Source organism: Serinicoccus kebangsaanensis (genome assembly GCF_008919445.1).
Taxonomy (GTDB): Bacteria; Actinomycetota; Actinomycetes; order Actinomycetales; family Dermatophilaceae; genus Ornithinicoccus; species Ornithinicoccus kebangsaanensis.
Genome location: NZ_VSLG01000004.1, coordinates 227,911 through 339,937 on the forward strand (window position 1 = coordinate 227,911; position 112,027 = coordinate 339,937).

Here is a 112,027-nt window from a genome sequence, read left to right on the forward strand (position 1 = left end):
GTGTCGGGCATCCGGTGGCAGGACCCGTACGGCGAGGTCGGCCTGGAGGACCACATCCTGGTGGACGAGTCGGGCCCGGAGCCCGTGGTCTACCAGGTGCCGCTCACCTACCGCGCCGAGGCGGTGCCTTTCCTCGAGCACGCGCTCGTCGCCACCGCCGAGCACAGCGACCTCGGCACGCGCTACATCTACGACGCCACCCACGACCCCGTCTTCGCTCACGTCCTGCTGTCCGAGATGTATGCCGACCACGAGGTCCCCGCCGCCCGCTCCCGCCGGATCGCGGCGCCGGGGCCGATGCCGGCCCTGGCCGCCTCCCGGGTGCTCTCGGGCGAGCAGTCGAACACCTCGATCATCGTCGACATGCACGGCGAGGACGGCCCGGTCATCATCAAGGTCTTCCGGGTGCTGCAGGACGGGGAGAACCCGGACGTCACGGTCCAGACGGCGGTCAGCCAGGGAGGGTCCCGGCAGGTGCCCGACCCCATCGGGGCCGTCGAGGGACGCTGGGTGTCCCCCACCGGGGACGAGGCGCACGGGCATCTCGCCTTCGCGCAGGAGTTCCTGCCCGGCACCGAGGACGCCTGGCGGCGCGCGCTCGTCGCGGCCGGGGCCGACGAGGACTTCACCGAGGGCGCCAGGTCGCTGGGTGCCGCGACCGCCGCGGTGCACACGGTGCTGCGCGAGGCCTTCGGCACCCGACCCGGCGCCGAGCGTCGCTCCGAGCTGGTGGCGCAGATGCGCTCGCGCGCCGAGCAGGCCTTCCGGGACGCCCCCGAGCTGGAGGCATACCGCGCGCCGGTGCTCGACGTGTATGCCGAGCTGGAGTCCTCCGACCTGCCCGACCTGCAGCGGGTCCACGGTGACTACCACCTGGGCCAGGTGCTGGACGCCCCCGGACGGGGCTGGGTGCTGCTGGACTTCGAGGGGGAGCCGCTGCGCCCGTTGGCGCAGCGCAGCGAGCCCGACCTCGCGCTGCGGGACGTGGCCGGGATGCTGCGCTCGTTCGACTACGCCGCAGCCTCCGCCACCCTCGCCGGATCGGGCGACCGGGGCGGCTGGGGTGCGGCCGCGCGCGAGGCCTTCCTCGACGGCTACGCCGACGAGGCCGGCGAGGACCTGCGCACCGTGCACGCCTCCCTGCTGGCCGCCCTGGAGCTGGACAAGGCGCTCTACGAGGTGAGCTACGAGGCCAGCAACCGGCCCGACTGGGTCGCGATCCCGGTCGGCGCCGTGGAGCGGCTGCTCGGCGCGGCACCCACGACCGAACCACCTGCCGGCGCGACGAAGGAGACCCCAGTGAGCCCGAGCGACACGCCCCGCGCGAGTGACCCCTCATCCAGCACCGGCGCCGACGCACCACCGGCTCCGGACGAGGCCGCCGAGAGCGCTCGTGACCAGGCCACCGGGAGCGGCCCGGGTGAGCAGGCCGTCCCCGCGGCCCCCTCGGACACCCCGGACGCCGCAGCGTCGGAGCAGCCCTCGGCGAGCGTCCCCGACGACGACTACGGTGCCTCGCTGATCGAGGTCGAGCGGCACGACGGCCCGTTGGCGCACCCTCCGACCGGCGACCGCCGGGCGGCGAGCGGCAGCATCGCCCCCACCTCGGCCTCCGGCGGGGTCAGCGCCTCGGGCGGCTATCCCCACGCGCCCGTCCCACCGCCGGAGGACATGCAGGTCGGCACGGTCCCGCCGGCCGCCCGCCCCCGCGAGGAGATCGAGGTGAGCACCCGCCCGGCGCTGCTGGCCAGCGGCTGGTCCGGCGAGCCGCAGGGCGACCCGGAGGTGCGACGGGCCGTGGCGTGGGAGGAGGCCTCCGGCTCCGAGCAGGTCGTCAGCGGCCGACCCGCCGCCCGCCGGCCGCTGGAGCAGCCCTCCGAGCCTGCGGCGCCGCACACCGCACCGCTGGACCTGGACGAGGCCGCCGACGTGGTGGACGGGCTGCACCGCAACCCGCACGCGCTGCTCGGCGCGCACGCCCACGACGGCCACGTGACGGTCCGCACCCTCCAGCCCGAGGCCCAGGGCGTGGAGGTGCTGCTCGCCGACGGGTCCCGCGTGCCGATGGCGCACGAGACCGGCGGCATCTGGGTGGCGGTCCTGCCCACCGAGACCGTGCCTGCCTACCGGCTCAGGGTGGCCACCGGGGGGCGCACCCACCTGGTGGACGAGGCCTACCGGCACGGCCCGAGCCTGGGTCGGACCGACCTGCACCTCATCGGCGAGGGCCGGCACGAGGAGCTGTGGCGAGCCCTGGGCTCGCACGTCATGACGCTGCGCGACGAGCTCGGCGAGGTGACCGGCACCCGCTTCGCGGTGTGGGCACCGCACGCGGTGGCGGTGCACGTCGTGGGCGACTTCAACGGGTGGAACGGCGCGACCCACGCCCTGCGCGCGCACGACGACGTCGGGGTCTGGGAGCTCTTCGTCCCCGGCGTCCGGGAGGGTGCGCACTACAAGTACGACATCACCGGACCGGACGGCGTCCGCCGTGCCAAGGCCGACCCGATGGCGCGGGCCAGCGAGGTGCCCCCCTTCACGAACTCGGTGGTCACCGTCAGCACCCACCGGTGGGGCGACGCCGACTGGATGGCGGCGCGCGCGGCCGGCGACATCCACCACGGCCCGATGAGCATCTACGAGGTGCACCTGGGCAGCTGGCGCAAGGGTCTGGGCTACACCGAGATCGCCGACCAGCTCGTACCCTACGTGGCGGAGATGGGCTTCACCCACGTGGAGCTCATGCCCGTCATGCACCACCCGTACGGCGGGTCGTGGGGCTACCACGTCACCGGCTACTACGCCGCCGACAGCAGGTTCGGCCACGAGGACGGGCTGCGCTACCTCATCGACCGGCTGCACCAGGCCGGGGTCGGCGTCATCCTCGACTGGGTCCCCGGCCACTTCGCCACCGACCCGTGGGCGCTCGCGCGCTTCGACGGCACGCCGATCTACGAGCACCCCGACCCGCGCAAGGGGTGGCACCCGGAGTGGGGCTCCTACATCTTCGACTTCGGCCGGCCCGAGGTGCGCAACTTCCTCGTGGCGAACGCCAGCTACTGGCTCGAGGAGTTCCACGCCGACGGGCTGCGCGTCGACGGGGTCGCCTCGATGCTCTACCTGGACTACTCGCGGGACGAGGGCCAGTGGATCCCCAACCGGCACGGGGGTCGGGAGAACCTCGAGGCCGTCGCCTTGCTGCAGGAGGCGAACGCCACGGCATACCGTCGCTCCCCCGGCGTCGTGCTCATCGCCGAGGAGAGCACCTCCTGGCCCGGGGTCACGGCACCGACCGACAAGGGCGGGCTGGGCTTCGGCTTCAAGTGGAACATGGGGTGGATGCACGACACGCTCGGCTACCTGGGCGCCTCCCCCTTCGCCCGGGCGCACCAGCACCACGCGGTGACGTTCTCCCTGGTCTACGCCTTCAGCGAGAAGTTCATCCTCCCGATCAGCCACGACGAGGTCGTGCACGGCAAGGGCTCGCTGGTGCGCAAGATGGCCGGGGACGCCTGGCAGAAGTTCGCGACCACGCGGGCCTTCCTCGCCTACCAGTGGAGCCACCCGGGCAAGCAGCTGATCTTCATGGGCTCGGAGTTCGCCCAGGCGCGGGAGTGGGCCGACGGCGGCTCGCTCGACTGGGAGCTGACCCAGCGCCCTGAGCACGCGGGTGTCCAGTCCCTGGTCCGCGACCTGAACCGGTTGTACGCCGAGCTGCCGGCGCTGTGGCAGATCGACCACCACGCGGACGGCTTCGCCTGGCTGGACGCCAACGACGCGGGGCGCAACCAGTATGCCTACCTGCGCTGGGGCAACGAGTCGCCGGACGGGCTCCGCCCGGTGGTGGTGGTGGTCGTCAACTTCAGCGGCGTGACGCACCACCAGGTGCACGTCGGGCTGCCCTACGCCGGCCGGTGGCGCGAGGTCCTCAACACCGACGCGACCACCTACGGCGGGTCGGGGCAGGGCAACCTGGGCTTCGTTGAGGCGGTGGACCACCCGCACCAGGGCCAGCCGCACTCCGCCCTAATCACGGTGCCCCCGATGGGTGCCGTCTGGCTGGTGCCGGACCCGCTGAGCGAGGACGAGCTGGCCGAGCGGGCGGCGGCGCAGGACGACGAAGACGGCACGGACGGCACGGACGGCGGGCACCTCGACGTCGAGGGCGCCGACGACGCCGAGACCGGCGACGACGCCGCGACGAGCGAGGGGACCCCCTCCGGTGAGCTGGGAGACGGGTCGACCGAGGAGCTGGCGAAGGGCGAGCTCGCGGCCGACCACCCCTTCGTGACCGAGGGTGGTCAGCCGATCGACCACGAGGACCGCACCACGGTCGCCACCCTGGACGAGTCGGACGGCGCCGACACCGACGAGGACTTCTCTCGGTTCGGCGTGCCGCACCGCGACGAGGACGAGGACGCGGCGGCCGGGGAGCAGACCTCGGGCGGGCGACCGGACCACCCGGGCAACGAGTAGGGAGAGCACCATGGCACGACACGAGCGCGCCGGCACGCGGGCCGGGGAGCAGGACCTGATCGACGTCCGGGCGCTGGTCTCGGCTTACACCGAGATCGTCCCCGACCCCGACAGCGTGGACCAGCAGGTGGCCTTCGGCACCTCCGGGCACCGGGGCAGCTCGCTGGACGGCACCTTCAACGAGCACCACATCCTCGCGACCACCCAGGCGATCTGCGAGTACCGCGCCCAGCAGGGCACCGAGGGGCCGCTGTTCCTGGGCAAGGACACCCACGCCCTGTCCGTCCCGGCGTGGCGGAGCGCGCTGGAGGTGCTGGTCGCCAACGGCGTGGACGTCTGGAGCGAGCACGGGGAGGAGGAGTTCACGCCGACCCCGGCGGTCTCGCGGGCCATCCTGGCGTTCAACCTCGAGACCGACTCCGAGGCGGGCGCCGCGCAGGCCGACGGCATCGTCATCACGCCCTCGCACAACCCGCCCCGCGACGGCGGGTTCAAGTACAACCCGCCCCACGGCGGCCCCGCCGACACGGACGCGACCGGGTGGATCGCCGACCGGGCCAACGAGCTGCTGCGGGACGGGCTCGAGGGGGTCAGGCGGGTGCCCTTCGAGGAGGCGCTGCAGGCCGCCGAGCCCTACGACTTCATGGGTGAGTACGTCCGCGCCCTGCCCCGGGTCGTCGACCTGGACGCCATCCGCGAGGCGGGCGTGCGGATCGGTGCCGACCCGCTCGGCGGGGCCTCGGTGGCCTACTGGCAGGCCATCGCCGACGAGCACGGGATCGACCTCACCGTGGTCAACCCGGAGGTCGACCCGACCTGGTCGTTCATGACGCTGGACTGGGACGGCAAGATCCGGATGGACTGCTCCTCCCCCGACGCCATGGCCTCGCTCATCGAGATCATGGGGTCGGGTCCCGACGGGGGCGCCACCTACGACGTCGCGACCGGCAACGACGCGGACGCCGACCGGCACGGCATCGTCACGCCGGACGGCGGGCTGCTCAACCCCAACCACTACCTGGCCGTCGCCATCGACTACCTCTACGGCCAGGCCCGCCCGGACTGGCCCGAGGGCACGGCGATCGGCAAGACGCTGGTCAGCTCCTCGATGATCGACCGCGTCGCCCGGGCCCGGGGGCGGGAGCTCACCGAGGTGCCGGTCGGTTTCAAGTGGTTCGTCCCGGGGCTGCTGGACGGCTCCATCGCCTTCGGTGGTGAGGAGTCGGCCGGCGCGTCCTTCCTGTGCCGCGACGGCTCGGTCTGGTCCACGGACAAGGACGGGATCATCCTGGCGCTGCTGGCGGCCGAGATCATCGCCCGGACCGGCCGCTCACCCTCGCAGCGGTATGCCGACCTCGTCGCCGAGGTGGGCGGCGGCCAGACCCCGGCCTACGCGCGGATCGACGCCCCGGCCGGACGGGAGCAGAAGGCGCGGTTGAAGAAGCTCTCGGCGCAGGACATCTCGGCGACCGAGATCGCGGGCGAGCCGATCACGGCGATCCTCACCGAGGCACCCGGCAACGGGGCCGCGATCGGCGGGGTGAAGGTCTGCACGGAGAACGCCTGGTTCGCCGCGCGTCCCTCCGGCACCGAGGACGTCTACAAGATCTATGCCGAGAGCTTCCGCGGCCCGGAGCACCTGGCGCAGGTCCAGGCGGAGGCGCAGCAGGTGGTGGACGCGGCGCTGGCTCAGTAGAGCGCGCTCATCAGCGCCTGACGGGCCTTGCCCACCCGCGGGTCCTGGGTACCGACGACCTCGAACAGCCCGAGCAGGTGGTTGCGGGCCAGGTCGCGCTCGTCTCCGCTGGTGCGCCGGACCGCCTCGACCAGGCGGCCGAAGCCGTCCTCGACGTGGCCCCCCACGAGGTCCACGTCCGCGGCGTCGATCTGCGCCTGCACGTCGGCGGGACGGTCGGCCGCCGCCTGCCGCACGGCCGCCAGGTCCATCCCGGAGGTCCGCTCCAGCAGTCGGACCTGGCCCAGCCCGAGGCGGGCCAGCTCGTCCGCGGGGTCGGCCTCCAGCGCCTTCTCGTAGGCCGCGACGGCGGCGGCCCAGTCACCGCGGTCGATCGCGTCGTAGGCCTCCTGGTGCAGGGGCGGGAGCTCGGCCTCCTCGGCGTCCTGCTCCCCCTCCTTCTCGGCCTGCCCGGGCAGACCGTCGTCGTCGCCGAGCTCGACCCGACCGGTCACCGCGTTGGTGACCGCGGCCTCGAGGAACTTCTCGAGCAGCTGGTCGACCTGCTCCATCGGCTGCACGCCGAGGTAGAAGGGCATCGGCTGGCCGCTCAGCAGACCCATGACGACCGGCAGCGAGGAGACCTGGCCGAAGACCTGCTGGAGCACCGGGGTCAGTGCCTGGAGGATCCCCTGGCTGCCGGCGATGTCCACCCCGGCGACCTGGAAGCGACCCTCCATGGTGCGCGCCCGCTCGGCGAGCTCGCGCAGGTGGGTCAGCGACTCCGGGAGCTGCGGGGTCCAGAGCACCAGCACCACCGGGGTGGTGAGGCTGGCGTTGACGACGGACTCGAAGGTCTCGTCGGTGACCTCGACCAGGGCACCGCGACGACCCGGGACCGCGCCGGACCCCTGCCCCTGGGCGCCACCCGGGGTGGCGCCGGCACCGCTGCTCGGCGCACCGGGGCGCGGGGAGAGGCTGGACAGGTCGACGGCACCACGCAGGGCCGCGCTGGAGAAGGGCTGCTCGGTCATGCCGTCAAGGGTATGCCGTGCCGCACCGGGCCGAGGACGCCCCGGGTGCCTCACTCGCCGTAGGCGTCCACCAGCTGCTCGGTCGCGGCCAGCATCTCCGGCTTGAAGTCCACGTCCTCCGTCGGGACCCGCATCGCGATGAAGGCCCGCGTCCGCAAGGTGGCCTCGGAGGTCAGCACCTCGCTGTCCTGGAAGACCCGGAAGGAGTCGGGAGGGGTCAGCTGGCTGCCGCTGTCGACGATGAACTGGGTGTCGCGCAGCAGCGACCCCATGACGAAGCCGGTGCCGTCCTCGAACATCAGCGTGGTGACGTCGTCCGAGACCAGCCAGTTCTTCTCCCGCAGGGTGGCCTGACCGGCCAGCGCCTCGGACTGCTGCTCCGCGGCGTCGCGGACCGCCGGGGCATACCCGTGCGTGCGGTAGTCGGGGACCTCGTCCGGCTGGGGCCACTCGGTGTAGGCGCCGACCGACTTGAGCATCTCGTCCGGCTCCATCGTCAGGTCGCCGGAGCCGGAGCGCAGCACCGGGCTCCCGGCGGACCGGGCGTCGAAGGCCGGGATCTCGGTGCCCGGCAGCATCTGTGCCTCCCACCGGATCCGGAAGTCGTCCGGCTCCCCGTTGCCGGCGAGCAGGTGCAGCCAGGGCGCACCCTCCTCGGGCACCGTCTGCACCAGCAGGTAGACGGGGGTCTCCTCGTCGTCGCGGCTGATCGCGAGGACGGTGGGCTCGACCGGGTTCTCCTCGAGGTCGACCTCGGCGGGCTCGCCGTCGACGCCCTCCAGCCGGTCCGCCGCACGGTGCGCCCCGAGGGCGGTCCCGCGGAGCGAGGCCTTCTGCGCCTCCTCGATGTCCTCGCCGTCCCCCTGGTCGGCACGCACCCGCTGGGTGAGCACCTCGGTCGCGACCTCCTCGGCGGTGTCGAGGGACACGGCCCCGGCGTCGGCGTCGGTGGTCATCTCGACCGTGCTGGTGGCGGCGTCGTCGTCCGTCGCGGCCGGCGTGGCGGAGGCCGCCGCCGACTCGTCGGTCACGGCGGCGGAGCTGCTCTCCCCGGCCGGGTCGGTGGTGTCGCCGGAGCATGCGGCAAGAACAAGGGCCGAGCTCACGGTGGCCACGGCGGTGATACGGGAGAACTTCATAACGATATGGTAAACATCGGGACGGCTATGGCGGAAATCAGCGATCTCCCAGGGTAGATTCCGCCTCCGCCTCGCGCCGGTCCCGCACCCGCACCCCGTCGTCGTCCGCCGGCCCGCTGACCAACCGCTCCAGCCCGAGATAGATCGCGTAGATCGCGAGGAGCGCCGCGGTCACGTGCAGCAGCAGGGCCAGGGCCACCCCCACGATCACGCCCGCCAGCCAGTAGCGACCCCAGGCGACGGCGAGCACGCTCGGGACCAGGACGGCGAAGACGGCGCCCAGCGCGAGCTCGGTCGGCCACGGACGCTCACCCATCCACGGCACGACCGCGACGACGTCGAAGAAGTCCAGGGTGGCTGCCGTCCCCAGCAGCGCGACCAGCCCCACCAGGCCCACCAGCTGGGTCCGCTTGACCAGGTCGCGGCTGGCCCACAGCGTCCCGATGGTCACCGCGGCCCACATCAACCAGGACCGCACCCTGCCGGTGCCGAGACCGATCATGGCGGTCCGGAAGATCCGGTCCGCCTCGTGCCGGCCCACCTCCGGACCCTCATGGCTGCCGGGGCTCACCAGGGCGTCGTGCAGCACCGCCGCCGGCAGGAAGTCCCCGCTCTTGGGGACGAGCCAGGTGAACAGGTGCGGGACGGAGGCGAAGTCGGTGACGAAACCCCGGGGGACGACGAAGGGGTCGGCATACCCCTGCGCGGTGTAGCCCACGGACCGCAGCAACGAGAAGTCCCGGCCGTCCACGCTGCGCAGCTCCAGCCGGAGCGGTCCGCCCGTCTCGACGTCGAAGAACTCGCCCATCCTGGTGCCTCCTAGGTCGCGAACCGGTCCGTCGCCCGGATGAGCGCATCGAGGTTCCCCGGCTCGGAGAAGGCGTGGCCCGCGTCAGATACCACCTCGAAGTCCGCGTCCGGCAGCCGCGCCGCCAGGTCGAACGCGGTCCGGGCCGGCGTGCACATGTCCAGCCGCCCCTGCACGATCACCGTCGGGAGGTGCCGAAGGGTGTGCGCCTGGTCCAGCAGCGCACCCTCACGCATGAACCCGCCGTGCACGAAGTAGTGGTTCTCGATCCGGGCGAAGGCCACGGCCTGGGCCGGCTCCGTCGCCTTCCGGAAGCCCTCCTCGTCCGGCAGCACCGAGATCACCCGGGACTCCCAGCCGCTCCACGCCTGGCCCGCGGGGACGTGCACGGCGGGGTCCGGGTCGAAGAGCAGCTCGTGGTAGGCCAGCTGCATCTCGTGCCGGCGCTCGGCCGGGACCGGGGCGACGAACTGCGCCCAGTGGTCGGGGTAGACGTGCTCCAGGTGACCCCGCTCGTACATCCAGGCGAGCTCGGCAGGGCGCAGCGTGAAGATGCCGCGCAGCACCAGCTCGGTCACCCGGTCGGGGTGCGCCTCGGCATACGCCAGGGACAGGCAGGAGCCCCAGGACCCGCCGAAGACCTGCCAGCGCTCGATGCCCAGGTGCTCCCGGATGCGCTCCATGTCGCCGACGAGGTGCGCCGTCGTGTTGGTCGCCCACAGCGCGGGATCGACGGTGGTCGACGCGTGCGGGGTGGACCTGCCCGCCATCCGCTGGTCGAACAGCACGATGCGGTAGCGCTCGGGGTCGAAGACGCGGCGCTGCTTCGGGCTGGTGCCGCTGCCGGGGCCTCCGTGCACGAAGACCACCGGCTTGCCCTCGGGGTTGCCGGACTCCTCGAGGTAGACCTGGTGGCCGTCGCCCACGTCCAGCAGCTGCGTGCGGTAGGGCTCGATCTCGGGGTAGAAGGTGCGTCGCTCGCTCACCCTCCGACCGTAGCGGTCCGGCCTCCGGTCCGGGCGCCCTCCCCGCGTGGGTGCCCTCCCCGGCAGATGAGCAAGGCTGCGCGACAGAGCACAGGGAGACGTCCCTGCGGTGTGTCAGCGATCCTTGCTCATGTGCCTAAGGATGCGGCGCGGACCATGCGCAGCTCGACCACGCCCTCGTGGCCATCGAGGCTCTGCGTGCCGTCCAGCGCAAAGCCCTGCCGTGCATAGAACCGGATGGCGCGATCGTTGCCCCGCGCCACCCAGAGGTATGCCTCACGCCGGCCCAGGGCCAGATCCACGAGCTGCTGCGCCACCCCGGACCCCTGGTGGTCCGGAGCGACGTTCAGCGACCAGAGCTGGTGCGGGGTCGGCGGGTCCTCATCCCGGGCCGGCCCGTGCATGCAGAACCCGACCGGAGTCCCCTCCTGCAGCGCGACGAGGAACCCACGCCCGTCCTTCGCCACGGCACCGGCGTCGTAGGCGGCGACCACCTGGTCCCATGTCGGCCGGAACTGCCCCGGCTCGAGCACGTCGACGACCTCGTCGGGCATGATCCCGCGGTAGGTCGTCCGCCAGACGCGCGAGTGCAGAGCCGCGAAGCCCTCGGCGTCGCCTGACAGCGGCTCCCGCAGCTCCCACGTGATGCGGCTCGGCTCCTGCGGCCCATCCCACCGTGAGGTCTGTCTGGAGGGAAGTGCCGACTCGCTCATTCGTCCAACCGTAGGCGGTCGTCGATGCCCTTCGCGCACATGAGCAAGGTTCCTCGACACAGAGCAGGGAGAAATCCCTGCAGCATGTCGAGGATCCTTGCTCATGTGGGTCCCGGGCGGCGGCTCGGCGGCCCGGGCGGCGGCCGGGGCGCGGGTATGCCGGCCGGCTCAGCGCTGCGGCACGGTGATGATCAGGGCGTCCCCCTGCCCGCCGCCGCCGCACAGGGCGGCCGCCCCGGTGCCGCCACCGCGACGGCCCAGCTCCAGGGCCAGGTGCAGCAGGATGCGGGCACCGGACATCCCGATCGGGTGACCCAGCGCGATGGCCCCGCCGTTGACGTTGACCTTCTCCGGGTCGAGCCCGAGCTCCTTGGTCGAGGCCAGGCCGACCGCGGCGAAGGCCTCGTTGATCTCCACCAGGTCCAGGTCGGTCGGGGCGATGCCCTGCTTCGCGCAGGCCGCGGCGATGGCGCGGGCGGGCTGGCTCTGCAGGGTCGAGTCCGGTCCCGCCACCATGCCGTGCGCGCCGATCTCGGCGATCCACTCCAGCCCGAGCTCGGTCGCCTTGGCCTTGCTCATGACGACCACGGCGCAGGCCCCGTCGGAGATCTGCGATGCGGAGCCCGCCGTGATGGTGCCGTCCTTGGCGAAGGCGGGACGCAGCGTGCCGAGCGACTCGGTGGTCGTGTCGGCCCGGATCCCCTCGTCGGTGCCGACCGTCACCGGGTCGCCCTTGCGCTGCGGGATCTCGACCGGCACCACCTCGTCGTCGAAGCGGCCCTGCTCCCAGGCCGCGGCGGCCCGCTGGTGGCTGCGCGCGGAGAAGGCGTCCTGCTCCTCACGGGTGAACTCGTGCGCGGCGTCGGACCGGTTGGCGGACTCGGTCAGGCCGCCCATCGCCTGGTCGGTGAAGGCGTCCCAGAGGCCGTCGAAGGCCATGTGGTCACGCATCGTGACGTCGCCGTACTTGAAGCCCGCCCGCGACTTCTCCAGCAGATGCGGCGCCCCGCTCATGGACTCCTGGCCCCCGGCCACGACGACCTCGACCTCGCCGGCCCGGATGAGCTGGTCGGCGAGCGCGATCGCGTCGATGCCAGACAGGCAGACCTTGTTGATGGTCAGGGCGGGCACGTCCATCGGGACGCCCCCGGCCACCGCCGCCTGGCGGGCCGGGATCTGACCGGCCCCGGCGGTGAGCACCTGGCCCATGACGACGTAGTCGACCTGGTCGCCGGAGATGCCGGCCTTGCCCAGCGCCCCGGCGATGGCGACACCGCCGAGCTGGGCGCCGGACAGGCTGGAGAGCGACCCCAGCAGCCGCCCCATCGGGGTGCGGGCCCCGGCGACGACGACGGACGTGGTGGGCTGGGACATCGACATCTGCGGATCTCCTCCAGCGACGGTGACGGGTATGCCTGCTCGCCACTGTAACGGCGCGGCGACCCTGACCCAGGGTCAGCCTCCGTGCACGACCTGGCCGTCCAGGACGGTGGCGCTGACGAGGGTGTACCGGAACCGGCGCGCCCGCTCGGCGCTGGTGCCGGCCTCCGCCAGCGGGTCGTGCTCCAGCAGCGCCAGGTCGCCACGGTCGCCGGCGCGCACGCGCTGCCCGTCGACCGAGGCGGCGAGCGCCTCCTGGGGCGTGATCTCCTGCTCCGGGTGCCAGCTCTCGCCGTCCTCCGGCCCGCGGTGGACCGCCGCGGCCATCGCCAGCCAGGGGTCGAGCGGGGACACCGGGGCGTCCGAGCCCAGCGACAGCTCGATGCCGGCGTCCAGGAAGCTGCGCAGCGTGAAGGTGCGGTCGGTCCGGTCCGGCCAGCAGCGCTCGGTGACGGACCGGTCATCGAGCAGGTGCGCCGGCTGCACGCTGGCCACCACCCGCTGCGGCAGCGCCGCCCACCGCCGCACGTCCCGCGGGTCGATGAGCTGGGCGTGCTCGACCGACCCGCTGGCCCCGGTCGCCGCGAACGCGTCGAGCACCGCCGCGACGGCGGCGTCACCGATCGCGTGCAGCGCCGCGTCCAGGCCCGCGCCCCGGGCGCGCGTCAGCAGCGACACGAGCTCGTCGACCGGGTAGTTCGCCGCCCCGGACGGCTGCTCGAGCAGGTGGCCGTCGGCATACGGGTCGCAGCACCAGGCGGTGCGGGTGTTGAGCGAGCCGTCGGTGATGACCTTGAGCGGACCCATGGTCACCAGGCCGTCGGTCGAGCGGATCGGGTCGCCGGTGCGCAGCCCCGCGGCGATCGCGTCCTCGAGCCCCTCCGGGTAGACGCCGGTGCGGGCGCGCAGCGAGGGGAAGCCCTCGGCGGTGCGCTCCCGCCACTGCTCCCAGGGGCGGCCGAACTCCAGGTCGACGATGCCGACCACCCCCAGCTGGTGCGCGGCCTGGATCGCGCGGGTGACGGCATACTCCGACTCCTCGTGGGCGCCGTGCAGCCGCTGCAGCCGGTCGTAGAGGGGGAACCAGTCGCTCTCCGCGACCACGCCCTCCACCGGGGGACCGCCGAGCAGGCGCAGCGCCGCGGAGTTGAGCCAGCCGTGGTGCCCGTCGCCGCTGATGAGCGCGACCGGGACGTCCCCGGTGACGGCGTCCAGGGCCGCGACGGTGGGCTGCTCGAGCCACCGCCCGGTGCGGTGCCCCCACCCCACGAGCACCCCGGTCGGGCTGTCGAAGCCCCACGTCAGCCGGTCGACCACGCGTGCCAGCACGTCCCCGGGGCTGGCGGTGCCGGACGTGTCCAACCGGGTCTGGCCGAGCGACCACTGGACCATGTGCACGTGCGTGTCCCACAGGCCGGGGACGACGTGGCGGCCGCCGCCGTCCACCTCCGGGACGCCGCGCGCCGCGGCACGCAGCCCCGGGCCGACCTCGTCGATGACGCCGTCCCGGATCAGGACGTCCACCGGCTCGGTCCCCGCTCGCGGGTCGGGGTCGATCGCGACGGGGCGGACGTCGCGCAGCAACAGGTCGCTCATGGCGGGGATGCTAGTGCGACATACCGCCGCAACTGCGAGGGGCTGGCCGGGCAGGGGCCTACCGTGGGTCACATGAGTCACTTCCGTCGCGCCCACGCGTCGTCCCCGCAGGTGGGGACGACCGGGTGACGACGCAGCAGGCACCGCCCCGGACGAGGCCCGGCGGCGAGGGTCCGCCAGCGGGCGCCGAGCACGAGACCCCGCCGCGCACCGTCGCCGACCGGCGCAGGGTCCGCCTCCGACGGGCCGCCCGGGCGATGAACCCGGCCGCCGCACCGCGTGCCGGCGTGCGGGCGGTCCAGCGCTGGCAGGCCTTCCGGGTGCGTCAGCGCGAGCTGCTGGACGAGAGCAACCGGCTGCAGTCCGAGCTGTGGGCGCAGATCCACGCCGGGGCGCCCGCCTCCGACGGCGACGTGCCCGCTCCCGGGGCGAGGACGCGCGCCGCCGGGTCGACGGAGGGCGGCACGAGCCGCCCGCCGGCCCTGTGGGCCTCGCCCTTCTCCATCGGGTTCACCGGAGCCCTCGGCGTGTTGCTCGCCTGGCTGCTGGTGCAGAACCTCACCCGGCTGTCCTCGGTGCTCACCTATCTGCTCGTGGCGGTCTTCCTCACCCTCGCGCTCAACCCGCTGGTGGAGTGGCTCACCCGCCGGGGCGTGAGCAGACCCAGCAGCGTCTTCGTCGTCTTCATGGGCTTCGTCACCGTGGTGGCGGTCAGCGCCGTCACCCTGCTGCCCGGCGTGGTGGCCCAGGCGGTGAGCCTCGTCGAGCGCGCCCCGCAGACGGTCGAGGGACTGGCCACCTCGCCCTGGTTGGTGGAGCTGGACCAGCGGTATGCCGTGAGCGAGCGTGCGACCACCGAGCTGGACCGGCTGCTCACCGAGCGGGGCACCTGGACGACGGTCTTCGGCGGGGTCCTGGGGGCCGCCGGGTGGGTGGCGGGCAGCCTCGTCGGCCTGCTCACCTCGGCCATCCTCACCCTCTACCTGCTGGCGACGCTCCCCTCGGTCAAGGAGGGGGCATACCGCCTGGTGCCGGCCAGCCGCCGCCCGGGCGTGGTCCGGCTGGCCGAGGAGATCATGCGCCGGGTCGGTGGCTACGCCCTCGGACAGGCCACGGTCGCCACGATCAACGCGGTCTGCTCCTGGCTGATGATGCAGGTGCTGGGCATCCCCTACGCCGCGATCCTCGCCGTGTCGGTGGGCCTGCTGGGCCTCATCCCACTCATCGGTGCCACACTCGGGGCGATCATCGTGGCGCTGTCCGCGCTGACCGTGTCGCCCACCCTGGCGCTGGTCGTGCTCATCTACTACGTGATCTACCAGCAGCTCGAGAACTACTGGATCGTCCCGCGCATCATGCAGCGGACGGTGTCGGTGCCCGGCGCCGTCACGGTGGTCGCCGTGCTTGCGGGGGGCACCCTGCTCGGCGTCCTCGGGGCCCTCATCGCCATCCCGGTCGCCGCGGGGCTGCTGCTGATCTACGAGGAGGTCCTGGTCCCGCGCCAGGAGGCCCACTGAGGCGACGCCTGGGTCCTAGGCGAAGGAGCCGCCCGGGCGGCGGCGCTCCCGCGCCGACCAGCAGACGGTATGCCAGTGGCGACGGTTCTCCGCCTGCTGCATCCCCTCGGTCGGCCAGGCGACCGTGTGCGCGACGTCGGCGCCGACCTGCTGCTGGCACCCCGGGCAGACGTACCGACGCCCGCTGTCGTTGGGACGGACCGTCCGGACCGACCAGACCTGCCCGGCGAACCGGACCTCCTGGACGCCGCGGCGCAGCAGGTCACCGGGCGGGCCGGCGCCGGCCCGGGACCGGCCGCGCGGCCGACCGCCGCGGCGCGGCCGGTTGGAGCGCGGCACGGCTCAGCCCGTGAACGGGCGATCGAGCAGCACGTGCTCGATGAGCAGCGGGGAGGGCTCCACCGACTCCGGCGCGAAGCCGCCCGCCTCGGACAGCTCCTCGCACACGGTGAGGACCTCCTCGGCACCGATCTGGTCGATCATCGCGAACGGCCCGGCGGGATAGCCCAGCCCGAACTGCAGCGCGGTGTCGATGTCGGCGACGCTCGCATAGCCCTCGTCCAGCATGCGCACCGCGTCCATGAGGTGCGGCATGAGCAGGGCGTCCACCACCAGCCCCGGACGGTCACGGCAGACCACCGGCTCGGCCCCGATGCTGGTCACGACCTCGCGCAGCAGGGCCACGGTGGCGTCGTCGGTGGCGCTGCACCGGCCGATCTCCACGACCTGGCCGTTGCCGGTCGGGGCGTGCATGCGCAGCACCGCGGCCGTCTCCGGCCGACCGGACAGGGCCCCGATCGCCACCGCGACCTCGTCGTTGACCGTGGTGAGCACCGTCTGCGGCCCGCAGATCTCGCCCAGCACCTCCCAGAGCTCCTCGCCCTGGCCGCCGGCCTCCACCGGCTCGTCGTCCTCCATCTCGCCCCCGGGCGCCGCCGCGGCCTCGATCACCAGGCCGACCTCGGCCAGCGTGCCCAGCTCCTCGGTGTCCCGCGGATCGGCGACCTGCTGGACGGCATACCCGCCGTCGCGGAGCCGGGAGACCAGGTCGTCGGCGATCTCGCCGGTGCCGACCACCCCGACCCGGCTCAGCGTCCCGCTGGACGCCGCAGCCTCCTGCTCCGGGACGACCTGCCCGCTCCCGGGCCGGGCGTAGGCGTAGAAGCCCTCGCCGCTCTTGCGCCCGAGCAGCCCGGCGGTCACCATCCGCTCCAGCATCGGGCTCGGGGCGTGCATCGGGCTCCGGCTGTGGGCGTAGATCACGTCGCCGATGTGGTGGCAGACGTCCAGGCCGACCAGGTCCATCAGCGTGCACGGGCCCATCGGCAGGCCTGCCCCGACCCGCATGGCGGTGTCGAGGTCCTCCCGCGAGACGTGGCCCTGCTCCAGCATGCGGAGCGCGGAGACGAAGTAGCCGAAGAGCAGGTAGTTGGCGACGAAGCCGGCCCGGTCGCCCACCACGACCGGCCGCTTCCCGATCCGCTCGGCGAGGTCGACGACGGCGTCCCGGCTCGCCGCCGCGGTGCGCACCGTGGTGATCACCTCGACCAGCTTCAGCACGGGCGCGGGGTTGAAGAAGTGCATCCCCACGACCCGCTCGGGGTGCGCCGTGCCCGCCGCGATGGCGGTGATCGACAGGCTGGAGGTGTTGGACGCCAGCACGGCGTCGGGGGCGACCACGTCGTCCAGGGCGCCGAGGACCTGGTGCTTGAGGTCCATCACCTCGGGCACCGCCTCGACCACGAGGTCGGCGTCCGCCAGGTCCGCCAGGGCGGTCGTGATCGTGACCCGGTCGAGGATCTCGCGCCGGCCCGCCTCGTCCAGCTTGCCCTTGGAGACGGCCCGGTCGGTCGAGGCCTCCAGGATGCCGCGCCCGCGCTCGGCCAGCTCCTCGGTCGTCTCGACCCCGATCACGGCGAGCCCTCCCCTCGCGAAGACCTCGACGATGCCGGCACCCATGGTGCCCAGTCCGATGACCCCGACGGTGCTGATCTCACGCATGGCCCGATCATGTCACGGCGCCACGGGGCCCCCGCCCCACCGGTCGACGCGTCCGCGGCCGGTCGGCGGCGGGTTAGGCTGGCGGCCGTGCGTGTCGTCGTCGCCCGGTGCTCCGTGGACTACCACGGGGCCCTCGAAGCCCACCTCCCGCTGGCCACCCGGCTGCTCATGGTCAAGGCCGACGGGTCGGTGCTCGTCCACTCCGACGGGGGTTCCTACAAGCCGCTGAACTGGATGGCCCCGCCCTGCTCGATGGCGCAGACCGAGCCGGACGAGGTGGAGACCGAGCAGGGGGTCACGCAGGTCTGGCAGGTCTCCCACGGGAAGCGGGACGACACCCTCCGGGTCAAGATCCACGAGGTGCTCGCGGACACCACGCACGACCTCGGGATCGAGCCGGGGCTGGTCAAGGACGGCGTCGAGGCCCAGCTCCAGGCCCTCCTCGCCGAGCACATCACGACCCTCGGCGACGACTGGTCCCTGCTGCGAAGGGAGTACCCGACGGCCATCGGACCGGTGGACATCCTGTGCCGCGACGCGGACGGCGCGACCGTCGCGGTCGAGATCAAGCGGCGGGGCGACATCGACGGTGTGGAGCAGCTCACCCGCTACCTCGAGCTGCTCAACCGCGACCCGCACCTCGCCCCGGTGCAGGGTGTCTTCGCGGCGCAGCTCATCAAGCCTCAGGCGCGGGTGCTGGCCACCGACCGCGGGATCCGCTGCGTCACCCTCGACTACGAGGCGCTGCGCGGCCTGGACGACGCGGAGGCACGGCTCTTCTGAGCTAGCGTGGGCGGCATGCCAGCCCCGCACGGTCGGATGCGGTCCGTCCTGCGCTTCGTGCTCGTCGGGGTCGCCAACACGGCCGTCTACTACCTGTGCTACCGCCTGCTGCTGCTCGGTATGCCCTACGTCCCGGCCCACCTGCTGGCGTGGTCGGGGGCGGTCGTCTTCTCCTTCTTCGCCAACAGCCTGTTCACCTTCGGCGTGCGTCCCACCTGGAGACGGTTCCTCGCCTACCCGCTGACCACCGTGGTCAACCTCGCCTTCACCACCGCCGGCTCGGTGCTGCTCGTCGAGGCGGTGGGCCTGGACGAGCGCTACGCCACCCTGCTGGTGGGCCTGGCCGCGGTGCCGCTCACCTTCGTCCTCACCCGCTACGTGCTCACCGCCGGTCGCGGCTACGGCACAATCGACCCGTGACCCGTCCCGCCGCGATCGCCGCCCCCAACACCTACGCCACGGAGGCGGCGGCGCACGCGCTGGCCGCTGGCGGCACCGCCGTGGACGCGGCCATCGCCGCCATGGTGACCGCGACGGTCACCGAGCCGGGGGTCGTCTCCACCCTCGGGGGGTGCTTCATCAACGTCTGGGCGCCCGGGACCGACCCGGTGGTCGTCGACGGCAACGTCGAGATGCCCGGCCGCGGCATGAGCGAGGACGTGAGGGGCACCGGGCTCATCGAGGCCGCCTCGGACTACGGCGGCGGCATGGTGACCTACGTGGGACCCGGCTCGGTGGCCACCCCGGGGATGCTGGCCGCGATGGGCTGGGCGCACCGACGCTTCGGCCGGGCGCCCTGGGCCGAGCTGCTGCAGCCCGCAGCCGACGTGGCCCGGGCGGGGTACCCCCTGAGCCGGACGGCCCAGTCCTACCTGATCCTGGTGACCGAGACCATCCTGGCCTGGGACCCGGCCACCCGGGCGCTGCTGACCGACGACGGCGGGCCGCCCGCGGTCGGTCACCGCATCGTGGACCCGGTGCTGGCCGACACGCTCGAGCACCTCGGCCGGACGGGCGCGGGCGACGCCTACCACGGTGACGTGGCCCGGGCCGTCGACGCCGACATGCGCGCCCGCGGCGGACTGCTCTCGCTCGCCGACCTGGAGGCATACCAACCCGTCGTGCGCACCGCGCTGCGCAGCCGGCTCGGACCCTGGGACCTGGGGTGCAACCCTCCCCCGTCGATCGGCGGCCCGGTGCTCACCGCACTGCTGCGCCTGCTCGGCGCGACCACCGGGGAGATCGACCCGGCACAGGTCGCGCTGGTGATGAAGGAGGTGCTCGACATCCGGCTCGACCGGATCGACACCGCTGCCGATCTCGAGGCCGCCGGAGCCGAGCTGCTCCAGACCCTCCACCACATCGGCGCGACCGGCCTCCCCACGTCCCCCTCGACCGCGCACGTCTCCGTGGTCGACGGCGACGGCACCGCCTGCGCGCTCACCGCGTCGGCGGGATACGGGTCGGGGATGACGATCCAGGGGACCGGGCTGGTGGCCAACAACTCGCTCGGCGAGCTCGAGCTGAACCGCCTCGGGCTGCACTCGCTGGCGCCCGGCACCCGGCTCGCGTCCAACATGGCGCCCACGACGGCCCGGCGCGACGACGGTGCCGTGCTGGCCATCGGGACGCCCGGTGCCGATCGGATCACCACCGCGCTGGCCCAGGTGCTCACCCACATGGCGCGGCACGGCGAGGACCTGCAGACCGCCATCGACCGGCCACGTATGCATCCTCGGAGGCTGGAGGACGGCAGCACCCGGATCGACCACGAGGTGGACGAGGCGATCGCCACCAGCCTGGAGGCCGCCGGGCTGCCCCGGTTCGAGCACCCGCCGTCGTCGATGTACTTCGGCGGCGTGGGGGCGGCCCTGCGCTCACCCCGGGGCGAGCTCACCGCGGCGGCGGACGACCGGCGCGTCGCGGCCACCCTGGTCACCTGAGCCGGGGCCGCCGGCACGTGGGACCATGCGGGCATGGTCAACCTGACGCGGATCTACACCCGGACCGGAGACGACGGCACCACGGCCCTCGGTGACAACGGGCGCACGAGCAAGACCGACGCCCGGCTGGCGGCCTTCGCCGACACGGACGAGACGAACTCGGTGATCGGTGTCGCCCTCGCCTGCGGCGACCTTCCTGACGAGGTCCGCCAGACGCTGTCCCGCATCCAGAACGACCTCTTCGACGTCGGTGCCGACCTGTGCATGCCGCTCCGGGCGAGCTACGAGTGGGAGCCGCTGCGGGTGCAGGCGGCGTGGGTCGAGGAGCTCGAGGCGGACTGCGACCGCTACAACGCCGACCTGCCGGCGTTGCGCTCCTTCATCCTTCCGGGCGGCAGCGCGGGCGCGGCCCTGCTGCACCAGGCCAGGACGGTGGCGCGGCGCGCCGAACGCTCCACCTGGGCGGCGCTGGCCGAGTACGGCGACCAGCCGGCGGAGCAGGACGCGGCCAAGGGCACCGGTGGCGTCAACCGGCTCACCGCGACCTATCTCAACCGGCTGTCCGACCTGCTCTTCATCCTCGCCCGGGCGGTGGCCACGACCGGCGCCGGGGACGTGCTGTGGCAGCCGGGAGGGGGACGCGAGCAGCGTCCTCGCTAGGCGACCTGGGTGTTCCAGCCGGGCGGGACCGCCTCGACCCAGGAACGCAGGGCGGTGTAGTGCTGCTCGCCCAGGGCGAGCTCGAAGCGGGACGTGCCGTAGCTGACCGGCACCCTGATCAGCCGCGCACCACCCAGGGCCGCTGCGTCCTGCGCCGCGAGGGGTCCGGCCACCCCCAGGTCCAGGTTGCCCCGCAGCCACGGACCGACGGAAAGACCGCCCCGTCCCCTGAGGGAGAGGCGGTCCTCGGTGAAGCGCAGCGTGCCACGACGCCAGGCACCGTCCTGGTCGCGGTAGGCGGCCGGCATCGGCGGGCAGGTGCTCCCCCGCTGCCCCGCGAGGTGGAAGGTGAACAGGCCCAGGCCCAGGATGACGAGGCCGCCCACGACGGCCATCAGCACCAGGACGAGTGAGCCCGTCATCGGCGACGCAGGGCCTAGTTCCCGGCCGGCGTCGAGAGTGCGCTGGCGTCCACCCGGTCCGCGACGATGACGACCAGGTCGTCGTCCACCGACAGGAAGCCGCCGTCGATGGTGACCTTCTCGGTGCTCCCCCCGTGATGGATGCCGACCTCGCCCTCGACCAGCACGGCCAGCACCGGGGTGTGGCCCGGCATGATGCCGAGGTCGCCGTCGATGCTCCGGGCGCTCACCATGGACGCTTCGCCGGCCCAGACCTTGCGGTCCGCCGCGACGAGCTCGACCTGCAGTGCACTCACGAGTTGTGTCCCTTCGGGTGGTGGTTCGGGAGTCGAGTCTACCGGCCCCGCGCACCCGGGCCGGACGGGGCCGGGAGCCTCACCCGCGGGTGCCGGCCCCTTCGTCGACGGCTCCGGTGATCCGGTTGAGCCCGTGCATGCCGTGGTGGACGAGCAGGGCGGCGGCGGTCCCCAGCGCGATCCCCTCGAAGCTCAGCACCCCCACGTCCCAGGTGTAGTTCGCGATGCCGACGACGAGGGCCACCCCGGCCGTCGCGAGGTTGATCGGGTCGCCGAAGTCCACGCGGTGCTCCACCCAGATCCGCACGCCCAGCACCCCGATCATGCCGTAGAGGACAGTCGCCGCCCCGCCCAGCACCCCGGCGGGGACCGTCTGGATGAGCGCGCCGAAGGTCGGCAGGAAGGCCAGCGCGACGGCGGTGACCGCGGCCACCCAGTAGGCCGCGGTCGAGTAGACGCGGGTCGCGGCCATCACGCCGATGTTCTCCGCGTAGGTCGTCGTGCCCGAGCCGCCACCGGCCCCGGCCACCGTGGTCGCCAGGCCGTCCGAGATGAGGGTCCGGCCGAGCATGTGGTCGAGCGCGTCCGCGGACTCACCGGTCATCTGCGCCACCGACTTCACGTGGCCGATGTTCTCCGCCACCAGCACCAGCACGACGGGCAGGAAGAGCCCCGCCACGCCGAGGTGGAACTCCGGGGCCATGAGCGGCGGCGCACCCAGCCAGCCGGCGTCGGCGACGACCGCGAGGTCCACCTCGCCCCGGACCAGCGCGACGGCATACCCCACCAGGACGCCGAGCAGGATGGACAGGCGCCCGAGCAGCCCACGGAAGAGCACGCCGCACACCAGGATCGCCACGAGGGTGACGAGGGCGGTGACCGGTGCCTGCTCCACGTTGGCCCAGGCGGCCGGGGCCAGGTTGAGCCCGATCAGGGCCACGATCGCGCCGGTCACCACCGGCGGCATCAACCGGGCGATCCACCCGTGCCCGACCAGCTGCACGACCACGCCCACGGCGGCCAGCCCGACCCCGGCCATGACCACGCCGCCCAGGGCGCCGGCCGGGCCGTGCTGTGCCTGCGCGGCGGCGATCGGGGCCAGGAAGGCGAAGCTGGACCCCAGGTAGGACGGCACCCTGTTGCGCGTGATGAGCAGGAAGAGCATGGTGCCCAGACCGCTGAAGAGCAGCGTGGTGCTGGGTGGGAAGCCGGTGATCAGCGGCACCAGGAAGGTGGCGCCGAACATCGCCACCACGTGCTGCATGCCGATCCCGATGGTCGGGACCCACGCCAGCCGTTCGCGCGGTCCGACCACCTCGCCTGGCCGGATCCGGGTGCCATCACCGTGCACGGTCCACATGGCCAGCAGCTCCTCGGGGGCTCAGAGCAACCACGCGCGGCGCTCGGTGGGGGTGTGCGCAACCACGCGCGGCGCTCGGTGGGGGTGTGAGCGACCACGCCCGGCGCTCGGTGGCACGGAACAGGCCTCCGGGGACTGAAGCTCGAGTCCCCGAAGGCCTGTCCGGTCACTAGGGGGTGGTCAGCTGTTCTTCTCCAGCTCGGCCGCCTGACGCTCGACGTCCTCGAGCCCGCCGCACATGAAGAAGGCCTGCTCGGGGAGGTGGTCGTAGTCGCCGTCGGCGACCTTGGTGAAGGCCTCGATCGTGTCCGACAGCGGCACGGTCGAGCCCTCGATGCCGGTGAACTGCTTGGCCACGTAGGTGTTCTGCGACAGGAACCGCTGGATCCGGCGCGCGCGACCGACGAGGATCTTGTCCTCCTCGGACAGCTCGTCGATGCCGAGGATCGCGATGATGTCCTGCAGCTCCTTGTAGCGCTGCAGGATCGACTTGATCCGCACGGCGGTGTCGTAGTGCTCCCGGCTGATGTAGCGCGGGTCGAGGATCCGGCTGGTCGAGGTCAGCGGGTCCACGGCCGGGTAGATGCCCATCGAGGCGATCGGGCGGGACAGCTCGGTGGTGGCGTCCAGGTGGGCGAAGGTGGTCGCCGGGGCCGGGTCGGTGTAGTCGTCGGCCGGCACGTAGATCGCCTGCATCGAGGTGATCGAGTGACCACGCGTGGAGGTGATGCGCTCCTGCAGGGTGCCCATCTCGTCGGCCAGGTTGGGCTGGTAGCCCACCGCCGACGGCATCCGGCCCAGCAGGGTGGACACCTCGGAGCCGGCCTGGGTGAAGCGGAAGATGTTGTCGATGAAGAGCAGCACGTCCTGCTTCTGCACGTCGCGGAAGTACTCCGCCATCGTCAGCGCGGACAGGGCCACGCGCAGACGGGTGCCCGGCGGCTCGTCCATCTGCCCGAAGACCAGCGCGGTCTGGCCGAGCACGCCGGCCTCCTCCATCTCCACGATGAGGTCGTTGCCCTCACGGGTCCGCTCGCCGACGCCGGCGAAGACGGACACACCACCGTGGTCACGGGCGACACGGGCGATCATCTCCTGGATGAGCACGGTCTTGCCCACACCGGCGCCACCGAACAGGCCGATCTTGCCGCCCTGGACGTACGGCGTCAGCAGGTCGATGACCTTGATGCCGGTCTCGAACATCTGGGTCTTGGACTCCAGCTGGTCGAAGGCGGGCGCCTGGCGGTGGATGCCCCAGCGCTCCTCGACCTCGATGGTCTCGCCCTCGGGCAGGTCGAGGACCTCACCGGTGGCGTTGAAGACGTGGCCCAGGGTCACGTCGCCGACCGGCACCGTGATCGGGCCGCCGGTGTCCTGCACCGGCGCGCCGCGGACCAGGCCGTCGGTGGGCTGGAGCGAGATCGCCCGCACCATGTTGTCGCCGATGTCCTGGGCGACCTCGAGGTTGACGGTCTTGGCCTCGCCGCCGACCTCGACCTCGGTCTTGAGCAGGTTGTAGAGCGCGGGCATCTGCCCCGGGGGGAACTCGACGTCGACGACCGGGCCGATGATCCGGGCCAGTCGACCCACGGCGCCCTGGGTCTGCTCCGTGCTGGGAGCCTCGGTGGTAGCAGTCATGGCTACGTGCTTCCTCTCACTTCTTGGCGTCGGCGAGGGCGCTCGCGCCGCCCACGATTTCGCTGATCTCTTGGGTGATCTCGGCCTGGCGGGCCTGGTTGGCAAGACGCGTGTAGGTCTTGATGAGCTCCTCGGCGTTGTCCGTCGCCGACTTCATCGCGCGCTGGCGGGCGGCCAGCTCGGAGGCGGCGGACTGGAGCAGGGCGTTCCAGATCCGCGAGGTGATGTAGCGCGGCAGCAGGGCGTCCAGCACCTCGGCGGCGTCCGGCTCGAACTCGTAGAGCGGGAAACCGTTCTCCGGTGTCCTGGGGGCGGCGTCCTCCACGACCTCCAGCGGCAGCAGACGGGTGACCTGCACCTCCTGGGTCACCATGTTGACGAAGCGGGTGTAGACGACGTGGATCTCGTCGACCCCACCCTCGTCCGAACCCTTGGTGAACTCACCGATCAGCCGCTCCGAGATCTCCTGCGCGACGTCGAACGTCGGGGAGTCGGAGAAGCCGCTCCAGGAGTCCTCGTAGGGCCGGCTGCGGAAGTTGTAGTAGGACTCCGCCTTGCGCCCGGTGAGGTAGGGGACGAACTCCATGCCGGAGTCCTCGACGAGCTCGCGCAGCTGCTCGCTGCGCTTGAGCACGTTCGCGGCATACGCCCCGGCCAGTCCCCGGTCGGAGGTGATGACGAGCACCCCGGCCCGCTTCGGCTGCTCCCGCTTCGTGGTGAGCGGGTGGTCGACGTCGGCGTGTGTCGCGACCGCCGACGCCGCCCGGGTGATGGCCCGGGCATACGGCGTCGTCTCGGCGACCCGCTGGCGGGCCTTCACCACCCGAGAGGCGGCGATGAGCTCCATCGCCCGGGTGATCTTCTTGGTCGACTGGACGGACCGGCTGCGCTGGCGGTACTCCCGCTGCTGCGCTCCCATATCTCGCCTCTCTCGCTTCGGTGGTGGTCGTGCGGATCGCTGGTATGCCCGGCGCTCAGTGGCGCTGGACGGTCAGCTGCTCCTGGTCGACCTCGTCATCGCCCATGGCCTCGACCGAGTCCTCCTCGGCGGAGCCGACGCTGACCTCGGCGCTGTCGTCCGGGGTGAACTCCTGCTTGAACGCCGTCATCGCGTCCGCGAGGGCAGCCTCGGTGTCGTCGCCGAGCTTGCCGCTCTCGCGGATGCCGCTCAGCAGCCCGTCGTGCTCGCGGCCGAGGTACTCGACCCACTCGGTCTCGAACCGGCGCACGTCGCTCACCGGGACCTCGTCGATGTGCCCGTTGGTGCCGGCCCAGATCGTCGCGACCTGCTCCTCGACCGACACCGGCGAGGACTGCGGCTGCTTGAGGATCTCGACCATGCGCGCACCGCGGGCCAGCTGCGCCTTGGACGCGTCGTCCAGGTCGGAGGCGAACATCGCGAAGGCCTCCATCTCGCGGAACTGCGCCAGGTCGACCTTGAGCCGTCCGGAGACCGACTTCATCGCCTTGATCTGGGCGGCGCCACCGACGCGGGACACGGAGACACCCACGTCGATCGCGGGGCGGACGTTGGAGTTGAACAGGTCGGCCTGCAGGTAGATCTGCCCGTCGGTGATGGAGATGACGTTGGTCGGGATGTAGGCCGACACGTCACCCGCCTTGGTCTCGATGATCGGCAGCCCGGTCATCGAGCCGGCGCCCATCTCGTCGGACAGCTTGGCGCAACGCTCCAGCAGCCGGGAGTGCAGATAGAAGACGTCGCCCGGGTAGGCCTCACGACCCGGCGGGCGGCGCAGCAGCAGCGACACGGCGCGGTAGGCCTCGGCCTGCTTGGACAGGTCGTCGAACACGATGAGCACGTGCTTGCCGTCGTACATCCAGTGCTGGCCGATGGCCGAGCCGGTGTACGGCGCGAGGTACTTGAAGCCGGCGGCGTCGGAGGCCGGGGCGGCGACGATCGTGGTGTAGTCCAGGGCGCCGTTCTCCTCCAGCGTGCCGCGCACGGAGGCGATGGTGGAGCCCTTCTGGCCGATCGCGACGTAGATGCAGCGCACCTGCTTGTCCGGGTCGCCGGACTCCCAGTTGGCCTTCTGGTTGAGGATCGTGTCGATTGCGACCGTGGTCTTGCCGGTCTGCCGGTCACCGATGATGAGCTGGCGCTGGCCCCGACCGATGGGGATCATCGAGTCGATCGCCTTGATCCCGGTCTGCAGCGGCTCGTGCACCGACTTGCGGGCCATCACGCCGGGAGCCTGCAGCTCCAGCGCGCGGCGACCCTCGGTCTCGATCTCGCCCAGTCCGTCGACCGGCTGGCCCAGCGGGTTGACGACGCGGCCGAGGTAGCCGTCGCCGACCGGGACCGAGAGGACCTCGCCGGTCCGGCGGACGTCCTGGCCCTCCTCGATCCCGGAGAAGTCACCGAGGACGATCACGCCGACCTCGTGCACGTCGAGGTTCAGCGCCAGGCCGAGCGTGCCGTCCTCGAACTCGAGCAGCTCGTTGGTCATCACCGAGGGCAGCCCCTCGACGTGGGCGATGCCGTCACCGGCATCGACCACCCGGCCGACCTCTTCGCGCGAGGCCGTGCCCGGCTCGTAGGACTGGACGAACTGGTCCAGCGCGTCCCGGATCTCCTCCGGACGGATCGAAAGCTCCGTCATGTCTCTTCTCCTCGTCGTGGCCCGGGGTTGGTGGTCGGGCCGGTGCTGTGGGGTATGTCGTTGGGCGGTGGGTCAGCTGGCCATGAGGCGGCGAGCCTGGTCGAGACGATGGCTCACGGTGCCGTCGATGACCTCGTCACCGATCTCCACCCTGATGCCACCGACGACCCCTGGGTCGATGACCACGTTGGTGTGCACGGTGCGGCCGTACTGCCGGGTCAGGGTGGCGCGCAGGGCGTCCTCCTGCTCGGTGGTGAGGGGGACCGCGGTCGTCACGACGGCGGTCACCTGGTCCTGCAGCTCGGCCGCCTGGTCGAGGTATGCCGCGAGCGTGCGCTCCACCCGGCTGCCCCGGATGCCGACGGCGGCCTGGGCGGCAAGGGTGACCGTCTCCGGCGCGGCCTTCACCGAGAGCAGCCGCTCCACGAGGGACCGCTTGGCCTGGGCGGGCGCGCGCCGGTCGCCCAGCGCGGCCTGCAGGTCGGGCGTCGACTCGACGATCCGGGCGAAGCGGAAGAGCTCGTCCTCGACGTGGTCCAGGCGGCCGGCCCGCTGGGCGTGCACCAGCTGGGCCTCGACCGAGAGCCGCTCCAGCGCGGTGGCCAGGTCGGTGACGCCGGACCAGCGCTGGGTCACCGTGGCCTTCGCGGCGTGCAGCGCGCCGTCGCCGACCTTGCCGGTCAGCAGCCGCTCGGCGATCGCTCCCCGCTCCGAGCCCTCACGCGAGGGGTCCGCGAGGGTGCGGGCCAGCACGGCGTTGCTGTCGACGAGACGGGCGACCGCCCACAGCTCCTCCCCGACCCGTGCGGGGTCGGAGCCGCCCTCGTGCTCCAGCACCTGCTGGAGCCCCTCACGGGCCCCGTGGTAGGAGCGGCGGTAGGCGCTGTCCATCAGCGGCCCTCGCCCGCGCCGAGCTTCTCCGGGGCGATGGCGCCGGAGTCCAGGTCGGCGAGGAAGCGGTCGACAATGCCTCGCTGCCGCGCCTCGTCATCCAGGGACTCCCCGACGATCTTGCTCGCCAGCGCGGTGGAGATCTGACCCACCTCGCCACGGAGCTGGACCATCGCCTGCTGGCGCTCGGCCTCGATCTGCTTGTGCGCGGTCTCGGTGATGCGGTTGGCCTCGGCGCTGGCCTGCTCCCGCATCTCGGCGATGATCTGGGCTCCCTGCTCCTTGGCGCGCTCGCGGATCTGCGCGGCCTCGGCGCGGGCCTCGCCGAGCTGCTCCTCGTACTTCTTCTTCGCGGCGGCAGCCTCGGCCTCGGCCTTCTCGGCCCGCTCCATGCCGCCCTCGATGGCCGAGGTGCGGTCGGCATACGCCTTCTCCAGGTTCGGCACGATGAACTTGGAGACGAACCAGAACAGGATGCCGAAGACGATCAGGCCGAAGATGAGCTCCGGGATGTAGGGCAGGATCGGGATCGCGTCCTCGCCGGCGCCCATCGGCTCGGCGGCGTTCTCCTCCTCGGCCGCGACCTTCAGCGCGCCCGCAACGATCGTGGTGTAGTCCACGAGCGGCTCCTCACTTGTGCGTGTCCGTCACCGGCCGGGACCGGCACGACGGACGGGTGGGTGGTGCGGGGTGATCAGCCGGTGAAGTAGGCGATGAAGAAGAGCACCAGGCCGAAGATGGCCAGCGCCTCGGCGAGCGCGAAGCCGAGGATGGCGATCGGCTGCAGCTTGCCCTGAGCCTCGGGCTGGCGAGCGACGCCGTTGATGTAGGCGGCGAAGATCAGACCCACGGCGATGGCCGGGCCGATCGTGGACACGCCGTAGCCCAGCAGGGTGATGTCACCAGTCACGTCAGTTTCTCTTTCTGTTGAGGTCCCGGTGCCCGACGGGCACCGGAGGCTTCTAGTGCGTATTCAGTTGTGGTCGGAGCGGCTGAGCGGGTCAGTGCTCGTCCGCCAGCGCACCGCCGATGTAGGAGGCAGCGAGCAAGGTGAAGACGTAGGCCTGCAGGAACTGGATCAGGCCCTCGAAGACGGTCAGTGCCACACCCAGCAGCCAGGCCGGGATCGCGACCAGCATCAGGCCGGGCTCGAAGGTCCGGAAGAGGTACCAGCCGCCGACGATGAAGACGACCAGCAGCATGTGGCCGGCGAACATGTTGCCGAAGAGCCGCAGCGCCAGGGTCAGCGGCCTCGTGATGAAGAAGGTGATGAGCTCGAGGAAGAGGATGAACGGCTTGATCCACCCCGGCAGGCCGCTGGGCAGCATGCCGCCGAGGTAGGCACCCACGCTGCCCTTCTTCCGCAGGCCGACCCAGTGGTAGACGACGTAGACCAGCAGCGTCAGGCCGATGGGGAAGCCGATGCGGGCCATCGCCGGGTTCTGGAAGGGCGGGATGATGCCGAAGAGGTTGTTCAGCAGGATGAAGACGAAGAGCGAGAAGAGGAACGGCACGAAGGGCATGAAGTCCTTGCTGCCGATCATGTCCCGCGCGATGCCGTTGCGGGCGAAGTTGTAGACCTGCTCGGTGAGCCACTGGCCCTTGCCCGGGACGATGGCCGCGCGCCGGGTGGTCAGGTGCAGCCACACCATGAGGGTCACCGCGGCGATCGCGACCAGGGCCATCGGCCGGGTGAAGTAGTACTCCGTGCCCGGGATGGCGAAGAGCGGCTGCCAGAAGTCTCCCGGGGTGGGCGGGAAGTGGCTGCCCTCACCTGCCATCGGCAGGACGAGGCCTGCGGCCGTCATGGTCGCACTCACGCGTTCTCCTCCACACAGTTCTTCAGGGACATCAGGGCCTGCGGGCAGGCGGACATGGACCCGGACACCGAGATCATGACCTACCGTACCTGAGCCAGATGACGTACATGGACGCCACCATGCCCACCACGACGCCGATCGGGAGCATCGCGACGGTCCCCCACCAGCGGTCCAGCCCGAAGCCGACGAGACCGAAGCCGGCCGGACCGGCGAGCAGGTAGGCGATGGCGCTGGTGGCCAGGTCGGTCTGGGCGCTCATGCCCTCCACCTCGGGCTCGTGACCACCGTGCGGCGAGGGGGTGCTCATGGCGTCGTGTCCCGTCCCGCGAGGTCGAGCTCGGACCGGGAGCGGAGGTAGCCCACGACCAGGCCGGCCTGGAAGACCAGCCCGAGGAGCACGAAGGCGACGACGAGCGGCACGATCTCGAGCCACGTCGTCCGCCCCAGCGCCCAGATGACCCCGGCCAGCGCTGCCATCTGCACGACGAAGACGGCGAAGGCACCGGCCATGGTGCTCGCGGTCGGCCCGGACAGCACCCCGCGGATGCCCAGCACGCCGAGGGCGAAGACGACGACCGAGAGGACCGCGCCGATCAGAGCGGACACCCCGGCCCACTCCCCTGCCGCGGCCCACGCGAGCAGCGGGACCACGACGACGAGGGGGAGGCTGGCAGCCAGCCCGGCCACCAGCATGGTGCGCGCAGCCGGCTGGGCGGCGGTCGCGGTGGCGGCGGGTGTCATGGTGGCGTGGCTCCCGTGGTCAAGGCTGATCGAGCGCTTGTGAAAGTTATCACAAGCAGCGTACGCGCCGCGAACCCGCAGGTCATCGGGCTGCTCCCGTGGTGCCCGTGGAGGACGGTGCGGGCTCCGCGCGCAGGGTCAGGGCCACGGCGATGAGGAGCAGCGCCAGGATGCCGAGCAGCGCCATCCACCCCGGCAGGTAGGCGAAGGACACGCTCCCCGCGGCGATGAGCAGCGACCAGAGGTAGAGCAGGACCACCGCGCGCCGGTGGCTGTGCCCGATGTCCAGCATCCGGTGGTGCAGGTGCCCGCGGTCCGGCTTCCACGGCAGCTGGCCGGCCCGGGTCCGTCGCAGGACGGCGAGCACCATGTCCAGGAAGGGCAGGGCGAGGATGGCCAGCGGGATGAGGATCGGGAGCAGCAGGGCCGTCGCCGCAGAGGCGGTGGCGACCGAGGAGCGGGGGTCCACCGAGCCGGTCATCGAGATGGTGGAGGCGGCCAGCAGCAGGCCGAGCAGCAGCGCACCGGCGTCTCCCATGAACAGCCGGGCCGGGTGGAAGTTGTGCGGCAGGAAGCCCAGGCAGACCCCGATCAGCGCGGCACTGATGAAGGTCGCCTCGGAGAAGACGTTGGGCGGGTCGAAGTTGCGGCTGACCAGGTAGGTCCAGCCGAAGAACGCCCCCGCCGCGATGAGCACCACACCCGCTGCCAGGCCGTCCAGCCCGTCGATGAAGTTCACCGCGTTGGTGGAGATGACGACGACCAGGATGGTCAGCGTCACCATCACGGGTTCGGGCAGGACGGTCACGCCGAGGATCGGCAACGACTCGAACTGCACGCCGTAGAAGGCCATGATCCCGCCGGCCAGGACCTGCCCCGCCAGCTTGGTCATCCAGTCCAGCTCGCGGATGTCGTCCACGGCGCCGAGCGCGGTGATGAGGACGGCGGCCGCCAGCACGCCGTAGAGCCGGGGCGTGGCGTCGAAGATCTGCCCGTGGTAGGGCAGCTGGGAGCCCAGCAGCACCGCGGCGCCGAAGCCGACGAGCATGGCGACCCCGCCCAGTCGCGGGATGGGCACCGAGTGCACGTCGCGGTCCCGCACCGCCGTCATCGCCCCCGACCGCACCGCGAGCAGCCGGACCAGCGGGGTGGCGAGGTAGGTGACGATGGCCGCGGTCAGCAGCACCATCATGAACTCGCGCACTGCCCCTCACCTCTCCCGGCGGGTCCGCGGCGACCGGTGTGCCGCCTGGTCTGGTCGGGTCAGCCGGCAGCCGGCTCGGGGTAGGCCGGGTGCGCGGTCATCAGCTCACCGACCTGGGCGCGGATCTCGCGGGCGACGGCGTGCTCCGGGTCGCCGTCGGTCTCCGTGACGGCGCGGTGGATGAGGTCGGCGATGGTGGCCATCTGGTCCGTGCCCATGCCCTGGGTGGTGACCGACGGGCTGCCCACCCGGATGCCCGAGGCCACGCCCGGCCGCTCCGGGTCGAAGGGGATGGCGTTCTTGTTGAGGACGATGCCGGCCGCGTCGCAGCGCGACTCGGCATCCACGCCGGTCACGCCCACACCGCGCAGGTCGTGCAGCGACAGGTGGGTGTCGGTGCCGCCGGTGATGGGGCGGATCCCGTGGCCGTCCAGGCCGGCCGCCAGGGCGGCGGCGTTGTCCAGGACCTGCTGGGCATACGCCTGGTAGTCCGGTGTCATGCACTCGGCGAAATTGACCGCCTTGGCGGCGACGCCGTGCATGAGCGGGCCGCCCTGCATCATCGGGAAGACGGCCCGGTCGATTTTCTTCGCGTGCTCCTCCCGGCAGACGATGGCGCCTCCCCGCGGACCCCGCAGCACCTTGTGCGTCGTGAACGACACCACGTCGGCGTGCGGCACCGGCGACGGGATGACCTGGCCGGCGACCAGCCCGACGAAGTGGGCGGCGTCCACCCAGAAGATGGCACCGACCTCGTCCGCGATCGCCCGGAACCGCTCGAAGTCGATGAGCCTCGGGATCGCCGACCCGCCGGCCAGGATGATCTTGGGGCGGTGCTCCTTGGCCAGCGCCTCGACCTGGTCGTAGTCGATGTCCTCGGTCTCGGCCGAGACACCGTAGTGGACCGCGTCGAACCACTTGCCGGAGAAGCTGGCCTTGAACCCGTGGGTCAGGTGACCGCCGTGGTCCAGGGACATGGCGAGGATGGTGTCTCCCGGCGCGGCGAAGGCGCCGTAGACCGCCTGGTTGGCGCTCGCGCCGGAGTGCGGCTGCACGTTGGCGTGATCGGCGCCGAAGAGGTCCTTGGCCCGCTGGATCGCGAGCTTCTCCACCTTGTCCACCTCGGCGCACCCGCCGTAGTAGCGGGCGTCGGGGTAGCCCTCGGCATACTTGTTGGACAACGTCGAGCCGAGCGCCGCCAGGACGGCGGGGCTGGTCTGGTTCTCGCTCGCGATCAGCTGGATGCCGGCCCGTTGCCGGTCGAGCTCGGAGACGAGCAGCTCGGCGATGTCCGGGTCCTGCTCGAGCAGTGCGCCGAACGAGGGGCCGTAGTAGGTGTCCGGGCTCACGCGCGTCGTCATGTGGCTCACTCTATGGGGTCCGCGGGGGACGCCGTGGACGTGGGCGGCGGCACGGTGCGCACGGCGTCGGCGGCCACCGGGACGCCGCTGGGCGTGATCGAGCCCACCGTGCTGGCCGGCTCGGAGCCGTCCTCCTCCGGAGTGCCGGACGACCGGATCGGATCCTGCTGCGGGGAGTCGTGCAGGGTGGTCGTCCCGAGCACCGCCCGGATGTCGGCCGCGCTGAGCGCGCCGAGGCGCAGGACCACCGGCTCCTCCCCCGTGCAGTCCAGGATGGTGGACGGCTCACCACCGGTCCGCGGACCCCCGTCGAGGTATGCCGCGACCGCGCCCCCGAGCTGGTCCAGCGCCTCCTGCGCCGTGGTGGCGGCCGGCTGGCCGGTCACGTTGGCGCTGGTGACCGCCATCGGCCCGACCTCTGCGAGCAGCGCGAGGGCGACCTCGTCGTCGGGCATCCGCAGCGCGACGGTGCCGTTCGTCTCGCCCAGGTCCCACTGGAGCGAGGGCTGGGCCCGGAGCACCAGGGTGAGCGGGCCGGGCCAGAAGTGCCGCATGAGGATGCGGGCATACATCGGAGGGTCGGTGGCCAGACCGTCGACCGTGCGGGGCGCGGGCACCAGCACCGGCGGCGGCATCTCCCGGCCCCGGTGCTTGGCCGCGAGCACCATCGCCACGGCGACCACGTCGAAGGCGTCGGCGCCCACGCCGTAGACGGTGTCCGTCGGCAGCACGACGACCTTGCCCTCGCGCACGACCTCCGCCGCCCGCTCCACCGATGCCGTCCTCGCCTGCTCGTCGGTGCAGTCGAGCACACGATCGTGCAACGGCGTGGTGCCGGACATGGGTCCTCCGTGGTCGGGCTGGGGCGAACCTGCCCATCCTCCCATGCCGGGACCGGGTCGCTTCGACTTGCAGGAGCCCGGGTCGCGCAGTTGGCTGAGGTGTTCCCGAGGCGGGCTCCAGCCGGAGCCGGCCCCGACCCGAAGGAAGTGAATCGGATGCGTGGAAGTGGTCTCATCTGGACGATCGTGGGTGTTCTGCTGATCATCGCCCTGCTGATCTACATCCTCTGACCTGACCGAGTCTGCTGGACCGGACCGAATTCGACCTCGGGTTCCGTCGCCATGGCGACGAAACCCGAGGTCGAATTCCGGCAAGGGGACGGCTCAGGGCTTGCAGGGGTCGGCTCAGGCGTCGCGGCGTCGGGCCCGCACCACCCGTGGACGCCCGGTGAGGTCCTCGTGGTCCGACACCTCGACCCACCCCTCGCGTCGCAGCAGCGCGGTGAGCGCGTCCCCCTGGACGTCCGCGTGCTCCATGAGCAGCACCCCGCCCGGACGCAGCAGCTCCGCCGCCCGACGGGCGAACTCCGCCGGCAGGGCGAGCCCGTCGCAGCCCCCTCCGTAGAGCGCCAGGACCGGGTCGTGCTCGCGCACCTCGACCTCCACCGGCTCGGCGTCCGGCGGGATGTAGGGAGGGTTGCTGACGACGACGTCCACCTCCCCGACCCAGTCCGCGAAGGCGTCCTGCGCCCGACCCAGGCGCAGGTCGACCCGGGGAGCGGTGTCGGCGACGTTCCGCCGCGCATACCCGTATGCCTGGGGCGAGAGCTCCACCGCCCCGACCCGGGCGTCCCGCGCCCGGGTGGCGATCGCGAGCGCGATCGCCCCGCTCCCGGTGGCGAGGTCGACCACGGTGGGTCGGTCCGCACCGTCCAGCGCCGCGAGCGCGAGCTCGACGAGGGTCTCGGTCTCCGGGCGGGGCACGAACACCCCCGGCCCGACGTGCAGCTCCAGGCCGGCGAAGGGGGCGACGCCCGTCAGGTGCTGCAGCGGGACCCGGTCGGCGCGCCGCACCACCAGGTCGAGGAAGCGCCCGTGCGGGGCGTCGCCGACCTGCTCGCGCAGGACACGCGCCCGCCGCAGCTCTGCCACCGACCGGCCCAGGGCGTGCGCGAGCAGCAGCTCGGCGTCCACCTCGGGGCTGGCCACCCCGGCCGCGGCCAGCCGCCGGGCCGCGGCGCGCACGAGCTCGTCGACGGTCACGTCTGGCCGGCGGCGTCCAGCCGGGCCGCCTCGTCGGCGTCCACCGCGGACTGCACCACCGGGTCCAGGTCGCCGTCCAGGACATGGTCCAGGTTGTAGGCCTTGAAGCCGGTCCGGTGGTCGGCGATGCGGTTCTCGCCGAAGTTGTAGGTGCGGATCCGCTCGCTGCGGTCGACCGTCCGGACCTGGCTGCGGCGCGCCTGGCTGGCTGCCGCCTCCGCCTCCTCCACCGCGATCTGGTGCAGCCGGGCCCGGAGCACCCGCAGCGCGGACTCCTTGTTCTGCAGCTGGCTCTTCTCGTTCTGGCAGGAGACGACGAGTCCGGTGGGCAGGTGGGTGATGCGGACCGCGGAGTCCGTGGTGTTCACCGACTGCCCGCCGGGACCGGAGGACCGGAAGACGTCGATCTTGAGGTCGTTCGGGTCGAGCTCGACCTCTGCCGGGTCCTCGATGTCCGGCATCACCAGCACGCCGGCGGCGGACGTGTGCACCCGCCCCTGGCTCTCGGTCACCGGCACGCGCTGCACCCGGTGCACGCCGCCCTCGTACTTCAGCCTGGCCCACGGAGCCTCGCCCGGTTGCGGGGCGCCGGTGGCCGTGATCGAGACCCGGGCCTCCTTGTAGCCGCCCAGGTCCGAGGGGGTGGCGTCCAGGAGCTCGGCCCGCCAGCCGCGCCGCTCGGCGTAGCGCAGGTACATCCGCATCAGGTCTCCGGCGAAGAGCGCGGACTCCTCACCGCCCTCCCCCGCCTTGACCTCGAGGATCACGTCCCGGTCGTCGTCCGGGTCCCGCGGCACCAGCTGGCGCCGCAGCTGCTCCACGGCGTCGGCCGCCGCCTGCTCCAGGGCGGGGAGCTCGGTCGCGAAGGCCGGGTCCTCCTCGGCCAGCTCGCGAGCGGCCTCCAGGTCGCCGGTCGCCGCCTCCCAGCCCCGGTATGCCGTCACGACCGGCCCGAGCGCGGCATACCGCTTGTTCAGCCGCCGCAGCGCGGACGGGTCGCCGTGCACGACCGGGTCCGCGAGCTGGCGCTCGATGTCCGCGTGCTCCGCGAGCAGCGGACGGGCGGAGTCGAACACCGTGCCCTCCTGGCTGGTGACGTGGATGAGCTCGCCGCAGAACGGCGAACGCCGGCCCCGCGACGAGCTCGCGGGACCGGCGGTGCGCAGGTCTTAGTTGCCGGCCTTCTTGCCGTAGCGCTCCTGGAAGCGGGCCACGCGCCCACCGGTGTCCAGGATCTTCTGCTTGCCGGTGTAGAACGGGTGGCAGTTGGAGCAGACGTCGGCGTTGATGCGACCCGACGTGGCGGTGCTCCGGGTGGTGAACGACGCGCCGCAGGTGCAGGTGACCTGCGTCTCGACGTACTCCGGGTGGATGTCCTTCTGCATGTTTCTCCTTGGGATGGCGTGCGTCCCCGGGTCGCCCGCGCTGGTGCGCGGGCGTGAACCGGTGGGCCAGCGGATCAGTCTACGTGATCTGAGCCGGTGCGGTGGACCGCTCAGTCCTCGTCGTCCAGCCGGACCGAGCTGGTCTGCTGCACCTGGGTGAGGAACTCGTAGTTGTGCTTCGTCTTCTTCAACCGGTCGATGAGCAGTTCGATTCCCTGCTGCTGGTCGAGCGCGGAGAGGACCCGGCGCAGCTTCCACATGATCTTGAGCTCCTCGGAGCTCATGAGGATCTCCTCGCGCCGCGTGCTGGACGCGTTGACGTCCACGGCCGGGAAGGTCCGCCGGTCGGCGAGCTGACGCGACAGCTTCAGCTCCATGTTGCCGGTGCCCTTGAACTCCTCGAAGATCACCTCGTCCATCTTCGAGCCGGTCTCCACCAGGGCGGTGGCCAGGATGGTCAGGGAGCCGCCGTCCTCGATGTTGCGGGCGGCACCGAAGAACTTCTTCGGCGGGTAGAGCGCCGCGGAGTCCACACCACCGGACAGGATCCGCCCGGAGGCGGGAGCGGCGAGGTTGTAGGCACGACCCAGGCGGGTGATGCCGTCCAGCAGCACCACGACGTCCTGGCCCAGCTCCACCAGCCGCTTGGCGCGCTCGATCGCCAGCTCGGCGACCATCGTGTGGTCGCTGGCCGGGCGGTCGAAGGTCGAGGAGATGACCTCGCCCTTGACGCTGCGCTGGAAGTCGGTGACCTCCTCCGGACGCTCGTCCACCAGGACGATCATCAGGTGGACCTCGGGGTTGTTGGTGGTGATCGCGTTGGCGATGGCCTGCATGATCATCGTCTTGCCGGCCTTGGGCGGGCTGACGATGAGGCCGCGCTGGCCCTTGCCGATCGGCGTGACCAGGTCCACCACCCGGGTGGTCAGGTTCTTCTGCTCGGTCTCCAGCCGCAGCCGCTGCTGCGGGTAGAGCGGGGTCAGGCTGGAGAACTCGGGACGGCGACGTGCCTGCTCCGCCTCCTGGCCGTTGATCGTGTCCAGCCGGACCAGGGCGCTGAACTTGCCCTTGTCCCGCTTGTTGCCGGTGGAGGACACGGTGTGCTGGCCGGCGTCGCTGCCGTCCTGCGGCGCCTTGATGGCGCCGGTGACCGCGTCACCCTTGCGCAGGCCGTGCTTGCGGACCATGCCCATGGGGACGTAGATGTCCGTGGGGCCCGGCAGGTAGCCGGTGGTCCGGATGAAGGCATAGCTGTCCAGCAGGTCGACGACACCGCCGACCGGGACGAGGACGTCGTCCTCGGAGTAGCTCTCGGCCTCCTGCTGGCCGCCGCCATGCTGGCCGCCGCCCTGCTGCCCGCGGCCCCGCTTGCGGTCACGGTTGCGATTGCGGTTGCGGCGGCGTCCACGACGCCCGCCCTCGTCGTCGCCATCGGTGTCGTCGCGCCGCTGGTTCTGCTGCTGGCCGTCGGCGTTCTGACGACGGTCGTCCTGGCGGTTGCGGTCGTCCTGGCGGTTGCGGTCGTCCTGGCGCCCGTCGCCGCGCTGGCCCTGCTGGCCGTTCTCCTCACGCTGCGGACGCTCGCGCTGCTGCGGCTCGTCCTGCCGGCGCTGGTCCTCCTGCCCGCGCTGGTCGTCGCCGCCGGCACCCTCGCGCTCCTGCGCGGAGCGGGGCGCGCCGGCTGCCGAGCCGCCGCGACGGCTCCGTCGGGTGCGCGAGCCACCACCCGAGGTGTCGGTGTCGTTGCGCTCCGCCTGCGCCCGGTCCAGAGCGGCCTCGATGCCGCCGGCGGCGTCGCCGTCGCGCTCCTGCACGCGGCCGTCACGGGGAGCGGCGGTCGCGCCGGGAGCAGCCGCCTCACCGGACGCGGTCGTCTCACGGGGAGCGGTCGCCTCGCGGGTGGCGCCGTTGACGGACGCGGCGCCCCCGCGCCGCTCACGGATGGCGGACACCAGGTCCGCCTTGCGCATCTTGGGGTTCACGGTGATGCCCATGCCGGACGCCAGCTGCTGCAGCTCGGCCAGGCGGAGGGTGCTCAGCGCGCCTGTCTTGGTCGCGCCGGCCTCGGTGATCTCAGTCACGTGGGATTCCTTCCCCCTCGGTCTCAACCGGTTCGGGGTCTGAGGTGTCGCGGTGCGCGAAGAATGGCACCACGGTCGGACTCGCACGGGAAACAACCCGACAGCTGAGGGCCTGGATCAGGACACGTCGCTGATGATCGGCAGCCCGTGCGTGTGAGGTGCCTCGGAGCCGATCCATGAGATGGTTCGGCGTTGTCACGAGACGCCCTCAAGATAACACGCAGCAGGACCCGATCCATACCAGCCCTCGCGCGCGCTGCGCCTCCTCGACGCCTCCCGCTGACCATGAGCAAGGAAATCCGACGTGATGCAGGGACATTTCCCTGCATCTGCGCCGGCTTCCTTGCTCATGTGGGGCGGGTGGCGCGCAGGCCTGGGCCGGAGGGGTCGTGCGACGCTCAGCGACGAGCCGCGGCGAGCCCGGCCCGCACCACGTCCCCGAGCACCGCCGAGGCCGTCTGGTCCCCGCCGGCGCCCGCCCCGACCAGGCGCACCGGCCCGGCCAGCGCCGCCTCCAGCTCGACGACGTTGGTGCCACCCCGCGCCTGCGCCAGGGGGTCCTCGGCGGGCAGGATGAGCGGACGCACGCTGGCACGGACGCGCCCATCGGTGTCCCGCTCCGCGCTCGCGACGAGCTTCAGGACTCCCCCCTGCCGCGCCGCGTCCGCGAAGTCCGCGTCGGTCAGGTCGGCGATGCCGGTGACCTCCACCTCCTCCAGCGGCGCGGGCACCCCCCAGGCGGTCCGCGCCAGGATCGCGATCTTGGCCGCCGCGTCCAGGCCCTGCAGGTCCTCGGTGGGGTCCGCCTCGAGGTAGCCCAGCTCGCCCGCCTGGCGCACGGCGTCGGCGAAGGGCACCCCCTCCCGGCCGACGAGGTCCAGCACGTAGTTGGTCGAGCCGTTGACGATGCCCCGGATCCGGGTGACCTCGTCCCCGGCGAGCGACTCCCGCACCACCGCCATCACGGGCACCGCGGCCATCACCGCCGCCTCGTAGTGCAGGCCGGCCCCGTGCTCCGCCGCCAGGGCGTGCAGCTCCTCGCCGCGCCGGGCGACGAGCTGCTTGTTGGCGGTCACGACCTGGGCGCCCCGGCGCAGCGCCGCCTCGATGAGCTCACCTGCCGGCTCGCTGCCGCCCATGACCTCGACCACGACGTCAGCCCCCTCGGCGAGGGCGCGCGGGTCGTCGGTGAGCAGCGTGGTCGGTATGCCCTCCCGCGGCCTGCCGGTGTCGCGCACCGCGACGCCGAGCAGCTGCACGGGGCGGCCCGCCCGCTGCGCGTAGTGGTCGGCCCGGCCCAGCAGGGCGCGGGCCACGGCGCCGCCCACCGTGCCGCCGCCGAGCAGGGCGACGCGGAGGGGCGAGGGTGCGGACGGGTGCGTGGACACGAAACTGCTCCAGGGGTCGGTCGGTGGTCGGGGTCGGAGGGCGAGACCGTCCTGCGCGAGGTCGCCCCCTCCGGGTCACATTCGCTCGGGCGCGCTCACCCCGAGCAGGGACAGGCCGTTCGCCAGCACCTGCCGGGTGGCGTCGTTGACCCACAACCGGGTGCGGTGCAGGTCGGTGATCTCCTCGTCCGCGCTCATCGGCCGGACGCGGCACTCGTCGTACCACTTGTGGAAGTGGCCCGCGAGATCCTCCAGGTAGCGGGCGACCCGGTGCGGCTCGCGCAGCTGGGCGGCCTGGGCCACGACCCGGGGGAAGTCGCCCAGCGCCGCGAGCAGGACCGACTCGGTCGGGTGGTCCAGCAGCGCCGGGTCGAAGCCGTCCTCCCGGCGGACGCCGTCCTCCCCCGCCAACCGGGCCACGTTGCAGGTCCGGGCGTGGGCGTACTGCACGTAGAAGACCGGGTTGTCGTTGGAGCGCCGGCGCAGCTCCTCGCCGTCCAGGTCCAGCGGGGTGTCGGCGGGGAAGCGTCCCAGGCTGTACCGGATGGGGTCCGCGCCGATCCACTCCAGCAGGTCGGAGAGGTAGACGGCGTTGCCGCGCCGCCGACCCATCCGCTCGCCGCAGATGTTGATGAGCTGTCCGATCAGCACCTCGATGTTGGTGTCCGGGTCGTCCCCGGCGCAGGCGGCGATGGCCTTCAGCCGGCCGACGTAGCCGTGGTGGTCGGCCCCCAGCATGTAGACCTTCTCCGGGAACCCGCGGTCCTTCTTGGACAGGTAGTAGGCGCAGTCGGCGGCGAAGTAGGTCGGCTCCCCGTTGGCCCGGATGAGCACTCGGTCCTTGTCGTCACCGAAGTCCGTCGTGCGCAGCCAGACGGCACCGTCCGCGTCGAAGACGTGGCCCTGCTCGCGGAGCCGGTCGACCGCGGTGGCCACCGCCCCGCCGTCGTGCAGGCTCTTCTCGCTGAACCACACGTCGAAGTGGACGTGGAAGTCCTCCAGGGTCCGCGCGTTGGCGGCCACCTGCAGGGCCATCCCCTCCTCCCGGCAGACGTCCAGCGCCTCGGCCTCCGGCCGCGACAGCAGGTCCGGGTGGGTCTGCAGCACCTGGGCCGCGAGCTCGTCGACGTAGTCGCCCGCGTAGCCGCCCTCGGGCACCTCCTCGCCACGGGCCCGGGCGAGGACCGAGGCGGCGAGCCGGGTGGTCTGCGCTCCCGCGTCGTTGGTGTAGTGCTCGGCGGTGACGTCCGCGCCGGACGCCGACAGCAGCCGGTGCAGCGCGTCGCCCAGCGCCGCCCACCGGGTATGCCCGATGTGCAGCGGGCCGGTCGGGTTGGCCGAGACGAACTCCAGGTTGATGGTCCGCCCGGCCATCGTGTCGCCCCGCCCGTAGTCCTCCCCCGCCTCGACGACCGTGCGCGCCAGCTCTCCGGCGCTCGCGGTGTCGAGCGTGATGTTGAGGAAGCCCGGTCCGGCCACGTCGACCGCGGCGATCCCGTCGACACCGGTCAACCTCGGTGCCACGAGCTCGGCGAGCCGGCGCGGGGGCATACCCGCGCGCTTGGCCAGCTGCATCGCGACGTTGCTCGCCCAGTCGCCGTGCTCCCGGCTCCGGGGTCGCTCCACGCGCAGCGCCTCGGCGGGCGGGACCTCACCCTCGGCCAGGGCGACGTCGCCCGCGGTGACGGCCTCGGTGAGGACGGCATGGATCGCTCCGGCGAGCTGTTCAGGGGTCACCCGCACCAGTCTAGGGGCGCGCCACCACGGGCCCGAACCGGGATTTAGGGCACCTGCACGGGCGCTGCTAGAGTTGTCCGCTGTTGCCCCCGTAGCTCAGGGGATAGAGCACCGCCCTCCGGAGGCGGGTGCGCAGGTTCGAATCCTGCCGGGGGCGCTCCTCCTCACCGAGGGGCGCCGGCAACGCTCCTCCTCGAGGGGGCGTCAGGGTTCCTGGTGGGCCCCCCGGGCTTCAACCCCGTGGAACGGCGACCCGTCGTCGTTGGCAGGTTCGATTCCTGTCCGCCTCCGCCGTCGGCACCCTTGTTAGGCTGCCCAGGACCAGCGACGACGCAAGGGGGTGCCGTGCCGTGCGCAGGGACCGGGCCAGTGTCACAGCCATGCTGATCGCGCTCAGCACCGTCTTCCTCTCCCGCCAGCCACGCGAGCGCCACCTGCTCCCGGCGGGGGCCGCCGCGAGCACCGAGGGCCTGCTGGAGGCGGTGGCTCCGAGGAGGCTGCGACTGATCCGCACCCTGGCGCGGCCGGTGCTGCGCAGCGGCGTGCACGGGCTGGAGCGCGCCGCCCTGCCGGGCATCCAGCGGCACTACGCGGCCCGCAAGCGCTACATCGACGACGCGGCACGGGCCTTCCTCTCCGACCCGGGCGGGCAGCTGGTCGTGGTCGGCGCCGGCCTGGACACCCTGGCGCTCCGGATCGCCCGGGAGCTCCCCGACGTCCGGTGCGTGGAGCTGGACCATCCCGCCACCTCGGCGGTGAAGCAGCGCGCGCTGGGCGGCGACGTCCCGTCCAACCTCGACCTGCTCCCGCTGCAGCTCGGCGAGGGGTCCCTGGCGCAGGTGCGCGGCCTGGACCGCACGCTGCCCACCTTCGTCGTCGTGGAGGGCCTGACGATGTATCTCTCCGAGCAGGCCGTGCAGGAGACCCTGCTGGCCTGCGCGCAGCTCCCCCCGGGCTCACAGGTCCTGTGGACGTTCATGGAGCCGGACCCGGGCGGCCGGCTGCGGTTCCACCACGCGGGGCGCGCCGTCGACGGCTGGCTGGACCACCAGGGCGAACCCTTCACCTGGGGTCTGCCGAGCGACGAGGTCACGGGCTTCGTGCGCCCGCTCGGGCTGGAGGTCCGGGCGGTGGCCACCGCGGCCGACCTGCGCAGGCACTACCTGCAGCCGCTGGGGATCAGCGGTGCACTCGCGGAAGGAGAGGTCCTGTGCCTGTGCCAGACGACCGGCTGACCCTCAACGACCTGCACTCGCGGCTCAACCCCACCCGGGTCCGCACCTTGCTGACGCCGACGTCCACGGAGGAGGTCGTCGCCGCGGTGCAGCGCGCGCGGGCGGAGGACTGCGCCGTGTCCGTGTGCGGCGGACGGCACGCGATGGGTGGGCAGCAGTTCGGGGAGGACGCCCTCCAGCTCGACCTGTCCGGACTCACCGCCGTCGGCGACCTCGACGCCGGGAGGGCCCTGGTGAGCGTCGGGGCGGGGATCCAGTGGCCCGAACTGCTGCTGGAGCTGGACCGCCGCTCGAGCGCGCTGGGCCTGTCCCCGCCGCTCACCTTCCGGCAGAAGCAGACCGGCGCGGACCGGCTGAGCCTCGGCGGCGCCCTGTCGGCCAACGTGCACGGCCGCGGCCTGCGCTTCAAGCCCTTCATCGACGACGTCGAGTCCTTCGTCCTGGTCGACGCCCAGGGCGAGGTCCGGCGCTGCTCCCGCACGACGGACCAGGAGCTGTTCCGGCTGGCCATCGGCGGCTACGGCCTGTTCGGGGTGATCACCGAGGTGACCCTGCGGCTGGTCCCCCGCCAGCACCTGCGCCGGGTCGTGGAGGTGGTCGACCTGAGCGAGGTGGCGCGCTCCCTCGACGACCGGCTGGCCCAGGGCTATACCTACGGCGACTTCCAGTTCGTCACCGATCCGGCCGCCCCCGGCTTCCTGGACCGCGGGGTGCTCGCCGCGTATGCGCCGGTGCCGGACGACACCCCGCTGACCGGGGACCCGGTCGAGCTCACCGCGGGTCGGTGGCAGGAGCTGCTGGCGCTCGCGCACTCCGACAAGGCACGGGCCTTCGACCTCTACGCCGAGCACTACCAGCGCACCGACGGGCAGGTCTACCGCTCCGACCTGCACCAGCTGGGCGTCTACGTCGACGGCTACCACGACGCCCTCGACGGGCCGGCGGCCAGCGAGATGATCACCGAGGTCTACGTCCCCCGGGCGCAGCTCACCTCCTTCATGCAGGCCTGCCGCGAGGACTTCCGGGCGCACGCCGTCGAGTGCATCTACGGCACGATCCGGCTCATCGAGCCCGACGACGAGAGCTTCCTCCCCTGGGCCCAGGGTCGGTGGGCGTGCATCATCGTCAACCTGCACGTGCAGCACGACCAGCCCGGCATCGAGAAGGCCGCCGAGGACTTCCGGCGGATCATCGACCGTGCCCTGGAGCGCGGCGGGTCCTTCTACCTCACCTACCACCGGTGGGCCACACGGGCCCAGCTGCTCGCCGCGCACCCGCGCCTCCCGGCCTTCCTGCAGCACAAGCACGAGCACGACCCGGAGGACCGGTTCCAGAGCGAGTGGTACCGCCACCTGCGGCGAACCCTGGAGGACGCACGACCCGACCCTGGTCCACAATCGAGCGGGTGAGGACCGAGGCAGGCGCGGGGCGCGAGCGGGACGACGACACGGACCCGCGCCGGCGCATACCCCCGCTCGACGTCGTGCTGCGCGACCCCGTGGTCGGCCCGCTCGCGGCCGAGCTCGGCCGGGAGCGCGCCCGGACGGTCGTCGTCGAGCTGCAGCGCCGGGCCCGGTCCGGCGACCTCGACCCCGGGCAGGTGCGGGAGGTGGCCGCCGAGCAGCTGGCCGCCCTCGTCGCCGCCCGTGGACCGCGACCCGTGATCAACGCCACCGGCGTCGTCGTCCACACCAACCTCGGGCGCGCGCCGTTGAGCGAGGCCGCGCGTGCCGCGCTGGTCGACGCCGCGGGCTACACGGACGTGGAGCTGGACCTGGCGACCGGCGAGCGGGGACGACGGGGCGGTGAGGTGCTCGACGCCCTGCGCGCCGCCGTCCCCGAGGCGGGCGACGCGATGGTCGTGGGGAACGGAGCCGCCGCGCTGCTCCTGGCCACCACCGCGCTCGCGGGCGGGGGCGAGGTCGTGGTCAGCCGCGGTGAGCTGGTGGAGATCGGGGACGGCTTCCGGCTCCCCGACCTGATCGAGTCGGGCGGGGCACGGCTGCACGAGGTGGGGACCACCAACCGCACGCACCTGCACGACTACGAGCAGGCGCTCGCGCGAGTCGCCTCCTCCGGTCACCCCGGTGCGCTGCTCAAGGTGCACCCCAGCAACTTCTGGGTGGACGGCTTCGTGAGCGACGTCCCGGTGGCACCTCTCGCGGAGCTGGCGCGCACCCACCGGCTGCCGCTGGTGGTGGACAACGGCAGCGGTCTGCTCGAGCCCGACCCGGCCCTGCCCGACGAGCCGGACGCCCGCACCGCCCTGCGCGACGGCGCCGGGCTGGTCACCGCGAGCGGCGACAAGCTCCTGGGGGGTCCGCAGGCCGGGATCATCCTGGGCGACGCCGAGCTCGTGGGCCGACTGCGGCGGCACCCGATGGCCCGGGCGCTGCGGGTCGACAAGCTCACGCTCGCAGCGCTCGGCGCGACGTTGCGTGACCGCGCGGCCACCCCGACCTCGGTCGCCCGTCGCGCCACCGCGGCAGGTCTGCGGACACGGGTCGAGCGGCTGGCCCGCGAGCTGAGCGACGCCGGGATCACCGCGCGGCCGGTGCCGCACGAGGGCCGCGTGGGCGGCGGCGGGGCACCGGGGGTGCCGCTGCCCGGCTGGGCGGTCGCCGTCCACGAGGGGCTGGCGGCCCGGCTCCGGCTGGGCCGCCCGGCCGTCCTGGCTCGGGTGCGGGACGGGAGCTGCCTGGTCGACCCGCGCTGCGTCCCACCGGAGCAGGACGAGGTGCTGCTGCGCGCCGTGCTCGACGCCGCCGGGGTGGACCCGGACCGACGATGACGGTGATCGCCACCGCGGGCCACGTCGACCACGGCAAGTCAGCGCTGGTGCACGCGCTGACCGGGATGGAGCCGGACCGGTGGGAGGCGGAGCGCCGCCGCGGTCTCACCATCGACCTCGGGTATGCCTGGACCACGCTGCCCGACGGGCGCACCGTGGCCTTCGTCGACGTCCCCGGGCACCGCCGCTTCATCGGCAACATGCTCAGCGGCATCGGCCCCGCGGCCGCCGTGCTCCTCGTCGTCTCCGCCGACGACGGCTGGAGCGCGCAGTCGACCGAGCACCTGCGCGCGGTGCATGCCCTGCGGCTCCGGCACGGCGTGCTCGCCGTCACCCGCGCCGACCTCGCCGACCCCGGGCCGACTCTGGCGCAGGCTCGCGAGCAGCTCTCGGGCACCAGCCTGGAGGGCATACCCGCGGTCGCGGTGTCCGCGCGCACCGGGCACGGCCTGGACCGGCTGCGGGAGCTGCTCGGCGCCTGCTGCTCAGCCCTGCCGACGCCTGCGGCGGACGCTCCGGTCCGCCTGTGGATCGACCGGGCGTTCACCGTCCACGGCGCGGGGACGGTGGTGACCGGCACGCTCCCGGCGGGAGCGGTCGAGGTCGGTATGCCGCTGCTGCTGACCTCTGCCGGTGACGCCGGCCCGCGCGAGGTCGTGGTGCGCGGGATCCACAGCCTGGGACGACCCGAGCAGCGGGTGGAGGGCGCCGCTCGCGTGGCGGTCAACCTGCGTGGTGTCGACCCGGACCAGGTGGGCCGCGGGCAGGCTCTGCTCGCGCCGGACCACCCGTGGTGGCTCACCGGCTCGAGCGACGTCCTCCTGGACGCGGACGCGCTCCCCGCCGAGGTGACGGCGCACGTCGGCACGGCGGCCAGGCCGGCCCGGCTGCGCACCCTCGAGGGTCGGTGGGCACGGCTGCGGACGGACCGGCCCGTCCCGCTCGGCGTCGGTGACCGGCTCATCCTGCGGGACCCGGGACGGGAGGGCGCCGTCGTGGGTGCTCGTGTGCTGGACCCGGTCGCACCTCCGCTGCGGCGCAACGGGGCCGCCCGGCGCCGGGCCGCCGCGCTGCAGGCGTCCGACGACCGGCACGGCGTGGCGGTGGCCGGACGCACCGTGTCCCGCGCCACCGCCGAGGCGTGGGTGGAGGAGCTGTCCGCGCTGGTGCGGCGCCGGGCGCAGACGGACCCGCTGGACCCCCGGCTGCCGCTCGCCCCGGCGCTGCGGGACCTGGGGCGGCGCACCGGGCTCCCCGATCGTCGGACGCTGGAGGCCGTCGTCGCGATGGCCGGCCTGGAGGTCCGCGACGAGCGGGTGGGTCCGGCGCGGGCGGCGGGGTCCGTGCCCGAGCCGGGCGAACCCCCGGCCCTGCGCGCGCTGCTGGACCGGCTGGCGCGGGATCCGCTGGACGCACCGACCCGGCCCGAGCTCGACGCGATGGGGATCGGCGGCCGCGAGATCGCGGCGGCCAGCGGTCGCGGCGCGCTGCTCCGGCTGCCCGGCGACGTGCTGCTCGGCCCGGAGGCCGCGGACCGGGCCGTGGACGCGCTCACCGACCTGGCCCAGCCGTTCACCACGAGCCAGGCCCGGGCCACGCTCGGGGTCAGCCGCAAGGTCGCCATCGCGCTGCTGGAGCACCTGGACGCGCGGGGGCATACCCGGCACGGGCCGGACGGCACCCGCTCCCTCACCACCTGAACGCCCACCCCGTCCCCTCCCGCAGAAGTGGACATAGCTATCTCGGGGACGGGCACCAGAAAGCTATGTCCACTTCTTCAGGTCTCTAGGGTTGGCGGTATGCCGACACCCACCCCGTCCCCGCGGCTCACCTCCCTGGCGGCCGGAGGTGGGTGCGCCTGCAAGATCCCGGCCGAACGCCTCGAGCGGCTGGTCGCCGACCTCCCGACCGCGCCACCGGGAGGGCCGCTGCTGGTGGGGCTGGAGCACGGGGACGACGCTGCGGCGGTGCGCCTCGACGGGGAGCTCGCGGTGCTCTCCACCGCCGACTTCTTCACCCCGGTCGTGGACGACCCGGTCGACTGGGGCCGGATCGCCGCGGCCAACGCGCTCTCCGACGTCTACGCCATGGGCGGGGCGCCGGTCCTGGCGATCAACCTGCTCGGCTGGCCGGCGGACCTGGACGACGAGATCGCCGGGGAGGTGCTGCGGGGCGGGGCCATGGTCGCCGAGGAGGCAGGCTGCCCGCTCGCGGGCGGTCACTCGATCACCGCCCCGGAGCCGCTCTACGGCCTCGCGGTCACCGGGACGGCCAGGGCGGACGCCCTCATCCGCAACGACGCGGCGCGACCCGGACTCCCGATCACCCTGACCAAGCCGCTCGGGAGCGGCATCCTGGGCAACCGGCACGGCCGGACGGGCGAGGTCTTCGAGCAGGCGGTCAGCACGATGACCACCCTCAACCGCCAGGCCTCGGAGGCCGCCGTGACGGCCGGCGTGCGGGCCGGCACGGACGTCACCGGGTTCGGGCTGCTGGGGCACCTGTGGAAGCTGTGCCGTGCCTCCGGCGTGGGCGCGGACATCGACGTCCGGTCGGTGCCTGCGATCGAGGGCGCGCGCGAGAGCCTGGCGGCGGGCTACCTGCCCGGGGGGAGCCGACGCAACCTGGACTGGGTCCGCCCGCACCTGGGCGTCGGCAGCGGCGTGACGCAGGACGACCTGCTGCTGCTCGCCGACGCGCAGACCAGCGGAGGGCTGCTCCTCGTCGGGGAGGTGCCCGACGGCGTCGGCACCCTGATCGGTCGCACGCGTCGCGCCGCCGGCCCCGCGATCGGCCTACGGTGAGCGCTATGCCGGACACCACCCTCCCCGTCGTCGGCGGCGCCGAGATCGAGATCGCCGCCGGGCAGACCTACGACAACATCGACCCCGCGGACGGCTCGGTCCTCGGCCGGGTGGCCCGCTCCGGCCCGGCCGAGGTCGAGCTGGCGGTGCGGGCCGCCGCCGGCGCGCAGCCCGGGTGGGCGGAGACCCCGCCGGAGCAGCGGGCCGACACGCTGACCCGGCTGGCGGACCTGGTGGACCGCGACCGGGAGCAGCTGGCCCGCACCGAGTCGCAGGACACCGGCAAGCCCCTGTCGCAGGCCCGCGCCGACGCCACGGTCGCCGCGCGCTACTTCCGCTACTACGGGCGGGTGATCGAGGCGGCCTACGGCCACAGCATCCCGCTGGGTCCGGACCTGCACGCCTACACCCGGCACGAGCCCTACGGCGTCGTCGGGAGCGTGGTCGCCTGGAACTACCCGCTGCAGCTGGCCTCACGATCGATGGCGGCGGCCGCCGCGACCGGGAACTGTGTCGTCCTCAAGCCCGCCGACGAGACTCCCCGCACCGCGGTCGCGCTCGCGATGCTGGCGACCGAGGCCGGGCTGCCCGACGGGGTGGTCAACGTCGTCCCCGGCCTGGGCGCCGAGGCCGGTGCCGCGCTCACCGCGCATCCGGAGGTGGCGCACCTGGGCTTCGTCGGTTCCACCGAGACCGGGCGTGCGGTCGCCCGGGCGGCGGCCGACCGGGTCGTCCCCGCGGTGCTCGAGCTCGGCGGCAAGTCGGCCCACGTCGTCTTCCCCGACGCCGATCTCGACGCCGCCGCAGCAGCCATCACGCGCAGCATCCTGCAGAACGCCGGCCAGACCTGCTCCGCCGGCTCCCGCCTGGTGGTGCACTCCTCGGTCCGCGCCGAGCTGGTCGCCGCCATCGCCGAGCGCTTCCGCTCCACCACCCTCGGCCGCGGGCTGGACGACCCCGACCTCGGTCCGCTGGTCTCCACCCGGCAGCAGGACCGGGTCCGGGGCTTCGTCGAGGGCGCCCGCACCGGGGAGCTCGTCGTGGGCGGGACCGCACCGGACGACCGGCCCGAGGGCGGCGCCTTCTGGCTGCCGACGCTCATCGACGGCGTGGACCCGGCCGAGCCGATCGCGCAGGAGGAGGTCTTCGGCCCGGTGCTCGTCACCACCCCGTTCCAGGACGAGGAGGAGGCGCTCGCCCTGGCCAACGGCACGGCCTACGGGCTGATCGCGGCCCTGTGGACCCAGGACCTGACGCGCGCCCACCGGCTCGCCGCGGCGCTCGAGGCCGGCCAGGTCTTCGTCAACACCTTCGGCGCCGGCGGCGGGGTCGAGCTCCCGTTCGGCGGGGTCAAGGCGTCCGGCTACGGCCGGGAGAAGGGGATCGAGGCGCTGTCCGCCTTCACCCAGACCAAGACCGTCGTGGTGCGCCTGGGCTGAGGTCCGTCTCAGGGATGACGGGTGCCTCGTGCAGATTCCGTCCGAGGTCGGATGCCCGCGCCCGGCGGTGGCTGGTTGACTGCTGGCATGACGACACGATCAGAGGGGACCGGGATCAGCGTCCAGGGACTCACCAAGAAGTTCGGGGACTTCACCGCCGTCGACGACCTCAGCTTCGAGGTCGCACCGGGACGGGTCACGGGCTTCCTGGGCCCGAACGGCGCCGGCAAGACGACGACCCTACGCATGCTGCTCGGCCTGATCCGGCCGACCGCCGGTGAGGCCCTCATCGGGGGTCGGCGGTATGCCGAGCTGCCCCAGCCCATGTCCACGGTCGGGTCGGCGCTGGAGGCCACCGGCTTCCATCCCGGCCGCAGCGGCCGCAACCACCTGCGCGTGCTCGCCGCGACCCACGGCATACCGGACAGCCGCGTCGACGAGCTGCTCGACCTGGTGGGCATCCCTGCCGCCGCCCGCAAGAAGGCGGGCGGCTACTCGATGGGGATGCGCCAGCGCCTGGGCCTGGCGGCCGCGCTCCTCGGCGACCCCGACGTGCTGCTGCTGGACGAACCGGCCAACGGGCTGGACCCGGAGGGCATCCGCTGGATGCGCGGCTTCATGCGCCACCTCGCCGCCGAGCAGGGCAAGACCGTGCTGGTCAGCTCGCACCTGCTGGGCGAGGTCGAGCAGACGGTGGAGGACGTCGTCATCATCGCCAACGGGCGGCTGGCCCGCCGCGGGACGATGGACGAGCTGCACGGCGACCCGGCCGTCCTGGTGCGCACCAGCGACCCCGGGGCGCTCGGGCACGCCCTCGAGAGCGCCGGGCTGAGCGCCGCGCTGGACCAGGAGCAAGGACCGGACGCCCTCCGGGTCGGGACCGGCGACCTGCGACAGGTGGGCGACATCGCCCTCGCCGCCGGCCAGCCGGTCCACGAGCTGCGCCCGCTGCGCACCGACCTCGAGCGGCTCTTCCTGGAGCTGACCGAGTCGCCCGAGCACCGCAACCGCAACCTCTCGACCGGGCAGGAGGCCGCCTGATGATCTCGCTCGTGCGCGCGGAGCTGCGCAAGTACTTCACCACCCGGCTGGCCTGGTCCATGCCGCTGGCGATGGCCGTCCTCGGCGCGCTCTTCGCCGCCCTGCAGGGTTTGTTCCTCGCCGTCATCGGCGAGTTCCCCTCCCCGGACGGCACGATGATCGAGCCCGCGGCGATGTTCGGAGAGGACGCCGTCGCGCGGCTGGTCTACACCGGTGCCGTGCAGATGGGCTACCTGCTCGCCCTCGTGCTGGGCATCCTGTCGATGAGCGGGGAGTTCCGGCACAAGACCATCACCGCGACCCTGCTGGCCGCGCCCCGCCGGGGCCAGCTCATCGGCGCCAAGCTCGCCTCCATCGTGGTGGTCGTCGCCGTCAACGCGCTGGCCTTCACGGCCGGCAGCATCCTGGGCGGGGCGATCACGCTGAGCATCGGTGACCTGCCGCTCTTCCCCGACCCGGGCGGGCTGCTGGCCACCTTCGCGCGGATGGTCCTGGTGCTGGTGCTCTGGGGTCTGATGGGCTTCGGTCTGGGCGTGCTCATCCCGAACCAGGTCGTGGCCCTCTTCGTCGGCGTGGGCGTGACGTTGCTGGTCGAGCCGCTGCTCGGCCTCGGCATCACCTTCGTCGACCAGCTCGCGGACGCGTCGAAGTACTTCCCCAGCCAGGCCAGCATGAGCGCCCTCGACCTCTTCGCAGGGATCGACCCCAGCCTGGCGCAGTCGCTGGGTGGCTCCGAGGACGCGTTGAGCTGGTGGGTGGCCACCCTGGTCCTGCTCGGGTATGCCGCGGTGATGGCGGCCCTGGGCTGGATCCTCACCGCGCGCCGGGACATCGCCTGACCGCACCTGCGCCGCCCCGGCCCACCTCCTGCGATCCACTCCGGCAGGCGATAGGCTGAGGGCCGGCGCGTGCGCTGGTCGGCGCGCGTGCGGCAGTCCCCGGATGTGAGATGAGGCGCAGACCCCGTGGCCAACCCGCAGAGCAGCGACACCACCGTCGACTTCGGAGCCAACGAATGGCTCGTCGAGGAGATGCGTGAGCTCTTCGACCAGGACCCGGGATCGGTAGACCCTGCCTGGCGTCGATACTTCGAGGGCGCCGCCCCCAGCCCCAACGGCAGCGGACCGGGCTCGTCGGCCCAGGCCGACGGTGGTTCGGCGGCGAAGGCTGCCCCGAGCCGGGCCGGGAGCACCGAGGAGCGGCCGGCCCGGCGCACGGCGGGGCCCAAGGTCGCGCCGGCCCCGCCCCGGAAGAAGAGCGCTCCGGCACAGAGCGGCTCCGAGGCCGCGGGCTCGGCCAAGAACCAGGGCAAGGACACCCAGGAGACCAAGGCCACGGCGGCGAAGGCCAAGGCCGAGGAGAAGGACAAGGCCGAGGAGGAGGACAAGGACAAGGCCGCCGCGGCCACCGCCACGGACGCCCCCGCCAAGGACAAGGACGGCGAGGGCAGCCCGGCCAAGGACGACACGAAGAAGGGGCCGATGTCGCGGGAGGCCCCGGCACCGAAGAAGGGTGGCCCCCAGGAGGACGTCACCCTCGTGCCGCTGCGCGGTGCCGCCGCCCGCGTGGTCTCCAACATGGACACCTCGCTCGAGGTGCCCACGGCCACGAGCGCGCGCAACCTCCCGGCCAAGCTGCTCATCGACAACCGCACGGTGATCAACAACCACCTCGCCCGCAGCCGCGGTGGCAAGGTCAGCTTCACCCACATCATCGGCTACGCGATGGTGCGCGCCCTGAAGTCGATGCCGGCGATGAACAACGGGTTCACCGTGGAGAACGGCAAGCCGACCCTGGTCGAGCCGGCGCACATCAACCTGGGCCTGGCCATCGACGTCCCCAAGTCCGACGGGACCCGCCAGCTCCTGGTGCCGAGCATCAAGAGCGCCGAGGGCATGAGTTTCTACGACTTCTGGAGCGCCTACGAGAAGGTCGTGCGCAAGGCCCGGGACGGCAAGCTCACCATCGACGACTTCCAGGGCACCACGATCAGCCTCACCAACCCGGGGGGCATCGGCACCCTGCACTCCGTGCCGCGGCTGATGAAGGGCCAGGGGACGATCATCGGTGTCGGCTCCCTGGACTACCCCGCCGAGTGGCAGGGCGCCGCGACCGAGCGGATCGTGGCCACGGGCGTCAGCAAGATCCTGACCCTCACCTCGACCTACGACCACCGGATCATCCAGGGCGCGCAGTCCGGCGAGTTCCTCAAGATCATGCACCAGCTCCTGCTCGGGCAGGACGGCTTCTACGACGACATCTTCACCTCGCTGCGGATCCCGTACGAGCCGATCCGGTGGAACCCCGACATCTCGGCGACCCACGACGACGACATCTCCAAGCCGAGCCGCATCCAGGAGCTGATCCACGCCTACCGCGTCCGTGGTCACCTCATGGCGGACACCGACCCGCTGGAGTACCGCCAGCGTCGGCACCCCGACCTGGCCATCGAGAACCACGGGCTGACCCTCTGGGACCTCGACCGCGAGGTGCCCACCGGCGGGTTCGGCGGCAAGCCCCGGCTCAGCCTGCGGCGCATCCTGGGCATCCTGCGCGACACGTACTGCCGCACAATCGGCATCGAGTACATGCACATCCAGGACCCCGAGCAGCGCGAGTGGTTCCAGAAGAAGCTCGAGGTCCCCTTCGAGAAGCCGGCCCCGGCCGAGCAGCTGCGGATCCTGCGTCGGCTGAACGCCGCGGAGGCCTTCGAGACCTTCCTGCAGACCAAGTTCGTCGGCCAGAAGCGGTTCAGCCTCGAGGGCGGGGAGTCGGTCATCGCGCTGATGGACAAGGTCCTGAACCGCGCCGCCGACGACGGTCTCACCGAGGTGACGATCGGGATGCCGCACCGCGGTCGGCTGAACGTCCTCGCCAACCTGGCGGGCAAGTCCTACGGGCAGATCTTCCGCGAGTTCGAGGGCAAGCAGTCCCCCGGGTCGGTGCAGGGCTCCGGTGACGTGAAGTACCACCTCGGCACCGAGGGTGAGTTCACCACGGAGGACGGCAAGACCACCCGCGTCTACCTCGCGGCCAACCCCTCCCACCTGGAGGCGGTGAACCCGGTGCTCGAGGGCATCACCCGGGCAAAGCAGGACCGGAACGCCCGGGACACCGGAGCCGACCCGTCCACGGTGATGCCGGTGCTGATGCACGGCGACGCGGCCTTCGCCGGCCAGGGCGTGGTGCTGGAGACGATGCAGATGTCCCAGCTCCCGGCATACCGCACGGGCGGGACGCTGCACGTCGTCATCAACAACCAGGTCGGGTTCACGACCGCCCCGCAGCACTCGCGCTCCTCGGTCTACTGCACCGACCTGGCCCGGACCGTGCAGGCGCCGATCTTCCACGTCAACGGGGACGACCCCGAGGCCGTCGTGCGGGTCGCCGAGCTGGCCTACGAGTTCCGCCAGGAGTTCGGCAAGGACGTCGTCATCGACCTGGTCTGCTACCGGCGCCGCGGCCACAACGAGGGCGACGACCCCTCGATGACCCAGCCGCTGATGTACGACCTCATCGAGGCCAAGCGCTCGGTCCGCAAGCTCTACACCGAGTCGCTCATCGGCCGTGGCGACATCACGGTCGACGAGGCCGAGGCGGCGCTGCGCGACTACCAGAAGCAGCTCGAGAACGTCTTCACCGAGACCAAGAAGGCGCTCAAGGGCGAGGGCGACGGCAGCGAGGGCCTGGAGCGCCCGCACGCCCAGGACGAGGGTGACATGGCTGCCCCGCAGCGCCCGACCGCCATCCCCGTGGAGACGGTCACCGCGATCGGGGACTCCTTCGGGAGCCCGCCGGAAGGGTTCACGGTCCACCCGAAGCTCGCCAAGCTGCTCACCTCCCGCCAGGAGATGGCCAGCAAGGGCGGCATCGACTGGGGGATGGCCGAGCTGCTCGCCTTCGGCTCGCTGGTGATGGACGGCACGCCGGTGCGGCTCGTGGGCCAGGACAGCCGGCGCGGCACCTTCGTCCAGCGGCACGCGGTGCTCACCGACAACGTCACGGCCGCGAACTGGACGCCGCTGCACGGGTTGTCCGAGGACCAGGCCCGGTTCGAGGTCTACGACTCGCTGCTCTCCGAGTTCGCGGCGATGGGCTTCGAGTACGGCTACTCGGTCGAGAACACCGACACCCTCGTGCTGTGGGAGGCGCAGTTCGGCGACTTCGCGAACGGCGCCCAGACGGTGATCGACGAGTTCATCTCCTCCTCCGAGCAGAAGTGGGACCAGCGCAGCTCGGTCGTGCTCCTCCTGCCGCACGGGTACGAGGGCCAGGGGCCGGACCACTCCTCGGCGCGGATCGAGCGCTACCTGCAGCAGTGCGCCGAGGACAACATGATGGTGGCCTACCCCTCCACGCCGGCCTCCTACTTCCACCTCCTCCGCGCGCACTCCACCGCTCGCCCGCGCCGCCCGCTGATCGTCTTCACCCCGAAGGCGATGCTGCGGCTCAAGGCCGCAGCCAGCAGCATCGAGGACATCACCGACGGCACCTTCGAGCCGGTGCTGCCCGACCGGGTCGAGCTGGACAACGACAAGGTCGAGCGGGTGCTGCTGGCCTCCAGCAAGCTGGTCTACGACCTCGAGGACGAGCGCGCCAAGCGCGAGGACGAGTACACGGCGATCCTGCGGATCGAGCAGCTCTACCCCGTCGCGGGTCGGCAGCTGGCCGCCCTCACCTCGCAGTACCCCAACGCGGAGCTGGTGTGGGTGCAGAACGAGCCCAAGAACCAGGGCGCGTGGCCGTTCATGGCGCTGAACCTGCCCGAGGCGCTGGCCCGGCACGGGGAGGAACGCCCGCTGCGGGTGGTCAGCCGTCCCGCGTCGGCGTCACCGGCCACCGGGTCGGCCAAGGTGCACGCGGTCGAGCAGTCCGCCCTGCACGACGAGGCCTTCTCCGCGCGCGCATGAGGGACGCCGCGACGGGACCGGCACCGCTGCCGGACGGTTTCTCTGCCTCGGTGCCGCAGGACGAGGACATCGACGACCTGGTGCGGCTGCTGCGCCGCCACGAGCGCGAGGCGCGCGGGTGGCCAGGGGCGCAGAGCGACACGGTGCTGGCCGAGGTCAGCGGGCGCGGTGCGAGCACCCACCGGCACCAGATGGTGCGCGACCGTGAGGGCAACGCCCGCGCCTGGCTGAGCCTGCACGACCGGGCCGCCGGACGCGTCCTGGTCGGGGTCACGCTGGACCCGGACCTGCCGGACGCCGAGGCGGACCCGCTGGCCGAGTGGGCCTTCACCCGGGTGGAGGAGCTCGGTCGCGAGCTGCTCGGCGAGCGCGGCATGCAGCGCACCCAGCTGGACTCCGGCGCCTTCGCCGACGACCACCGCCAGCAGCGGTGGCTCCGGGCGCACGGCTACGACCACGTCCGCGACTGGTGGCAGATGACCCGGGCCGTGGACCCCGAGGTCGATGCCGAGCCGCCGGAGCTGCGCGAGGGTGTCCAGATCTCCCGGGTCCGCCAGGACGACGATGTCGGCATGCCCGCCGAGGAGGACCTGCGTGCCGTGCACCTGGTGCTGGAGCAGTCCTTCGCCGACCACTTCAACTCCTACCGGGAGACGTTCGAGGAGTTCGTCTCGCGGTTGCGCGAGGACCCGGGCCACCGGTGGGACCACTGGTGGCTGGCCACGGTCGACGGCGAGCCGGCCGGCGCCGTGGTGGCCTCGATCAGCCGTGGCAGCGTGGGGCAGGAGGGCACCGCGTCCCCGGACAGCTCCTACATCGACTACATCGGGGTGCACCGGCGTGCCCGCGGGCGTGGCGTGGCCAAGGGCCTGCTCCGGACGGTCATCGCCGACGCCGCGGCCCGGGGACGGGCCTCGGTGGAGCTGGAGGTCGACGCCGACTCCCCGACCGGCGCCGACGGGCTCTACCGCTCGCTCGGCTGGGAGACGAAGTACGTCACCCAGTCCTGGCACCGGGCCCTGACCGACGATCCGAGAGGTGACCAGTGAGCAGCGGCGAGCGCGAGAGCCGGACGGAGCTGGAGTACACCCCCAGCGCGGACTTCCAGGTCCCGGACGGCCCCCGGGACGTCGGCCTGTGCTTCGTGGGGGACGGCTTCGTCGCCGGGTACGGCGACCCGAAGGCGCTGGGCTGGGTCAACCGGGTCGTCGGACGCACGGACACGACCAGCAGCGACCCCGGCAGCTCCCTCACCAGCTACAACCTCGGGGTGCGCGGCGCCACGTCGGCGGACGTCATGAACCGCTGGCGCACCGAGTGCCCCGCACGCTGGCAGGGTCGCTCCGAGCGCCGACTGGTGATCGGGGTCGGCGCCGAGGACGTCGCCCAGGAGATCACGACGGCTCGCTCGCGGCTCAACCTCGCCAACGTCCTGGACGAGGCCAGTTCCACCGGGATCTCGACCTTCGTGGTCGGCCCCACGCCGACCCTCGACGCCGAGGTGAACCAGCGGATCCAGGTCCTCGCGGACGCGCTGGCGGACGTCTGCTCGCGGCGCGGCGTCCCCTTCGTCGACTGCTTCGCCCCGCTGCTGAGCCACGACCAGTGGCAGTCCGACCTCGCGGCGGGTGACACGGTCCACCCCGGCCAGGCCGGCTACGGCCTGATGGCCTGGTTGGTGCTCAACGGCGGCTGGACCCGCTGGCTCCAGCTGGAGGACTGAGCACCGACCTGCGACGACCTCAGAGGTCGTCCAACCAGGCCCGTGCCTCGGCATACGCCTGGTCGTCGGCGTGCACCGGCACGGCCTGAGCACGGCCGTCCGCCCGGGGGTAGGAGCCGAGGAAGCGCACGTCCCGGCAGGTCCGCCGCAGCCCGAGCATCGCCTCCCCCATCCGGTCCTCGGACAGGTGACCGTCCGCGTCGATCCAGAAGCAGTACTCCCCCAGACCCTCGCCCGTCGGTCGTGACTCCAGACGTGTCAGGTCGATGCCGCGCACGGCGAACTGCTCGAGCAGCTCCAGCAGCGCCCCGGGTCGGTTCTGCCAGATGAGCGCCACCAGCGTGGTGCGGTCTGCGCCGGTCGCCGGCGGCACCGGGGCCCCGCTGCGCAGGACCACGAAACGTGTCTTGGCATCGGCCCGGTCGGCGATCCGCTCGGCCACCGGCACCAACCCGTAGGCGGCACCGGCCTCCGGGGAGGCGATCGCCGCGGCGTAACGGCCCTCCGCGACCGCCTCGGCCGCGCGGGCCGTCGAGGACTCGTGCACCACCTCGACCGTCGGCAGGTGCTGCGCCAGCCACTCCCGGGTCTGCGCCGCCGCATGAGGGTGGGTGGCGATCTGGCGCACCTGGTCCAGGGTCGTCCCCTCCGGCGCCAGCAGGCTGAACTGCACCTCCACGAGCAGCTCCTGGACGATCCGCACCAGGGGGTCGTCCAGGAGGGCCTGCAGCGTGGCGGGCACCGAGCCCTCCACGGAGTTCTCGAAGGGCACCACGGCCGCCTGGACCTCGCCGTCGCGCAGTGCTCCGACGACGGCGGAGACCGTGGCCAGGGGGACCGGCTCGTGCTGCCGCTGCGGATCCCACTGGCGCACGGCCTGCTCGGTGAAGGTGCCGGCCGGGCCGAGGTAGGCGACGCGGGTGCTCACCCGGGAACCCTAGCCCAGCGCGGTCCGCTCAGTAGGCGCCGCTCCCCGAGCTGAGCACGACGCGGACCGTCCGCCACATGATCATCACGTCGAGGATCGGGTTCCAGTTCTCGACGTAGTACAGGTCGAGCCGGACCGCCTCCTCCCAGGAGAGGTCGCTGCGCCCGCTGATCTGCCAGAGCCCGGTCATCCCCGGACGCACGAGCAGCCTCCGGCGCGTGTCCGCGGCGTACTCGGCGACCTCGCGGGGCAGCGGCGGACGCGGGCCCACCAGGCTCATCTCGCCGCGCAGCACGTTGAGCAGCTGCGGGAGCTCGTCCAGCGAGTAGCGCCGGATGAAGGCGCCGACACGGGTGACCCGGGGGTCCCGCTGCATCTTGAACATCGGCCCGGCGCCCTCGTTGGCGTCCGCGAGCTCGGCCAGCCGCTCCTCGGCGTCGAGCACCATGCTGCGGAACTTGAACATGGAGAAGCCCTGGCCGTCCTGGCCCACGCGCTCCTGGCGGAACAGCACCGGACCGCGGTCCTCCAGCTTGACCGCCAGCGCGACCGCGAGCATCACCGGAGCAGCCAGCAGCGTGACCGCGAGAGCCGCGAGCCGGTCCATGACGTTCTTCAGGACGCGCTCCGGCCCGACGAAGCGCGGCGCCTCGACGTGGATCAGCGGGAGACCCTGCACCGGCCGGGTGAGGACCCGGGGTCCGGCGACGTCCATGATGCCCGGCGCGACCACCAGGTCGATGTCGGTGGCCTCGAGGGCCCAGCCGAGCTGCCGGAGACCGGTGGTCCCGAGACCTGCCGAGGAGGACACCGCGACGACATCCACGTGGTGGTCCATCGCCTGGAGCAGGACGTCCGCCTCCCGCCCGAGGACCGGCACGCCCCTGACCTCTCCCTCGGCGTCGTCGACGCAGGCGCCGAGGACGTTGTAGCCGGCATCGGGGGCGCGGCGCAGGGCCGAGACCAACCCGGCGACGTGGCTCTTGTCGCCGACCAGGATGACCCGGTCGGAGAGCTTGCCCTTCTTGCGCCGGCTGACCAGCCAGCGACGCGCGGACCAGCGGCCACCGAGCAGCAGCAGCGTGCCGAGCGGGAAGGCGAGCAGCACGAAGCCGCGGGCGAACTCGATGCGGAACGCGAAGCCGATGATGGCGAGCGCCGCGAAGACCCACATGGACGCCTGGAAGACCTGCCGGTACTCCTGGACCCCGTGGCCCACGGTGCGTCCGTCGTAGGCGCGCTGGACGTGCAGCGAGACGATCCACGCCACCCCGAGCGCGACGGCGATGTAGACGTATCCGATGCCCGAGACCTCACGCATCGACTCGTCCAGCCCGAAGCGGGTGACGTAGGCGGCCAGGACCGCCGCGACCACCATCGCCAGGTCCAGCACCTTCAGCGACCTCAGGTAGGTCCCGAGGTAGCGGCGGGCGCGGTGCGGGGTCCTGCGCCCGCCGTGCGGATGTCCGTTGACGTCCCGGAGCGCGTCCGGGATGACGAACGGGTAGGGGTCAGCGACATGCGCTTGCGACTGCCCTTCGGGCAGCTCTCGTACTGCTGTGCCTGCGATCACGGTCACGGCGATCCCGTCCTGTTCCCTGCAAATTCCCTGCACCTGACAGACGCCTTGCCCCTGCGCGGCGTCCTTACCAAATCTTTACCTACTTCTCAGTAAAGCACCATCCAGGCATCCCGTCTACCCCTGCCGACAGATCATGTCCGCATCATGGTCACCGGATGAACCCCCACAGTTCACTTCCGGCGCGTCCCTGCACTATCCCTGCGTGGGCCTACCCTACCGCGTGTGACACGTCCGCGCGCACATCTGAGCCCGCTGGGGCTGGCCCGCGTCTCCGGCGCCTCGATGCTCCCGTCGCTGGCTCCCGGCGACCGGGTCGTGGTGCGGCACGGCGCCCCGGCCCGACCCGGGTCGGTCGTGGTCGTCCGGCTCCCGGACGACGGCACGGGCCGCGCCCGCCCGTTGGCGGTCAAGCGCCTCGCCGGCATCCGCGAGGACGGCGCGCTCTGGGTGCTCTCCGACGGCCACGGGACCGACTCCCGGGTGCTCGGCCACCTGCACCCGTCCGCCCTGGTCGCGGTCGCGCTGCTGCGGCTGCCGCGATGGCGACCGCGTCGCGCGCCGCTCCTGCTCCGGCGCCGCCCGGTCAGCAGCCCAGGGCACGGGACAGCGGCGGAAGGACCTCGCTGACCTGCTGACGGAGCTCGTCGTAGACCGCGTCCGACTGCCGGAAGGGGTCGACGAGTCCGTCCCCGACGGCTCGGGTCGCGCCCGCCCTGGCCTGGCGCGCCCGCTCCGTCAGCCGCTCGAGCGCGGCACCAGGGTCGTCCCACGAGGGGAGGTCGTCGTCGGGGATGGCCTGGACCAGATGGGCGAACTCCTGCACCGTGAAGGTCCGGCGCAGGGCGCGGGGATGGAGCTGGACGACAGCAGACCGGTGCTCCGGTGTGGCCGCGAGCACCAGCGACGCACCCGACACGATCTCCTCGGTCAACCGACGGGCGCGGAAGCCCTCGTGGTCCCCGCCCAGGTCGACGAGGAGCCGGGCCGAGCGTTCGTCCATGCCCGACCCCACGAGGGCCCTGGTCCCTGCGGAGCGCACCTCGATCCGCCCCGCGCCGTGGGACCGGTCCACCCCGCGCTGCAGGAGTCGCTCCAGCAGCGGTGACCGGCAGACGTTGCCGGTGCAGACGGTCAGGACGGTGGGCGTGCTCATCTGTCTCCCTCGGTCACGAGCGGGTCTGCCGCCCAACGGTCTCCGACCGCGCGCAGGACGGCCACGCGCGACTGCTCGTCCGGGTCCTCGCTGGCGGAGCGCCGCAGCAGCACCTCGAGCCGGTCCTCGGACAGGCTCTCGGCCAGCCCCTCGCCCCACTCGACCACCGTGACCGCCTCGTCCAGGGAGGTGTCCAGGTCCAGGTCGTCCAGCTCGGCACCTCCGGAGAGCCGGTAGGCGTCGACGTGGACCAGCTCCGGTCCCCCGGTCAGCGAGGGGTGCACCCGGGCGATGACGAAGGTCGGCGAGGTGATCGGCCCCCGGACCCCCAACCCCTCGGCCAGCCCCTGGGCGAACGTCGTCTTGCCGGCCCCCAGGTCTCCCGTCAGCACCACCAGGTCCCCGGCGCGCAGGGTCCGGCCGACGTCCCGCCCCAGCTCCCGGGTGTCGTCCGCCGTGGGCAGGCTCCGGCCGGACCCGTCTCCGGGGCTCACCGGCCGCTCGCCCCCACATACTCCCGAGGGACACGGTGCCCGATGCGGCTGACGATCTCGTAGCTGATCGTGCCCACCGCATCGGCCCAGTCCTGGGCGGTGGGCTCGCCGTCCGCGCCGGCCCCGAAGAGCACCACCTCCTCGCCGTCGGAGACCTCCAGGTCGCCGACGTCGACCATGAACTGGTCCATGCACACGCGTCCGGAGATCGCCAGGCGCCGTCCCCGCACCTGGACCGGGCCCACTCCCGAGGCGTGACGCGGGATGCCGTCGGCATACCCCACCGGGACGTCGATGACCGTGGTCTCGGCGGAGGGGGCGTAGGCGTGACCGTAGGACACCCCCTGCCCAGCCCGGATGCGCTTGGCCAGCACCGACGTCGCGGTCACCCGCATCGCCGGGCGCAGCCCGAAGTCCTGCGCGGACCCGACGTCGGGGACGGGGGTGAGCCCGTAGACGGCCAGGCCCGGCCGCACCATGTCCCACGCCGCCCCCTTCGCCGTCAGCGTCGCCGCGGAGTTGGACAGGTGGCGGACCTCGGGCCGCAGGCCCGCACCCTCCGCGGTCGCGACCGCGTCCGCGAAGGCCTCCTGCTGGGCCCGGACCGTGGGGTGGGAGGGCGCGTCGGCGTAGGCGAAGTGGCTGAAGACGCCGCGCACCTGCACCACCCCCTCGGCCTCCAGCGCAGCGGCCTGCTGCACCAGGTCGGCCCAGTCGGTGCGGGCACCGGGCCGCAGCGGGAGGGCATATGCACCGTTGCGGCCCAGACCGGTGTCCGCCTTGAGCTGGATGGTCGCCGTGGTGCCGATCGCCCGAGCCGCGGCCGCCACCGCGTCCAGCGTCCAGGACGCGGAGGCGGCGACCTCCACCTCGGCCTGCACCAACGGTGCGAGGTCGGTGCCCGGGGCCGTGAGCCAGCACAGCAGGGGGGCACCGATGCCCGCAGAGCGCAGCTCCAGCGCCTCACCCGGTTGCGCCACCCCCAGCGCCGCCGCACCACCGGCGAGCGCCGCCCGCGCGCACGGCACCAGTCCGTGGCCGTAGGCGTCGGCCTTCACCACGGCCATGACCTCCGCGGCGCCCGCCCGCTCCCGCAGCACGCCGACGTTGTGCGCGACGGCGTCCAGGTCGACGGTCGCCCGCGCCGGGTAGAGCTCGCTCACGCAGACCTCACCTGCGCCAGCTGCCCCATCAGGCTGCCCGCGACCGGTGCGCCGGTGGAGTCGGCCACGGTCGCCGCCACCCGTGCCCCGAGCTCCTCGGTGCTCGCACCCATCGACGCCCCCGCGAGCGCAGGGAGCTGGGCGAGGACGGACGCGGTCGCGTCCTCGACCGCCGCAGCGGCCTCCCCCTCGCCGAGGTGCCCCAGCAGCAGCGCGAGGGACAGGCACGCCCCGGCGGGGTTGGCCCACCCCTTCCCGGCGATGTCGGGAGCCGATCCGTGGATCGGCTCGAACATGCTGGTGCCGGTGCCCTCGAGATTGAGGTTGCCGCTGGCGGCGACGCCCAGACCCCCCTGCACGACGGCACCGAGGTCGGTGACGATGTCGCCGAAGAGGTTGTCCGTGACGACCACGTCGAAGCGCTCCGGGGTCACGGGCAGGTGCATGCACATCGCGTCGACGTGGACGTAGTCGGTCTCGACGTCCGGGTACCGCTGCCCCACCTCCTCCAGCACGTCGAGCCACAGCGACCCGGCCTCCACCAGCACGTTGGTCTTGTGGCACAGCGTCAACCTGCCGCGGCGCACCGACGCGAGCCGGTAGGCGAAGTCCACGGCGCGCTCCACGGCATACCAGGTGTTGATCGACTCCTGCACCGCCGTCCGGGCGGGCGTCCCGCGGTGCACGGTGCTGCCCTGGCCGACGTAGGCGCCCTCGGTGTTCTCCCGGACCACCACCAGGTCGCACCGCTGCGGGGTGAGGCCGGCGATGGGGGTGGGGACCCCGGGGTAGAGCCGCACCGGGCGCAGGTTCACCGCCTGGCGCATGGCCGCCCGCAGCGCGAGGATGATGCCGCGTTCCAGGATGCCGGGCCGCACCTTCGGGCTGCCGATCGCGCCGAAGAGGATCGCGTCGTGCCCCCGCAGCTGCGCGACCGTCTCGTCGGTGAGCAGCTCGCCCGTCTCCAGGTAGTGCTCCGCGCCCAGCGGCACCTCCGAGCGCTCGGTGGTGAAGCCGAAGCGGTCCTGGGCGGCGTCCAGGACCTGCAGCGCGGCCCGGGTGACCTCAGGACCGACACCGTCGCCCGGGAGCACGGCGAGGGAATGCGAGCGGGTGGGCACAGGGCGACCTCCGTGACGCGACGTCAACAGCTGGGCTTACAGTTGAGACGCATTGTCTCTCACCCGCCGCGCCGGCCAGATGGAAGGGGTCGAACCGTGTCCGACACGTCAGGAATGACTCTGGCCGAGAAGCTCTGGGCCCAGCACGTCGTGCGCTCCGTGGACGGCGAGCCCGACCTGCTCTACATCGACCTGCACCTGGTGCACGAGGTGACCAGCCCGCAGGCCTTCGACGGGCTGCGGGAGAAGGGCCGCCCGGTGCGCCGCCCGGACCTGACCCTCGCGACCGAGGACCACAACGTCCCCACGACCCTGGGCCCGGTGACCGACCTGACGTCGCGGACCCAGCTCGAGGCGTTGAAGGCGAACTGTGACGAGTTCGGCATCGTGCACCACGAGCGGGGGCACCGGGGCCAGGGCATCGTCCACGTCATCGGGCCCGAGCTCGGGCTCACCCAGCCCGGCATGACGATCGTCTGCGGCGACAGCCACACCTCGACGCACGGCGCCTTCGGGGCGCTCGCCTTCGGCATCGGCACCTCCGAGGTGGAGCACGTGCTGGCCACCCAGACACTGCCCCTGCGACCGTTCCGCACCATGGCGATCACCGTGGAGGGGACGCTGCCCGACGGGGTCGGCGCCAAGGACATCATCCTGGCCGTCATCAACCGGATCGGGACCGGCGGAGGCCAGGGCTACGTCCTCGAGTACCGCGGCCCGGCGATCGAGGCGTTGTCCATGGAGGGCCGGATGACGATCTGCAACATGTCGATCGAGGCGGGGGCACGCGCGGGCATGGTGGCGCCGGACGAGACGACCTTCGCCTACCTGCGTGGACGACCGCACGCGCCGACGGGTGCCGACTGGGACGCCGCCGTCGACGCCTGGCGCCAGCTGCGCACCGACGACGACGCCGTCTTCGACGCCGAGATCGTCATCGACGGCGAGGAGCTCTCTCCCTACGTCACCTGGGGCACCAACCCCGCGCAGTCGGTGCAGCTCGGGCAGTCCGTGCCCGACCCGCAGACCGCCGGGGACGACGACGCGCAGGACGCCGCGCGCCGGGCGCTGACCTACATGGGCCTGGAGGCGGGGACGCCGATGCGGGAGATCGGGGTCGACGCCGTCTTCCTCGGGTCGTGCACCAACGGCCGGATCGAGGACCTGCGGCTCGCGGCCGACATCCTGCGGGGGCGCACGATCGCGCCCGGCGTGCGGATGCTCGTGGTCCCCGGGTCGCACGCGGTGCGGCAGCAGGCGGAGACCGAGGGGCTGGACCAGGTGTTCCTCGACGCCGGTGCGGAGTGGCGGCTCGCCGGCTGCTCGATGTGCCTGGGCATGAACCCCGACCAGCTCTCCCCGGAGGAGCGCTGCGCCTCCACCAGCAACCGGAACTTCGAGGGCCGCCAGGGCGCCCGCGGCAGGACCCACCTCGTCTCGCCCGCGGTGGCCGCCGCGACGGCGGTCCGCGGCACGCTGTCCAGCCCCGTCGACCTCACCCCGACCGATGCGCCGCAGGGGGCCCTGGTCTGATGGAACCGTTCACCACGCATACCGGGATCGGCGTGCCGATGCGCCGCTCCAACGTCGACACCGACCAGATCATCCCGGCGCACTGGCTCAAGCGCGTCTCCCGGACCGGCTTCGAGGAGGGACTCTTCTCCCGGTGGCGCGAGGACCCCGGGTTCGTGCTCAACACCGAGCCGTATGCCCGTGGCTCGGTGCTGGTCGCCGGTCCCGACTTCGGCACCGGGTCCAGCCGGGAGCACGCGGTCTGGGCGCTGCAGCAGTTCGGCTTCCGGGCGGTGCTGTCCAGCAAGTTCGCCGACATCTTCCGCGGCAACTCCGGCAAGCAGGGCCTGCTCACGGCCGAGCTCGACCAGGGCGACATCGAGCTGATCTGGAAGCAGCTCGAGGCCGAGCCGGGCACCGAGGTGACGGTGGACCTGCCCGCGCGCAGCGTCGTCTGCGGCGACGTGACGGCCGGCTTCCGGGTCGACGACTACGTGGCCTGGAGGCTGGAGAACGGCCTGGACGACATCTCGCTCACGCTGCAGCACGACGAGGACATCGCCGGCTACGAGCAGCAGCGACCGGGGTGGAAACCCACGGTGACCGCCGCCGTCGACTGAGCCGACGGCATACCGCAGCACCGTCCCAGTTGACGCAGCGTCATGGCGGTGGGCTACAGTGCCAGATGATGATGCACCTGCTCCTCCTCGGCTGCCGCAGCGAGACCTCTTAGGTCCGGCCCTCGCTGCGGAGTCGCTGCTGCCACGGACACCAGCCACCAGCCCAGCGAGGAGAACGACTCGTGAGCGTGACCATCCCCCACCAGTCCGCCGTGCACCATCCCAACCCCCAGCAGCCCAGCGGCATGCCGATCGACAGGTACGCCCCCTTCCCGGCGATCGACCTGCCGGACCGCACCTGGCCCACCCGCACCGTCACCGAGGCACCGCGCTGGTGCGCCGTGGACCTGCGTGACGGCAACCAGGCCCTCATCGACCCGATGACCCCAGACCGCAAGCGCCGGATGTTCGAGCTCCTCGTCCGGATGGGCTACAAGGAGATCGAGGTGGGCTTCCCCGCCGCGAGCCAGACCGACTTCGACTTCGTCCGGATGCTCATCGAGGAGGACCTCATCCCGGACGACGTCGTGATCCAGGTCCTGACCCAGGCCCGGGAGCACCTCATCGAGCGCACCTACGAGGCCATCTCCGGGGCCAGGCAGGCGATCGTCCACCTCTACAACTCGACCTCCACCCTGCAGCGGCGGGTCGTCTTCGGGGCGAGCGAGGACGAGATCGTCGACATCGCCGTCCGCGGCGCGCGCGCCTGCAAGAAGTACGAGGAGCAGCTGCCCCCCGGCACGGAGGTCTTCTACGAGTACTCCCCCGAGTCCTACACCGGCACCGAGCTGGAGTTCGCCGCCCGCATCTGCAACGCGGTGATGGAGGTCTTCGTGCCGACCGCCGAGGCGCCGGTCATCATCAACCTGCCGGCGACCGTGGAGATGGCCACCCCCAACGTGTATGCCGACTCCATCGAGTGGATGGGACGACACCTCGACCACCGCGAGCACGTGGTGCTGTCGCTGCACCCGCACAACGACCGCGGGACCGGGGTGGCGGCGGCCGAGCTCGGCTACCTCGCCGGTGCGGACCGGATCGAGGGCTGCCTCTTCGGCAACGGCGAGCGCACCGGCAACGTCTGCCTGGTGACCCTGGGGATGAACCTCTTCAGCCAGGGCGTGGACCCGATGATCGACTTCTCCGACATCGACGACATCCGGCGCACGGTCGAGCACTGCAACCAGCTGCCGGTGCCGGAGCGCCACCCCTACGGCGGGGACCTGGTCTTCACCGCCTTCTCCGGCAGCCACCAGGACGCCATCAAGAAGGGGCTGGAGGCGATGGAGCGGGACGCCGCCGCCGACGGCACCCCGGTGGACCGGTTCCGCTGGGAGGTGCCCTACCTGCCGGTGGACCCCAGGGACATCGGCCGCAGCTACGAGGCCGTGATCCGCGTCAACAGCCAGTCGGGCAAGGGTGGCGTGGCCTACGTCATGAAGACCGAGCGCAAGCTCGACCTGCCGCGTCGGCTGCAGATCGAGTTCAGCCAGGCGGTGCAACGGCACACCGACTCCGAGGGTGGCGAGATGACCCCGACCCAGATCTGGGAGTCGTTCCAGCACGAGTACCTCGAGCAGGACGGCCCCGTCGTGCTGCACGACTTCACCAGCTCGCACGTCGAGGGTGACGTCGACGACGTCCGGATGGAGGCCAGCCTCACCGTCGACGGGCAGGAGCAGCGGGTGACCGGCCGCGGCAACGGTCCGATCTCGGCCTTCGTCGATGGGCTCAACGAGCTCGGCATCGACATCCGGGTCCTGGACTACGCCGAGCACGCCCTGTCCGCGGGCGAGGACGCGCTCGCCGCCGCCTACGTCGAGTGCGCCGTGCAGGGTCAGGTCAGGTGGGGCGTGGGGATCAACTCCTCGACCGTGCGCGCCTCCCTGCACGCCGTCTGCAGCGCGCTCAACCGGCCGCAGCCCTAGCGCCTCGGCCCAGCTCGGCGCGTCGGTCCAGGTGCCGAGCTGTCAGAGGCGCTGTCTGCACGAATTCGACCTCTGGAATCGTCGCCATGGCAGCGATTCCCACGGTCGAATTCCGGTGACGGGCCGGATCGCCCTGCCGCGGACGCTCAGCCTGGACGCTCTCAGCCGCGACCGTCGCCGAGGACGGTGCGACCGTCCTCGGTGACCGTCCAGAACGGGTTGTGCGCGATCTCCCACACGTGGCCGTCGGGATCGGTGAAGACGCCGGAGTAGCCGCCCCAGAAGCGCGTGCTGGGCGCCCGCAGCACGACCGCTCCGGCCGCCTCGGCATCCTTCATCTGGTCGTCGACATCGGCCGTGCTGGGCAGGTTGACCCCGAGGACCTTGCCGCCCCAGGCGTCCCCGCTCCCCGGGGTGTCGTCGGTGTCCGTGTCGATGTCGATGCCGGAGTCGACGGCCAGTGCCGCCCGCTCCCACAGCGCCACGACCATCCCCCCGGCCTGGAAGAAGGCGATGTGCTCCGGCGACGGACCAGGGGTCCAGCCCAGGTCCTGGTAGAACGCACGGGCACGCTCGAGGTCGCTCACACCCAGGGTCACGAGGGACAGCCGCTGATCCATGCCGCTCAACCTAGCAAGGCGGCACGTGAGGTCCGCGGGGGCCGCAGTCCCCTGCCGACGGCGCACACGCCTGTCGGGCACACTGGACCGGTGCGGCAGGAGGAATTGGTGGGCCGGGCCCTGGCCATGGTCCGGGAGAGCGGTGGCCGGGTGACCCGACCCCGCGAGCACATCCTGCGCACCGTGGTGCACCTGGGCGGGCACCCGACCGCGGCGCAGATCCACGCCGCGCTGGGCGGCGAGGGAGCACCGCACCTGTCCACGACCTACCGCGCCCTGGAGAGCCTGTGCGCCATCGGGGCGCTGAGCCATGTCCACGTGGATCACGGGGAGCCGGGCTTCCACCTCTCCGCGCAGGTGACGGGGAGCCCGCACGTGCACGCGGCGTGCTCGACCTGCGCCACGGTGATCGACCTCCCGGCCGAGGTGGTGGAGCCGGTGGCCGACTACCTCCGTGACAACGGCTTCGAACCGCGCCTGGGCCACTCGGCGCTCTCGGTCAGATGCCCCCGCTGCGTCGGCGAGCCCGCCGTCACCGACCCAGCAGCTCGCTGACCACGCCCGGGATCGCCCGCGCCACCGCGCTGGCCCGGACCGGCCCTCCCGGGTTCGCCCGGTGGCCCGCCAGGCCGTGGACGAGCGCGCCGAGCGAGGCCGCCTCCCGCGGCTCGACACCGGCCGCCATCAGCGCGCCGCACAGGCCCGCCAGGACATCGCCCGACCCGGCGGTCGCGAGCCACGTCGGAGCATCGGCCTGGGTGCGGACGGGCACCTGCGGGTCGGGGTCGGCGATCACCGTGGTGGCCCCCTTGAGCAGCACCACCGCTCCGGTGGTGCGCGCCGCCCGCCGGGCGTGCCGGACCGGGTCGGCCTCGACCTGCTCGCGGGTCACCTGCTCCTGGCGCAGCTCGGTCAGCAGCCCGGCCAGCTCCCCGGCGTGCGGTGTGAGCAGCGTCGGCGCCTCGCAGCGGAGGTGCCCCGTGCGCTGCCACTGCGCCAGGAGCTGCAGCGCGCCCGCGTCCACCACCAGCGGCACCTCGCTGGCCAGCGCCTGGCGGAACCACTGGATCTGCCGCCGGTCGGCCGTCTCCCCGTCCTGGAGGGGGACGCCGGGGCCCATCACCATGGCCTGGATCCTCCCCTGCCCGGGCACCACCTCGGGCGAGGACGCCAGCACGAGGTCCCGCACCGGGTCCGGTCCGAGATAGCGCACCATCCCGACACCCGCCTCCAGCGCAGCGGTGGTGCACAGCACCGCTGCACCGGGGTAGTCGACGCTCCCCGCGATGACCCCGAGCACCCCACGGCGGTACTTGTCGTCGGAGGCCGCGGGCACCGGCCACCTCCCGATGACGTCCTCCGGCTGCAGCCGCTCGACGGCGGGCGTCGCAGCCACCTCCACCCCGATGTCCACGCGGGTCAGCCTGCCGACGGCCACCTCGGTCTGCGGCAGCAGGTGCACCGGCTTCAGCACGCCGAAGGTCACCGTCTCGTCGGCGTAGAGCGCCGTGACGCCGTCCTCGGCCCCCAGCGGCTGCTCCCCGGTGGGGTCCGCCCCGCTGGGGAGGTCGACGCTGAGCAGGTATGCCGTGTCCGGCACCATCGCGGCGACGTCGCTCATGGCGCCCGTCAGCCCGGCCCGCCCACCGATCCCGAGCAACCCGTCGACGACCAGCTGTGCGGCGCCGAGCCGGTCGCGCACCACCTCCGGCACCTCGTCCGCGTCGGGGACCAGCCGGTGGACCCGCACCCCCGACTCGCCGCAGGAGGCCAGTCCGGTGGCGTGCAGCTCGCGCGCCACCCCCACGACCTCGACCACGAGCTGCTGCTCCGAGGCCAGCAGCGCGGCGGCGTGCAGCGCGTCACCGCCGTTGTCGCCCGGCCCGGCCAGCACGACGACCCGCTCCAGCTGCCGCTCCCGGCACCTCTCGACCACCACCTCGGCCAGTCCGCCCGCGGCCCGACGCATCAGCTCGCCGTCGGGCACCCCGGCACGGACCTGCTCCTCGGCCTCGCGGACGTCGGCGATGGCATACGCCTGGTGCATGTCAGTCTCCCTCGACCTCGTCGGACGGACCCGCCTCGGCGATCACCACGGCCGACGCGACGCCGGCGTCGTGGGACAGCGAGACGTGCAGATGGCGCACGCCGAGCGCCTCGGCGCGGTCCCGGACGGTCCCCTGGATCCGCAGGTGCGGCCGCCCGCTCTCGTCCCGCTCCACCCACGCATCGGTCCAGCGCAGCCCTACAGGTGCACCCAGCGCCTTGGCCAGCGCCTCCTTGGCGGCGAAGCGGGCCGCCATCGACTCCGGGCGCAGCCCCAGCTCCTCGGTGGTGAACAGGCGCTCGCCGAGCCGGGCGTTGGCCTCGATCCGGGCGGCGAAGCGCGCGATGTCGACGACGTCGATCCCCACCCCGACGATCACCGGACCGCGCCCTCGTGCATGCGTCTGCCCTCGCCCTACTCGACCGTGACCGACTTCGCCAGGTTGCGCGGCTGGTCCACGTCCAGGCCCTTGGCGGTCGACAGGTGCAGGGCGAAGACCTGCAGCGGGACGACCGTCAGCAGCGGGGCCAGGAGCGGCGAGGTCTTAGGGACCCGGATGACCTCGTCGGCGAAGGGGACGACGTCCTCGTCGCCCTCCTCGGCGATGACGAGGGTGCGGGCGCCCCGGGCGCGGATCTCCTGGATGTTGGAGACGATCTTGCCGTGCAACCCGTGCTCGCTGTCGGGCGAGGGCACGACGATGAAGACCGGCTGCCCGGGCTCGATCAGGGCGATCGGGCCGTGCTTGAGCTCCCCCGCGGCGAATCCCTCGGCGTGGATGTAGGCGAGCTCCTTGAGCTTGAGCGCACCCTCCATCGCGATCGGGTAGCCGACGTGCCGGCCGAGGAAGAGCACCGAGCGGGAGTCGGCCATGAAGTAGGCGATCTCCTGCACCCGGTCCATGGTGCCCAGCAGCTGCTCGATCTTGTCCGGTATGCCGTGCAGCTCGGCCATGACCTCCGCGGCGCTGCGCCCGTAGGACTCGCCGCGCAGGGAGGTGAGGTAGAGACCGAGCACGTAGGAGGCCGTGATCTGGGCGAGGAAGGCCTTGGTCGAGGCGACCGCGATCTCGGGGCCGGCGTGCGTGTAGAGGACGGCGTCGGACTCGCGGGGGATGGTCGAGCCGTGGGTGTTGCAGATGGAGACGGTCTTGGCGCCCAGCTCCTTGGCGTGCCGCACCGCCATCAGGGTGTCCATCGTCTCGCCGGACTGGGAGATCGACACCACCAGGGTGCGGGAGTCGATGACCGGGTCGCGGTAGCGGAACTCGTGCGCCAGCTCGACCTCCACCGGGATCCGGGTCCACCGCTCGATGGCGTACTTGGCCACCATCCCGGCGTACGAGGCAGTGCCGCAGGCCACGATGACGATCTTGTCCACCGCCCGGAGCTCCTCGACCGGGATGTGCAGCTCGTCCAGCATGAGGTTGCCCTCGGCGTCCGTGCGCCCGAGGAGGGTGTCGGCGACGGCGTGCGGCTGGTCGTGGATCTCCTTCTCCATGAAGGTGTCGTAGCCACCCTTCTCGGCGGCAGCGGCGTCCCAGGTCACCTCGTAGGCCTTGCCGTCGCTGGGCGAGCCGTCGAAGTTGATGACGGTGTAGCTGTCCGGGGTGATCGTCACGATCTGGTCCTGACCGAGCTCCAGCGCCTGGCGGGTGTGGCCGATGAAGGCCGCCACGTCCGAGCCGAGGTAGTTCTCCCCCTCCCCGAGCCCCACGACCAGAGGGCTGTTGCGGCGGGCACCGACCACCACGTCGCGCTGGTCCGCGTGGACGGCCAGCAGGGTGAACGCCCCGTCGAGGGTGCCGACCACCTCGCGCATCGCCTCGGTCAGGTCACCGTGCCGGCCGAAGGCCTGCTCGACGAGGTGGGCGACCACCTCGGTGTCGGTCTCGGAGGTGAAGGCGACGCCCTCCTCCAGCAGCCCGCTCTTGAGGGCGTGGAAGTTCTCGATGATCCCGTTGTGCACCAGGGCGAGCTTGCCCGCGTTCCCGCCGCGGTGCGGGTGGGCGTTGGCGTCGGTCGGGCCGCCGTGGGTGGCCCACCGGGTGTGCCCGATCGCGGTCGCCGTCTCCGGGAGCGGTGCGTCGGCCAGGGCCTGCTCCAGGTTGCTCAGCTTGCCGGCCCGCTTGCGCGTCTGCACGGCACCCTCCTCGACCACGGCGATCCCCGCCGAGTCGTAGCCGCGGTACTCCAGCCGGCCCAGCCCCTCCATCACGACACCCAGCGCCTTGTCGCTGGTCACGGGACCGACATAGCCGACGATTCCACACATGGGGACAAGACTACGTGGGCGCCGGACCGACCTCGAACCCTGCGGCCGCGGCACGCCGCGCGGGTGCACGCGTGGCCGCCCTGCCGCCGCGCTTGGCACAATGCCCGCATGGGATCCCACGGCAACGCCGCCATCCCCTCTCCCTACGTGGAGCTGGACCGCGGCGACTGGGCACGGCTGCGCGAAGAGCACCCGATGGAGCTGGACGCCGCCGACGTCGAACGGCTGCGAGGCCTCGGGGAGCGGCTGGACATCGCCGAGGTCGAGCAGGTCTACCTGCCGATCAGCCGACTGCTCTCCTTCTACGAGCGGGCGACCGGGCGGCTGCACCAGGTGACCAGCGACTTCCTCGACGAGGGTCACGAGCGCACCCCCTTCGTCATCGGCGTGGCCGGCTCGGTCGCCGTCGGGAAGTCCACCACGGCGCGCATCCTCCGCGAGCTGATCTCGCGCTGGGAGGGGGCGCCGAAGGTCGACCTGGTCACGACGGACGGGTTCCTCTTCCCGAACGAGGTGCTGGAGCGACGTCACCTGATGCCGCGCAAGGGGTTCCCCGAGTCCTACGACCGGCGGGCGCTGCTGCGCTTCGTGAGCGAGGTCAAGGCGGGCAAGGCCGAGGTGCGGGCGCCGGTCTACAGCCACCTCGTCTACGACATCGTCCCGGACGAGCACATCGTGGTGCAGCGACCGGACGTGCTCATCGTCGAGGGTCTGAACGTGCTGCAACCACCGCGCTCCCAGGAGAAGGGCGGGGCCGGGCTCGCCGTCAGCGACTTCTTCGACTTCTCCGTCTACGTCGACGCCCACGTCGGCGACATCAAGCGGTGGTACGTCGACCGCTTCCTCGAGCTGCGGCAGACCGCCTTCGCCGACCCCGAGTCCCACTTCCACCGGTATGCCTCGCTCACCGACGACGCGGCCGTCGACATCGCCGGCAACATCTGGGACACCATCAACGCCCCGAACCTGGTCGAGAACATCCTGCCCACCCGCAGCAGGGCCACCCTCGTGCTGCTCAAGGGCGCCGACCACAGCGTCGACCGCGTCCGGCTGCGCCGCCTCTGAGCGAGGCCATGCACCGTCGGACGTGCACCACAGGCATACCTCTCGCGCAACGGCGGCGAGCAGCGCCGTGGTGCACGTCGCTGCTCACACCCGGCGCTCAGTCCATCCGGGCATACCGGGCGCGGGCGAAGCTGTAGAGGCCGTAGAGCGCCAGGCCGACCGCGACGACGAGCAGGAGCACGGTGCCGAAGGGCTGGCCGGCGAGGGCCTTCAGGGCACCGTCCATGCCCTGCGCCTCGTCCGGGTCGGCCTGCCACGCCGCGAGGCCGAAGAGTGAGCCGACGACCACCAGCGCCAGGCCTTTCGCCGCATACCCGACCGTCCCGGCCACCTTCACCCACCGCGCGAGCTCTCCGCGCACGCCGCCGGACAGGTCGTCGAGGAAGGTCTGGGCCAGACCCTTGTAGACGTGGTAGACGGCGACACCGATGACGGCGAGAGCCACGACGCCGACCAGGATCCGCCCGCCGGGCACCTCCATCAGCCGCCCGGTGACGTCGGCGCTGGACTCCTGTCCGCCGGAGCTGCCACCGCCGGTGGCGAACCGGCTCGAGATCACCCCCAGCGCGGCATACAGCACCCCCTTGCCGACCGCCTTCACCCGGTCCCCGGCACCGCCGCCGCCGAGCAGCCCGTCCAGCAGCTGGAACAGGGCGAGCGCGAGGAACCCGACCACGCAGACCCACAGCAGGACCGGGCCCGCGGGGGCCTCGCGCACCGTCGCGATCGCGCCGCTGGTGTCCGCCTCGCCCCCGCTGCCGAACGCCACCCGTCCCGCGATCCATCCGAGGACGAGGTGGATCAGCCCGCTGGCGGCGAAGCCCACACGGGCGAGTCTCTCGAGCCACGGGTGGTCGGCGACCTGGCGGGCGCCCTCGCCCCGGATGTCGGTGCTCACGGCCGAAAGTGTGACAAACCCCCGGCCGCGACGCGACCGGGGGTGATGTCAGGTATGCCGAAGGGCTCGGCTCAGTACCAGTTCACGGCCTGGGAGTGGGCCCAGGCGGCGCACGGCGAGCCGTAGCGGCCGGAGATGTATCCGAGGCCCCACTGGATCTGGGTGGCAGGGTTGGTCTGCCAGTCCGCCCCGGCGGAGGCCATCTTGCTGCCGGGCAGGGACTGCGGGATGCCGTAGGCGCCCGAGCTCGGGTTCATCGCCGTGTGGTTCCAGCCGGACTCCTTCTGCCACAGCGAGTCCAGGCAGCCCCACTGGTCCATCCCCCAGCCGTAGCTGCCCAGCATCGACTGCGCGATGGAGCGGGAGTCGCCGGAGTAGACCGGCTGCGCGGCCGGCTCGGGCTGCGGCTGCACCGCCTGGCGCGCCTGGTCACGGGAGGCGGCCTGCTCCTGCTCGGCGGCGCGCTCGGCAGCGGCCTGCTCGGCGGCCGCGGCGTCGGCGGCAGCCTGCTCGGCGGCTGCGGCGTCGGCGGCAGCCTGCTCGGCGGCGGCCCGCTCGGCGGCTTCCCGGGCGGCCTTCTCGGCCTCGGCGCGACGCTTCTCGGCACGCTCCTGGGCGACCGCGTCGGCGGCGTCCTGGACGGTGGAGAGGCTGCGGTCACGCATCCCCGTCGACAGGCCCAGCGCAGCGGCCTGGTCCTCGCGCATCTGCCGCACCTCGGCGAACATGCCGGAGGACTCGTTCGCGGCAGCGTCGCTGAGGGCGGCGACGGCGTCGGCGGCGACGGTCGGCGAGAACTGGCCGACCGAGGCGCGCAGCGCCTCGTTCGGCGCGTCCGCCTGCGGGGCGCCGGAGCCGGCGGTGGCGGCGTAGGTGGCCAGGCCGAGGGAACCCGCGGCGATCGAGGCGGTGACCGCCATGGCGGCGGGGCTCATCCGGCGGCCGCGCGCGTGGCGGGCCTGCTGGTCATCGGTCGTGGGGGCAGGGCTCATGGGACAGATCTTCCTCACTCGGATGGCACGCCGCGTCTCGCTGACGGTGCGGGGTCCTCGTGAGGGACGGTCCAGGGAGACGAGGAGCCGCGCGGCGTTACCGAAATGTGATGTAACGGTTCCACGGTGCCGGGCAGAGCGGCCCTACGTCAAACCCAGAGCGGCAGACGTGGCGAAGGTCACACCATGCTGAGACGCGTGTGACAGGAGGGACTGTATCTCACGTCCCAGCAGTCACAGGAGTGTGTCCGGCCCCTCCAGCATCTCCGTCACCAACGCAGCGATCGGGCTCCGCTCGCTGCGGTGAAGCGTGACGTGGGCGAAGAGGGGATGACCCTTCAGGGCCTCGATCACGGCCGCCACGCCGTCGTGCCTGCCGACCCGCAGGTTGTCCCGCTGCGCCACGTCGTGGGTGAGGACCACCCGCGAGCTCTGACCGATGCGCGACAGCACGGTGAGGAGCACGTTGCGCTCCAGGCTCTGCGCCTCGTCGACGATGACGAAGGCGTCGTGCAACGACCGCCCGCGGATGTGGGTCAGCGGCAGCACCTCGAGCATGTCCCGGTCCAGGATCTCCTCGACGACCTCCTTGGAGACCACCGCGCCCAGGGTGTCGAAGACCGCCTGGGCCCACGGCCCCATCTTGTCGTTCTCGCTCCCGGGGAGGTAGCCGAGCTCCTGCCCGCCGACGGCGTAGAGGGGCCGGAAGACGATGACCTTGCGGTGCTGCCGCCGCTCCATCACGGCCTCGAGGCCGGCGCACAGCGCCAGCGCGCTCTTGCCGGTGCCGGCGCGCCCACCGAGGCTGATGATCCCCACGTCCGGGTCCAGCAGCAGGTCGAGCGCGATGCGCTGCTCCGCCGAGCGGCCGTGCAGACCGAAGGCGTCCCGGTCCCCACGCACGAGCTTGATGGACCCGTCGGGCGACACGCGACCGAGCGCACTGCCGGACGCGCCCAGGACGGTGAGCCCGGTGTGCGTGCGCAGCTCGGCGGCACCAGGGTGCTCGAGCCGCCCGCTGTCGTAGAGCTCGCGCATCTGCTCGTCGTCGACCTCGATCTCCGACATGCCGGTCCAGCCGCTGTCCACCGCGAGCTCGGCGCGGTACTCCTCCGCGTCCAGGCCCACCGCGGAGGCCTTGACGCGCATCGGCAGGTCCTTGCTGACGACGGTCACGTCGTGGCCCTCGCCCGAGAGGTTGGCCGCCACCGCGAGGATCCGGCTGTCGTTGTCGGCGAGGCGGAATCCGGCCGGGAGCGCCGTCGGGTCCGTGTGGTTGAGCTCGACGCGCACGCTGCCACCGGCACCACCGACGGGCACCGGCTCGCTGAGCGTGCCGTGCGCCACCCGCATGTCGTCCAGCATCCGGAGCGCCTGGCGGGCGAAGTAGCCCAGCTCGGGGTGGTGCCGCTTGGCCTCGAGCTCGGTGATGACCACGACCGGGAGGACCACCTCGTGCTCCGCGAAGCGCAGCAGCGCCCGAGGGTCGGACAGCAGCACCGAGGTGTCCAGGACATACGTCTTGCGGCCGGTCTCCGGCAGCGCGCCGAAGGGCGTGACGTCGGTGTCGTCCAGCAGGTCGGTGGTCGAGACGGTGCGGCTCTCACTCATGCTGACTCCCAGGGTGACACGCGTCGGAGCCCGGCTGCCCCGCGCCTGCATCGACGGTATGCCGCGCGTCGCCCCGGCGACGGCTGGCCGGGCGGCGTGTCGCTCAGCTGCCGAACCTGCGCTCCCGCTCGGCATAGGCACGGAGGGCGCGCAGGAAGTCCACCTTGCGGAAGTCGGGCCAGAAGGCCTCGCAGAAGTAGAACTCGCTGTGCGCGCTCTGCCACAGCAGGAAGCCGCCGAGCCGCTGCTCGCCCGAGGTCCGGATGACCAGGTCCGGGTCCGGGAGACCCCGGGTGTAGAGGTGGCCGGCGATGTCCTCGACCGTGACCGTGCTGGCCACCTCGTCCAGGGTGGATCCGGCCGCGGCGGCGTCGCGCAGCAGCGACCGCACGGCGTCGGCGATCTCGCGCCGGCCGCCGTAGCCGATGGCCACGTTGACGACCATGGCGTCGACCTCGTCCGTCAGGGCGGCGGCCTCGGTGAGGCGGGTGGCCGTCGGCTCCGGGAGCAGGTCCAGCGCCCCCACCACGCGCACCCGCCACCGGCCGGTGGCGGCCAGCTGCTCCACCACACCCTCGATGATGGCGAGCAACGGCTCCAGCTCCCCGGCCGCCCGGTTCAGGTTGTCGGTCGACAGCAGCCACAGCGTGACCACCTCGACCCGCGCCTCCTCGCACCAGCCCAGGAACGGCGCGATGTTCTCCGCACCCGCTCGGTGACCGTCCGCGGTCTCCGCGCCCCGCAGCCGGGCCCACCTCCGGTTGCCGTCGAGCATCACCCCGATGTGCCGGGGCAGGCGCTCCGTGGGCAGGTGCCGGCGCAGGGAGGAGTTGTAGGCCCGATAGACCAGGTCCCGCGGCGTCGGCATGGTTTCCAACCTACCGGCCCCGGCTGGACGGCTGCTGCGACCCCGGGGCCGCAGTGCGGCCCCCAGAGCAACCTACGGTTTCGTAACCTACGGTTGCGTAAGTTAGGCTGGGAGCATGTCGAGCACAGCCGAGCAGCACCAGGACCGTGGCGCCGTGGGGTCGCTCGTCGACCAGGTCAAACCGCACCTGCGCGGGTGGCTGCACCTCGGGATGGTGCCGGTCGCCGTGGCCTCCGGGGCACTGCTCGTGGCCCTGGCTACTCCCTCGTCCGCGTCGGCGGGCGTGGCGGCGCTGGTCTTCGCGATCACCGCCGTCCTCCTCTTCGGGACCTCCGCCCTCTACCACCGCGGGCGGTGGAGCCCGCGGGTGGCCCGCGTCCTCAAGCGGTGGGACCACGCCAACATCTTCCTCATCATCGCCGGCACCTACACCCCCTTCGCGGTGCTGCTGCTCCCCCCCGGACAGACCCGCCTGCTGCTCTGGGTGGTCTGGTCCGGCGCGCTCGCCGGAGTGCTGTTCCGGGTGTTCTGGATCGGTGCACCACGATGGCTCTACACCGGTGTCTACATCGCCCTGGGCTGGGTGGCGATCTTCTTCCTGGTCCCGATGTGGCGCAGCGGGGGCCCGGTGATCGTCGGGCTCATCGGCCTGGGCGGCCTCTGCTACACCCTGGGGGCGGTGGTCTACGCCCTCCGCCGGCCCAACCCCTCACCGCGCTGGTTCGGCTTCCACGAGGTCTTCCACGCCTTCACCATCGCCGCCTTCGCCGCCCACTGGCTGGCGGCATACCTCAGCCTGACCACGGGCGACGTCCCGGCGGCCTGACCTCCGTCAGCCGATGGGGTCGGTCTCGTCGCCGCCGGTGTCGTCGTCCTGACCGGTCCGCCGCTCCTCCCGCAGCCGCGCCTCCTCGGCCAGGCGCATCCGCCGCAGCCGGCGCGTGAGGTCGCGGCCGAGGAACCACACCGCCAGGGCTAGCCCGAAGAGCACGAGGAAGCCGCCGAGGCCGGCGGTGATCTCGACCCCGGTCTGGTTCACTGCTCGTGCCCTTCCTCACGCCGCACGTCGTCCACCCCGTCACCGTCGGCGTCGTCGTCGGTCCCGGTCTCGTCCTCGGGCTCCAGCGGCGGCAGCGGGGGCTCGCCCACGTGGTCCAGGACCAGGGCTCCCAACGCGTCCCGGGCGTGGACCTTCCGGCCCAGGGCCTCGAGGTCGTCGACCTCGAGCTCCCGCAGCCCGGCGAACAGGTCGTCCTCGGGCAGGTCGACGGGGACCAGGGACCGGGCCAGCTCGTAGTCCTCCACCGGCCAGACCTGCTGCTGGATCTCCAGCGGCACGCGGAACCACGGCCCGTCCGGGTCCACCTGGGTCGCGTGCGCCCGCAGCGCGTCGTCCCGCACGGAGAAGTGGTCGCCGCACGGCACCCGGGTCGTGAGGACCCGACGCGGCCGACGGGTCAGGTGCGCCCGCCAGTCGGCGAAGGGCGGTTCGTGCCCGGCGGCCACCATCGCGTCGTCCAGCCGGACCATCCGCTCCGGGTCCCAGCCGGTGTAGTACACCTTGACCGGCTGCCAGGGCTCGCCCGCGTGCGGGTAGGCCTCCGGGTCGCCGGCGGCCTCGAAGGCCGCCATCGTCACGGTGTGCGTCATGACGTGGTCAGGGTGCGGGTAGCCGCCGTTCTCGTCATAGGTGATGAGGACGTGCGGCCGGAACTCCCGGATGACCCGGACCAGTGCCTCGGCCGTGACCTCGACCGGCTCCAGCGCGAAGCACCCCTCCGGCAGGGGCGGCAGCGGGTCGCCCTCCGGCAGACCGCTGTCGACGAAGCCGAGCCAGGTGTGGCTCACACCCAGGATCTGCGCCGCGCGGGCCATCTCGTCCCGCCGGACCTGGGCGATGTCCCGGACGATGTGCGGGTCGTCCTTGAGCTTCTCGTTGAGGACGTCGCCCCGCTCCCCGCCGGTGCACGAGACCACGCGCACGTCGACGCCCTGCGCCACGTAGTGGGCGGTCGTCGCCGCCCCCTTGCTGGACTCGTCGTCGGGATGGGCGTGCACCGCCATGAGGCGCAACCCGTGGCCCGTGCTGGCCATCGCCGTTCCTTCCGCGTCGGTGCCGGCCCGGGTCGGCGTCACGGCCGACCGGCGCGTGCCGGACAATGGTGATGGTGCCGCTGACGGCACCCGTCCATCCTCTCACCCGCACGGAAGGCGACGACACGTGACCGCCCGCAGCGCCGATCCCGATCGCCCGGAGCCCGCCGGCCGCAGCCGGGTGGACTGGGACGCCGTGGAGGAGCAGGCGGAGGCCGCGGAGCGGGCCCGGCACGGGCAGCGCCGCTGGTGGGTCATCGGCGTCGTCGCCGTCGTGGCCATGAGCCTGGTGGCCGTCGTCTGGGGCCTCTCCGCGACGCGCGGGCGGGTCCACTGGGTCGACACCGGGTTCCAGGTGGTCTCCGACGCCCGGGTGGACGTCCGCTTCGACCTGCGCCGGGACCCGCAGCGTGCGGTCGTCTGCCGGTTGGAGGCCCAGGCCGCCTCGCACGTGGTGGTGGGTCGCACCGAGGCGGAGATCGGCCCGGCCCAGTCCTCCCCCAGCCGGCACGTGGCCGGCGTCAGCACCGCGTCGCCGGCGATCACCGGCTACGTCGACGAGTGCTGGTATGCGGACGAGGCGCCCCGCCAGTGATGACGGGACGCCTCGTCGGTGGCCCGGTGAGCCGGGCCGGGTGCTCGGTCAGGGCTGGTAGGGCGTGGCCTGGACGATCTTGACCTCGACGGTCTTGCCGTTGGGGGCCTCGTAGCTCACCGTCTCGCCCGCCTTGGCGCCCAGCAGCGCTGAGCCCAGCGGCGACTGCTCGCTGTAGACGTCCAGGTCGCTGTCGTCGTCGATGATCTCGCGCGACCCCAGCAGGAAGGTCTCGGTGTCGCCGAACATCTCGACGGTGACGACCGTCCCCTGCTGCACCACGCCCTCCTCGGCGGGAGCGGCGCCGACGACCGCCGTCTGCAGCAGGTGCTCGAGCTGGCGGATGCGGGCCTCCATCTTGCCCTGCTCCTCCTTGGCCGCGTGGTAGCCGCCGTTCTCCTTGAGGTCACCCTCCTCGCGGGCGGCCTCGATGCGCTTGCTGATCTCCGAGCGCCCCTCGCCCTTGAGCTGGGTCAGCTCGGCCTGCAGGCGGTCGAAGGCCTCCTGCGTCAGGTAGCTGGCTGCTGCGGTCTCAGTCACTGCTTTCTCCTCGTGTGGTCTCGCGTGGCCTGCGGCGTCGAGCCGCGGCCGGCGATCGTGCGCCGGGTGCCGCCCTCGCGGCTCGCCCCAAACACAAGGTCCGGGCCACCTCTGAGGCCCGGACCGTGGATCGACCGCCCAGTCTAGCCCGCCAACGGCCGCGAGTCGACCCTGTCGACCCGTGGTGGACCCGTCACAGCGTCCTCACCAGCACCGCGACGACCAGCCAGATCCCGCCCACAGCCGCGACCACCCCGCCGCGGAGCACCCGGCGCCGGGCCTCGAGCAGCGCACGCCGGTGCTGCTCCGGGTCCGCGCCGAAGCCCTCCTGCGACCCGATGTCAGCGGTGCCGGGTGGTCCGCCGAAGCCACCCCGCAGCCGCATGGCCTCACGGTGCGCCGCCCGGCCGGAGAGCAGCAGCCCGCCCCCCACGAGGATGAGCACGAGCGGGATCACGATGAGGACCCAGTCAGCCGCCGTCATGCACCGCAAGGTGCCACACGTCGGGGAGGGCCGCCACCCCTGGCCGGCCGGCAGGCCGGGTGGGACAATGGTGCGATGCGACACGACGCCCCGCTCCCCGGCCGCGCCACACCCCTGCCCGGCATCCCGGAACGCCACGCCGTCCTCGACACGTCGCTGCACGGGCCGTGGCCCGAGGGCACCGAGGTGATGACGGTGGCGATGGGCTGCTTCTGGGGCGCGGAGCGCATCTTCTGGCAGAGTCCCGGGGTGGTGACCACCGCCGCGGGCTACCAGGGAGGCAGCACGCCCAACCCCACCTACCGCGAGGTCTGCACGGGTCGCACGGGGCACACCGAGGCCGTGCTCGTCGCCTACGACCGTCGCGCCACCGACCCCGAGACCCTGCTCAAGGCGTTCTGGGAGAACCACGACCCGACCACGGCGAACCGGCAGGGCAACGACATCGGGACGCAGTACCGCTCGGCGATCTACTGGACGACCGAGGAGCAGGAGCGCGCCGCCCGGGCGACGGCGCAGGCCTTCGGCGAGGTGCTCAGGGCCGGCGGGCACGGCCCGGTCGTCACCGAGCTCCGTCCGGCCTCGGAGGCCGGCCCGTTCTACTACGCCGAGGACGAGCACCAGCAGTACCTCCACAAGAACCCGTGGGGCTACTGCAACCACGGCCCGAACGGCTACACCTGCCCCGTCGGCCTGGTGCCGCAGGACCAGCTGCCGGCGCAGAGCTCGGTCGCACCCCCGGACTGAGCCACCACCGCCGCGGGCTGGAACCGCAGCGTCCACCCAGGGTTGACCCTTTAGACTCCTCCTGTTCAGCAGACCCGGGTCCTGCGACGAGAGGTGGTCCATGGCTGACCCGTCGGCCGCCACCGGCCCCCGGCCCGCACGGCCCTCGCTGGCTCAGGTGCGCGCGGTGGCCCAGCCACCCGAGATCCTGGCCAGGGGCAACGCGGAGCACTGGACCGGAGACCTCTACCTGCGGCGGCTCTCGCCGCACCTGACCCGGCTCCTCATCCCCACTCCGGTGACCGCCAACGGCGTGACCTGGTTGATGATGGTGGCCGGGTGGGCGGCGGCCGGTGCGCTGCTCGTCCCCGGGCTGTGGGGCGCCCTGGCCGGTGCGCTGCTGGCCCAGCTGCAGATGCTGCTGGACTGCTCGGACGGCGAGGTCGCGCGGTGGAAGGGCATGTCCGGCCCGGTCGGCATCTTCCTGGACAAGGTGGGGCACTACACCGTCGAGGGGGCGATCGCGCTCGCGCTGGGCCTGCGGGCGGCCGGAGTGGTCGGCGGGCAGGAGCAGGACGCCGCGACGATCTGGAGGTATGCCTTCCTCGGGGCGGCGCTGGCTGCCGGGCTGCTGCTCAACAAGGCGCTGAACGAGATGGTGCACGCCTCCCGGGCGGCCGCCGGGATGGGTCGCCTCCCGGACACGGCGGAGGCGCGCGCCGTGCCCGCGACCAGCCTGCTGGGCGTCCTGCGCCGGGCGGCCCGCCTGCTGCCCTTCCACCGGATCTTCCACTCGATCGAGATGACCCTGCTCACCCTGGTGGTGGCGGTGCTCGGGGCGCTGGCCGGGGACGACCTCGCGGCCGCCCGGTGGCAGGTGCTCGCGATGGCGGTGCTCATCGTGCCCGTCACCCTGGGTCACCTGGCCGCGATCCTCGCCTCACCACGGCTCCGGGCGGGAGCGGGCCGATGAGCCGCCCCAGCTTCGGTGTCGTGGTGCTCACCCAGGGCCGCCGGCCCGAGGAGCTGCAGCGAGGGCTGGACTCGCTGCAGCGGCAGCGGGACGTGGATCTGGACATCGTCGTGGTCGGGAACGCGTGGAACCCCACCGGGCTGCCGGAGCGGGTCAAGACCCTCGCCCTCCCGACCAACATCGGCATCCCGGCCGGGCGGAACGCCGGCGTGCCGCACGTCGAGGGGGAGTTCCTCTTCTTCCTCGACGACGACGCCTGGCTGATCGACGACGACGTGCTGCTGCGCACCGGGGAGTACCTGCGGGACCACCCCGACGTCGGCCTGGTCCAACCGTTGATCGAGGACCCGGACGTGAGCGAGGGCGGGCACCCCGGCCGCTGGATCCCCCGGCTCGGGGCGCGCCAGCGGCACACCGAGGCCGACGTCTTCAGCGTGGTCGAGATGACCGTCGCTCTGCGCCGTGAGGCCTTCGAGGCGGCCGGCGGGTGGCCCGGGATCTTCTTCTACGCCCACGAGGGGATCGAGCTCGCCTGGCGGGTGTGGGCCGCCGGCTTCCGGGTCCGCTACGTCCCCTCGCTGCGCACCGGCCACCCCGTGATCGACCCTCGCCGGCACTCCGACTACTACTTCAAGAACGCCCGCAACCGGGTCTGGCTCGCGCGACGCAACCTACCCACGCCCCTGGACCTGGCCTACGTGGGCACCTGGACGGGCATCCAGCTGGTGCGCTGGTCGGCGCAGCGGGACGGGCTGGCGTCGTGGTGGTCGGGCTGGCTGCACGGCTGGCGCGCCGACCCCTTCGAGCCGGGCGAGGACCGGTCCCGCCTGAGCTGGCGGGCCGTGGGTCGGATGGCCCGCCACGGGCGCCTCCTGATCATCTAGGCCGGCGACGCCACCGCGGGTAGGGTGGCCGGGCCCGTGCATCGCGCCGTCGCGCGAGGGTCTGCGGTCTGCCTACCATGGGAGACGATGCTCCCCTCCCCCACGCTGTCCCAGCAGTCCGCCGCGCCCGCCGAGCGGCCGGCCCCGGGGTCTGCCCGGCCGCGGCTGGCGGCCCTGGACGGGCTGCGCCTCGTCGCGGCGGTCGCAGTGCTCGCCTACCACTACACGGCGATCGACCGGGACTTCTGGGGCCGCGGCGGCACCGAGGAGTTCCCCACGCTGAGCCTGCTCACCCGCTACGGCTACCTCGGGGTCGAGCTCTTCTTCATCATCTCCGGCTTCGTCATCCTCATGACCGCCTACGGCCGCGGGGTCTCCGGATTCGTCGCCTCCCGCATCTCCCGGCTCTACCCCGCCTACTGGGCGGCGGTCCTGCTCACCGTCGGGCTGCAGGCGTTCTGGGACGGTGGGCGGCAGGTGGATGCGGTCGACGCCCTGCTGAACCTCACCATGGTCCAGCAGGTGTGGGACGTGACACCGGTGCAGGGTGCGTTCTGGACGCTGTGGGTGGAGCTGAGGTTCTACCTGCTCATCGGGGTGCTGATGGTGCTCGCCGGCGGCATCACCCGCCGGAAGGCGATCGCCTTCGCCATGCTGTGGCCCGTGTGCGCCGAGCTGGCCCGCGCGACCGACTCCGGCCTGCTGGAGGCGCTGCTCATCCCGACCTGGGCGCCGTACTTCGCCGGCGGCATGCTGCTCTACCTGCTGCACCGGGAGGGCCCGGACCTGCTGGTCGGGCTGGGCCTCGGGCTCAACCTGGTCCTGTGCATCCAGCAGGCGTCGAGGGACGCCGGTGGCCGGGCGGCGATCGGCAGCGACGCGTCCGTCTCGGAGCCGGTCGTGGGCGTCCTCGTCGTCCTCATGTTCGCCCTGGTGTATGCCTGCACCACGGGCCCGCTCGCCCGGTGGGACCGGGGATGGTTGACCGTCGCCGGTGCCCTGACCTACCCGCTCTACCTCGTGCACGGGCAGTTCGGCTACTTCGTGATCGACTCGCTCAGCGGGACGGTGAACAGCTACCTGGTGGTGGCCCTGGCGACCGCGCTGTCGTTCCTGCTGGCCTGGACCATCCACCGGTGCGTGGAGCGTCCGCTGCACGCACCGCTGCGTCGACGGCTGAGGTCCGCGCTGGAGCGGGGCTGACCGGCTCCGGTCAGCGCACCGAGGGCGGCATCTGGGCGTAGAGGCTGCGGAACAGCTCGAACCAGCGGGCGGCGAAGGCCCGCTCCCCGAACCTCTCGTCGACCCCGGCGCATCCCGCGCGCAGGGACGCCGCGAGGTCGGGGTCGCTCAGCACCTGGACGACCCGCTCGGCCAGCCCGTCGATGTCGGCGTCCTCGACGAGGAAGCCGTTGACCCCGTGGTCGATGATGTCGGCCGGACCGTAGCGGATGTCGTAGCTGACGATGGGGCACTGCTGCCGCAGCGCCTCGACGAAGACGATAGGGGCACCCTCGAACTTGCTCGACTGCAGCACCAGGGTGGCCCTGCGGTACTCCCGACCGGGTTGGGTGGTGAAGCCCTGCAGGCTCACCGAGTCCTGCAGCCCGAGGTCGTCGATGAGCTGCTGCAGCTCGGCGCGGCGCTCCCCCTCCCCGAAGATCTCCAGCCGGGCACCGGGCAGCTGCTCCACCACGGCGGCGAAGGCCCGGATCCCGTGGTCGGTCCGCTTCTGGTCCGCCAGCCGGCCCATCATGATCACCAGGTCCGGGTCGGGCTGGACGTCCGCGTGGGTGGCCTGGCCCGGAGCGGCGTGCGGCATCACCCAGAAGGTGTCCTGCCGCCCGAGGTATGCCTCGGCGTCGGCTCGTTGGCGCTCGGTGAGGAAGACCATCGCGCCCATCGAGTCCTGACGCCGGAACAGCCGCCGGAACGGCGCCCGCACCTCGTCGAGATCGCTGGAGGCGGTCTTGAGGTGGGAGTTGTGCGCGACGAAGCAGGTGCGCACGTGGTCACGCGTGTAGGCGAGGGCATCGGCGTCGGCCTGTCGCGCCTCCACCGCCAGGATGGTGGGCCGGGTGCCGATCACGGCGTCGAGGGCACGGTGCACGATCGGTGTCATGGTCCCGCGCCGCGTCGACTCCGGCCGACCGTCCTCGTCGTAGACGGTGACCGACTCCTCCACCGCCCGGCTGCCGACCTGGGGCGGCGGGGAGAACTCCACCGAGTACATCGGCCGCCCGTTGCGACGGTAGAAGACCTGCTCGCTGGGCGAGGGCACACCCGGCTCCCACCGGATGGTGCGCCGCAGCCGGCCGGTGTGGTCGAACTCGTCCCGCCGGACGCGGTACCCCTGGTCGTCGAAGTGGTGCTCGTGGTCCAGCGCGTCGTCCCGGAACCGGCGCAGCCGCACCGGCCGCCCGTCGACCTCCTCCACGAGGTTGCCCCCCTTGGCCACCCACCCGGCGCGCTCCAGGTCGGCGGCGGTCTCCAGCGTGGGGGCCGCAGGCCCGGCCGACTCGGTGGCGTCGGGGTAGGCGTCCATCAACCACCGGATCTCCACCCCCTCGCTCAGCTGGCCGCGGCGGCGCATCCCCTCGATCGCGCGCGGCAGCGTGTGGGCGTGGTTGCGCACGAGGACGACCGAGCGGATGCCGCCGAGCTCGTAGAGCGTGCGGCACTTGGACAGGATCGAGGCGGTGCGGCCGCCGAACTCCAGGGGTATGCCCTCCACCAGGACGACGTGCAGCACGTCCGGCGGCGGGGACAGCTCCGGGACGCCACCACGACGCGCACCGGGCGGTGGAGCGGGGGTCTGGACCGCGTCCGCGTGGTCGGGCTCCGTCGCCCGGGACCGGAGGGATCGCAGCACCCGGGAGACGACCCGGCGCGGCGTGGATCTCAGTCTGCCTACCATCACCATGCATACTCGCATGAGTCCACCACGAGGAGGCACCGACCAGTGCGTGTCATCACCTACGGCACCTACGACCTGTTCCACGAGGGCCACCGGCGGCTGCTGGAGCGCGCCAAGGCACTGGGGGACTACCTCATCGTCGGGGTCACCACGGAGAACTACGACGACGCGCGCGGCAAGCTCAACGTCCAGCAGAGCCTCATGACGCGGATCAAGAACGTCGAGGACAGCGGCCTCGCGGACAAGATCATCATCGAGGAGTACGAGGGCCAGAAGGTCCAGGACATCCAAAAGCACAAGGTGGACGTCTTCGCCATCGGCTCGGACTGGCTGGGGCGCTTCGACTACCTGGGCGACTACTGCGACGTCGTCTACCTCGAGCGGACCAAGGGCGTCTCCAGCACCCAGCTGCGCAACGAGGCGGGGGTCATCAGGCTCGGTGTGGTCGGTGCCGGCCGGATCGCGCACCGGTTCGTGCAGGAGGCGCGCTACGTCAGCGGCGTGAGCGTCGAGGGGGTGCACAACCGCACCCACAGCACCGCCGAGGAGTTCGCCGCCGAGCACGAGCTGAACCAGGCCTTCTCGGACTACGACGCGATGCTCGAGTCGGTGGACGCCGTCTACGTCGCGACCCCGCACGACACCCACGCCGACTTCACCCGGCGCGCCCTCGATGCCGGCGTGCACGTGCTGTGCGAGAAGCCGATGACCCTGTCGCGCCAGGAGACCGAGGAGCTCTTCGCGCACGCCCAGGACCGCGGGGTCGTGCTGATGGAGGCCATCAAGACGGCCTTCGCCCCGGGTTTCCAGCGGATGGTGGCCGTGGCCCGCAGCGGTGCCATCGGCCAGGTCCGCTCGGTCGACGCCACCTTCACCAAGCTCGTCTCGGAGGGCCGCGAGCTCCAGGCCCCGGCCGGGGGGAGCATCTCCGAACTCGCGAGCTACCCCCTGGTCGCCGTCGTGAAGCTGCTGGGGACCGAGGTCACCGACGTGCGGACCACCTCCTTCCAGCCCGAGGGATCGGAGGTGGAGGTCTACTCCAAGATCGACCTCTCCTTCGGGCACGGCGAGGCCACCGCCCGCACCGGGCTCGGCGTCAAGGCCGAGGGGGACCTGGTCGTGGCCGGCAGCGCGGGATACCTCTACGTCCCCGCCCCCTGGTGGAAGACGGAGTACTTCGAGGCACGCTTCGAGGACACCCGCGACAACAAGAAGTACTACTACAAGTTCGACGGGGACGGCCTGCGCTACGAGCTCGCCGAGTTCGCCTGGCTGATCCGCAACGAGACGCCCGAGTCCTACAAGCTGCGGGCCGCGGAGTCCGTCGCGATCGCCGACGTCATCGAGCGGGCCCGCACCGAGGCCAGGGTCTTCTCCTGATGACGGAGCCACCCGCCGGGGCACCGGAGCCGCAGCCCTCGGCGGTGGAGCGGGCGCGCTCGGCGCTCGGCCGCGGCAGGTCCGACGCGGAGCGCCTGGCCCGGCGCGTGCTGCGCCGTCAGCTCACGGCGGCCCGGTCCTCGGAGAACCCGCTCATGCAGCGCGCATACGTGCTGGGCCGCCAGGGCGCCCGCCGCACCATCAACGCCGTCACCCACCGGCAGGTCGGGTGGGTGGCCACGCTCTGGGCGGCGCGGTGGCTGGACGGGACGACCTACGAGATCACCGGCTGGGCCTACGAGCGCGGCTACGGGCATACCGAGCCGCCGCAGATCGAGCTGACCCTGGAGCGACCGGGCTCACCCGTCCGGGTGCGTGCGGAGGTGCGGCCCGTGGTGGAGATGGAGGTCAACGCCTTCGCCACCAAGGGCGAGTTCGACTACGCCAACACCGCCTTCGTGGCGAGGTTCGACCTCGCCGCGGTGCTCGACGACGGCGCGGACCGCCCCTGGCAGGTGCGGGTGCGCGTCACCGGGGCGGACGGACGCACGGCGACCGGCACGCTGAAGTACCGTCACCGCTCGAGCTCGGCCCGGATGCTCGGCGCCCGGACCTTCTCCGGAGGGGTCCAGGTCGTGCCGACCTGGGTCCGCAGGCGAGGCCTCTACGTCCACCGGGTCGAGCCCGCGGCGCTGGCGACCGAGGTCCACGTCGAGGGTCGGCGGGTGCGTGCCGAGGTGCGGCTGCAGGGCATCGACGCGCAGCGCGCCGAGCTGGTGTCCAGGGACGCCCGGCGCCCCATGGAGGTGGAGCGGGGCGAGGGCGGCAGCACCGTGCGGCTGAGCGCCGAGGTCCCCGAGACCTGGGTCGTCCTGCCCGCGGAGAGCGACCTGGCGACGCCGGAGACCGAGGAGGGTGCGCTCGACACCCAGGACTCCGCTCCCGACGACGCGGCCGAGGAGGTGGGCTCGGAGCAGTCCGCGTCGACGTCCGCGCCCGCGGAGGGTGACGCGCTCGAGGGGCAGCGCCGGGTCGCGCAGACCTACCGCCTCGTCGTCGTGGACCGCGACGGCACCGAGCACGTGGTCGCCACCTCGTTGGACCAGTCCGACCCGGTGCAGGACCAGTCGTCCGGCCTGGTGGCGTATGCCGGCTCCGGCGGTTCCCTGTACCTCGGCGACCCCCGGTCCCACCTGCTCGTGACCGACGCGGAGGCGGAGGCGGGGGACGCGCCGCGGCTGCGCCTGCGGGGGACGTGGGGCGGCTCCCTGGACGGGGTGGCGCTCACCTTCACAGGTCGCCGGCAGGTGGTCCCTGTGTCGGTCCGGCTGGACGAGGACGGCACCTGGAGCGGGGAGGTCGACCTGCTGCAGTCGCAGTGGGGCGGGCCGGCCATGCTGCCCCGAACCGGCAGCTACGTGCTCCGGGGCAGGGACGCCGACGGCGACGCCGTGCGCGTCATGGCCACCCCGGCCCTCGTCGCCCGGACCCCGGAGAAGCTGCCGGTCGAGCAGGCCCGGCTGCGCTGGGAGATCGGCAAGGGACGCTCGCTGCGGCTCCGTGTGGGGCTGACGCGCGCTCCCCACGAGCTCGGCTCCTACCACCAGCGCCGGATGGACGCGGCATACCTCGCCGGACCGCACGAGCCCGCACGGTCGGTCTACCTCGAGTCCTTCTACGGTCGGCTGGCGACGTGCAACCCGTTCGCGCTGGACGCCGTGATCGCGCGCGAGCACCCCGACTGGGTGCGCTACTGGGGCGTGACCGACCTGTCGGTGCCGGTGCCGGACGGGGCGGTGGCCGTGGTGGAGGGGACCCAGGCGTGGTTCGACGCGCGGGCCCGCTCGCGCGTCGTCATCGCGAACGACTGGCTGCGCCGACGGTTCACCCCGCAGCCGTTCCAGACCGTGCTGCAGACGTGGCACGGCTCGATGTTCAAGCGTATCGGCCTGGACCGCCCGAACGTCGGCGCCTCGACCCGGGAGTCGCTCGCGAACGAACGGGCCAAGTGGGACATCCTGCTCAGCCAGAACCACCACAGCACCGAGATCTTCCGCAGCGCCTACGCCTGGGACGGCACCTTCTACGAGGAGGGGTACCCACGCAACGACGCCCTCGTCGGGGGGTCGGGAGCCGCCATCCGGGAGCGGCTGGGCATCCGCCCTGACCAGAAGGCCGTCCTCTACGCCCCCACCTGGCGGGACAACGCGGCCGGCATGGTGGTCTTCCTCGACCTGGAGCAGCTCACGACCGAGCTCGGTGACGACTACGTGATCCTGGTGCGCGGGCACTCCCGCACCGTGGGTCACGGCAGGAGCGTCGACCTGCCCGGTGTCGTGGACGTCACGACCTACCCCAGCATCACCGAGCTGTTCCTCGCCGCGGACGCCATGGTCACGGACTACTCCTCGGTGATGTTCGACTACTCGGTGACCCGTCGCCCGATGGTCTTCTACGTCCCCGACCTGGACGAGTACCGCGACGACGTGCGCGGGGTGTACTTCGACCTGGAGCAGGAGGCACCCGGCCCGGTCGTCAGCACCCAGGAGCAGGTCGTCTCGGCCCTCCGCGGGATGGGCGAGGACCAGGACGCCCAGTATGCCGAGCGCTACGCCCGGTGGGTGGAGCGCTTCAACCACCTGGACGACGGCCACAGCGCGGAGCGCGTGGTGCGTCGCCTGTTCGACGGGTTGTGAGGTCTCAGAGCATCGCGGCCACGACGCCCACGACCGAGCGTCGCCGGGCCGGGCGTGCGAGCCGGTGGCCCGCCGGGGCCGCGGCGGGCGCCACCGGGCCGCGCGAGGGACGCCAGGCCAGCTCGTCGACCGCGTCCCGGACGGTCTGCTCGTCAGCGGTCTCGGACAGCACCGTCTCGGTCCGGACCGGGTCGGGGCCGGCCGACCCCTCGGAGACCAGCACCAGGGCGGGGATCGCGCGGGCCGCGCACCACTCGCGGTCCTGCTGCTGCGCGGGCCAGCGGACGACCCGCACGGGGGTCCAGCCTGACACCATGTCTCGCTCCTCGCCTCGTCTGTCGGACACCGGTCAGTCTGCCCGATGGTCGACCGCGGTCAGCACCAGATCGGCCCGGATCGGCAAGGATTCACGGCACGTTCACGAGCACGCCTCCGGGCGGTCGCACCGCTGCCGCCTGACTGACACGCACGCAGGCCGCGACCCGTCTCCGGGCCGCGGCCTGCGTCGCGGGGCGGGGCCGGTCAGCCGTCGCTGCCGGACCCGCCGAGGTCGCCCATGTCCATGACCTGGTCGGGGTCCGGCGCCTCGATCTCCTGCGCCTCGCCCCAGTTGTCCATCATCATCTCGGCGGTCGCGCCCTCGAGCTCGAAGCTCAGCTGGCGCATGAGGTTGTCGTCGTCCAGCCAGACGTCGTAGACGACCGGGCCGTCGCCCAGGCCCGCGGTCATCTCCGCCGCGTCCGCGCCGGCGGCCTCGGCGACCGCCTCCGCGTCCACGGTGATCTGGTAGTGGCCCATCTCGGTGCCGTCGACGTCCTCGTCGCCCAGGAAGAGCACCTGCTCGGCCCCGGCCTCCCACGCCTCCCACTGGGTGGAGACATCGATGTCGTCCATCGCCGCACCCTGCCCGAGCATGTCCTCGGGCGCCTGCATGAACATCCCCTCCGGCGTCACACCGGGCATCGCGACGTAGACCTGACCGTCGAGCATGACCATGTCCATCTCACCGACGTCCGGCAGCGTCATGGTCATCTGCATCGCGGCCTCGTCGCCGCTGAGGTCGACGGCGCCGTCGGCGGCGATCTGCTGCCCGTCCGCCTGCATGTCCAGGGTCATCGTGTAGGTCGACAGCGTCTCCTCGCCCGGCTCCTGCAGCATCGCGAGGAAGTCCTCGACCGGGATCTCCTCACCGTCGGCCTGCTCCCCGCTCCCCGCACCGGCGCCCTCGTCGGTCTCGGACTCGGCCGCGTCGGTGCTCTCGGCCGCCTCGGAGGTCTCCTCCTGCGTCTCCTCGGTGCTCGAGGCCTCCGGCTCCGCCCCACCCTCGTCGCCGGAGCAGGCCCCCAGGCCCAGACTCAGGACTCCGGCGCTGAGGACCGCCCCCAGGCGCATCCGCGTTGTGCTCATGGCTCTCCCTTTCCCGGCGATGATGCGCCCCGTTCTGGACCCACCTGTCCGGTCCATCGTGGCACAGCGGTGCTGCTCAGTTCTTCCCAGTCGCCGGTGCTGTGGTCGAATGGTCGTCTGACCCTTCTTCCCTCAGCACACCCGAGGACATCCCCCGTGACCGGCAACGCCACCTTCCGGCACAGCAACACCGCTGTGCTCTCGATCACTGCCGTCGACGCCCCGGTCGTCAAGACCTCGGCCGAGTTCGACGAGGTGATCGGCGACTCCTACAGCCGGAACGGTCTGCGCCCGGGCATGCTCGCCAAGCTGGCAGGGATCTCTGAACGCCGGTGGTGGCGGGACGACCAGAACTTCGTGGACGGCGCCGTCGAGGCGGCCCGGGCCGCGCTGCAGGAGGCGGGGGTCGACGCGGGCCGGGTCGGGCTGCTCATCAACACCTCCGTCAGCCGGGAGCACCTGGAGCCCTCGATCGCGGTCTCCGTCCACCACGCGCTCGGGCTGCCCACCGCCTGCCTGAACTTCGACCTGACCAACGCCTGCCTCGGCTTCGTCAACGGTATGCAGCTGGCCGCCACGATGATCGACGCCGGTCAGATCGACTACGCGCTGGTCGTATGCGGTGAGGGGTCCCGCACCCCGCAGGAGCGGACGCTGGAGCGGCTCTCCTCCCCGGCCGCCACCGCCGCCGACATCCTCAGCCAGTTCGCCACGCTCACCCTGGGGTCGGGTGCGGCGGCCATGCTGCTGGGCCGGGCCAGCGAGCACCCCGAGGGGCACCGCGTGGTCGGAGGCGTGACCCGCGCGGCGACCGAGCACCACGAGCTGTGCGTGGGCGACTACTCCGAGATGCGCACCGACGCCCAAGGTCTGCTGGTCGCCGGGATGGGGCTCGCCTCCGCGCTGTGGGCGGACGCCGCCGCCGAGTTCGACTGGAGCCGGATGGACCGCTACATCGTCCACCAGGTGTCCCAGGTCCATACCACCAAGACGGCAGAGGCGCTGGGCATCGACCTGGCGAGCATCCCGCTGACCTTCCCCACCTACGGCAACGTCGGCCCGGCAGCCGTCGCGATCACGCTGGCCAAGGAGGCGGACTCGCTGCGGCCGGGTGACCGGGTGCTGATGATGGGCATCGGGTCGGGGCTGAACATGACCTGCCTCGAGATCGACTGGTGAGCTGAGCTGAGCCGCGCGTGGCCGCACCCCGTCAACGGATCCACGACCCGGCGCGCCGGTCCGCCGTCGACGCGGTCGGGCTGCCCCGCAGGCCCCTGCCCGGTCTCGACCCGGCCTGGTCCCGGGTCGTCCTCGCCCCGGACGCCGAGGGGCTGACCCGCCGCTGGCACGTGCTCGACAACGGCCCGCTGCTGGCTCGGGCCGAGGGCGAGGTGCAGGGCACCGTGCTCGCCGTGCACGGCAACCCCACCTGGTCCTACCTGTGGCGGCGCATCCTGGACCAGGCACCGACGGGGTGGCGGGTGATCGCGGTCGACCAGCTCGGGATGGGGTGGTCCGAACGCACCGAGAGCCCGCGCACGTTGGCCCAGCGGGTCGCGGACCTCAGCAGCCTCACCGAGCGCCTGGGCGTCTCCGGACCGGTGGTGACCCTCGCCCACGACTGGGGCGGGCCGATCAGCCTGGGATGGGCGCTGCGTCACCGGGACCAGCTGGCCGGGGTGGTCCTGACCAACACCGCGGTGCACCAGCCGGTCGAGCACGCGGCACCCGCCGTCATCCGGCTGGCCCGCGCCCCGATGCTGCTGGCGCGGGTGTGCCGCAGCACGCCCGCCTTCGTCCGCGGGACGACCGCGCTGTCGGTGCCACCCCTCCCGCGCGAGGTCCGGGACGCCTTCGCCGCGCCCTACACGACCGCGGACCGTCGGAGCGCGGTCGCCGACTTCGTCCGCGACATCCCCTTCGAGCCGGATCACCCCAGCCGGGCCGCGCTGGACGAGATCGCGGCCGGCACGGCCACCCTCGACGTCCCCGCCCTGCTGCTCTGGGGCCCGCGCGACCCGGTCTTCTCGGAGCGCTACCTGGAGGACCTGCTGCGCCGGTTGCCGCACGCGGACGTGCAGCGCTACCCCGGCGCCTCGCACCTGGTCCTGGAGGACCGGCCGGAGGGTGTCGGGGTGATCTGGGGCTGGCTCGAGGACCTGCTCGACGACGCCGCACCGGGAGCGCCGGAGCACCCGTCGGCTGCTCGCGCCAGCGGCGCGCGGGTGCCGATCCGGGTGGACACCAGCCGCCCCGAGGACGTCGCCGTGGTCGAGCTGGGCTCGAGCGGTGGCACGGCGGCTGCCCCACGCCGGGTGACCTTCGGCGAGCTGGACACCAGGGTGGACGCGCTCGCCCGCGGCTTGGCCGCGCGAGGGGTGCGCCCCGGTGACCGCGTGGCGGTGCTGGTGCCGCCCGGTGTCGACCTCACCACGGTGGTCTACGCCGTCTGGCGCCTGGGTGCCGTCGTCGTCATCGCCGACGCCGGGCTCGGCCTGGGTCGCCTGGGTGCCGCGCTGGCCGGTGCCAGGCCGGCGCACGTCATCGGAATCGACCGTGCGCTGGCGCTGGCGGCGCTCACCAGGGTGCCCGGCGCCCGCCTCCGCGTCGGGGGCGACGCGCTCGACGAGCTCGTCGCCGACGGTGCCCGGACGGGCACGGCCCTCCCCACCGACCTGCCCGAGGACGCGGACGGTGCGGTCCTGTTCACCTCGGGCGCGACCGGACCTCCCAAGGGTGTGGTCTACACGCGCCGGGGCCTCGCCGCCCAGGTCGCGCTGCTCCGGGACACCTTCGGCTTCGGACCCGGCGAGCGCTTCGTCGCGGCCTTCGCGCCGTTCGCCCTCTACGGCCCCGCCCTCGGTCTGCCCAGCGCGGTGCCGGACATGGACGTGACGGCGCCGCACACGCTGACCGCCGCCGCCCTGGCGGACGCGGTCGCCGCCGTGGACGCCACCATGGTCTTCGCGGCCCCCGCCGCACTGCGCAACGTGGTCGCGACCGCGGACGACCTGACGCCGGCGCAGCGACAGGTCCTCGCCGGCCCCCGCCTCGTCCTCTCGGCCGGGGCCCCCGTGCCCGCCGAGCTGCTGCGCGCGGTCCGGGCCATCCTCACCGGCGCACAGACGCAGACGCCCTACGGCATGACCGAGGCGCTCCCGGTGGCGACGCACGACCCGACGACCCCGGGTCGGGACGACGACCGGGGCGGCGTGTGCGTGGGTCGTCCGGTCCCGGGCGTCGAGGTCGGCATCGCCGTGCTGGACGACGCAGGGGTCCCTGCCGAGGAGCTCGGCACCGCGCCCGGCGCCGTCGGGGAGATCGTGGTGCGGGGTCCGCACGTGAAGGACAGGTACGACCGGCAGTGGGCGGCCCAGCGAGGCAGTGCCCGGCCGGCGGGATGGCACCGCACCGGAGACGTGGGTCACCTGGACGACGAGGGTCGGCTCTGGGTGGAGGGGCGGCTGGCGCACGTGCTCACCACGGCCGACGGGCCGGTGACGCCCTACCCCGTCGAGGACCGGGTGCGGGAGCTTCCGGGCCTCGCCGACGCCGCCGTCGTCGGCGTGGGGCCCGGCGGGGCCGAGCTGGTCGTGCTGGTCCTGGTCCCCGAGGAGCGGGGCGGCCTGCTGGCCAGGGTGCGCGGCGCGGCACCGGGATCCGGGGCGTTGGCGCCGCCGGACCTGGCGGGTCGCGTGCGTGCCGTCGCCGGGGTGCCGGTGGCAGCCGTGCTCGTGCGGGACTGGCTCCCGGTCGACGTGCGGCACGCGAGCAAGGTCGACCGGGCAGCGCTCGCCGACTGGGCGGACGGCATCCTGCACGGTCGCGGGGGCCGGACCGTGACCGGGTGGGTGACGGGTCGCTCTCGTCGCGCGCCGCGGACGAGGAGCCGCTGACATGACGACCCGGCCCGGACGGGTGCTCGTGACCGGGGCGAGCGGGATGCTCGGGGGCGCGGTCGCCGACCTGCTCGCGGACCGGGGATGGGACGTCACCGTCATGCAGCGTCGCACCGCGGGCGGTCGGCACCGGGAGGTGCTGGGCGACATCCGGGACGGCGAGGCCGTGAGCCGGGCGGTCTCGGGCCAGGACGCCGTGGCCCACCTGGCGGCCAAGGTCGACGTGGTCGGGTCCTGGCGCGACTTCGTCGACGTCAACGTCCGAGGCACCCGACGGGTGATCGAGGCGTTGCGCGCGCAGGGGGGTGGACGGCTGGTCCAGGTGAGCTCGCCCTCGGTCGCGCACACCGGCCGGTCCCTGGTCGGTGCCGGCGCCGGTCCCGCGTCGCCGATGCGTGCCCGAGGGCACTACGCCCGCACCAAGGCCGCCGCCGAGCTGTTCGCCCTCGAGGCCGACGACGGCGCGCTCGCCAGCACGGCGATCCGGCCCCACCTGGTCTGGGGGCCGGGCGACACCCAGCTGGTGGGACGCATCGCCGAGCGCGCCCGGCAGGGCCGGCTCGCCCTCGTGGGGGCGGGGACCGTGCTGGTGGACACCACCTACGTCGACAACGCCGCCGAGGCCATCGCGGCCGCGCTCGAGCGGATCGAGCACGCCCGCGGCCAGGCCCTCGTCGTGACCAACGGCGAGCCGCGGCCCATCGGCGAGCTCGTCGCCGGCATCTGCCACGCCGTCGGTGCTCCCGCGCCCAGGCTGCACCTGCCGAGCCCGCTGGCCTGGACGCTCGGCGCGGCGGTGGAGGGGGTCGTGGCCGCCGCGCAGGCCCTGCCGGGGCTCCCCCCGATCACCCAGCCGCCGATGACCCGCTTCCTCGCCGAGCAGCTGTCCAGCGCCCACTGGTTCGACCAGCGGCACACCCGGGAGACGCTGGACTGGGCGCCGCGGGTCGGCATCGACGAGGGGCTCGAGCGCCTCGCCGCGGCAGCCGGCACCTGACCTACACTCGCGGCATACCGCTCGCGTCAAGGAGGACCCCCATGCCCGAGGCCGTCATCGTCGCTGCCGCCCGCACCCCCATCGGCCGCGCCTTCAAGGGCTCGCTGACCACCGCCCGGCCGGACGACCTCGCCGCAGGTGTCATCCGGGCCGCGCTGGAGCAGGTCCCCGCTCTCGACCCCACCACGGTGGAGGACCTCTACCTCGGCTGCGCCGAGCCGTGGGGCGAGCACGGGTTCAACATGGCGCGCGTGGTGAGCGTGCTGCTCGGCCTGGACACCGTGCCCGGATCGACGGTGAACCGCTTCTGCGCCAGCTCGGTGCAGACGACCCGGCAGGCGCTGCACGCGATCAGGTCGGGCGAGGGCGACGTCTTCATCAGCGCCGGTGTCGAGTGCGTGTCCCGCTATGCCGACTTCTCCGGGGCCGGCGGCGGCAAGGAGAGCTGGCGCAACCCGCTGTTCGCCGACGCCGTGTCCCGCACCGAGGCGATGGCCGCCAGCAACGACACGTGGACCGACCCGCGCGCCGAGGGCGGGCTGCCGGACGTCTACATCGCCATGGGCCAGACCGCGGAGAACGTCGCCACCTCGCTGGGGATCTCCCGGCAGCGCCAGGACGAGTGGGGCGTGCGCAGCCAGAACCGTGCCGAGCAGGCCATCGCCGACGGCGTCTTCGCGCGGGAGATCGCGCCGGTGACGCTCGCCGACGGCACCGTGCTCAGCACCGACGACGGCCCCCGCCCGGGCGTGACCCTGGAGAAGGTGAGCCAGCTGCAGCCGGTCTTCCGCGAGGACGGCACCGTGACCGCCGGCAACTGCTGCCCGCTCAACGACGGCGCCGCCGCCCTGGTCGTCATGAGCGACACCCGCGCGAAGGAGCTCGGGCTCACCCCGCTGGCGCGCATCGTCTCCACCGGGGTGTCCGCGCTCTCCCCCGAGATCATGGGCCTGGGGCCGATCGAGGCCAGCACCCAGGCCCTCGCCCGGGCCGGGATGAGCATCGGCGACATGGACCTCTACGAGATCAACGAGGCCTTCGCCGTCCAGGTGCTGGGCTCCGCCGACGCGCTCGGCATGGACGAGGACAAGCTCAACGTGCACGGCGGCGCCATTGCCCTCGGCCACCCGTTCGGCTGCACCGGCGCGCGCATCTCGACCACCCTCATCAACGCGCTGCAGACGCACGACGGGCAGTTCGGGCTGGAGACGATGTGCGTCGGCGGTGGCCAGGGCATGGCCATGGTGCTCGAGCGCCTCTCCTGACCGACCGCACGGTCTGCGCGCACCGACCGCACGGTCTGCGCGCACCGACCGCGCGAGATGCGTCATACCGCCAGGGCGGCAGGTAGCCTGACGCAGACCGTTCCGCTGCTCCTGTGAGGTGACCCATGGCCGGTGGTCTCGCCGCCCTGCTCGACGACATCGCCGCGATCGCCCGGGTCGCCGCCGCGTCCGTGGACGACATCAGCGCCGCCGCCGGCCGGGCCGGGGCCAAGGCCGCCGGGGTCATCGTCGACGACGCCGCGGTCACCCCGCGCTACGTCACCGGCGTCGACCCGAGCCGTGAGCTGCCGATGATCAAGACGATCGCCATCGGCTCGCTGCGCAACAAGCTGCTCTTCATCGTGCCCGCGGCGCTGCTGCTCAGCGTGTTCCTGCCGTGGCTGCTCACCCCGATCCTCATGGTGGGCGGCTGCTACCTGTCCTACGAGGGCGCGCACAAGGTGCTCGAGTGGCTGGGCGTGGGGCACGACTCGGCGCACGACGAACCGGCCGTGGAGAAGGGGCCGGAGGCGGAGAAGAAGGTCACCTCGGGGGCGATCCGCACCGACTTCATCCTGTCCGCCGAGATCATGGTCATCGCCCTCAACGAGGTCTCCGAGGAGCCGCTGCTCAACCGCGCGGTCATCCTGGTCGTCGTGGCCCTGGGCATCACCGCGCTGATCTACGGAGCGGTCGCCCTCATCGTCAAGATGGACGACATCGGGCTGAACCTCTCCCAGCGCGAGTCCGAGGGCACGCAGCGCTTCGGGCGGGGCCTGGTCAAGGCGATGCCCGTCGTCCTCAAGACCCTGTCCATCGTCGGGGTCGTCGCGATGCTGTGGGTGGGAGGCCACATCCTGCTCGTCGGTATCGACGAGCTCGGCTTCCACCCGATCTACGAGTTCGTGCACCACGCCGAGGAGGTCGTGGCCGGCCTCATCCCCGTGATCGCCGGATTCCTGACCTGGCTCACCAACACCTTCTTCTCGGCGATCCTGGGTCTGGTCGTGGGTCTGGCGATCGTCGGTGTCGTGTCCGTCCTCCCCTTCGGCAAGGGGCACGGCAGCGACAGCGACTCGGCGCACGCCGGGGCGGACGCGCACTGACCCTGAGCCGTCGCCGGCGGGCGGTCAGGGCAACGAGCGCCGCAGCCGGGTGACGCGGGCGGCCAGGTCGTCCGCGGGCAGCCCCGCCTGCTGGGCGTCGAAGACCATCACCCGCAGCTGATCCATGACCACCGCCGGTCCGAGGTCAGGGACCGGCTCAGGGGTCTGCTCCACGGCGTCGGCCGTCTCGTCGGCCAGCTCCTGGACGAGCGCCCGCACCCTCGGGTATGCCCCGAGCGCCCGGTCCAGGGGCAGCTGCTCCCAGCGCCGGGCCACGCGCTCGACCTCCGCCGCCGTGACGGCGGACGGCCCGCCAGCAGGTGAGCTGCTGACGGGCCGCATACCGGTCCTGGATCCTGGGGTGATGCTCAGTCGCTGCTCTGCAGGATCGCGAAGAGCCGCAGGAACTCGATGTAGAGCCAGACCAGACTGGCGACCAGGCCGTGGCCCAGCAACCAGGAGTACTTCTCCGGGGCACCCCCGCTGACGGCGCGGTCGATGGAGTCGAAGTCGACGGCCAGCGAGTAGGAGGCCAGCGCGACGCCGAGGAGGGCGATCAGCCAGCCGAACTGCGAGCCGTAGATGCCCCAGCCGTCGCCGAAGCCCAGGAACGAGGCGCCGATGTTGATGAGGAGGAAGACGAGGTAACCCATCGCGACCATGCCGAAGATCCGGCGGGTCCTGCTGGTGACCTTGATGAAGCCGGCCTTCCAGCCGATGAACATGCCGGCGAAGGTCGCCAGGGTGGCGATGATCGCCGTCGTCACCACGCCCTCGAAGACCGTGTTGAAGTAGACGCTGGCCGCACCGATGAAGGCTCCCTGCAGCACGGCGTGGACCATGATCAGCCCGACGTTGACCTTCTTGCTGAAGCCGATGGCGAAGCTGAGCGCGAGCGAGCCGAACATGCCGACCAGCCAGATCGGCATCGCGATCTCGAGCCTCGGCCCGACGAACATCCAGGTGGCCGCGGCGACCGCCACCACGATGCCGAAGAGCATGAGGCTCTTGACGACGACGTCGTCCAGCGTCAGGCGACCGGTCTGGGCCGGGCCTGCGGGGGCCTGGTCGTACATGTCCTGCAGCTGCCGGTCGGACATGGTCTCGCTGGGACCGGGCTGGTACTGCGGGATGGGCGAGCCGCCCTGCGTCTGCGCGTAGCTCTGCTGGCCGTAGCCGGGGCTCTGCTGGCCGAAGCCGGCATACCCGCCCTGGGCGGCCTCCTTGTCGGTGCGGTTGAAGACCGGGTTGACGGCCATGGTTCCTCCAAGTCGGTCGGCACCGCGGTCGAACGACCGCGATGTCAGGTGTCACCAGCATAAACGTCCGAGGGCCTGAGAGGATTCCGCGCGCCGCGGTGCCGTGGTCGACGGGTCTGGCGGGTGTCACCACCGCGGGATATCCTGTCGGGCGCCCCCAGACGAGGAGAGGTATGCCCCGCCACCACGGCACCCGCGCGCTCACCGGCGCTCTGGCCCTGACGCTGGCCGCCGGCCTGGTCGGCGCGCCCGGCGGGGCGCACGCGGCGCCGGCCGTGGACGTCCACGCCGCTCCCCTGGCGACGCACCCCGGTGACGGGGCGCCCTACCCCCGCCAGCAGCCCCTCCCCGAGCCGCCCGTGGACGACACCGACGCCGCCCTGCGGCCCGGGCTGACGGCATACCACGACATCTCCCGGCGGCTGAACGCCGTGATGCAGACCTCGGACCGGGTGTCCGCGGAGGTCCTCACCGAGACCGGCGCCGGACGCGACGTCGTCCTGGTCACGCTGACCGCGCCGGAGAGCCGGGGGCAGGCACGGCAGCAGCAGCGACTGCGCGACCTCATCACCGACGACCCGGCGCGGGCGGCCGAGGACCGGCGGCTGAAGCGCGACTACAAGCTGCCGGTCTTCATCAACGGCAACATCCACGGCAACGAGTTCGAGGGCACCGACGCCGCGCTGCGGCTGGTGGAGGACTACGCCACGAGCCAGGACCGGGCGGTGCGGAGACTGCTGGAACGGTCCCGCATCCACCTGGTCATCTCGATGAACCCCGACGGTCGGCACGACAACACGCGACGCAACAGCGCGGGCTTCGACCTCAACCGCGACTTCGTCACCGCCACCCAGCCGGAGACGGTCGCCGTGCGGGACGCGTTGATCGGCACCCAGCCGGTGCTCATGCTCGACCTGCACGGCTACGTCAACGGCACGCTCGTCGAGCCGACCACGCCCCCGCACGGCGAGAACTACGAGTACGACCTGTTCATCAAGCACGCCTACCCGAACGGCCTCGGCATGGAGGAGGCCATCAACGGGCTCGGCTACGACGAGGACGACGGTGTCGACCCGGTGCAGGTGCCGCTGCGGGACTGGGCGGAGGGATGGGACGACTGGCCGCCGATCTTCACGCCGCAGTACGCCGCGCTGCACGGCGCGGTGGCGCACACGATCGAGGTGCCGCTGCGCATCAACAACTCCTCCTACGACCTCCCCGTGGAGGAGCTGCAGCGTCGGTCGGCGATCAACACCGACATCGCGCACGCCGCGGTGACCTCGACGCTGGAGTATGCCGCCGCGCACCGCGACGAGCTGCTCGCCGACCAGATCGAGATCTTCCGCCGGGGCGAGGCCGGGGAGCCGCAGACGCCCGTCGAGGAGGGTCTCTTCGACGGGGTGATCGGGCCCGAGGACGTCTACACGACCACCTACCCGCGCGCGTACGTCATCCCCGTCGGTGACCGGCAGCGCTCGGCGCCGGCCGCCGCCCGGCTCGTCGAGCACCTGCTCGCCAACGACGTGGAGGTGACCCGGCTGACCCGTCGCGCCACCCTGTCCGGTCGCAGCTACCCGGCCGGGAGCTACGTCGTCGACATGCACCAGGCCAAGCGCGGCATGGCGGGCACCCTCCTCGGGCCGGGAAGCGACATCTCGGACCGGGTCGACGCGATGTACGACATCTCCGGGTGGAGCCATGCCCTGCTGTGGGGTGCCGACGTGGTGACGGTGCCCGCGGGCGATCCGCTGCGGCTCCGTGGCCGGGTGGTCGACGAGGTCGACATCGACGGGTCGCTGCCCAGGAGCCGCACCGGGTGGATGCTGCCGATGGCCGACCCCGCGGACGTGCAGGCGGTCAGCCTGCTGCTGGAGCAGGGCATCCCGCTGGAGCTGCTCGACGACGGCCGGGTGCTCGTGCCGCGTCGCTACCCGTGGGCCGCGGGCAACGTCGTGTCGCGCTTCGGCGTCGAGCTGAGCGCCGCCCCGAGGCGGGCGTCCGGCGAGCCGCTGGAGGCCTCGGCCAGGGTGGTGGGCGTCGCCGGCAGCGCGGAGGAGCGCTGGGCGTTCGCGGAGATGGGCCTCGCCGCTCGTGAGGTGAGCAGCGAGGCGCTCAACGAGGGCCTGGACCTGTCCGACCTGGACGCCCTCTACGTCTCCAGCGGTCTGGCCTGGGAGGATCTGGAGGACGGTGCGCGCGCCGAGCTGCAGGAGTTCGTCGCCGACGGCGGTGGGCTGGTCGGGCGCGGCGTCGCGGGCACCAGCCTGGGCACCGCGCTCGGCGTGATCGAGGCGACGTCGGTGCGCGGCCGCGGCGACGCCAACGGCGTGGTGCGGGTGCGGAACGACGACGAGAGCCCGGTGACCTCGGCCGCCACCCGGCACGCCTTCATCTACTCCCCCGTGTGGTTCACCGACCTCGGCGAGGACGTGCGGGTGGACCAGCGGCTGGCCGAGGACCCGCTGGCGAGCGGGCACTGGCGGTCGACCCCGAGCGGTGAGGGCGGGCCGGACGCGGGGGCCGGGCAGCCCGTCGTGGTCAGCGACGAGAGCGACGACTCGCGGACGGTTCTCCTGGGCACCGAGCCGCTCTTCCGGGCGCACCCCAAGGGTCAGTACGCCCTCGTGGCCCGGGCCTTACTCTGGGCCGGCGCGCACGACTGAGCGCCGGCCGGCGTCCACAGGTCGCCGGCCGGGTGGTCGCGGCCACCGGCCCCCGTAGCCCAATCGGCAGAGGCAGCCCACTTAAAATGGGTTCAGTGCGGGTTCGAGTCCCGCCGGGGGCACGCGGGCGTCCGTGCCGGCGGCACGCACCTCCCCTTCTCCACGGTGGGTCGTGAGCCGTGCAGGATGGGAGGTATGCCCCGGCCCACCTCCCCGCACCCCGTCACCGGCGAGCTCTTCCCCTCGCCGGTCCCGGCCGGGGCGGGATGGCCGCAGGACCCGGCGCCGGAGGGGACGCGCGTCGCCCGGTCGGTGGGCGGCGTGCGGCGGATGGCGGCGGGAGCGACGGACCTCGCGAGCCTGGACGCCAGCGTCAGCGTGTGCTCGGCCTGTCCGCGACTGGTGCGCTGGCGCGAGGACGTCGCGCAGTCCCGCCGCGCCGCCTTCGCGGACCAGCCCTACTGGGGCCGCCCCGCCGCCGGCTTCGGTGACCCCGCGCCCCGGGTCCTGGTCGTGGGTCTGGCTCCTGCGGCGCACGGCGCCAACCGCACCGGCCGCATCTTCACCGGCGACCGCTCGGGCGACTGGATCTACGCCGCGCTGCACCGCGCCGGCTACGCCAGCCAACCCACCTCGACGCACGCCGGGGACGGCATGAGCCTGCGCGCGGTCCGGATCACCGCCGCCGTGCACTGCGCTCCCCCGGGCAACGCCCCGAGTGGCGAGGAGCGGCATACCTGCGGGGTGTGGTTGCAGCGCGAGCTGGACCTGGTCGAGCCCACGCTGCGCTCCGTCCTGGCCCTCGGCGGCATCGGCTGGGACGCGGTGCTCGCCGCGACACGGGCGGCGGGCTGGGAGGTGCCACGACCCCGGCCGCGGTTCGGCCACGGCGCCCGGGCGACGCTCGTCACCGGCACGGGACGCGAGGTGCGACTGCTGGGCAGCTACCACGTGAGCCAGCAGAACACCTTCACCGGCCGGCTCACCGAGCCCATGCTGGACGAGGTCGTCGCGCAGCTGTGAGGGCCGGCGGGAAGCCGCTCACGCGGCGACCGTGCGCTGGCTGCCCGGCATGACCACCGGTGGGCAGTCGCACGCGTCGCCGCACGGCAGGTACGTGTGCACCGGGTGCGAGCAGCTCAGGCAGCTGAGGTCGTGGGGCAGGTGCTCCAGGAGCCCTGCGCGGTCGTCGATGTCCAGCATGATCCATCCTCCGCCGGTGCGGAGGACCGACGCCCGGACCAGATACGTCGACCACATGGATGAGGGGCCCTCGGCAGTATGAGTGCCGAGGACCCCTCGGGCGAGCCGCCACGAGGGCGGACCACCGGTGTCAGATCCACGTCCGACGCCGGAGCGCCAGACCTGGGTCCGACCAGTGATCGGGGAGATGTGACGTTCCCGATCGACCCGCTCGCCCTCGATGGTCCCGCCGACCCCGTCACCGGGTCGGACGCGGTGGCAGAGCCACCGATCCCGAGGCCGAAGCCTCCGGTTGGACCACTCCTTCGAGCGGATCCCGCTGCCCTTGCGGGCGGCGTAGGTAGATTTCTACGCGCTCGACGGGGGCCGCGCAAGGGGTCGGGAGAAGTTCGTCGGCGTGTCCGTGCGCGTCGGCGTGTCCTCCCCAGGTCCGGGCACGTTGTGCACAGCTTCTCCCCCGTCTCGTCCACATCTGCTGTGGACAACTCAGACCTGGGAGAGGGCGATCCCGTCCAGGATGTCGGTCTCGGAGGCACGCACGGTCCGCAGGCCGGCGTCGTGCGTCACCCGCTGCACCACGGTGCGCCACACCAGGGCACCGGCACCGATCACGTCCACCCGCCCCTCGTGCATGAACGGCAGCGCCCGCCGCCGCGAGCGCGGGCTGAGCAGGAGGTCGGTGCAGGCGTCGATCACCCGGTCGGCCGCGAGCTCGGCCCCGTGGATCCGGTCCCGCTGGTATGCCGGCAGGTCCAGCGCGTGCGCCGTCACCGTCGTGACCGACCCGGCGAGCCCCACCAGCGTCCCGACCCGCGACAGGTCGACGGTCTCGGCCGCCTCGTCGACGGCCCCCACGATGTCGGACAGCGCTGCCCACACCTGGTCCTCGGTCGGTGGGTCGTCCGCGAGGTGGCGTTCGGTCATCCGGACGCACCCGATGTCCACAGAGCGGGCCGCGGCGACCGCCAGGTTGTCGTCCGACCCCAGCACGAACTCGGTCGACCCGCCGCCGATGTCGACCACGAGGTAGGGCCCCGGGGCGTCCTGCTCCCGGAGGGCACCGGTCGCACCGGCGAAGGACAGGGCCGCCTCCTCGTCCCCGCTGACGACCTCGGGCGTGACCTCGAAGCCGGCGAAGGCGTCCTGGACACCCGCCACGAAGGCGTCGGCGTTGGAGGCGTCCCGCGAGGCGGAGGTGGCCACGAAGCGGACCCGCTCGCACCCCTCGTCGCGGCACTGCGCGGCATACCCCTCGGCCGCGGCCAGGGTGCGCTGCATCGCCGCCCCGCTGATCGCCCCGGTGGCGTCGATGCCCTCGCCGAGCCGCACGATCTGCATCTCGCGGACCACCTCGCGCAGCGCGGGCGAGCCGTTGCGGTCGTCCACGTCGGCCACCAGCAGCCGGATCGAGTTGGTGCCGCAGTCGACGGCACCGACGCGGGTCATGCGGCGGACCCGCCCTGCCGCCCGCGAGACTCCTCGCCGGGCTGCTCGTCCGCCGGGTCGCCCTCGTCGGGCTCCGGCAGGGGATGGTGCTTGGGGCAGCTGTCGCAGCGCTCGTCGTCGACGGCGGACACGCCCGAGCAGCAGCCGCCCTCCCACCAGACCGGCAGGGCCGCGATCGCCTCGTCGCCCAGGGGGTTCACCCCGGGCCCCGCCCCGAGGCTGTGCGCCACGAGGACGTGCAGGCACTTGACCCGGTTGGGCATGCCGCCGGCGCTGATCCCGGCGATCTCCGGGACGTGCGCCAGCTCCTCCCGGCGCCGCAGGTAGTCGTCGTGCGCCTGGGCATACTCCCAGCGCAGGCTCTCGTCCTCGGCCAGCCGCCGCGACATCTGCTTCATCAGCCCCTCGCTCTCCAGGGTGGAGATGGCGCCGGTGAGCTTGGGGCAGGTGGCGTAGAAGCTGGTGGGGAACGGCGTGCCGTCGGGCAGGCGTGGCTCGGTGCGGATCACGGTCGGGCACCCGCAGGGGCAGCGGTGCACGATGGCGACGACCCCGCGGGGCTCACGTCCGAGCTGGCGCCGGATGACCTCGAGATCCTCCTCGGTGGGGGTCTCGTCCAGCGTGGTGCGGTCGAGTTCGCTCATGTCCTTCTCTGCAGAGCCGTTCACGGCTCCGTGGTCTCGGGGAGCCCCTCGTTCGCGATCTTCACGGATTCCCACACCTGGCCGTACCACGGGCTGTCGGCAATCACGTCATCGCTCACCGGGGCCATTCCTGGCAACGTCTCAGTGTAGTCGCTCCCGGTGTCGTCGATGACCGTGAAGGTGGTCTCGCCCTCCTTGACGAAACGCAGCCGCTCGCGCGCCTGCTGCTCGACGTAGTCCTCGTCCTGCCAGCGCTCCAGCTCACCCTCGAGGGCGGTGATCTCCTGCTGCTCGGTCTCGATCTCCTGGCGCAGCGCGCTGATGTCGGCGCGCTGCCGCAGGAAGCCGGACAGGGCGGGAGCGACCACGAGGGTCATGAGCACGAGCAGCACGCCCAGGGTGATCAGCCTCCGCACGTGCACCGGCGCCTGCCGCACCGACGGGGCGACCACCGGACGCGTCCTGCCGCCCGGACGCGCCGCCGTGCGCCGGGCCGGGCCGGCGGGACGGCTGCCCGCGCGCGAGGTGCGCCGGTCGCGCGGACCACGTGCCGTGCTCATGGGCGCTCCTCAGGCGTGCGGGTGGGATGGGTGTGACGGATGTGGCCAGGGTATGCCCCGCGTCCGCTCGCACGCCGGACGCCGCGCCGAGGTCCCGGCAGCCCTCACCAGCCCGCGGCCGCGACCCGGTGCACGGTGCCCGGTGCCAGGTCAGCCGCGGAAGCGCGGGAAGGCGCCGGCGCCGGCATACACCGCCGCGTCGTCCAGCTCCTCCTCGATCCGCAGCAGCTGGTTGTACTTCGCGACCCGCTCCGAGCGCGCCGGGGCGCCGGTCTTGATCTGGCCGCAGTTGGTCGCGACGGCCAGGTCGGCGATCGTGACGTCCTCGGTCTCGCCGGAGCGGTGGCTCATCATGCAGCGGAAGCCGTTGCTCTGGGCCAGCGCGACCGCGTCGAGGGTCTCGGTGAGCGAGCCGATCTGGTTGACCTTGACCAGCAACGCGTTGCCGGCACCCTCGGTGATCCCGCGCTGCAGCCGCTCCGGGTTGGTGACGAAGAGGTCGTCCCCGACGAGCTGGACGCGCTCGCCGAGCTGGGAGGTGATCTGCACCCAGCCGGCCCAGTCGTCCTCGTCGAGCGGGTCCTCGATGGAGACGAGGGGGTAGGCGTCGACCAGCTCGGCGTAGTACTTGACCATCTCCGCGGCCTTGCGCTTCTTCTTCTCGAAGGTGTACTTCCCCCGGTCGAAGAACTCGCTGGCGGCGACGTCCAGCGCGAGCGCGATGTCCGACCCCGGGGTGTAGCCCGCCGTGGTGATGGCCTCCATGATGAGGTCGAGCGCGGCCCGGTTGGAGTCCAGGTCGGGCGCGAAGCCGCCCTCGTCGCCCAGCCCGGTCGCGAGCTTGCGGGACTTCAGGACCTCCTTGAGGGCGTGGTAGACCTCGGTGCCCCAGCGCAGCGCCTCCCGGAAGCTCGGCGCGCCGATCGGGGCGATCATGAACTCCTGGATGTCCACGTTGGAGTCGGCGTGCGAGCCACCGTTGAGGATGTTCATCATCGGCACCGGCAGCAGGTGCGCGTTCGGCCCGCCGACGTAGCGGAACAGCGGCAGCCCGGCCGAGTCGGCGGCCGCCTTGGCCACGGCGAGGGAGACGCCGAGGATCGCGTTGGCGCCGATCTCGCCCTTGTTGTCGGTGCCGTCGGCCGCCAGCATCTCGGTGTCCACGAGGCGCTGCTCGGAGGCGTCGAAGCCCAGGAGGCGGGGCTCGAGGTCGTCCTGGACAGCGTTCACAGCATCCTGGACGCCCCTGCCGAGGTAGCGGGTCTTGTCGCCGTCCCGACGCTCGACCGCCTCGAACGCGCCGGTGGACGCGCCGGAGGGCACCGCGGCGCGGGCGACGGTGCCGTCGTCCAGACCGACCTCCACCTCCACGGTCGGGTTGCCCCGGGAGTCGAGGATCTCGCGGGCGATGATGGCATCGATGGCAGCCATGTGCGCTCCTTTCGAAGGGCGTCTTCTGGGTCGACCGGCAGCACTGGCGGTATGTCGTCGGTCAGCCTAGCGGGGTGGCCCTGCGGCGCGGGACGTCTGCTCGACCGCGCGCAGGGTGTGCCGGAGGGCACGGTCGGCGTCGGCGCCCTGCGAGCGCAGCTCCAGCACGGTGCGCAGCAGCGGCGCACCCGGGTCTCCCTCGGCCTCCAGCTCGGCGAGCCGCCCCTCGAGCCACGGTCCCTGGCCGGCCCTGCCGAGCCGGGAGGTGACCTTGGCCGCGCGGGCGAGCGAGGGCATACCGGCCGGGATGCCGTCCAGCGGGTGCTCCCGCGCGGGCCGGCCGGAGGCGGCCACCTCCTCGGCCTTGATCTGCTCCCAGTTGCGGGCGACATCCGCCGCCCCCTCGACCTGGGTGTCGGCGAAGACGTGCGGGTGCCGGCGGACCAGCTTGGCGACGAGCCCCGCCGCGACGTCGTCGACGTCGAACGGCTCCTCCTCGTGCTCCGCCCCGACGCGGGCGTGGAAGAGCACCTGGAGCAGGACGTCGCCAAGCTCGTCGACCGCGTGCTCCCGGGCCTCTCCGACGGCGTCGTCCAGCTCGTCCAGGGCCTCGACGGCCTCGTGCGCCTCTTCGACGAGGTACGGGGTGAGGCTGGCGTGAGTCTGCTCGGCGTCCCAGGGGCACCCGCCCGGGGAGCGCAGCCGGTCCATGACCGCGACCGCGTCCAGCAGCCGGGCACCCGGCGTGTCCCACGAGCCGACCAACAGCTCGAGCGTGGGCGGGTCCTCCTCGGGCAGCTGCACCGCCAGCGCCTCGGCCAGCCCCGGGTCGCCGTCGCGGGACCCGACCCAGACGACGGCCCCCTCGAGCGCGAGCAGCTCATCGGCGCGACGTGACGGCGTGAGGCCCTCGTCGGCGGCGCGCACCGCGACCCCGGCGTCGGCCAACGCCCGCGGGGTCGGGTCCTCGAGGTCGGCGGCGAGCACGTGGTCCGCCGACTGCACCGTCCGCCACGCGGCAGCGGACAGCAGCCCCGGCGCCACCCGGGGGGAGGTGAGCAGCAGGCTCAGCTCTCGGGCGCGGTGATCCACTCGGGCACCTGCGGCAGGACGCCGTCGCCTGTCGCGCTCCACGACCCGAAGCGGGGGTTGACCTGCACCGGCAGCGCCCCGATGTCCTCGGCGGTGACGGTCTGCAGCTCCGCCACGACGGGCGCGAGCTCCTCGTCGGCGAGCGCGGCCTGGTCGTTGATGACGGCGCCGTACTGCTGGAAGGTGGCGGCCTGGACGGTGAGCTCGGACGCCTCCCCCTCGAGCCCGGCGTCGGCCAGGACACCCCGCACGTCCGTCTCGGTGACCTCGTAGCTGGTGCCGTCGAAGAGCCCGCTGAGCAACGGGGCCACACCGGCCTGGTAGATGACCGTCGGCACGGTCACCGGCTCGGGCGAGACGTCGCTGAGCTGCTGGGCCGCCTCCTGCACCTCGTCCACGGAGTAGCCGGTGCCCTCGATGACGACACCGTCGGTCATGCCGACGCCACCGCACCCGGCGAGGGCGAGCGTGGCCAGCGCGGCGGCGGACGTGAGGGTGTATGCGCGCTTCACGCCGCTCATCATCGCACGGCACCGGGAGACCCCGGTCCGTGGCATGCTCGGGTCCATGAGCACCCTGAGCACCGCACTCCTGGAGCCGTCGACGCGGCCGCGCGTGGTGGACGCCCTCCTCGTCCTCGCGGACGCCGAGATCTCGACCAAGAAGGGCATCTCCGGCACGATGCTCAAGACCGCCTTCAGCGGGGCCAGGAAGGCCAGCGAGAGCAACGTGCGCAAGGGCGTGGACCGGCTGCTGCCGGGCGTGGCCCGCGCGCTCGATCCCCACTTCGACGCCAAGGGGGACGTGGCCTTCGGCACCTACCTGTCCGACCCGGCGCGGTCCGGGCAGGTCGCCGACGAGCTGCTGGCCGTGGCCGACTCCGCGGCGGCCCGGGTCGAGGGCAACCCCCTGGGCAAGGTGTATGCCTCCTTCCGCGGCAGGGCGAAGGAGCACGTGGTCGCGGCGCTCCCCCGGCTCGGCGCCACCCTGGAGACCTTCGCCCACTGAGGGGGAGGAACATACGTACCGGCTGCACATCCGTGCACCGAGACGGGTGGGTCTGCGGACACGCCCGGCTCGATCGGCCGAGACGTTCACGTGAACGCTCCAGCCGATGACACGCCCGGCTCGGTCGGCCCAGGCGTGGCGGTCTCAGAGCGTGGTTGCAACACCGGGTGGTGTGAGTGAGAGTAGCTCGGCCATGGCCTCGGCGGGGGTGGCCCAGTCGAGTGTCTTGCGTGGTCGG

The 112,027-nt window shown here is 72.6% G+C and carries 100 protein-coding genes and 3 tRNA genes (1 of these 103 cut by a window edge); 43 read left to right on the forward strand and 60 right to left on the reverse strand.

Annotated features, from left to right (window positions below; genetic code table 11):
- Nucleotides 1-4,476, forward strand: the 3' portion of a protein-coding gene (glgB, locus tag FXF60_RS06765; RefSeq protein WP_192796640.1) for a 1,4-alpha-glucan branching protein GlgB. Its footprint begins 111 nt before the window's first position; 4,476 of the gene's 4,587 nt are visible here — the last part of the coding sequence; the start codon falls outside the window, past its left edge; its stop codon occupies nucleotides 4,474-4,476.
- Nucleotides 4,477-4,486: 10 nt separating this feature from the next.
- A complete protein-coding gene (gene pgm / locus FXF60_RS06775) occupies nucleotides 4,487-6,172 on the forward strand; it encodes a phosphoglucomutase (alpha-D-glucose-1,6-bisphosphate-dependent) (protein WP_151524794.1) in 1,686 nt (561 codons plus the stop codon).
- Here pgm and FXF60_RS06780 read toward each other — a convergent pair.
- The 7 genes from FXF60_RS06780 to FXF60_RS06810 all read right to left on the reverse strand — a co-directional run bounded on the left by FXF60_RS06780 (nucleotide 6,166) and on the right by FXF60_RS06810 (nucleotide 13,807).
- Nucleotides 6,166-7,185 carry a co-chaperone YbbN gene (locus FXF60_RS06780; protein ID WP_151524796.1) on the reverse strand — a complete coding sequence of 340 codons (1,020 nt, stop codon included), beginning with the start codon at nucleotides 7,183-7,185 and terminating at the stop codon, nucleotides 6,166-6,168. The genes pgm and FXF60_RS06780 overlap by 7 nt on opposite strands.
- Before the next feature lie 50 nt (nucleotides 7,186-7,235).
- Nucleotides 7,236-8,324, reverse strand: coding sequence for a hypothetical protein (locus FXF60_RS06785; RefSeq protein WP_151524798.1), 1,089 nt, complete (start codon nucleotides 8,322-8,324; stop codon nucleotides 7,236-7,238).
- A 37-nt stretch (nucleotides 8,325-8,361) separates the two neighbouring features.
- Nucleotides 8,362-9,132 (reverse strand): DUF1353 domain-containing protein, encoded by a 771-nt coding sequence (locus FXF60_RS06790; RefSeq protein ID WP_151524800.1) that lies wholly within the window; start codon nucleotides 9,130-9,132, stop codon nucleotides 8,362-8,364.
- Between the two features lie 11 nt (nucleotides 9,133-9,143).
- On the reverse strand, nucleotides 9,144-10,118 hold the full coding sequence (gene pip / locus FXF60_RS06795) for a prolyl aminopeptidase (RefSeq protein WP_151524802.1): 975 nt from the start codon (nucleotides 10,116-10,118) through the stop codon (nucleotides 9,144-9,146).
- A gap of 128 nt (nucleotides 10,119-10,246) precedes the next feature.
- Complete coding sequence (locus FXF60_RS06800) at nucleotides 10,247-10,831, reverse strand: GNAT family N-acetyltransferase (RefSeq protein WP_151524804.1); 585 nt, start codon at nucleotides 10,829-10,831, stop codon at nucleotides 10,247-10,249.
- 168 nt (nucleotides 10,832-10,999) lie between these two features.
- Nucleotides 11,000-12,205 carry an acetyl-CoA C-acetyltransferase gene (locus FXF60_RS06805; protein WP_151524995.1) on the reverse strand — a complete coding sequence of 402 codons (1,206 nt, stop codon included), beginning with the start codon at nucleotides 12,203-12,205 and terminating at the stop codon, nucleotides 11,000-11,002.
- A gap of 81 nt (nucleotides 12,206-12,286) precedes the next feature.
- Nucleotides 12,287-13,807 (reverse strand): amidohydrolase, encoded by a 1,521-nt coding sequence (locus tag FXF60_RS06810; RefSeq protein WP_151524806.1) that lies wholly within the window; start codon nucleotides 13,805-13,807, stop codon nucleotides 12,287-12,289.
- Between the two features lie 125 nt (nucleotides 13,808-13,932).
- Between FXF60_RS06810 and FXF60_RS06815 the strand changes: the two genes are divergently transcribed.
- Nucleotides 13,933-15,324 carry an AI-2E family transporter gene (locus tag FXF60_RS06815; protein ID WP_238335742.1) on the forward strand — a complete coding sequence of 464 codons (1,392 nt, stop codon included), beginning with the start codon at nucleotides 13,933-13,935 and terminating at the stop codon, nucleotides 15,322-15,324.
- Nucleotides 15,325-15,339: 15 nt separating this feature from the next.
- On the opposite strand, the gene FXF60_RS06820 is transcribed toward FXF60_RS06815, so the two are convergent.
- Nucleotides 15,340-15,663, reverse strand: coding sequence for an Rv1322 family protein (locus FXF60_RS06820; RefSeq protein WP_238335743.1), 324 nt, complete (start codon nucleotides 15,661-15,663; stop codon nucleotides 15,340-15,342).
- A gap of 3 nt (nucleotides 15,664-15,666) precedes the next feature.
- Nucleotides 15,667-17,325 (reverse strand): 3-hydroxyacyl-CoA dehydrogenase family protein, encoded by a 1,659-nt coding sequence (locus tag FXF60_RS06825; protein WP_151524807.1) that lies wholly within the window; start codon nucleotides 17,323-17,325, stop codon nucleotides 15,667-15,669.
- An 87-nt stretch (nucleotides 17,326-17,412) separates the two neighbouring features.
- Here FXF60_RS06825 and nucS point away from each other — a divergent pair, with 87 nt between their 5' ends.
- The 4 genes from nucS to FXF60_RS06845 are packed head-to-tail and all read left to right on the forward strand — an operon-like array spanning nucleotide 17,413 to nucleotide 20,711.
- On the forward strand, nucleotides 17,413-18,108 hold the full coding sequence (gene nucS / locus FXF60_RS06830; RefSeq protein ID WP_151524809.1) for an endonuclease NucS: 696 nt from the start codon (nucleotides 17,413-17,415) through the stop codon (nucleotides 18,106-18,108).
- 15 nt (nucleotides 18,109-18,123) lie between these two features.
- The gene (locus FXF60_RS06835; protein ID WP_238335744.1) at nucleotides 18,124-18,528 is read left to right on the forward strand and encodes a GtrA family protein; all 405 of its coding nucleotides are present in this window, start codon (nucleotides 18,124-18,126) and stop codon (nucleotides 18,526-18,528) included.
- Complete coding sequence (locus tag FXF60_RS06840) at nucleotides 18,525-20,051, forward strand: gamma-glutamyltransferase (protein ID WP_151524811.1); 1,527 nt, start codon at nucleotides 18,525-18,527, stop codon at nucleotides 20,049-20,051. The genes FXF60_RS06835 and FXF60_RS06840 overlap by 4 nt, the downstream gene beginning before the upstream one ends.
- A gap of 33 nt (nucleotides 20,052-20,084) precedes the next feature.
- Nucleotides 20,085-20,711: a cob(I)yrinic acid a,c-diamide adenosyltransferase gene (locus FXF60_RS06845; RefSeq protein WP_151524813.1), complete on the forward strand. Its 627-nt coding sequence runs from the start codon at nucleotides 20,085-20,087 to the stop codon at nucleotides 20,709-20,711.
- On the opposite strand, the gene FXF60_RS06850 is transcribed toward FXF60_RS06845, so the two are convergent.
- From FXF60_RS06850 to FXF60_RS06950, 21 genes are all read right to left on the reverse strand, one after another.
- Complete coding sequence (locus tag FXF60_RS06850; protein WP_151524815.1) at nucleotides 20,708-21,133, reverse strand: DUF2550 family protein; 426 nt, start codon at nucleotides 21,131-21,133, stop codon at nucleotides 20,708-20,710. The two genes, FXF60_RS06845 and FXF60_RS06850, sit on opposite strands and share 4 nt — an antisense overlap.
- A gap of 14 nt (nucleotides 21,134-21,147) precedes the next feature.
- Nucleotides 21,148-21,429, reverse strand: coding sequence for a F0F1 ATP synthase subunit epsilon (locus tag FXF60_RS06855; protein ID WP_151524817.1), 282 nt, complete (start codon nucleotides 21,427-21,429; stop codon nucleotides 21,148-21,150).
- A 79-nt stretch (nucleotides 21,430-21,508) separates the two neighbouring features.
- Nucleotides 21,509-22,789 carry a uracil-xanthine permease family protein gene (locus tag FXF60_RS06860; protein ID WP_151524819.1) on the reverse strand — a complete coding sequence of 427 codons (1,281 nt, stop codon included), beginning with the start codon at nucleotides 22,787-22,789 and terminating at the stop codon, nucleotides 21,509-21,511.
- Nucleotides 22,790-22,969: 180 nt separating this feature from the next.
- The gene (gene atpD / locus FXF60_RS06865; protein WP_151524821.1) at nucleotides 22,970-24,427 is read right to left on the reverse strand and encodes a F0F1 ATP synthase subunit beta; all 1,458 of its coding nucleotides are present in this window, start codon (nucleotides 24,425-24,427) and stop codon (nucleotides 22,970-22,972) included.
- Between the two features lie 16 nt (nucleotides 24,428-24,443).
- Nucleotides 24,444-25,346 (reverse strand): F0F1 ATP synthase subunit gamma, encoded by a 903-nt coding sequence (locus FXF60_RS06870; protein ID WP_151524823.1) that lies wholly within the window; start codon nucleotides 25,344-25,346, stop codon nucleotides 24,444-24,446.
- A gap of 55 nt (nucleotides 25,347-25,401) precedes the next feature.
- Nucleotides 25,402-27,048, reverse strand: coding sequence for a F0F1 ATP synthase subunit alpha (atpA, locus tag FXF60_RS06875; RefSeq protein WP_151524824.1), 1,647 nt, complete (start codon nucleotides 27,046-27,048; stop codon nucleotides 25,402-25,404).
- Between the two features lie 72 nt (nucleotides 27,049-27,120).
- Nucleotides 27,121-27,939 (reverse strand): F0F1 ATP synthase subunit delta, encoded by an 819-nt coding sequence (locus tag FXF60_RS06880; protein ID WP_151524826.1) that lies wholly within the window; start codon nucleotides 27,937-27,939, stop codon nucleotides 27,121-27,123.
- Nucleotides 27,939-28,490: a F0F1 ATP synthase subunit B gene (locus FXF60_RS06885; protein ID WP_151525003.1), complete on the reverse strand. Its 552-nt coding sequence runs from the start codon at nucleotides 28,488-28,490 to the stop codon at nucleotides 27,939-27,941. Before FXF60_RS06885 ends, FXF60_RS06880 begins: the two co-directional genes overlap by 1 nt.
- A gap of 143 nt (nucleotides 28,491-28,633) precedes the next feature.
- On the reverse strand, nucleotides 28,634-28,849 hold the full coding sequence (locus tag FXF60_RS06890) for an ATP synthase F0 subunit C (RefSeq protein WP_075810795.1): 216 nt from the start codon (nucleotides 28,847-28,849) through the stop codon (nucleotides 28,634-28,636).
- Between the two features lie 91 nt (nucleotides 28,850-28,940).
- On the reverse strand, nucleotides 28,941-29,759 hold the full coding sequence (gene atpB / locus FXF60_RS06895; protein ID WP_367889958.1) for a F0F1 ATP synthase subunit A: 819 nt from the start codon (nucleotides 29,757-29,759) through the stop codon (nucleotides 28,941-28,943).
- Nucleotides 29,760-29,832: 73 nt separating this feature from the next.
- Complete coding sequence (locus FXF60_RS06900) at nucleotides 29,833-30,066, reverse strand: AtpZ/AtpI family protein (protein ID WP_151524828.1); 234 nt, start codon at nucleotides 30,064-30,066, stop codon at nucleotides 29,833-29,835.
- A complete protein-coding gene (locus tag FXF60_RS06905) occupies nucleotides 30,063-30,500 on the reverse strand; it encodes a hypothetical protein (RefSeq protein WP_151524830.1) in 438 nt (145 codons plus the stop codon). Before FXF60_RS06905 ends, FXF60_RS06900 begins: the two co-directional genes overlap by 4 nt.
- Before the next feature lie 82 nt (nucleotides 30,501-30,582).
- On the reverse strand, nucleotides 30,583-31,704 hold the full coding sequence (locus FXF60_RS06910) for a glycosyltransferase family 4 protein (RefSeq protein ID WP_151524832.1): 1,122 nt from the start codon (nucleotides 31,702-31,704) through the stop codon (nucleotides 30,583-30,585).
- Between the two features lie 59 nt (nucleotides 31,705-31,763).
- The gene (glyA, locus tag FXF60_RS06915) at nucleotides 31,764-33,065 is read right to left on the reverse strand and encodes a serine hydroxymethyltransferase (RefSeq protein ID WP_151524834.1); all 1,302 of its coding nucleotides are present in this window, start codon (nucleotides 33,063-33,065) and stop codon (nucleotides 31,764-31,766) included.
- Nucleotides 33,066-33,070: 5 nt separating this feature from the next.
- Nucleotides 33,071-33,907 (reverse strand): L-threonylcarbamoyladenylate synthase, encoded by an 837-nt coding sequence (locus FXF60_RS06920; protein WP_151524837.1) that lies wholly within the window; start codon nucleotides 33,905-33,907, stop codon nucleotides 33,071-33,073.
- Nucleotides 33,908-34,252: 345 nt separating this feature from the next.
- Complete coding sequence (prmC, locus tag FXF60_RS06925) at nucleotides 34,253-35,110, reverse strand: peptide chain release factor N(5)-glutamine methyltransferase (protein WP_151524839.1); 858 nt, start codon at nucleotides 35,108-35,110, stop codon at nucleotides 34,253-34,255.
- Nucleotides 35,107-36,186, reverse strand: a complete 1,080-nt coding sequence (gene prfA, locus FXF60_RS06930; protein ID WP_151524841.1) for a peptide chain release factor 1 — start codon at nucleotides 36,184-36,186, stop codon at nucleotides 35,107-35,109. Before prfA ends, prmC begins: the two co-directional genes overlap by 4 nt.
- Nucleotides 36,187-36,279: 93 nt before the next feature.
- Nucleotides 36,280-36,495 carry a 50S ribosomal protein L31 gene (rpmE, locus tag FXF60_RS06935; protein WP_151524843.1) on the reverse strand — a complete coding sequence of 72 codons (216 nt, stop codon included), beginning with the start codon at nucleotides 36,493-36,495 and terminating at the stop codon, nucleotides 36,280-36,282.
- Between the two features lie 110 nt (nucleotides 36,496-36,605).
- Entirely contained in the window at nucleotides 36,606-38,576 is a 1,971-nt protein-coding gene (gene rho / locus FXF60_RS06940; protein ID WP_192796641.1) for a transcription termination factor Rho, read from the reverse strand.
- A 398-nt stretch (nucleotides 38,577-38,974) separates the two neighbouring features.
- The gene (locus FXF60_RS06945) at nucleotides 38,975-39,964 is read right to left on the reverse strand and encodes a homoserine dehydrogenase (protein ID WP_151524847.1); all 990 of its coding nucleotides are present in this window, start codon (nucleotides 39,962-39,964) and stop codon (nucleotides 38,975-38,977) included.
- Nucleotides 39,965-40,039: 75 nt separating this feature from the next.
- The gene (locus FXF60_RS06950; RefSeq protein ID WP_151524849.1) at nucleotides 40,040-41,701 is read right to left on the reverse strand and encodes an arginine--tRNA ligase; all 1,662 of its coding nucleotides are present in this window, start codon (nucleotides 41,699-41,701) and stop codon (nucleotides 40,040-40,042) included.
- 85 nt (nucleotides 41,702-41,786) lie between these two features.
- On the opposite strand from FXF60_RS06950, the gene FXF60_RS06955 reads away from it, so the two are divergent.
- The 13 genes from FXF60_RS06955 (at nucleotide 41,787) to FXF60_RS07015 (ending at nucleotide 57,644) form a co-directional block, all read left to right on the forward strand.
- Nucleotides 41,787-41,858, forward strand: a tRNA-Arg gene (locus FXF60_RS06955).
- A 40-nt stretch (nucleotides 41,859-41,898) separates the two neighbouring features.
- Nucleotides 41,899-41,992: transfer RNA gene (locus tag FXF60_RS06960), tRNA-Sec, on the forward strand.
- An 89-nt stretch (nucleotides 41,993-42,081) separates the two neighbouring features.
- Nucleotides 42,082-42,936 (forward strand): class I SAM-dependent methyltransferase, encoded by an 855-nt coding sequence (locus FXF60_RS06965; RefSeq protein WP_151524851.1) that lies wholly within the window; start codon nucleotides 42,082-42,084, stop codon nucleotides 42,934-42,936.
- Nucleotides 42,912-44,345: an FAD-binding oxidoreductase gene (locus FXF60_RS06970; RefSeq protein WP_192796642.1), complete on the forward strand. Its 1,434-nt coding sequence runs from the start codon at nucleotides 42,912-42,914 to the stop codon at nucleotides 44,343-44,345. Before FXF60_RS06965 ends, FXF60_RS06970 begins: the two co-directional genes overlap by 25 nt.
- A complete protein-coding gene (gene selA, locus FXF60_RS06975; RefSeq protein WP_151524856.1) occupies nucleotides 44,342-45,727 on the forward strand; it encodes an L-seryl-tRNA(Sec) selenium transferase in 1,386 nt (461 codons plus the stop codon). The genes FXF60_RS06970 and selA overlap by 4 nt, the downstream gene beginning before the upstream one ends.
- Nucleotides 45,724-47,427, forward strand: a complete 1,704-nt coding sequence (gene selB, locus FXF60_RS06980; RefSeq protein ID WP_151524858.1) for a selenocysteine-specific translation elongation factor — start codon at nucleotides 45,724-45,726, stop codon at nucleotides 47,425-47,427. The genes selA and selB overlap by 4 nt, the downstream gene beginning before the upstream one ends.
- 99 nt (nucleotides 47,428-47,526) lie before the next feature.
- The gene (gene selD / locus FXF60_RS06985) at nucleotides 47,527-48,531 is read left to right on the forward strand and encodes a selenide, water dikinase SelD (protein WP_151524860.1); all 1,005 of its coding nucleotides are present in this window, start codon (nucleotides 47,527-47,529) and stop codon (nucleotides 48,529-48,531) included.
- A gap of 5 nt (nucleotides 48,532-48,536) precedes the next feature.
- Nucleotides 48,537-49,970: an aldehyde dehydrogenase family protein gene (locus FXF60_RS06990; RefSeq protein ID WP_151524862.1), complete on the forward strand. Its 1,434-nt coding sequence runs from the start codon at nucleotides 48,537-48,539 to the stop codon at nucleotides 49,968-49,970.
- Nucleotides 49,971-50,057: 87 nt separating this feature from the next.
- A complete protein-coding gene (locus FXF60_RS06995; RefSeq protein WP_151524864.1) occupies nucleotides 50,058-51,011 on the forward strand; it encodes an ABC transporter ATP-binding protein in 954 nt (317 codons plus the stop codon).
- Entirely contained in the window at nucleotides 51,011-51,850 is an 840-nt protein-coding gene (locus tag FXF60_RS07000) for an ABC transporter permease (RefSeq protein ID WP_151524866.1), read from the forward strand. Before FXF60_RS06995 ends, FXF60_RS07000 begins: the two co-directional genes overlap by 1 nt.
- Before the next feature lie 192 nt (nucleotides 51,851-52,042).
- Nucleotides 52,043-55,921, forward strand: a complete 3,879-nt coding sequence (locus FXF60_RS07005) for a multifunctional oxoglutarate decarboxylase/oxoglutarate dehydrogenase thiamine pyrophosphate-binding subunit/dihydrolipoyllysine-residue succinyltransferase subunit (RefSeq protein WP_238335754.1) — start codon at nucleotides 52,043-52,045, stop codon at nucleotides 55,919-55,921.
- Nucleotides 55,922-55,971: 50 nt separating this feature from the next.
- Nucleotides 55,972-56,970 carry a GNAT family N-acetyltransferase gene (locus FXF60_RS07010; protein WP_367889959.1) on the forward strand — a complete coding sequence of 333 codons (999 nt, stop codon included), beginning with the start codon at nucleotides 55,972-55,974 and terminating at the stop codon, nucleotides 56,968-56,970.
- The gene (locus FXF60_RS07015; RefSeq protein ID WP_151524873.1) at nucleotides 56,967-57,644 is read left to right on the forward strand and encodes a GDSL-type esterase/lipase family protein; all 678 of its coding nucleotides are present in this window, start codon (nucleotides 56,967-56,969) and stop codon (nucleotides 57,642-57,644) included. The genes FXF60_RS07010 and FXF60_RS07015 overlap by 4 nt, the downstream gene beginning before the upstream one ends.
- A 19-nt stretch (nucleotides 57,645-57,663) precedes the next feature.
- Here FXF60_RS07015 and pheA read toward each other — a convergent pair whose 3' ends face one another.
- Nucleotides 57,664-58,572 (reverse strand): prephenate dehydratase, encoded by a 909-nt coding sequence (pheA, locus tag FXF60_RS07020; protein ID WP_151524875.1) that lies wholly within the window; start codon nucleotides 58,570-58,572, stop codon nucleotides 57,664-57,666.
- 28 nt (nucleotides 58,573-58,600) lie between these two features.
- Nucleotides 58,601-60,151 carry a sugar transferase gene (locus FXF60_RS07025; RefSeq protein ID WP_202879578.1) on the reverse strand — a complete coding sequence of 517 codons (1,551 nt, stop codon included), beginning with the start codon at nucleotides 60,149-60,151 and terminating at the stop codon, nucleotides 58,601-58,603.
- Between the two features lie 225 nt (nucleotides 60,152-60,376).
- On the opposite strand from FXF60_RS07025, the gene FXF60_RS07030 reads away from it, so the two are divergent.
- Entirely contained in the window at nucleotides 60,377-60,781 is a 405-nt protein-coding gene (locus FXF60_RS07030) for a S24/S26 family peptidase (protein ID WP_151524877.1), read from the forward strand.
- Here the strand turns inward: FXF60_RS07030 and FXF60_RS07035 are convergent.
- From FXF60_RS07035 to FXF60_RS07050, 4 genes are read right to left on the reverse strand one after another with little or no spacing between them, the layout of a single operon-like run.
- Nucleotides 60,738-61,307: an arsenate reductase/protein-tyrosine-phosphatase family protein gene (locus FXF60_RS07035; RefSeq protein WP_151524879.1), complete on the reverse strand. Its 570-nt coding sequence runs from the start codon at nucleotides 61,305-61,307 to the stop codon at nucleotides 60,738-60,740. The genes FXF60_RS07030 and FXF60_RS07035 overlap by 44 nt on opposite strands.
- Entirely contained in the window at nucleotides 61,304-61,801 is a 498-nt protein-coding gene (gene tsaE, locus FXF60_RS07040) for a tRNA (adenosine(37)-N6)-threonylcarbamoyltransferase complex ATPase subunit type 1 TsaE (protein WP_151524881.1), read from the reverse strand. The genes FXF60_RS07035 and tsaE overlap by 4 nt, the downstream gene beginning before the upstream one ends.
- On the reverse strand, nucleotides 61,798-62,964 hold the full coding sequence (gene alr, locus FXF60_RS07045; protein WP_151524883.1) for an alanine racemase: 1,167 nt from the start codon (nucleotides 62,962-62,964) through the stop codon (nucleotides 61,798-61,800). Before alr ends, tsaE begins: the two co-directional genes overlap by 4 nt.
- Nucleotides 62,961-64,085: a 3-isopropylmalate dehydrogenase gene (locus FXF60_RS07050; protein WP_151524885.1), complete on the reverse strand. Its 1,125-nt coding sequence runs from the start codon at nucleotides 64,083-64,085 to the stop codon at nucleotides 62,961-62,963. The genes alr and FXF60_RS07050 overlap by 4 nt, the downstream gene beginning before the upstream one ends.
- Nucleotides 64,086-64,199: 114 nt before the next feature.
- Here FXF60_RS07050 and leuC point away from each other — a divergent pair, with 114 nt between their 5' ends.
- From leuC to leuA, 3 genes are all read left to right on the forward strand, one after another.
- Nucleotides 64,200-65,618, forward strand: coding sequence for a 3-isopropylmalate dehydratase large subunit (gene leuC, locus FXF60_RS07055; RefSeq protein WP_151524887.1), 1,419 nt, complete (start codon nucleotides 64,200-64,202; stop codon nucleotides 65,616-65,618).
- A complete protein-coding gene (gene leuD, locus FXF60_RS07060) occupies nucleotides 65,618-66,217 on the forward strand; it encodes a 3-isopropylmalate dehydratase small subunit (protein ID WP_151524888.1) in 600 nt (199 codons plus the stop codon). The genes leuC and leuD overlap by 1 nt, the downstream gene beginning before the upstream one ends.
- Before the next feature lie 245 nt (nucleotides 66,218-66,462).
- Complete coding sequence (gene leuA, locus FXF60_RS07065; protein ID WP_151525009.1) at nucleotides 66,463-68,145, forward strand: 2-isopropylmalate synthase; 1,683 nt, start codon at nucleotides 66,463-66,465, stop codon at nucleotides 68,143-68,145.
- A 161-nt stretch (nucleotides 68,146-68,306) separates the two neighbouring features.
- On the opposite strand, the gene FXF60_RS07070 is transcribed toward leuA, so the two are convergent.
- Nucleotides 68,307-68,765 (reverse strand): VOC family protein, encoded by a 459-nt coding sequence (locus FXF60_RS07070; RefSeq protein WP_151524890.1) that lies wholly within the window; start codon nucleotides 68,763-68,765, stop codon nucleotides 68,307-68,309.
- A 90-nt stretch (nucleotides 68,766-68,855) separates the two neighbouring features.
- On the opposite strand from FXF60_RS07070, the gene FXF60_RS07075 reads away from it, so the two are divergent.
- The gene (locus tag FXF60_RS07075; RefSeq protein WP_151524892.1) at nucleotides 68,856-69,320 is read left to right on the forward strand and encodes a Fur family transcriptional regulator; all 465 of its coding nucleotides are present in this window, start codon (nucleotides 68,856-68,858) and stop codon (nucleotides 69,318-69,320) included.
- Here the strand turns inward: FXF60_RS07075 and FXF60_RS07080 are convergent.
- The 3 genes from FXF60_RS07080 to glmS are packed head-to-tail and all read right to left on the reverse strand — an operon-like array spanning nucleotide 69,298 to nucleotide 73,086.
- Nucleotides 69,298-70,812: an NAD(P)H-hydrate dehydratase gene (locus FXF60_RS07080; protein WP_151524894.1), complete on the reverse strand. Its 1,515-nt coding sequence runs from the start codon at nucleotides 70,810-70,812 to the stop codon at nucleotides 69,298-69,300. The two genes, FXF60_RS07075 and FXF60_RS07080, sit on opposite strands and share 23 nt — an antisense overlap.
- Before the next feature lies 1 nt (nucleotide 70,813).
- Nucleotides 70,814-71,191: a holo-ACP synthase gene (locus tag FXF60_RS07085; RefSeq protein WP_151524896.1), complete on the reverse strand. Its 378-nt coding sequence runs from the start codon at nucleotides 71,189-71,191 to the stop codon at nucleotides 70,814-70,816.
- Nucleotides 71,192-71,226: 35 nt separating this feature from the next.
- Nucleotides 71,227-73,086, reverse strand: coding sequence for a glutamine--fructose-6-phosphate transaminase (isomerizing) (glmS, locus tag FXF60_RS07090; RefSeq protein ID WP_151524898.1), 1,860 nt, complete (start codon nucleotides 73,084-73,086; stop codon nucleotides 71,227-71,229).
- A gap of 108 nt (nucleotides 73,087-73,194) precedes the next feature.
- Here glmS and coaA point away from each other — a divergent pair, with 108 nt between their 5' ends.
- Nucleotides 73,195-74,151, forward strand: a complete 957-nt coding sequence (coaA, locus tag FXF60_RS07095) for a type I pantothenate kinase (protein WP_151524900.1) — start codon at nucleotides 73,195-73,197, stop codon at nucleotides 74,149-74,151.
- Between the two features lie 97 nt (nucleotides 74,152-74,248).
- Here the strand turns inward: coaA and FXF60_RS07100 are convergent, their stop codons facing one another.
- The 4 genes from FXF60_RS07100 to FXF60_RS07115 form a co-directional block, all read right to left on the reverse strand.
- Nucleotides 74,249-75,049, reverse strand: coding sequence for a DUF1206 domain-containing protein (locus tag FXF60_RS07100; RefSeq protein ID WP_151524902.1), 801 nt, complete (start codon nucleotides 75,047-75,049; stop codon nucleotides 74,249-74,251).
- A 71-nt stretch (nucleotides 75,050-75,120) separates the two neighbouring features.
- Entirely contained in the window at nucleotides 75,121-76,041 is a 921-nt protein-coding gene (locus FXF60_RS07105) for an aggregation-promoting factor C-terminal-like domain-containing protein (protein ID WP_238335745.1), read from the reverse strand.
- A gap of 234 nt (nucleotides 76,042-76,275) precedes the next feature.
- On the reverse strand, nucleotides 76,276-77,652 hold the full coding sequence (gene phoH2 / locus FXF60_RS07110; RefSeq protein WP_238335746.1) for an RNA 5'-3' helicase PhoH2: 1,377 nt from the start codon (nucleotides 77,650-77,652) through the stop codon (nucleotides 76,276-76,278).
- A gap of 103 nt (nucleotides 77,653-77,755) precedes the next feature.
- Complete coding sequence (locus FXF60_RS07115) at nucleotides 77,756-78,520, reverse strand: isoprenyl transferase (protein ID WP_151524904.1); 765 nt, start codon at nucleotides 78,518-78,520, stop codon at nucleotides 77,756-77,758.
- Between the two features lie 115 nt (nucleotides 78,521-78,635).
- Between FXF60_RS07115 and trhA the strand changes: the two genes are divergently transcribed.
- Nucleotides 78,636-79,346 (forward strand): PAQR family membrane homeostasis protein TrhA, encoded by a 711-nt coding sequence (gene trhA / locus FXF60_RS07120; RefSeq protein ID WP_151524906.1) that lies wholly within the window; start codon nucleotides 78,636-78,638, stop codon nucleotides 79,344-79,346.
- A gap of 6 nt (nucleotides 79,347-79,352) precedes the next feature.
- On the opposite strand, the gene FXF60_RS07125 is transcribed toward trhA, so the two are convergent.
- Nucleotides 79,353-79,559 (reverse strand): hypothetical protein, encoded by a 207-nt coding sequence (locus FXF60_RS07125; protein ID WP_151524908.1) that lies wholly within the window; start codon nucleotides 79,557-79,559, stop codon nucleotides 79,353-79,355.
- The gene (gene mca, locus FXF60_RS07130; RefSeq protein ID WP_151524910.1) at nucleotides 79,556-80,614 is read right to left on the reverse strand and encodes a mycothiol conjugate amidase Mca; all 1,059 of its coding nucleotides are present in this window, start codon (nucleotides 80,612-80,614) and stop codon (nucleotides 79,556-79,558) included. The genes FXF60_RS07125 and mca overlap by 4 nt, the downstream gene beginning before the upstream one ends.
- A gap of 127 nt (nucleotides 80,615-80,741) precedes the next feature.
- On the opposite strand from mca, the gene FXF60_RS07135 reads away from it, so the two are divergent.
- Nucleotides 80,742-81,209 (forward strand): DUF4307 domain-containing protein, encoded by a 468-nt coding sequence (locus FXF60_RS07135; RefSeq protein ID WP_151524912.1) that lies wholly within the window; start codon nucleotides 80,742-80,744, stop codon nucleotides 81,207-81,209.
- A 48-nt stretch (nucleotides 81,210-81,257) separates the two neighbouring features.
- On the opposite strand, the gene greA is transcribed toward FXF60_RS07135, so the two are convergent.
- Both greA and FXF60_RS07145 read right to left on the reverse strand, forming a co-directional pair.
- Nucleotides 81,258-81,749 (reverse strand): transcription elongation factor GreA, encoded by a 492-nt coding sequence (greA, locus tag FXF60_RS07140; RefSeq protein ID WP_151524914.1) that lies wholly within the window; start codon nucleotides 81,747-81,749, stop codon nucleotides 81,258-81,260.
- 193 nt (nucleotides 81,750-81,942) lie between these two features.
- A complete protein-coding gene (locus FXF60_RS07145) occupies nucleotides 81,943-82,233 on the reverse strand; it encodes a hypothetical protein (RefSeq protein WP_151524916.1) in 291 nt (96 codons plus the stop codon).
- 75 nt (nucleotides 82,234-82,308) lie between these two features.
- Here FXF60_RS07145 and msrA point away from each other — a divergent pair, with 75 nt between their 5' ends.
- The 4 genes from msrA to FXF60_RS07165 all read left to right on the forward strand — a co-directional run bounded on the left by msrA (nucleotide 82,309) and on the right by FXF60_RS07165 (nucleotide 86,019).
- Nucleotides 82,309-82,980, forward strand: coding sequence for a peptide-methionine (S)-S-oxide reductase MsrA (gene msrA / locus FXF60_RS07150; RefSeq protein WP_151524918.1), 672 nt, complete (start codon nucleotides 82,309-82,311; stop codon nucleotides 82,978-82,980).
- A 100-nt stretch (nucleotides 82,981-83,080) separates the two neighbouring features.
- Nucleotides 83,081-83,932, forward strand: a complete 852-nt coding sequence (locus tag FXF60_RS07155; protein ID WP_151524920.1) for a CDP-alcohol phosphatidyltransferase family protein — start codon at nucleotides 83,081-83,083, stop codon at nucleotides 83,930-83,932.
- A complete protein-coding gene (locus FXF60_RS07160; protein WP_151524922.1) occupies nucleotides 83,929-84,816 on the forward strand; it encodes a glycosyltransferase family 2 protein in 888 nt (295 codons plus the stop codon). Before FXF60_RS07155 ends, FXF60_RS07160 begins: the two co-directional genes overlap by 4 nt.
- 87 nt (nucleotides 84,817-84,903) lie before the next feature.
- The gene (locus FXF60_RS07165) at nucleotides 84,904-86,019 is read left to right on the forward strand and encodes an acyltransferase family protein (RefSeq protein ID WP_151524924.1); all 1,116 of its coding nucleotides are present in this window, start codon (nucleotides 84,904-84,906) and stop codon (nucleotides 86,017-86,019) included.
- A 10-nt stretch (nucleotides 86,020-86,029) separates the two neighbouring features.
- Here the strand turns inward: FXF60_RS07165 and FXF60_RS07170 are convergent, their stop codons facing one another.
- Nucleotides 86,030-87,733 (reverse strand): glycosyltransferase, encoded by a 1,704-nt coding sequence (locus tag FXF60_RS07170; protein ID WP_192796644.1) that lies wholly within the window; start codon nucleotides 87,731-87,733, stop codon nucleotides 86,030-86,032.
- Nucleotides 87,734-87,778: 45 nt separating this feature from the next.
- Between FXF60_RS07170 and FXF60_RS07175 the strand changes: the two genes are divergently transcribed.
- Together FXF60_RS07175 and FXF60_RS07180 are read left to right on the forward strand one after the other, a co-directional pair.
- Nucleotides 87,779-89,113, forward strand: a complete 1,335-nt coding sequence (locus FXF60_RS07175) for a Gfo/Idh/MocA family oxidoreductase (RefSeq protein WP_151524928.1) — start codon at nucleotides 87,779-87,781, stop codon at nucleotides 89,111-89,113.
- Nucleotides 89,113-91,809 (forward strand): CDP-glycerol glycerophosphotransferase family protein, encoded by a 2,697-nt coding sequence (locus tag FXF60_RS07180; RefSeq protein WP_151524930.1) that lies wholly within the window; start codon nucleotides 89,113-89,115, stop codon nucleotides 91,807-91,809. The genes FXF60_RS07175 and FXF60_RS07180 overlap by 1 nt, the downstream gene beginning before the upstream one ends.
- Nucleotides 91,810-91,813: 4 nt before the next feature.
- Here FXF60_RS07180 and FXF60_RS07185 read toward each other — a convergent pair whose 3' ends face one another.
- Together FXF60_RS07185 and FXF60_RS16490 are read right to left on the reverse strand one after the other, a co-directional pair.
- Nucleotides 91,814-92,125 carry a hypothetical protein gene (locus tag FXF60_RS07185; protein ID WP_151524932.1) on the reverse strand — a complete coding sequence of 104 codons (312 nt, stop codon included), beginning with the start codon at nucleotides 92,123-92,125 and terminating at the stop codon, nucleotides 91,814-91,816.
- A 206-nt stretch (nucleotides 92,126-92,331) separates the two neighbouring features.
- Entirely contained in the window at nucleotides 92,332-93,216 is an 885-nt protein-coding gene (locus tag FXF60_RS16490) for a DUF7537 family lipoprotein (RefSeq protein WP_192796645.1), read from the reverse strand.
- A gap of 156 nt (nucleotides 93,217-93,372) precedes the next feature.
- Between FXF60_RS16490 and FXF60_RS07195 the strand changes: the two genes are divergently transcribed.
- From FXF60_RS07195 to FXF60_RS07215, 5 genes are all read left to right on the forward strand, one after another.
- Nucleotides 93,373-94,395 (forward strand): 3-oxoacyl-ACP synthase III, encoded by a 1,023-nt coding sequence (locus FXF60_RS07195; RefSeq protein WP_151524934.1) that lies wholly within the window; start codon nucleotides 93,373-93,375, stop codon nucleotides 94,393-94,395.
- 17 nt (nucleotides 94,396-94,412) lie between these two features.
- Complete coding sequence (locus FXF60_RS07200; RefSeq protein WP_151524936.1) at nucleotides 94,413-97,112, forward strand: alpha/beta fold hydrolase; 2,700 nt, start codon at nucleotides 94,413-94,415, stop codon at nucleotides 97,110-97,112.
- Between the two features lies 1 nt (nucleotide 97,113).
- Entirely contained in the window at nucleotides 97,114-98,112 is a 999-nt protein-coding gene (locus FXF60_RS07205) for an NAD-dependent epimerase/dehydratase family protein (RefSeq protein ID WP_192796646.1), read from the forward strand.
- Between the two features lie 41 nt (nucleotides 98,113-98,153).
- Entirely contained in the window at nucleotides 98,154-99,377 is a 1,224-nt protein-coding gene (locus tag FXF60_RS07210; protein ID WP_151524938.1) for an acetyl-CoA C-acetyltransferase, read from the forward strand.
- A 125-nt stretch (nucleotides 99,378-99,502) separates the two neighbouring features.
- Nucleotides 99,503-100,483: a DUF808 domain-containing protein gene (locus tag FXF60_RS07215; RefSeq protein WP_151524940.1), complete on the forward strand. Its 981-nt coding sequence runs from the start codon at nucleotides 99,503-99,505 to the stop codon at nucleotides 100,481-100,483.
- Between the two features lie 24 nt (nucleotides 100,484-100,507).
- On the opposite strand, the gene FXF60_RS07220 is transcribed toward FXF60_RS07215, so the two are convergent.
- Nucleotides 100,508-100,825: a hypothetical protein gene (locus FXF60_RS07220; protein ID WP_151524942.1), complete on the reverse strand. Its 318-nt coding sequence runs from the start codon at nucleotides 100,823-100,825 to the stop codon at nucleotides 100,508-100,510.
- Between the two features lie 26 nt (nucleotides 100,826-100,851).
- Nucleotides 100,852-101,742: a Bax inhibitor-1/YccA family protein gene (locus tag FXF60_RS07225; protein ID WP_151524944.1), complete on the reverse strand. Its 891-nt coding sequence runs from the start codon at nucleotides 101,740-101,742 to the stop codon at nucleotides 100,852-100,854.
- A gap of 173 nt (nucleotides 101,743-101,915) precedes the next feature.
- Between FXF60_RS07225 and FXF60_RS07230 the strand changes: the two genes are divergently transcribed.
- From FXF60_RS07230 to FXF60_RS07240, 3 genes are all read left to right on the forward strand, one after another.
- Nucleotides 101,916-104,405 carry a M14 family zinc carboxypeptidase gene (locus FXF60_RS07230; RefSeq protein WP_151524946.1) on the forward strand — a complete coding sequence of 830 codons (2,490 nt, stop codon included), beginning with the start codon at nucleotides 101,916-101,918 and terminating at the stop codon, nucleotides 104,403-104,405.
- Nucleotides 104,406-104,453: 48 nt separating this feature from the next.
- Nucleotides 104,454-104,527 (forward strand) — tRNA-Leu (locus FXF60_RS07235).
- Nucleotides 104,528-104,600: 73 nt separating this feature from the next.
- Nucleotides 104,601-105,428, forward strand: coding sequence for a uracil-DNA glycosylase (locus FXF60_RS07240; protein WP_151524948.1), 828 nt, complete (start codon nucleotides 104,601-104,603; stop codon nucleotides 105,426-105,428).
- Nucleotides 105,429-105,446: 18 nt separating this feature from the next.
- Here FXF60_RS07240 and FXF60_RS16495 read toward each other — a convergent pair whose 3' ends face one another.
- The 7 genes from FXF60_RS16495 to FXF60_RS16770 form a co-directional block, all read right to left on the reverse strand.
- Entirely contained in the window at nucleotides 105,447-105,608 is a 162-nt protein-coding gene (locus FXF60_RS16495; protein ID WP_192796647.1) for a hypothetical protein, read from the reverse strand.
- 486 nt (nucleotides 105,609-106,094) lie between these two features.
- Nucleotides 106,095-107,054, reverse strand: coding sequence for a Ppx/GppA phosphatase family protein (locus tag FXF60_RS07245; protein WP_151524950.1), 960 nt, complete (start codon nucleotides 107,052-107,054; stop codon nucleotides 106,095-106,097).
- Nucleotides 107,051-107,698: a DUF501 domain-containing protein gene (locus FXF60_RS07250; RefSeq protein ID WP_238335747.1), complete on the reverse strand. Its 648-nt coding sequence runs from the start codon at nucleotides 107,696-107,698 to the stop codon at nucleotides 107,051-107,053. Before FXF60_RS07250 ends, FXF60_RS07245 begins: the two co-directional genes overlap by 4 nt.
- Nucleotides 107,699-107,718: 20 nt before the next feature.
- A complete protein-coding gene (locus FXF60_RS07255) occupies nucleotides 107,719-108,258 on the reverse strand; it encodes an FtsB family cell division protein (RefSeq protein WP_151524952.1) in 540 nt (179 codons plus the stop codon).
- A gap of 150 nt (nucleotides 108,259-108,408) precedes the next feature.
- The gene (eno, locus tag FXF60_RS07260) at nucleotides 108,409-109,689 is read right to left on the reverse strand and encodes a phosphopyruvate hydratase (RefSeq protein ID WP_151524954.1); all 1,281 of its coding nucleotides are present in this window, start codon (nucleotides 109,687-109,689) and stop codon (nucleotides 108,409-108,411) included.
- Nucleotides 109,690-109,755: 66 nt separating this feature from the next.
- Nucleotides 109,756-110,781, reverse strand: a complete 1,026-nt coding sequence (locus FXF60_RS16765) for a nucleoside triphosphate pyrophosphohydrolase (protein WP_151524956.1) — start codon at nucleotides 110,779-110,781, stop codon at nucleotides 109,756-109,758.
- Nucleotides 110,757-111,293 (reverse strand): hypothetical protein, encoded by a 537-nt coding sequence (locus FXF60_RS16770; protein ID WP_151524958.1) that lies wholly within the window; start codon nucleotides 111,291-111,293, stop codon nucleotides 110,757-110,759. Before FXF60_RS16770 ends, FXF60_RS16765 begins: the two co-directional genes overlap by 25 nt.
- A 55-nt stretch (nucleotides 111,294-111,348) precedes the next feature.
- On the opposite strand from FXF60_RS16770, the gene FXF60_RS16775 reads away from it, so the two are divergent.
- Entirely contained in the window at nucleotides 111,349-111,789 is a 441-nt protein-coding gene (locus FXF60_RS16775) for a DUF6918 family protein (RefSeq protein ID WP_151524960.1), read from the forward strand.
- Nucleotides 111,790-112,027: the final 238 nt, after the last annotated feature.

What these genes read in the sequence shown, in the direction of transcription:
- FXF60_RS07145 (WP_151524916.1), bottom strand. Translation starts at nt 82,233, where the DNA reads ATGACGGCGGCTGACTGGGTCCTCATCGTGATCCCGCTCGTGCTCATC.
- FXF60_RS07220 (WP_151524942.1), bottom strand. Translation starts at nt 100,825, where the DNA reads ATGCGGCCCGTCAGCAGCTCACCTGCTGGCGGGCCGTCCGCCGTCACG.
- FXF60_RS07255 (WP_151524952.1), bottom strand. Translation starts at nt 108,258, where the DNA reads ATGAGCACGGCACGTGGTCCGCGCGACCGGCGCACCTCGCGCGCGGGC.
- glmS (WP_151524898.1), bottom strand. Translation starts at nt 73,086, where the DNA reads ATGTGTGGAATCGTCGGCTATGTCGGTCCCGTGACCAGCGACAAGGCG.
- atpD (WP_151524821.1), bottom strand. Translation starts at nt 24,427, where the DNA reads ATGACTGCTACCACCGAGGCTCCCAGCACGGAGCAGACCCAGGGCGCC.
- FXF60_RS07155 (WP_151524920.1), top strand. Translation starts at nt 83,081, where the DNA reads ATGGCTGACCCGTCGGCCGCCACCGGCCCCCGGCCCGCACGGCCCTCG.
- FXF60_RS07245 (WP_151524950.1), bottom strand. Translation starts at nt 107,054, where the DNA reads ATGACCCGCGTCGGTGCCGTCGACTGCGGCACCAACTCGATCCGGCTG.
- FXF60_RS06850 (WP_151524815.1), bottom strand. Translation starts at nt 21,133, where the DNA reads ATGACGGGCTCACTCGTCCTGGTGCTGATGGCCGTCGTGGGCGGCCTC.
- FXF60_RS06880 (WP_151524826.1), bottom strand. Translation starts at nt 27,939, where the DNA reads ATGGACAGCGCCTACCGCCGCTCCTACCACGGGGCCCGTGAGGGGCTC.
- FXF60_RS06860 (WP_151524819.1), bottom strand. Translation starts at nt 22,789, where the DNA reads ATGTGGACCGTGCACGGTGATGGCACCCGGATCCGGCCAGGCGAGGTG.
- phoH2 (WP_238335746.1), bottom strand. Translation starts at nt 77,652, where the DNA reads ATGAGTGAGAGCCGCACCGTCTCGACCACCGACCTGCTGGACGACACC.
- pgm (WP_151524794.1), top strand. Translation starts at nt 4,487, where the DNA reads ATGGCACGACACGAGCGCGCCGGCACGCGGGCCGGGGAGCAGGACCTG.
- trhA (WP_151524906.1), top strand. Translation starts at nt 78,636, where the DNA reads ATGTCGAGCACAGCCGAGCAGCACCAGGACCGTGGCGCCGTGGGGTCG.
- FXF60_RS06920 (WP_151524837.1), bottom strand. Translation starts at nt 33,907, where the DNA reads ATGTCCGGCACCACGCCGTTGCACGATCGTGTGCTCGACTGCACCGAC.
- FXF60_RS06870 (WP_151524823.1), bottom strand. Translation starts at nt 25,346, where the DNA reads ATGGGAGCGCAGCAGCGGGAGTACCGCCAGCGCAGCCGGTCCGTCCAG.
- leuD (WP_151524888.1), top strand. Translation starts at nt 65,618, where the DNA reads ATGGAACCGTTCACCACGCATACCGGGATCGGCGTGCCGATGCGCCGC.
- FXF60_RS06810 (WP_151524806.1), bottom strand. Translation starts at nt 13,807, where the DNA reads ATGAGCGACCTGTTGCTGCGCGACGTCCGCCCCGTCGCGATCGACCCC.
- FXF60_RS07165 (WP_151524924.1), top strand. Translation starts at nt 84,904, where the DNA reads ATGCTCCCCTCCCCCACGCTGTCCCAGCAGTCCGCCGCGCCCGCCGAG.
- selD (WP_151524860.1), top strand. Translation starts at nt 47,527, where the DNA reads ATGCCGACACCCACCCCGTCCCCGCGGCTCACCTCCCTGGCGGCCGGA.
- msrA (WP_151524918.1), top strand. Translation starts at nt 82,309, where the DNA reads ATGCGACACGACGCCCCGCTCCCCGGCCGCGCCACACCCCTGCCCGGC.
- FXF60_RS16775 (WP_151524960.1), top strand. Translation starts at nt 111,349, where the DNA reads ATGAGCACCCTGAGCACCGCACTCCTGGAGCCGTCGACGCGGCCGCGC.
- selB (WP_151524858.1), top strand. Translation starts at nt 45,724, where the DNA reads ATGACGGTGATCGCCACCGCGGGCCACGTCGACCACGGCAAGTCAGCG.
- FXF60_RS06785 (WP_151524798.1), bottom strand. Translation starts at nt 8,324, where the DNA reads ATGAAGTTCTCCCGTATCACCGCCGTGGCCACCGTGAGCTCGGCCCTT.
- FXF60_RS07005 (WP_238335754.1), top strand. Translation starts at nt 52,043, where the DNA reads ATGCGTGAGCTCTTCGACCAGGACCCGGGATCGGTAGACCCTGCCTGG.
- leuA (WP_151525009.1), top strand. Translation starts at nt 66,463, where the DNA reads ATGCCGATCGACAGGTACGCCCCCTTCCCGGCGATCGACCTGCCGGAC.
- glyA (WP_151524834.1), bottom strand. Translation starts at nt 33,065, where the DNA reads ATGACGACGCGCGTGAGCCCGGACACCTACTACGGCCCCTCGTTCGGC.
- FXF60_RS16495 (WP_192796647.1), bottom strand. Translation starts at nt 105,608, where the DNA reads ATGCTGGACATCGACGACCGCGCAGGGCTCCTGGAGCACCTGCCCCAC.
- FXF60_RS06990 (WP_151524862.1), top strand. Translation starts at nt 48,537, where the DNA reads ATGCCGGACACCACCCTCCCCGTCGTCGGCGGCGCCGAGATCGAGATC.
- FXF60_RS06790 (WP_151524800.1), bottom strand. Translation starts at nt 9,132, where the DNA reads ATGGGCGAGTTCTTCGACGTCGAGACGGGCGGACCGCTCCGGCTGGAG.
- rpmE (WP_151524843.1), bottom strand. Translation starts at nt 36,495, where the DNA reads ATGCAGAAGGACATCCACCCGGAGTACGTCGAGACGCAGGTCACCTGC.
- FXF60_RS07250 (WP_238335747.1), bottom strand. Translation starts at nt 107,698, where the DNA reads ATGAGCGAACTCGACCGCACCACGCTGGACGAGACCCCCACCGAGGAG.
- FXF60_RS07035 (WP_151524879.1), bottom strand. Translation starts at nt 61,307, where the DNA reads ATGAGCACGCCCACCGTCCTGACCGTCTGCACCGGCAACGTCTGCCGG.
- FXF60_RS07180 (WP_151524930.1), top strand. Translation starts at nt 89,113, where the DNA reads ATGACGGAGCCACCCGCCGGGGCACCGGAGCCGCAGCCCTCGGCGGTG.
- FXF60_RS07080 (WP_151524894.1), bottom strand. Translation starts at nt 70,812, where the DNA reads ATGCACCAGGCGTATGCCATCGCCGACGTCCGCGAGGCCGAGGAGCAG.
- FXF60_RS07070 (WP_151524890.1), bottom strand. Translation starts at nt 68,765, where the DNA reads ATGGATCAGCGGCTGTCCCTCGTGACCCTGGGTGTGAGCGACCTCGAG.
- eno (WP_151524954.1), bottom strand. Translation starts at nt 109,689, where the DNA reads ATGGCTGCCATCGATGCCATCATCGCCCGCGAGATCCTCGACTCCCGG.
- FXF60_RS07215 (WP_151524940.1), top strand. Translation starts at nt 99,503, where the DNA reads ATGGCCGGTGGTCTCGCCGCCCTGCTCGACGACATCGCCGCGATCGCC.
- FXF60_RS07240 (WP_151524948.1), top strand. Translation starts at nt 104,601, where the DNA reads ATGCCCCGGCCCACCTCCCCGCACCCCGTCACCGGCGAGCTCTTCCCC.
- atpA (WP_151524824.1), bottom strand. Translation starts at nt 27,048, where the DNA reads ATGACGGAGCTTTCGATCCGTCCGGAGGAGATCCGGGACGCGCTGGAC.
- FXF60_RS07185 (WP_151524932.1), bottom strand. Translation starts at nt 92,125, where the DNA reads ATGGTGTCAGGCTGGACCCCCGTGCGGGTCGTCCGCTGGCCCGCGCAG.
- FXF60_RS06825 (WP_151524807.1), bottom strand. Translation starts at nt 17,325, where the DNA reads ATGCGTGAGATCAGCACCGTCGGGGTCATCGGACTGGGCACCATGGGT.
- FXF60_RS06845 (WP_151524813.1), top strand. Translation starts at nt 20,085, where the DNA reads ATGGTCAACCTGACGCGGATCTACACCCGGACCGGAGACGACGGCACC.
- leuC (WP_151524887.1), top strand. Translation starts at nt 64,200, where the DNA reads ATGACTCTGGCCGAGAAGCTCTGGGCCCAGCACGTCGTGCGCTCCGTG.
- FXF60_RS07000 (WP_151524866.1), top strand. Translation starts at nt 51,011, where the DNA reads ATGATCTCGCTCGTGCGCGCGGAGCTGCGCAAGTACTTCACCACCCGG.
- FXF60_RS06805 (WP_151524995.1), bottom strand. Translation starts at nt 12,205, where the DNA reads ATGTCCCAGCCCACCACGTCCGTCGTCGTCGCCGGGGCCCGCACCCCG.
- FXF60_RS06835 (WP_238335744.1), top strand. Translation starts at nt 18,124, where the DNA reads ATGCCAGCCCCGCACGGTCGGATGCGGTCCGTCCTGCGCTTCGTGCTC.
- coaA (WP_151524900.1), top strand. Translation starts at nt 73,195, where the DNA reads ATGGGATCCCACGGCAACGCCGCCATCCCCTCTCCCTACGTGGAGCTG.
- FXF60_RS07205 (WP_192796646.1), top strand. Translation starts at nt 97,114, where the DNA reads ATGACGACCCGGCCCGGACGGGTGCTCGTGACCGGGGCGAGCGGGATG.
- FXF60_RS06780 (WP_151524796.1), bottom strand. Translation starts at nt 7,185, where the DNA reads ATGACCGAGCAGCCCTTCTCCAGCGCGGCCCTGCGTGGTGCCGTCGAC.
- FXF60_RS07225 (WP_151524944.1), bottom strand. Translation starts at nt 101,742, where the DNA reads ATGGCCGTCAACCCGGTCTTCAACCGCACCGACAAGGAGGCCGCCCAG.
- FXF60_RS07230 (WP_151524946.1), top strand. Translation starts at nt 101,916, where the DNA reads ATGCCCCGCCACCACGGCACCCGCGCGCTCACCGGCGCTCTGGCCCTG.
- FXF60_RS06800 (WP_151524804.1), bottom strand. Translation starts at nt 10,831, where the DNA reads ATGAGCGAGTCGGCACTTCCCTCCAGACAGACCTCACGGTGGGATGGG.
- FXF60_RS06965 (WP_151524851.1), top strand. Translation starts at nt 42,082, where the DNA reads ATGCTGATCGCGCTCAGCACCGTCTTCCTCTCCCGCCAGCCACGCGAG.
- FXF60_RS06995 (WP_151524864.1), top strand. Translation starts at nt 50,058, where the DNA reads ATGACGACACGATCAGAGGGGACCGGGATCAGCGTCCAGGGACTCACC.
- FXF60_RS07170 (WP_192796644.1), bottom strand. Translation starts at nt 87,733, where the DNA reads ATGGTAGGCAGACTGAGATCCACGCCGCGCCGGGTCGTCTCCCGGGTG.
- FXF60_RS07105 (WP_238335745.1), bottom strand. Translation starts at nt 76,041, where the DNA reads ATGAGCCCTGCCCCCACGACCGATGACCAGCAGGCCCGCCACGCGCGC.
- FXF60_RS06905 (WP_151524830.1), bottom strand. Translation starts at nt 30,500, where the DNA reads ATGACACCCGCCGCCACCGCGACCGCCGCCCAGCCGGCTGCGCGCACC.
- FXF60_RS07210 (WP_151524938.1), top strand. Translation starts at nt 98,154, where the DNA reads ATGCCCGAGGCCGTCATCGTCGCTGCCGCCCGCACCCCCATCGGCCGC.
- FXF60_RS16490 (WP_192796645.1), bottom strand. Translation starts at nt 93,216, where the DNA reads ATGAGCACAACGCGGATGCGCCTGGGGGCGGTCCTCAGCGCCGGAGTC.
- FXF60_RS07115 (WP_151524904.1), bottom strand. Translation starts at nt 78,520, where the DNA reads ATGCCGACGCCGCGGGACCTGGTCTATCGGGCCTACAACTCCTCCCTG.
- FXF60_RS07160 (WP_151524922.1), top strand. Translation starts at nt 83,929, where the DNA reads ATGAGCCGCCCCAGCTTCGGTGTCGTGGTGCTCACCCAGGGCCGCCGG.
- FXF60_RS06885 (WP_151525003.1), bottom strand. Translation starts at nt 28,490, where the DNA reads ATGGGCGCCGGCGAGGACGCGATCCCGATCCTGCCCTACATCCCGGAG.
- mca (WP_151524910.1), bottom strand. Translation starts at nt 80,614, where the DNA reads ATGGCCAGCACGGGCCACGGGTTGCGCCTCATGGCGGTGCACGCCCAT.
- FXF60_RS06900 (WP_151524828.1), bottom strand. Translation starts at nt 30,066, where the DNA reads ATGAGCACCCCCTCGCCGCACGGTGGTCACGAGCCCGAGGTGGAGGGC.